Origin of the sequence: Polyangium jinanense, from assembly GCF_028435265.1 — a bacterium.
GTDB classification, from domain to species: Bacteria; Myxococcota_A; Polyangia; order Polyangiales; family Polyangiaceae; genus Polyangium; species Polyangium jinanense.
Window position 1 is genome coordinate 1 of sequence record NZ_JAGTJK010000031.1, and the last position, 115343, is coordinate 115343.

A 115343-nucleotide genomic window follows, 5' to 3' on the forward strand; every position below is an offset into this window, starting at 1 on the left:
CCCGTTGGAAGAACTGCGCATCGCGCAGTTCTTCCACCCCGAGTCCAGGGCTTGCCCTGGTTCGGGTCGAGGGGCGAACAGCCCCCGCGGGGCCCGGGGCAGCGCCCCGGCGCGGCGGTTTGCGATGAGACTATGCTCAGCCCTCGCGGGAGCGGGGAGACGTCAGGAGCAGCAGAAGAAGTCGCGCCGCTCGACGAACGCGAGCGCCGCGAGATCCGTTCGGATCAAGTCCCGCGCGCCGCGTGCGCCCACGGCCACGAGCACGAAGTGCTTTGCTGGATCGAGGGAAACCTTGGGCACGATCGGCGCCCCGCGCGCCGTGCGGCCGATCTTCTTCGGATCGATGTCCACGAACGCGGCGGCCTTCGCGCCCTCGGCCGCGAGTGCCCGCGCGAGCTTGCGCCCCGTCGGACCCGCGCCCCACACCACGAGCGCGCGCGGATCCCGCGCGAGGCGCGGTGCGAGGTAGTGCGCCTTCGCTTCGATGAATCGTACGATCGCGTAACGGCTGTCGCGGAACGTCGCGCGGCCTGGGTGGTGACGCCAGCGGAGGAGCGTTCGATCCACCTTGGCGAGCCCGTAGCCCGCGGCGTGGAGCCGGAGCCAGAGGTCGTAGTCCTCGGGCCAGTGCACGTCGCGGAACGCGCCCACGGCCTCGAACGCCTCGCGTCGCAGCATCACGGAGGGATGGCAGAGCGGAGCCTCGACGAAGATCTCGCGGTCGTGATCCTCGGTCGTCACGATCGCGTTTTGCCACGCCACGTACCGCGCGAGCCCCTCGCCGACGGCCTCGTCCGGGAACGGCTCCACACGTGTCCCGACGACGCCGAGGCGGTCGTCCTTGCGGAGCGCGTCGACCTGCAGCCGGAGCCGATCCGGGAGCGAGACGTCGTCCGCATCCATGCGCGCGAGGAAGGGCGCGCGCGCGGCCGCATGCGCGCAGGCGAGGGCACGCGCGATCCCTACGCCGCCCGTCTGGAGCGCCGCGATGCGCGGATCGTTCGCAGCCAAGCGCGCGATGAGCGCGGGTCCTCCATCGGTCGAGCCATCGTCGACGGCGAGGACCTCGATCGGCACGTCGCGCTCGGCGAGAATGCCCGCGAGCGCCTCCTCCAGCGTGTTCTCCGCGTTGCGATAGGGGATCAGGACGGAGACGAGCGGCGACACGGAAGGGCAGAGCTATGGCAGCCTGCGGCTCTTCCGCAACGACTCGCCGGTCGCGAGCCACTCGCGCGCCTCTTGCTCGTCCGTGAAGCGGCGGATGAACTTGTCCGCGCCCGTCTCGCGGGCGAGGCGGCTCATGTGGAGCGCGAGCACCTCGCTCTCGAGCACGGTCGCCAGGCGCCGCACGCCCATCGTCTTCGCGAGCTCGTGCACCTCGCGGACCTCCTCGACCACGTTCGGCGACGCGGGCCGGAATTTCCGCATGTCGGCGAAGATTTTGAGGTCGGAGCCGGTGAGCGTCACGGCCGAGCGTCGCAGCTCCGCGAGGAACTGCTTCATCTCGTCGACCTGCACGAGCCCTTCGATGGAGAACTCGATCAGCGTGTTCAGCTTGTCGAGCTTGATCTGGAACATGCGCGGAGCTCCGGGAGCGAACGCGACGATACCACGCCCGCGTGTCCGCCGAGAACGTGCCGCGGGCGCCTCGCCGCGCGGCTCACTTCTTGAACTTGCTGAGATGCGTGATGTACCAGCGACCCTGCCAGGAGATGATCACGCGCACCTCGATCGACTGCGTCTGCTCGCCGATCCGGTAGCGGAGCTTTCCGCGGAAGGTGCGGTAGTAGCCGATCTTGTTGCCCTCGTCGCCGGGCGGCACCCACTTCGGCGTGGAGCCGAGCTCGAACTTCTCGAACGTCGCGCCCTCCCACGACTTGCGCTTCTTGTGCAGGGCGTGGATGTCGCGCGCGTAGGTCCGGTGCAGTTGGTCCCAGTACTTGTCCGCGCCCTTCACGTCCTTCAGCGGGATGAAGGGCTCCTTCGGGAACCAGAACGACTCACCGCGCGCCGGATCGTCGGCCACGATCGCGTTGAAGAGCGCGGCGGCGCGCTTCTGCAGCTCTTCGCTGTCGAGCGGCGGCAGGACCTTGTTGTCCGCCACGTACGGCGCCGCGACCTCGGCCGCGTCGCTGCCCGCGTCCGAGATCGCGGCCGTCGCCGCGTCGCCCGCCGAAGCATCCGCGGGAGGCGCCTCCGCGTCCGCCGCGCCGCCGTCTGCGATCGGAGCCGCAGGGGAGGGCGGGGGAGCGACTGCGCTCGCCGTGGATGCCGCGAGTTCTTTCTGGGGGTCCGGGGGCGCCTGCGCGCTCGTGCATGCGGAGAGCACGACGAGCGCGAAGGCTTTTTGGAGCGAGAGGCCGTTGCGCAGGATGGCTACTTGTCCTTTTCGACGATGATGAGCTGGACGCGGCGGTTCTTCGCGCGCTGCGCGGCCGTCACGTTCGGCCCGAGCGGTTTGTCCTGACCGTAGCCCTTCGCCACGAGGCGCGAGGCGTCGACGCCCGCCGCGATGAGCCACGTCCGCACGGCCTGGGCGCGCTGCTCGCTGAGCGTCTGGTTGCGCTCGCGCGTGCCCGTGTTGTCCGTGTGCCCTTGGATCTCGACCTTGCGGATCTTCGGGCTTTGCTGCAGGACGTCCGCGATCTCCTCGAGCAGCGTGTTCGAGTCGCCGAGGATCTTCGCCGAGTCGCTCTCGAAGTGCACCTGCCGCGAGATCTTGATCTCGTTGCCCTGCACCTTGACGTTCGCGGCCCGCGCTGCCGGGCGCTTGTTCATCGCGAGCGCGACCTTCGCCTCGTCGTTCAGGCGCACGTCCGCGTCGCTCACGTGGTTCATGAAGCCCGCGGCCTCGGCGCGGATCTTCGTCGCACCAAGCGGCAGATCGCGGAACGTCACCGCGCCCTTGCCGTCGGCCGTCGCCGTGCGCTCCTTGCCCGTCGCGTCGACGATGCGCACGACCGCCGCGGGGATCGGCTCGCCCGTCTCGGCGTCACGCACGACCGCCGCGATCGCGCCGATCTTCGGAAGCGCTTCGAGCGCGCAGTCGACGTCCACGATCGCCGGACCTTGCTGCGGCGGAGGCGTCGCGGGGGCCGGCGCCGGGGGCTGCGGCAGCCCCGTGCTGGGCTGACCGAACGGCGCCTGCGGCGCGCCGAACTGACCCTGCGCGCCGAACTGACCTTGGGCACCGAACGGCGCTTGCGGCGCGCCGAACTGTCCTTGCGCGCCGAACTGCCCCGCCGGGGGCTGCGCGGGCTGCGCCGGTTGCGCCGGCGGCTCGGCCTTCGGAAGCGTGGGCGGCGGCGGCGCGACCACGGTCGCCTGGCACGTCGCCGGCTTGTAGCCCGGCGCGCGCACCGAGAACGTGTACGTCCCCGGCTCGAGGTGACGCGTGAGGAACGTGCCGCCGGCGCTCGTCGCGAACGGCGGATCCTGGCTCCCCTCGATGGAGACGATCGCGTCGGGGATCACGGCCTCGGGCTTGTTCGTCTCGTGCACCGTGCCGCGGACGAACGACTGCGGCGCCGGCAGGATCACGGGCTCCGGCGGCGGAGGCGGCGGAGGCGGCGGAGGCGGAGGCGGAGGCGGCGGCGGCTCCTTCGTGTCGTACGCGTACGCGAGCCCGAGGTAGACCGTCCACGGCGCTTGCGGCGCGATCTCCTCGATGAACACCGAGGTCGCCGAGAGGCCGATGTCCACGGCTGCGTGCGCCGACAGGCCGCGGAACGCCTTGCTGAACGGCGTCACGCGCGTGCCGATCGTGAGGCGCGAGGGCAGCGCTGCGTAGCCGGGGCCGCCTGCGGTCTGCGGATCATCCGCGCTGAAGTCGGCGAGCCCGAGGCAGACGTCGCCGCGCGAGACCCAGCCCGTGTGACACTCGTAGTCTTGTCGGTTCACGGGGATGTCGACCGTGTACTCGACGTACGGCTGCGCGAAGCGGAAGGGCAGCTCCACGCCGATCCACGGCGTGAAGAAGTCGACGCGGTTGATCCCGAGGCCGAAGCGCTCGATGCGCGAGATCGGCTGCCGCTCGCGGCCGTCGCGGTACTCGAGGGCGCGCCCCTCTTCCACCTCGCGCACGAGCTGACCGGAGTTGTCGACCTTGTAGCCGAGGTTCACGTTGATGCGCAGCGGGAAGCCTTGGCCGCCGGGCTTGCGGAAGTCGGCGCTCGCGAGGGCGCGGAAGAACGCGCTCGTGCCCGCGCCGGAGACGCCCACGCTGCCCGTGCCGTTCAGCAAGAAGAGCTGCGCCTCGGCGCCGAACGAGAAGTACGACCCGACGCGCGACGGCGTGAACAGCTTCAAGCCGAAGTTCGTGTCGCCGAGGACCTGCAGGAGCTGCGGCTTGCCTTGATCGTTCGAGTTCGCGTACGTGCGGATCGCCGCGAACGCCTCGAGGAACGAGAACGGCGTCGCGCTCAGTGCGAAGAACGCGCCGACGTGACTCGCCGAGTCCGCGAGGTTGTCGCGCGTGCAGGTGATCCGCTGCCCGGCGGCCGTCGAGAGATCCGGATCGCAGAGGAAGTTCGAGGTCGAGAAGAAGTCGCTGAGGAACGAGACGCGGAACGTCCCGGCCGCGCCCGAGCCGGCGTACGAGGTGCGCAAAAGGCCGGTCGAGCCAAACGTGTTCGGCTGCTCGATCAGCGTGCGCGCGCGCTCTTCGAGCTCGTCGACCTTCGGCGGCTCGACGGCCTTCTCCCCGGGGGGCTGCGGCTCTTGCGGGAGCGCGCCCTGGCCGGCGGGCGGCTGCTGTCCTGGAGGCGGCGGTAGCTGTCCTGGAGCGGGCTGGAACTGTCCTGGAGGCGGTTGGAACTGTCCTGGAGCCGGCTGGAACTGTCCTGGAGGCGGCTGGAACTGTCCTGGAGCCGGCTGGAACTGTCCGGGCGGGGGCTGGAACTGCCCCGGTTGCGGCTGGAACTGCCCCGGCGGCGGCTGCGGGCCGAACGGCTGCTGCGCCTTGGCGTCCGCAGTGACCAGGAGGCAGAAGGCCATGGGAAGCGCGGTGAGCGCGACGAGCCGCAGCGGCTCGGCAAAGGAGGCGTTCTCAAGCGTACGCATCGACCCTCGAAAGGCAGGGAAGGGGTCTCTCCCCCCACGGGAGTGGACCGTCCTCGCTGCGCGGGCGGTTGTACCATTCCCCCGAGAAAGCAGAAACTATCCGGTTGTGTCCCGGTACGGATCGGGGCCACTTCGCGGAATCACCCGTCGGAACGACGTAATTCGACGCTCGGGGCTTCGGGTCGCCCGAGAGGCGCCCTTCGCCCCGAACCCCATGCTACGAAGGGGCCAACATGGGTTCCCGCGGCCGAATCCTGATCGTTGACGACGAGGCCAACGCGCGGGCTGCGCTCGCCGAGATCCTGCGCGAAGAGGGGTACACGACGGAGACGGCGGCCGACGGCTTCAAGGCCCTCGGAAAGCTGGAAGAGTTCGCGCCCGACGTCGTCCTGACCGACCTCAAGATGCCGGGCCTCGACGGCATCGGCCTCATGGAAAAGGCGCAGGAGTCGCGCACCACGGCGACGTTCGTGGTGATGACCGCGTTCGGCACCATCTCGAACGCGGTCGAGGCCGTCAAAAAAGGCGCCTACAACTACCTCACGAAGCCGCTCGACTTCCAGGTGCTCGAGGTCGTCGTCGAGCGCGCGGTCGAGCAAGCGCGCCTGCTCCAAGAGAACTCGCGCCTCCGGCAGAAGCTACGCGAGCGAAACGCCTTCGGGCACGTGATCGCCTCGCATCCGAGCATGGTCAAGCTCCTCCGGCTCGTGGAGCAGGTCGCGCCGAGCCGCGCCAGCGTGCTCATCGTGGGCGAGACGGGCACGGGCAAGGAGCTCATCGCCGAGATGATCCACCGCGGCAGCCCCCGCGCGAAGGCGCCGCTCGTGCGGCTCAACTGCGCGGCGCTCAGCGAATCGCTCCTCGAGAGCGAGCTCTTCGGCCACGAGAAAGGCGCGTTCACGGGCGCGGTCGGCCGGCGCGAGGGCCGCTTCGAACAGGCCAGCGGCGGCACGCTGTTCCTCGACGAGGTCAGCGAGATCCCGCTGGCCACGCAGGTCAAGCTCCTGCGCTTTCTGCAAGAGCGCACGATCGAACGTGTCGGCGGCAACGAGACCTTGAAGGTCGACGTGCGCATCATCGCCGCGACGAACAAGGACCTGAAGCAGCGCATCGCCGAGGGCCAGTTCCGCGAGGATCTCTACTACCGGCTCAACGTCGTCACGCTGGAGATCCCGCCGCTCCGCCAGCGCGCGAGCGACATCCCCGAGCTCGCGGCCTTCTTCCTCGGCCGGTACGCCGAGGAGAACGGCAAGCGCATCGAAGGTTTTACCGACGACGCCCTCGCGGCGCTCGCGGCGTACGGCTGGCCCGGCAACGTGCGCGAGCTCGAAAATGCGGTCGAGCGCGCCGTGGTCCTCTGCGACGGACCACGCGTCGAGCGGCGCCACTTGCCTGCCTCGCTCGACGCGGGCGGCGGCGAGGGCGCGATGCCGCCGATCCCCGGCAGCACGATCTACGATCTGGAGAAGTACGCGATCCTCCGGACCCTGGAAGCGTGCAAGGGATCCACCTCGAAGGCCGCGACGATCCTCGGCATCAGCCCGCGCAAGATCCAGTACAAGCTGCACGAGTACACGAGCAGCGTGCCCGGCGTGCGTCGCGAGGGCGGTGAGGACGGCGGATGAGCGAGGCCGGGGCGATCGACGTAGGCGGCGGCGAGGACAGCGGCGCAGCGAGCGAGAGCGCGGCCGCGGGCGAGACATTGATCGAGGTGCGTGGCCTCCGGAAGACCTTCCGCATCGGGTTTTGGGGCCGGCGCGTCGAGGCGGTGAAGGGCGTCGACCTCGACGTCCGCCGCGGCGAGATCTTCGGCTTCCTCGGGCCGAACGGCGCGGGCAAGACCACGACGATCAAGATGCTCACGGGCCTCATCAAGCCCACGGGCGGCGAGGCGTTCCTCTTCGGCGCGCGCGTGCCGAGCGCGGAGGCGCGGCGCCGGATCGGCTTCCTCCCGGAAAACCCCTACGTCTACCCGTACCTGACCCCGCGTGAGTTCGTCACGCTCTGCGGCCGCCTCTCGGGCCTCGCGGGCGCCGCGCTCGCGTCGCGGACGCAGGCGATGCTCGCGAAGGTGGGCATCGCGTACGCGGCCGACAGGCCGGTGCGCCGCCTCTCGAAGGGCATGCTCCAGCGGACGGGCCTCGCGGCGGCGCTCGTCTCGGATCCGGAGCTCCTCGTCCTGGACGAGCCGATGAGCGGCCTCGATCCGGTCGGGCGCAAAGAGGTGCGTGATCTCATCCTCGAAGAGCGCGCGGCGGGCCGCACCATCTTCTTCTCGACGCACATCCTGAGCGACGTCGAGGCGATGTGTGATCGTGTGGCCATCCTGCGCGAGGGTCGGGTCGTCGTGCGTGGCGCGCTTCGCAAGCTCCTGCGCGGCGACGTGCTTCGGACGGATGTGACGCTCGCGGGTGCGAGCGAGGCCCTGCGCCGATCGTTCGAGCAGCAAGGACATGGCGTGCGGACGCGGGCGGATGTGGTCGTCGTGGAGATCGAGGGCGAGAAGCAGGTCGGCGACGTCCTCCGGGCGGCGCTCGACGAGGGCGCGCAGGTCCTCGAAGTCGTCCCGCGGCGCGAGACGCTCGAGGACCTTTTCATGCGACGGGCGCTTTCGCAGGGTTTGACGCGCGAGGACTGAATCCCTCCCGGAACCGCTCTGCGAATTCCTTCATCAACGGTTCATACGCCGCGGGATCCGGAAAACCCTCGAAACTGTGCAGGGCGGGTGTGCTCGCCCAGGGGAGCTTTTCCCGGGTACACGTTTCGATGAACGGCCAGAACCAGCTCGGATCGTCGAGCATCGTCGGGCGGACGATGACGATCGTGTCCACGCCGGGGGGCCGGTTGAACATCCAGGTCATGCAATACGGGCAGAAGAAATGGCGCACCGGGCCGTGCAGGCCACCGATCACGGGCTCGCCCTGCGTCACCTGAAAGCCGTCGCTCGGAAGCAAAATGCCGAGCGAGAAGGCGCTGGCGCTCATTCGCTGACAGCCAGTGCAGTGGCAGGCCGCCGTGACCATCGGCGGGGCGGTGATCTTCAGCCGGACCTGACCACAGCGACATCCGCCTTCCCAGGGCAATTTCCAATCGTTCATCTCGCCTCCCGTTCGGGGATGTGTGGCAGGTTTGCCTGACAGTCAAGGCATTGGCGGGCGTGTTCGTGAAGGGGCGGTTCGGGTTGTCGGCGTGGGGTTCGGACACCGTCCGATTCACGGTGCGGCGCGCGCCGGAGGCCGCGCTAGGCTCGCGGCCTTCCTGGAGGAATCATGCGCTTTTGGCTTCGATCATTCGTCCTTCTCTCGCTCGCCTCGGGCCTGCTCGCCTGTGGGGATGATTCGGACACGAACGGCCCGGGCGGCTCCGGCGACTGCACCTGCTCCGTGACGATCCAAGACGACGCGCGGGACCTTGCGTGCGGCGAGTCGGCGTGTGTCGGGCCGATCGACGACGACCGGTGGGTGACCTGTGGCGAGGGGGGCCCGGTCATCGGAAACAGGCTTTGCATTCTCGATCGCTGGGAGGCGACCACGCCCAAGGAGCACGACTGCGACGGCCGGCAGACCTGCGCCCCCGACACGTATTGCGTCGTTCGCGCCGGCGAGCCGCCGCGGCAGACCGAGTGCCGGCCCCTTCCCGCCGGGTGTACGCCGACGACGAACGGCAGCGACTTCTGCGATTGTCTCGAGCCGGACGCGATGATGGCTGGCGTCTGCGCCGGAGCGTCCTACGTCAATAACTGCGACTACACCGATCCGCGCGCGATGGAAGTCTTCTGCAACGATTGAGCCCCACGAAGCAGGCTCAGTTCGGGAACACCAGCCGCAATGCGACCCGGGCGACGTGATCTTCCACGATCCGTCGCCCGGCTTCGCCTCCCGCGCCCGCGATTTGCTCGAGGTCCGCGTCCGCGAGGAGCGCGAGGTGCATGATCAAGCCGGTCATCGTCTGTATCGTCAGCCGCGCCTCGGCAACGTCGAGGCCGCCCATGTTCGCGATGAGCGATGCGAATCCGTCGAGCATGGGCCCGCGCACGTGCCGGGCCCGCTGCGGCTCGAGGCGACCGAGCTCGGCATTGAGCCTCGCGCGCAGCTTGAGGCTCTGCCGCTCCGCGACCGCGAAGCAATAGATCCGCCGCGCCGCCTGCTCGATCAGGGTGCGCGGGTCCGTTTGCGTCGCGAGCGCGGCGAGCTCGACGACCAGCGCGCCGAGTCGCTCGTAATAGGTGTCGAGGCAAGCCTCCAGCAGGCTCTCCTTGGTCGGGAAATAGTAGTGGATCGTTCCGAGGCTCACGCCCGCGCGCGTCGCGACCTGCCGGACCGCCACGTCGACCTCGCCGTCGTCCGTCTCGACGAGCTCGTGTCGCGCCGCGGCGACGATCCGGTTCCAGGTCTCCTCGGAGCAGGCGTCCTTGGGGCGCACCATGGGTGGCGCGATAGCATACCCGCGCCCGATTTCCCGCTCAGAGTAGGCAAATGTGCATCGGCGTGAAACCTTCGACGCCGAGGTGCACGATCGTCCCCTGATCGCCCACGAGAAACCCATCCACGAGCTCGTAGGCGACATCGTGGAAATCCACCTCGAAGGGCAATTTCACCCGTTCGAGCTGGCCTCCCTCCGAGGTCGAGCCGCTCTGAAACCACACTGTGCTCCGCCGCCCCACGGCCAGCAGCTCGCCGATGCCGCTATGGCGGTTGTGATCCACAGCGAGAATCTCTTCTCCGGCCATGACCGCATTCGCCGTCGGCCAGGGCACGTACGAGGGCGGCGGCCTCGGCTCGGTCTGCTTGGGAAGCACCTGCGTGAGCCAAACCCCGTCGCCCATGATGAACCCCCGTTCCGCGAGGACCCGGAGCGTCGCCTGCGCCGGCGGCGGACGCGGAATACACACGATTTCCTCGTCCCGAAACTTGCAGAGCACCATCGCGCCGCCCGTGCCCACGACGCACAGATACTCTCCGCAGCCCCCGAGGGAATGGAGGTCCGCCGTCGTCCGCGTCTTCACGGCCTGCCAGACCCCTTCTTTCGACCGCTTCACCATGGCGCCGCCCGCGCCCACGGCCACGGTCGTCGACCCGAAGTGGCTCACCGCGAAAAGCGCCGCCGAGGTCCCGGTCTGTTCAACCTGCCAAACCCCATTCACGTCCCGGTGAACGGCCGCCCCGTTGGATCCCACCGCGATGTACGGCAGGTTTTTCCGGAGCTCCTCCGTGATGGTTGTCCCGTTCTCGTAATAGGCCGCGGGGACGATCGCGTACAGGTTCTCGGTCGTCCGCGGGTCCTCCTTTTGCCAGCCCGCCTTCGCGTCGCGCACGAGCGCCGTCCCGTGGTCGCCCACGACGATGATCCGCCCCTCGCGTATCCTGTGGATCCCGCGCAGCGACTCCGTCGTGCCGCTGTCCTCCCGCTCGAATCGATACAGGTAGCCCGGACGTTTTCTGCCCTCCGGGAGGTGCCTTATCTCGAAAGGTTTTTCGTCGTGGCCCAGCGACGCGAGCGGTTTCTGCGGGCCGGGCGCCGGACCACACCGATCCTCCCAGCCCACGCCGCCGGACGAGGCGCACGCCGGAAGCCCGAGCAGGCCTGCGAGCAAGATTGCGCGTTCCGCCTTCATTGCGCGACCTCCTCGGCGTCGATCACGTAGAGCCCGGCGAGCCGGCCCTCGTCGCGGTGGCTCCCGCTCGTGTTCCGATCGCCGAGCCGCGTCGAATCCAGCACCACGAAATGGTCCCCCGCCGGCAAGTCGGCCGTGACCTCCACCTCGTATTGCCCCGCGTCCGCGTGGGCGCAGACGACGGGCTTATCGTGACAACCGCTCCGGATCTCCAGCGCGGGCTGGAAATGCGCCGCCGCGCGGAGGCGGATGCGCGCCGGCGCGGCCAGGGACAGCCGGTGCACCGATTCTCCCCCGAGGAGGCCACATGAGGCGCGCGCGCCCCCCGACTTCGATTGGAACTCCCCGTAGGCCCGTTCGCCCGGACGAAGGAGCGGCGCGCTCGAGCAGAGCGGCGCGACGAGCGCGGGCTCCTCGGGGCGGATCACCGCGGTCTTCGAGGTGTCGCGATCGACGCGGAGCGTGTACGTCCCCGCCTCGTCCCAGAGGTTTCCGTCGACGATGACCCAGTAAAAATCGGGTTCGAGCGGGAGCGACAGCGTCGCCTTTTGGCCCGCATGCGCGCCCTTGCAGCCGATGCCGAGGCGACCCGGGCCCTTGATCTTCTGCTGGATCTGGATCACGCCCTCGAACGTCTCGGGGAGGAATTCGAAGCGATAACTCGCCGCCTCGCGCACCTCGAAGCCGTAGAGGTGATCGAGGTCCTGGCCCACACGCCCACCATTTTTGCAGTACGAGCCGCCGCTATGGTCCGGCGAGCGCGTGTCCCCACGCGAAACCTTGCCGAGCTCGAGCGTCCTCTTCGGTTCGGTGAGGACCGGCGTATCCGGAGACGTGTTGATCCGCGGGACTTTCGCGCACGCCGAGAGCGCGCAGAGGAGCGCGGCGAGGAGAGGGGCGGGGGAGAGCTTCATGAAGCCGGCGCCATCTTGCCCGGGACGACGGGGCGCGTCCACGATGAAGGTGAGCCGGGATGCAGGCCTGTCGGGCGTTCAGCCCTCGCCCACCGCTTCCTCCAGCTCGGCCACACGCGCGGCGAGCTCCGCGGCGGCCTTTTTGGCCGCCAAGAGCTCGGCCTTCTTTTGTGCCTTCTCCGCGTCGGCCCTGGCGCGCGCCAGGGCTTCCTCCTGCACGACCATTTCGTCGCGTTGCTTTTTCATGGTGGAGAGCTCCACCTCGGCCGCCGCGATGCGCCGGTCGAGCTCTCGGATGGTGAGCCGCTCCGCGCTCGATCCTTGACGGAAGAAGGAATCGGCCCAGCCGGTCCCGAGCTCGGGCGTCTTGTGCTGGGTTTCGCCGAGCTTGCCGTGGATGGATTTGCGCAGCGCATTGAAGGCGTCGATGCATTGCTTGCGCGAGCCGACGGAACGGAAATCGGCGATGTTCTGGGCCACGGCGTCCTGCGCCTTGGTCTTGTCATCGCCGAGCACGACCAGATTCGCGAGCCTGACCCCGATCTCCTGGAGCTGCGCGCTCGAGGACGCCTGGAGCGAGGGGGGCCAATGGCGCATGGTATCGAGCTGTCCGCCGAGGATGGGGCGTTTGAGCTCGCTCGGCCTCTGGGTCGCGAAGTAATGGGCGTACGGGAGGGCGCCGCGGTCGTTCTTCGCCTCGATGAGGGTCAGGGCGGCAATGCTGTCGGTGAGGCGGTCGAGGTCGGCGTCCAAAAACTCCACGGCGGCGTTCGCCGCGAACCGTTCGCCGATCAGCGCGAGCTCCGCCATCAAGGTGGCGTCGAGCTGCGAGCGGAAGGTGTCGAACTCGGGCAGCAAAGGCACCGCGAGCGGATGCGACACGAGGCGCCCGCGGGTGAAAAAGAACTCTTCATACAGGGTGAGAATGCCCGTCCGCGCGACGAGCGTGACGATTCCAGCCATGACGGCACCCTAACGTGGCACACATGCAGGGGGCAACACAAAACTGGATGGATCACGCGCGTCGAGCCTCGACGGGGAGTTTGCGGCGGCCGGAGGGCCAAGGTGCGCGACGCGGGGTGGATCCGGGCGGCCGACTGGCTGCCGTCGAGGGGTGACGGGGGGCGGGGGGCGCGGGACTGGCTTGCGTCGAGGGGTGACGGGGGGCGCGGCAGGATGGACTTCGTTTCGTCGAGAGGACGCGGCGGGGTTTCGGGCGGGGATCGGGGACCGGCTGCGCGTTGGGGGTCGGCGGGGGCAGAGATCCACGGGACGCGAGGCGTCGCGGGGCGGGGGAGGCAAGCCTCCAAGGGGCGTCGACGTCGCCCCGGCGCAGGGGGCGCCCGCGTGGGCGGGGCGAGGGAGGGCAGGAGGCGGAGGGCCGATCGAAAAGGAGCGTCGAGCGTCGAGGCGGGAAGTCACGCCTCCTCGTAGGCTTGGGGCGTTGCCGGGGCCGAGGGTGCTTTCGTCGAACAGGAAGCCGTTCCCGTCAGGGGAGCGCGAGAAACGCAGCGGACGCTTCCGGTCCGTGATCCCCGACGGCGTGACCGGCGCTGTCGAGGGGTTCCATGGATCGCTCCCTCCGGTCATCAGCACGCACCCCGAGAGCACGTTCGTGGAAGTCAAGGCTGTCAAGGGGGTCGTCAACCTGGAGTACGCCCAGTACCAGATCCTCGGCATGCTCGACGCGCTCTCCAAGTCGCCGGCGGCCTTCTCCACAGGACCCGATCGGGCCTATCCCTCGCTGTACTTCGTCGTGTGTGGTGACACGACGATCGGCACGGACATCGGGGACGTTGCTGCTTCCCGCAACATCCTCGTCTGGGTGTCCCCGGTTCGTGACCACGGGGCTGGCGAGCTCCAGGTATCTCGCCCTTGGTGCATGAACTGCGGAGCCGTCCTTCAAGGCAAGCAGCTCCCTGCCCCCACCCTCGACGGCCCTTCGTTCCATGTTCAGAAGCTGCGCGCTTCGGGCGACCGGGGCCTGGACAAGCCGATCCTCGATGACGGCCTCGTCGGACACCCTGGAACGCCTGGTAACACGCGCCCCCATTGAGAGAAATCCCATGAAGAGCGACCCGCGTAGTCGTCGTCCCACCAACACGAAAGGCTGGGCCAAGTGCTGGTCTGTCAAAAAATCCGAAGTCGAGGCGCTCCTGGCCGAGGAGAAGTGGACGCTGGATCCCGAGCACAGCATTCCTCATCATCCTGCGTATGTCTCCGATCGTGGTGAGCTCCTCTTCGTCTCTGCGAGCGGGAAGGGCCTCCTCTATGCGTCGCGACAGGAGTTGATGGAGAAGAGCGCCGCGCGGGCCAGCGAGCCCCAACCACAGCACGTCCTCGAAGGCAACCTCCCCCAGGGCGCGCATTTCATCGAGGCGGTGCCCTCGCTCATCGACGAGCTCGCAAGCATCCTCAAAATCCCCCGCGAATCTTTCGACAGCTCCTTCGATAGCCTCTACCTCGTGGAAAAAGCCCTGAAGAAGATCCGTCCCAAGAGGCGCATCCTCGAAATCCCCAACCTCTTCCCGGGGCTCGTCGCGTATGCCGGCGAGGTCATGCGCAAGGAGACCGGAGGCGAGTGGTTCCTCACGGAGGTTCACGAGACCACCGGACCGATCTACGAGCCGTATGTCCGTTATGGTCCGGGAGGGCGATACATGAATCCGTGGCTGGAGCTCTACAAGTCGATCACCGAGCCGGGACGCATCTCTCTCCACGTCCTCGCCTCTGTCGAGATCCCGCACCCGGACGATTTGAAGCCCAGGGTGATCGTCGAGAACGAGGCACCCGACGACGACTACGAGTTTTACATGGAGTACGTGGAAACCCCTCAGGGTGGCGCATATCGTCCGGCGATGCGCCGCCGGACCCATTAGCTCGCCCGCGCTTGCGGCGCCGGGCCCGGGGACGGCTGTCACATGGCGTTCGCGATGCGGATCGCCTGGCGGAGCTTTTCGTCATTGGAGTTCCATTCGAACCTGCCCCCGACCGAGCCGGAGGGCTGCCGATCACGGGTTCCGTCGTGCTCGGTGCGGGAGATCGACCACTCGATGATGTACAGGCCGGCGTCGGGCTTGATCCGGATACCGGTGGGGAACGTCTGCCGGAAGGAGGGGGTGGTCGCGAATTGCTTGCACTGGGCGAGCGGCGTGACCTCGGAGAAGGCCTTCTGCTTGGCCTGTTCGGGGGTATGGATCGCGGCGGAGAGGGTGATGGGATGTTCGCCGCGCTGGTCGACGGCTCCCCCCGGTACGTCGATGGCCGACCAGATATCGTAGGCGAACTCGAACTGAGGCTCGAAGGCAAGCGTGCGGAGGTCCGGCACGGAGACGCCCCAGATGACTTGCTCGTAGGCATCCCTATTCCTCATCATCTGGTACCCCCACTTGGGGCGGAACCGGAACTGTCCCTGGATCTTGTGGCAATGGTCCTCGGTCCACACCACCTTGAAATCGCATTCATCGCCGTCGGGATCTTGGATGTAGCCCGATTCTTCCGAAGGCCTCTGTGCCATTGGAGATGGTCCCTTTCCTCGGACCGTGCGGGGTCGCGCGTTCCAACGCTGAGTATGTAGAGGCTGGCACGCGGGGGGCGCTATAGGACCTTGGTCCCATGCCAGGAAGCCTGCCCGTGGTGTACAGGTTCGTGGGCTCTCGTCTTGCCCAGAAAGAGAGATGCTCGCGGAAACCTGGCGCCCTGCGCTGGGTCGGATTTATCCGCTGATGGCTGCGGAATTGGAGATTGCAACGGCGTTGCCGATCGTGGTCTGCGCCCGTGACAGCGACCGGGCAAGCGCAGGACCGCCCCGCGTGATCGCCGAGGAATTGGCAATCGCCACGGCGTCGCCAATGACGGTATAGGCATCACTCATCGAGTCCGCGATGGCCGCTGCGTGGCCCCGGCTGAAGGAGCCCGACCGAGAGACGGCCAGAGCGTTCCCGAGCACGCTCTGCGCCTGTGCCAGCGACTGGCTGATCGCCCCCACACCCGGCCCGGCGACGGCCGCCGAATTGGCTACCGCTCGCGCCTCCCCGAGCGCGGTAATGGCGACCGCAATGGATGTGGAGACGGCGACGCTGACCCCCGGCCGCACGGGTGGATCCGTACGCAGCTCGATGGGCTCCTCGCGCACGGATTCATCCGCGGAGACCACCGATGCCCCACTGAGAGCGAGCAACGAGGAGCCGACGACGATGCCCTTGATGAACTTCATGATTACATCCCCCTGCCCGCCCAGGACAACGCTGGGAGGGCAAGCTCATCGTTGAGCCCAACGGGCGGACGTCCACAGGGGAAAGCGCATGTTCGATCTCGGGAGCCGATCCTCCCGGCATTCGCCTCCGCTGCCGCTGCCGCTGCTTGCGGGACGCGCATTCAAAGCGCTCGTCCGGGTCTGGATGTCGCGGAGACCCTGGGCTACATCGAAACAGTGGACGACGGGCTGCGCAATGCGCTCGACCGATATCATCGGACCGCTGCCATCCACGCCTCTTCCTCCACGGCGAGCCCTATCGCGCGGCGCCGGTCGGATCGGCGAGGCGGGTCGCGATTTGGCGCAGCTCTGCGCAGGTCTGTGACAACTCCTTCGACCGGCGCAAGGGAAGCGTGCTAGGCGTCGGGGCGGAGGAACTCCCGGTTCTGATGGTGCACCCGTATCGCCGCGACAGCACGCCCCCCGAGGCACCGATGCGAGACTCGGCGGAGGACCGGCTCGGCAGGCTTCGCTCGGTCCGCCGCCCCACCAGGCAGAGCGTCGTTTTACCCCTCGTGTTTGCCTCGTGCCTGCTCGTTTTGACCAGCGCCTTGGGCGCCACCGCGGACGGCTTGCGCGGGTTCCTCCTCTCGTTGCCGTTTGGCCTCGCTTGCTTCGCCTTGCTGGCCATCCATGCCATGCGCCAGCGGGACCTCCGCATCGAGGTCCACGACAGCGGTCTCGTCGTCCATCGGGGGCGTGCTCGCGACGTTATCGTCTTCGAGGACGTCGACGAGCTCTGGTTCGAGCTCGAGCGGCGCTACTTGCCGGCCGGGGAGCTGGCGCTCATCCGCGCGGTGCGGCTCGTCGAGCATGGCGGCGCCAAGCACACGGTTCCGCTCTACGTCGAGCTTGGGTACGAGATCACCCGGCATATCGTCCGTCACTGCTCCCTGCCGCTCGCGGCTGACGCGGAGAAGGCGCTGCGCGCGGGAGAGACGCTCACCTTCGGAAAGGTGCGTCTCGACGCCCAGGGAATCATCCTGGGACAGAGCCGCGCGGCGTGGAAAGACCTGAGGCTCGTCCGCATGCAGCCCAGTAGGATTGTGTTTTTCCGAGGACAGACCGTGATTCCGTGGCGCACGGTTTCCGTCGACAAGGTCCCGCATCCCACGGTCTTCATGAACCTCGTGCGCGCCTGCGCGCCACGGATCGAGGTTGACGATCCCCTCGCCTCGCAGATGGAATGAGACCGAGCGGGTGAGCTACATCGAGCGGCCTTTGATTTCGTGAGCCATTTCGACCATGGACGCTCTTGTCGTCTGGATTTGCGCGCTGGAGGCGGGTTACGTGCTCGGAGAACCGTGGCGCGCCTGGGCTGAGCGCCGTATCGAGGAGCTCCCGAGCGCGCCACCATGGCTCGTTCAGCTCATGGACGCATCCGACGCCAGAGAGGCGCTCCACGCATGCTGGGAGGGCGCTGCGGAAACGGCAAACACCTGGTCCGGCGTGGACGGGACGGCGCTGCGGCTCGGCTTCCTCTGGCTCCGGCACGCGGAGGGGCGCATCGCCCTCGCGGATTTGCTCAAAGAGGCGGGCAGAGTGGCGGACGCAGCCAACCACTCGGCGCCGAGCTGCGAGGCGTTCTACCTGCTGCTCGACGAGATGGACGGCGGCGGCCCCGTCGACCTGGCCCCCGGCCCCGGAACGGTCGACCAACGCGCCGCGCTGCTCTTCGCGCAGCATGCGCAGCTCGCTCGTTACGAATGGGAGGAGATTGCGGGTGCGTAGAGGGTTTGACGTTGCTCCCGGGCCGGATACGGCTTACCGGGGTCATCGCCCGGCAGAACACCGGAAGGCATTGGGCGGTGCGGAGGACAGGTCAACGTGCAAAACATGCTCGATCCGAACCCGAGGCTTCGTTCCGAGGCCGAGTGGCGTGCGTTGCTCGGCGGGTTGGTCGAGTCGCTATCGGCGTTCACCGGCCTTCGGTTCGAGTCGACCTCGTGGTTCGTCAGCGACGACCAGCCGGGTCATGCCTGCGCATCCAACTGCGTGAATGTCCGCGGGGTGGTCAACCCGGCCTTGCGGCTCGAGGTCTGCGGAGTCGTGTGCGTCACCGTCAACTTCGGGAAGGCTGCCTGGGCATCCTGTGACCTCCTCTTGTTCGCCAATGGCAAGCGAGTCCTCGGGCCGGGTGATCTAGACTTCGTGTTCCTGCCCTATAGCGAGGCCGGGTGGTCGAGTCGCGGCTGGGTGCAGGATGAGACCGGGGAGTGGGAGTCACATACGACCGACGCGAGGTGGCGCTCGACCTGACAGCGCGTTGCCTATCGCGCGGCGCCGGTCAGATCGGCGAGGCGGGTCGCGATTTGGCGCAGCTCTGCGCAGGTCTGTGACAACTCCTGGGAGCTCTGCTCCGTGTCCTTTGCGGATCGCGTGAGCTCCGTCATCGAGGCATTGACCTGCGCGACGGCCGTCGTCTGGTGCTTCGTGCTGGTTTCGATTTCGCGCGTCGCCATGGTCGTGGCGCTGACCTGCCCGTTGATGCGCTCGAAGGAATCGAGGACATGGCCGAATTCGGCGACGATCGCGGCGACGGCTTTCGTACCCTCGTTCGTCGCTTTCGTCGTCTGGGTGGTCGCATCGCGGACCGCGTCCGTCAACTGTCGAATGCCACGGGCCGAGGTGCCCACGCGGCTTGCCAGGTTGCGGATCTCTTTGGCGACCGTACCGAAGCGCAGCCCCGCCTCGCCCGTATTGGCGGCCTCGATGGCGGCGTTGACCGAGAGGATATGGGTCTGTTCGCTGAGCTCGTTGATGATATCGACGATGCCGACGATTTCCTGAGAGCTTTGGCCGAGCGTGCCCATGCGCTTGACGATCTCGTCGATCCTGGCGCGCATGCTGGCGAAGCTCTCTTGGGCGCGTTTGACGACCTCGTCGCCGTTGCGGGCGCTCGCGCCGGTCTCCGTGGCGATGGCGGCGACGCCCCGCGTCGATTCGGCGATTTGCCTGGACGCCGTGTGCAGCGCTTGGAGCGTGGAGCTGACCTCGGTGGCCGCGGAGGACAGCTCGCGCGCGCCGTTCAGGAGCCTCGCGGCGTTCGCCTCCAGATCGGTCGACGAGCGCTCGAGGCCGCGCAGCACCTCGGCGATTTCGCGCGTGAGCGCGCGGCTGAGAAAGAAGCCCAGGCCGAGCGCGGCGACGACGAGGGCGAGCGTGCCCCCAATGGCCGCGGTCGCGGCGGTCTTGGCGCGCGCTACCCGCTCGTTGGCGAGCGCCTCCTGGGCCTTGATGAGCTTCGAGAGGGTGAGGACGGCTTGCGCCGCGGGCGGGTTGGTCTCGTTCGCGCGGTAGACCTTGGCCTCCTCGAGCTTGCCCGCGTCGATGAGCTCGAAGTAGCCGGGTCGCGCGCGGGTATAAGCGGCGAACGCGCGATGCCACACGTCGACGAGCGCTCGCTCCTCGGCGGAGAGCGGCAGCGCCGCATAAGCATCGATGTGCTCCGTGGTTTGCGCGATTCGCGCGGAGCTCGCAGCGGCGATTTCTTCGCGGCTGGCGATATCCCCGAGCATGTAATTGGGAAGCGCGAAGCGCAGCTCCCACAAATTACGCTCGGCGCCAGAGAGGTGTATCGATGCCTGCAAGTTCTGGGCGGAGAGCGCCGAGAGCTCGCTCGATACCTGGCGGATGTTCCACGACCCAACGCCACCCACGATTGCGGTGAGGAAAAGAAGGACCCCGAGCAGGCGGCCGATCCTGCCTCGAAAAAGAACTTGCAGCATGGTCACTCTAGATACCAAGTACCGCAAGGGCGCGCCGGGATCCAGGGGTGTGGCGCGAGACGGGGCCGCGCCATCGTCATTCCAGAACGGACAGACGAGCGCGAGGTCCGTGTCCGCCGCCGCGTCCGCTCGCGTACCTATTCGTCGACGACGCGAATGGGTATCCCATCGAATTCGGTCTCACGCTCGAGAACGGTACACGAATGGATTTCGCTTGCCGCTTCCGCTCCCGCTCGGACGTCGCCGAGCAGCCTGCGATCACGACCGGGAAAAAACGGCGCATCCCCAGGCAAACGAAGGCCCCTCCCGCCGCGTGGACGAGAGGGGCCCCGGATCGGCTCGTTTGCCGCGCTTTCTCACCTCATGGAGGCGTGATCAGGTGCGACTCGTCGTCCGACGTGCTCGCGGCGGCACGCTTGCCGAGCCGCTCCTCGTACCAGCGACGCGCCACGCGGCCGGCCACGTCACGGCTGCCGAGCCCGAAGGCGAGCGCCGCCGCGAGCGCGATCGCGCCGAGCGTCAGGGAAAACGCGAGCGTCACGATCTCCTCGGCGATCTGCAGCTCGCGCAGCGCCATGAACGCGCCGAGCGCCAGGATGCCCGCCCGGATCGCCCCCGCTACGAGCGGACGCTGCGACGTCGTCGCCGCCGGCGCCTCGCCCGGCACGACCGTCCCGTTCGTCTCGAGCATCCGCGCGCGCACCCAGTTCCCGAAGAGCAGCGCCGCGCCGAAGATCACCGCCGCCGCCAGCACGTGCGGCAAGTACGCGATGATCGCCGCGATCCCCGAGGCCACGGCGCCGAGCCGCCACGCGTCGGCCGCGTACATCGCCACGATGAGCATCGTCACCCAGAAGACGATCGACGCGCCCCAGCGTGATCCCTGCTCCGTCCGGTCCGCTCGCACCGCAATGCCGAGCTTGTCGATCAGCCGGTCGAAGCCCACCCGGTGCAGGAGCGGCCTCGCGATCGACGCGAGCAGTCTCGCGATGAAATAACCGACGATCAGGATGGCGAGACCCCACAGGAGATCCGGCAAAAACGCGAGGAAGTCGTTCCACGCAGCCCTGAGCCAATACGTGCTCCGATCCATGTTCGGTCCTCCGACCCGGACACGAATGCAATGCGCGGACCGGCTCGACCGGGCGTATTCTTCCGTCCGATCGGCGAATCCCGCCGGCTTCGTCCGTTTCTCCGCGCGCTCCGGTTTCCGCGCGAAAAAAACGAAATCGAGGCGACGTCAGGAGTGCGGCGCGGCGGGCGCGGGCGCGGGTGGCGGCTGCTGCGCCGCCATGTTGCGGCGAATGTAGAGCGCCGCGCCGGCGCCGACGAGGGCCGCGAGCACCACCGCGAGCACCCAGATCGCCGTCGCCGGGCTGCCCGCGGGCTCGGGCCGCGAGGACACCTTTGCCGAAGGAGGAACGCTGTGCGGCGCGGAATGCGGTACGACGAACGCGGGCGGCGGCGTCGGGCGCGGGCTCACCGGGCCGAACGGTGAGATCATCGGCTCGGGCGGCGCGGGGCGCTCACCGGGCGCGAGCGGCGGACGCCCGCGTCCCGTCGAGATGCGCACCGTGGGCATGCGCCGCGGATCGACGCTGCTCGCGATGGCGACCTTGCCTGCGGTCTCCGCGGTCTTCGGCGCGTAGGCCGCGGGGAGCGCCGTCGGGCCGACGTAGGCGCGCGCCTCGCGCTCGCCGCCGCCGACGAGGACGTTGTTCTGGTTCGGAGGGACCGAGGGCCGAAGGACGGGGGGCGGCTCCGGCGACGCACCTGCCCCGAACGAGGGATCGACGAGATCGCCGTCGTGCTCCGAATTCGAGGGTCTTCTCGCGCTCATGCGTCTCTTCACGCACCCCCTCGTCGCCGCGCACCGTGTCGACGGAAGGACGGGGGCACTTTTTGCGTATCCCAGGCCCAGGAGATCGCCAAGGGGGTATCGCGCGCCTCCGCCACTTTCCTGCCACTCCTTGGGCGCGGTGGGAGGACAGCCAACGCTCGCGGTATCGCGTGTGCGCTGTCGTCAAGCTTCCGTTGATTTTTGCTCGCGTCCCTTGCACTCTGACGTCTGGCGTCGCGTGGCGCCCACGTCCGCATCGGGCACTTCGCTCCGTGCGTCATGGGGGACCAAAGGGACGCCGCGGTGGGGGAGCCTGCCGTTTTCGGAGCGCCGGAATCCACGGACATGAACCCGCTCGTCCCCGACTTCATCCTGTACCAGGACACGAGGGGGAAGACCGAAGGCAACTTCGCGGCGGCGGCGCTCTTCATCGACATCCCGGGCTTCACGAACCTCACGGAGAAGCTCTTCCCGCACGGTCGCGAGGGCGCCGAGATCCTCGCCGGCACGTTGCGCTTCTACTTCGACCCGCTCATCGGCGCGGTGCACGAGCTCGGCGGGATCATCGTCGGCTTCGCGGGCGACGCGTTCACGGCCATCTTCCCGCACTCGACGGGGCGCAACGTCGCCGAGCACGCGCTCGCCGCGGCGCTCAAGATGCGCCAGTTCTTCTTGAACCGCGCCGTCCGCGCCACGCGCTTCGGCACGTTCCCCTTCTCGTACAAGGTCGGCCTCTCGTGGGGCGCCGTCGAGTGGGGCATCGTCCGCACCTCACCCGAGCGCGCGTACTGCTACTTCCGTGGCCCCGCGATCGACAAGTGCGCCTCGATCGAGCACCACGCCGAGAAGGGCGACATCCTCATGGATCTCGCCATCCAGCAGCGCATCCCGGGCCGCGCCGTCACGCCCGTCGCCGAGGGCGTCCTCAAGCTCGCGGACACCTCCGACATGCCGCTGCCGCCCGTGCCGCGCGTCCGCCCGCATGGCGAAGGCGCGCACTTCGTCCCGCCTGGGATCCGCGACATGCCGCCGCAGGGCGAGTTCCGCCATGTCACGAGCGTCTTCGTCTCGTTTGATCAGATCCCGAGCTTCGAGGAGCTCATCAAGCTCGTCGACGTCGAGGCGAGCCGCTACGGCGGGACGTTCACGGGCGTCGACTCGGGCGACAAGGGCATCAACTGCCTCATCCACTTCGGCGCGCCGATCACGCACGAGAACGACACCGAGCGCGCGCTCGACTTCGCGCTCGGCCTCCGCAAGAACGCGCCGAAGGGGATGCAGATCCGCGCGGGCATCACCCACGGCCTCCGGTACGCGGGCTTCAACGGCGGCACCGACCGGAAGGAGTTCGCTTGCCTCGGCCCCGCGACGAACCTCGCGGCGCGCCTCATGATGAAGGCGCCGTGGAAGGAGCTCTGGTGCGACGGCGAGGTCTCCGTCCGCGCCCAGGGCACGCACCACTTCAAGCCCGCGGGGGATCATCTCTTCAAGGGCTTCGAGCAGCCGATCAGCGCCTACACCCTCGATCGCAAGCGTGTCGCCGTGCAGCGCGAGTTCCTCGCCCGCGGCCTCGTGGGGCGCGAGCAGGAGCTCGAAACGCTCACCACGCACCTCGGTCCGATCTTCGCTGGCGAGAACGCGGGCATCACCTACGTCGACGGCGAGCCCGGCCTCGGCAAGAGCTTCCTCGTCGACACGTACCGCCGCAAGCTCGAGGACAACAAGAAAGACCGCCCGATCCTCTGGATCGACGCGCGCTGTGATCAGACGCTCCGCTCGAGCTTGAACCCCTTCGAGTACGCGCTGAAGGAGTACTTCGCGCAGTCGTCGGCGACGGGCCGCGAGGAGAGGCACGTCAACTTCGATGACGTCCTCGATCGCTTGATCGACCGCCTCCCGGACAGCGAGGCTCAGCTCAAGCGCGAGCTCGAAAAGGCCCGCAGCATCTTCGCCGCGATGATCGGCATCCGCTGGGACGGCTCGGTCTACGAGCGCATGGATCCGAAGCTCCGCTTCGCCGGCGCGCTCTCCGCGCTCTCGCTCTGGCTGCGCGCCGAGAGCCTCCTCCAGCCCGTGATCTTCCACCTCGAAGACGCGCACTGGGCCGACGGCGACTCGCTCGAAGCGATCAGCCACGTCGCGCAGGCCGTGAAGGATTGCCCCGTCGCGATCCTCTGCACCTGCCGCAACAACGACGACGGTAGCCCCTTCCGCATCGAGCTCGACGACAACGTCCCGCAGCACGCCGTGACGCTCGGCCCGCTCTCGCGCGAGAAGCTGCGCGAGCTCGCCGAGGGCCTCATGGGCGGCCCCGTCTCCGAGGTCCTCGCCATGTTCCTGAGCGAAAACGCGAACGGCAATCCGTTCTTCGCGCAGGAGATCATGACGTACTGGCTCGAAGCGAATCAGCTCGCGGGCAAGAAGAAGGAGAAGGAGGACACGGGCGTCTCGACGCCGAGCATTTTCCTCCTCCCGAACGACGTCAACAGCCTGCTCATCGCGCGGCTCGATCGCCTCGAGCCCAAGGTCAAGCGCGTCGTCCAGGCCGCCGCCACGCTCGGCCGCGAGTTCGACCTGCGCATCCTCTCGCGCATGATGGACGACGACCCGCTCCTGCCCGAGCTCGTCCGCGTCGGCGAGGAGCAGTGCATCTGGTCGCCGATGAGCAAAGGTCGCTACCGCTTCAGCAACGTGCTCCTGCGAAACGCGGCGTACGAGATGCAGTCGCGCGCGCGCTTGCAGGAGCTGCATCGCCGCGCGGCCGAGGCCATCGAGAACGCGCACGAGGACGAGCTCACGGGTCAGCTCACGGCGCTCGGGCGGCACTGGCAACGCGCGGGACAACCGAAGTTCGCCCGCCGGTACTTCCTCGCCGGCGCACGCAAGGCCGCCGAGCGTTACGCCCACGGCGAGGCCAAGCGCCTGTACCGCGCCTACTTCAAGCTCACGACCGAGCCCACGCTGGAGAGCGTCGTCGTGCGGTACGAGTTCGGCCGCGACGTCCTCGAGCTCCAGGGGCGGCACGAGGAGGCCATGCAGGAGCACGTGCGTGTCCTCGACGAGGCGCAGAAGCTCGGCGATCGCGCCTCCGAGGCGCTCGGCCTCCTCGGCCTCGGCCGTGTCAACTGGGCGACGGGCCGGATCGAGAGCGCGCGCGCCTTCTACGAGCAGGCCCTCACGACGGCGCGCGAGGCGCAGAGCTTGTGGAACGAGGGGCTCGCGCTGAAGAACCTCGCGGTCCTGCACAAGGAGCAAGGCCGATTCGAGCTCTCGCGGACCTTCTTCGAGCAGGCCCTCGACATCGCACGCAAGGTCGGAAACCGCCGCGACGAGGGCAAGATCCTGGGAGACCTCGCCAGCCTGCACCACCAGCAGGGCCACGTGAACGAGGCCGTCGCGCTCCAGGAGCAGGCCCAGGCCATCGCCCGCGAGCTCGGCTGAGCTCGCGTTTCTTGGGCCGCCGCGCCGGGGCGCTGCCCCGGGCCCCGCGGGGGCTACGCGCCCCTCGACCCGCGCCAGGGCAAGCCCTGGACCTCAGGGGGAAGAACTGCGCGATGCGCAGTTCTTCCCACGGGCCGATGCAAGACCAGGGACAGTGTTGCCAGTCGCGGCGGTCTTGCTTGGCAGCGTCGCTCGCCGGTCTTGCCTCGGCCTGTTCGATGAACTGCGCATCGCGCAGTTCATCGACCCCGGGTCCAGCGCTTGCGCTGGTCCGGGTCCAGGGGCGGATAGCCCCTGGTGGGGCCTGGGGCAACGCCCCAGCTCAGCGCCTCCCCGGGGTTGTGCGCTGGAGGGCGACCATGTGCGCCGCCCTTGCCAGGGGAGCCCTTGTTCGCCGAAGATGACGGCCTCCCGAGCCTCTCTCGACGACGATGGAAGGGCAGCAGAGTCCGCCGATACCTTCGACGCCCGCGCCCTCTGTCGGGCGTGGACTCCGTGGATCGCGCCTCCTCTCCGGCCTCTTCGCGGGCGCCATGTCGGGCACCCTCGTCGCCACGTTCAGCATCACGCTCGCGGCGCTCATCTTCTCGGGCAACCTCACGAAGTACCTGCCGGCGGGCATCGGCATGGCCCTCGCGGGATCGGCCATCATCGGCGCGATCGTCGCCCTCGGCAGCTCCTTCCGCCCCGTCATCGCCGCGCCGCAGGAGAACACCGCTGTCGTCCTCGCCCTCGTCGCCTCGGCGATCGGCAGTCACATCACGGCCAAGGGCGGCGACCCGTTCCCCACGATCGTCGCGGTCTGCTCGCTCTCCGCGCTCGTCACGGGTGGCCTTTTCCTCATCCTTGGCGGCCTTCGCCTCGGCACCCTCGTCCGCTTCATCCCGTACCCGGTCGTTGGCGGCTTCCTCGCGGGCACGGGCTGGCTCCTCCTCACGGGTTCCATCTCCGTCATGGCGGGGACCGAGTTCTCCCTCGCGTCCATGCCGCTGCTCCTCCGCGCCGAGGCGATCGTCAACTGGGTCCCGGGCCTCACGCTCGGCGCCTTCTTGACGATCCTGCTCCGGCGTTACCACCACTTCATGCTCTTGCCGGGCCTGCTCGTGTTCGCGGTCGCCATGTTTTACGGCGTTCTCTACGCGGCGGGCGGCACCGTCTCCGAGGCGCTCGATCGCGGCATGCTCCTCGGACCCTTCCCGAGCGGCGCCCTCTGGCCGCCGATGGCGCCCTCCGACGCGCTCCGCATCGACTGGGCCGAGATCGGCGCGAATTCGGGCAACCTCCTCGCGATCACCATGCTCGCGACGATCTCGATCCTCCTCAACGCCTCGGGCCTGGAGATCGCGACCGAGCGCGAGATCGACCTCGATCGTGAGCTTCGCGCGACGGGCATCGCGAACCTCGCGGCGGGCCTCGGCTTCGGCATGGTCGGGTACCTCTCGCTCAGCGAGTCGACCTTGAACCACAAGGCCGGCGCCGAGAGCCGCGTCGCGGGCATCCTCTCCGCGTGCATCTGCGCGGCGGCCCTCTTCTTCGGCGCCTCGGTCTTCTCGTACTTCCCGAAGCCCGTCCTCGGCGGCCTGCTCGTCTTCCTCGGCTCGGGTTTCCTCCTCGAAACCATCTACGACTCCTGGTTCCGCCTCCCGCGCGTCGAGTACGGCCTCGTCGTCATCATCCTCGTCGTCATCGCGTGGATCGGCTTCCTCCCGGGCATCGGCGTCGGCATCGTCGTCTCGTCCGTCCTCTTCGCGGTCAACTACAGCCGCATCGACGTCATCAAGCGTGCGGCTGTCGGCTCCGACGTCCGCAGCAACGTCGAGCGCGGCGCCGGGGACGAGCTCACGCTGGAGGAGCGCGGCAAGGAGCTCTACATCCTCCAGCTCCAGGGCTACATCTTCTTCGGCACCTCCTACTCGCTGCTCAAGCGCGTGCACCACCGCATCCTCAGCGACGATCCTGGCCCCACGCGGTACGTCTTGCTCGACTTCCGCCACGTCGACGGCATCGACTCCTCGGCGGTCCTCTCCTTCGTCCGCCTGCGCAAGCTCGCCGAGTCGAACGGCATCACGCTCGGCCTCACCGACCTCCCGAGCGCCGTCCGCAAGCAGCTCGAGCGTGGCGGATTTGCCGACGGATCGAAGCGTGTCCGCTTCTTCCCCGACCTCGATCACGGCCTCGAGTGGTGCGAGAACTTGATCCTGCGCGCCGCGCCGCCGAGCATGCTCCCGCCGACGAAGCTCGTCGACGAACTCGAAAGTGTCTTCCGCACCCGCGAGTTCGTCTCCGGCTTCCTCCAGTACCTCGAACGTGTCGAGGCACCTGCGGGCTACCAGATCTACCGCCAGGGCGACGTCTCCAAGGATCTCTACCTCATCGAGTCCGGCGAGCTCACGGCTTGGCTCGAGCTCGACGGCGGCAGGACCAAACGCTTGCGCACGATGGGCCCGGGCACCGTCGTCGGCGAGTCGGGCCTCTACCTTGGCACACGCCGCTCGGCCACGGTCGTCACGCTTTGCCCCACGGTCCTCTACCGCCTCTCGCTCGACTCCCTCGAGCGCATGACGCGCGAAGCGCCGCACCTCGCGGCCTCGTTCCACCAGTTCGTCGTTTGCCTGCTCGCCGAGCGGATGGTCCTCGCGACGGGCGCTTCGAAGACGCTCTTCAACTGACGCGGCAGGCGCCATGAAGACCCTCCCGAGGCTCCTCTCTTCCGCGCTGATCGCTGCGGCGATCTTCGCGCCGCGCCTCGCTGCGGCCGACGGTGCGCTCCGCACGGTCCTCGTCATCGACGCCTCCTCGTCGATGCGTGGCACCGACCCGAAGGAGCTCCGCAAGGTCGCGGCCGAGCTCTTCGTCGACCTCACGCGCAACGGCGATGAGCTCGCGGTCGTTGGCTTCGACGGCGCCGCGCGCGACGCCATGCCCACCCTCGTCGTCGTGCGAACGCCCGACGATCGCGCTCGGATCAAGCAGGCCGTCCGCGCCGTCGGCAACGATGGAAACTGGACCGATTTCACGGCCGGCCTCGAAGGCGCGCGCCGCCTTCTCGAGGGCAAACCTCGCGCTCCCGGCGATCAGGACCTCATCGTCTTCCTCACGGACGGCCGCTGCGATCCGGACCCGCGTGGCCCGCTCGCCGACGCCGCGCGCGCGGCCGGCGGCAAGACCAGGGTCGAGCAGGTTTGCCAGACCAAGGTCTTGGACGACCTCGTCCCTTCCCTCGGCAAAACGCGCATCTACGCCGTCGGTTTGTCCAAGAGCGCCCCTCGCGCCTTCCTCGAAGACCTCGGCCGCCGCACGGGTGGCATCGGCGTCGCCACCGATCGCCCTGACGAGCTCCCGCGCCTCTTCGCCGACATCTACGCCCGCCTCTTCGGCAGCCGCCTCTCCGAGGGCGCGTCCGCCCCTTCGATCTCCGTCCCGGTCGACGAAGGCGCGAGCTCGCTCGACCTCGTCCTCGTCGGCCCCCCCAAGCTCGGCATGCGCCTCTTCGATCCGAAGGGCGCGGAGGTCTCCACGGCGGGTGATCGTCCCGGCGTGTATTTCTCGGACAACCCTGCCTACCGCCTCCTGCGCCTCGACGCCCCCGAGCCCGGCGCGTATCGCCTCGACGTCTCCGGCGGCGGCACCGGTGGCCGGTATGCGGTCCTGCAAAACCTCGATTTGCACCTCACGTTCCCGGGTTTGCCCGAAGTCCTCGAAATTGGGAAGAGCGCCACGATAAAACTCCGCCTCGCGACCCCGGGCGGCAAAGCTCCCTCGAAAACCTTCCTCGATCGTCACGCGTTTTCCCTCGTGTCCGTGGAAGGCGCGAACACCTGCGACGACGCGACCCTCGCCTCGGCGGCTCCCGTGCCCCTCCGCTCGCTCCCGGACGGCTCGTTCGAGGCCCCGATCACGCCCTCGAAAAAGGGCGCCTTGTGCCTCCTCGGCCGAATGAGCCCGGGCGAGTCGGGCGTCCTCACGCGCGAGGCCCGCGGCGCCCCGGTCCGCGTCATTCCGCCGATTCACCTGAAAGCTGCCGTCGCCGCGCCGTTTGGCGCGGTCAAACAGGACGGACGCGCCGTCGCCACCATCTCCCTCGAAGGCAGCGAGGTCGGCGAGCTCATCTTCGCCGACCTCGAACACGAGCACCTCGAGAACGAGGGCAACCGCTCGGGCATGAGGCTCTCCGATCGCGACGTCGAGATTGGCCCTGCCACGAAGAAACAATTCGACGTCACCCTCGATGTCGGCCGCGACATGCCCCCGGGCCCGCGCGAGATCACGCTCCGCATCGTCCCCAAGAAGCCGCAGGGCTTCGAGGATCGCGCTGTCTCCGTCCGCGTCCCGGTCACGATCGTCCCGCTCACCTTCTGGGAGCGCCACGGCCGCAACATCCAGATCTTCCTCGTCGCCTTCTTCACCTTCTTCCTCGTCATTGGCCTCATGCTCCCGGCGCGGTTCCGGCGCACCGCGATCCTCCATTACGAAGATCGCCGCGACCCCGACCTCCCGCGCCAGGCCAAGTTCCCGCTCGGGGCCAAGGCGCGGGCGGGTCTTTATCGATCGGCGCGCGTCACCATCGGCCCGATGGGCCCCGTCCCGCGCGGCGGCGTCGTCGAGCTCCGCGCCGGCCCCGGCGGCGCCGTCCTCGCGCGCCCTGCTGCCGGCAAACGCGCGACCGAGCTCCCCCGCGACGACGATTTCAGCGCGGGCGAGCCCCGCGAACCGCGGCTCGTGAACGGCTGGTTCCGCGTTTCGCCGGGCGTGAAATATGCGATCGAGGGGACGGGGCTCGTCTTCTGGTGGAGCCCGCGTTGAACATACAGAGAAAGGTAGCTTAAAATGAATCGATTGGCCTTGGCAGGTTTGCTCCTCATTTCGATGGTCGTCTCGGCCTGCAGCTCGGGCGGCGGCGGCGGAAACGGCGGCGCCGGCGGAAGCGGCGGCGCAGGCGGAAGCGGCGGCGCAGGCGGAAGCGGCGGCGCAGGCGGAAGCGGCGGAAGCGGCGGCGCGGACCCGTTCGCCGATTGCGAGGGACGCCCCTACACCGCGACGATCGTCGCTCCCACGGACGGTGCGACGGGCGTCGCCGTCGACGTCAAGATGCGAATGGAGTTCTCGGACGGGATCCCCGATCGGTTCGAGCAGGTGACGGGGCCGGGGGGCTCGTCCCTCGTGGTCAAGGACATCGGCTCCGATGCCCAGGGTGATTATTCCACCTACGAGCTCATGCCGGCGACCGAGTATACGCTCACGGCGGGGTGGTGGTGTGTCAAGCAGGTTGGCGGCATGACGGACCAGAAAGAGTACGTGCTCGCCACGTCGACGTTCACCACCGCGCCTTGAGCGCCGCGGCCTGGAAAGATCCGCTTTCCACGGCCCTTCCGACTCTGGTACGTTCCTCTCCTCCCGCTCTCGGGCTGAGCATTGGTCTCATCGCAACCCGCCGCGCCGGGGCGCCGCCCCGGGCCCCGCGGGGGCTATTCGCCCCTCGACCCGAACCAGGGCAAGCCCTGGACGTCTCGGGAAGAACTGCGCGCTGCGCAGTTCTTCCCACAGGCCGGTGGCAAGACCAGGGACAGCGTTGCCGGTTGAAATGTCAGCGCGGTTGGTGGCAGGGTCGTTGCCGGTCTTGACTCGGCCTGTTCGATGAACTGCGCGCTGCGCAGTTCATCGACAATCGGTCCAGCGCTTGCGCTGGTCCGGGTCCAGGGGCGGATAGCCCCGGTGGGGTCTGGGGCAACGCCCCAGCGAAGCGGCTTCGAGATGAGACCAATGCTCAGGCTCTCGGAGAGGGGGAAAGCCGCGAAGCTTTTGCGGAGACGAAGGAGGGAGCGAAGGCGGACGGCGTTATTTCTTCAACTTCGCCTTCAGCGCGGCGGCCTGCGCGAGCAGCGCTTGCGCCTGCGCTTCCAGATCCTCGGCCGTCTGGGCTTGCGCCGCTTGCTCCGCGGCGGCCTTGGCCTCGTTCTCGGCCTCTTCCTCCAGCTTCTTCAGGAAGGCCTGACGTTCTTCAAGCTGGGCCAGAAGCTCGGCGATCGACGTCTTGACCTCGTCGATCGTCTCCTCCTCTTCTCGCGGCGGCTCGCTATAGAAGAAGCCATCGGCGAAGCTCGACGTTAGCGTGGCGTGCTGGAACGGCAGCTTGGCGAGGCCGCCGTGCGACTCCTTGCGGGCTCCATTGACCTTGTCGATGAACTGCTTGCGCGCGCCGATGTCGCGGAAATCGCGGTTCTTGCCCTGCGCCTTCTTGCGCAGCTCCTCGGCGCTCTGGCCCGCGGCGACGAGCGCGTCGGCCTCGGGCGCCATGGCGACGAGCGCCGGCACGCCGCATTTCGTGAGCGTCTCGCTCCAATCGGTCATGGATTGCAGCTGCCCGCCGAGCACGGGCCGCCGGAACTTCCCGAGCGGCTTGTTCTTCAAGAGCGCAGTCCGGAGCTGCTTGCGCGTATTGCCGCTCGTGTGGTCGTCGACGGCGCGCGAGACGCGCCCGGCGAAGCCGTCGAGCCCCCCGTCGGCCTTGTCGACCGCGGCCTGCGCGTGCGCCAATGCGTCGAGGATCTCGATCTCCTCGAGGAGGATGAGCTTCCACTGCTCGCGGAGCTCCTGGAAGACGGGCACGTAGGTTGCGGCCAGGGGCTCCTGGACCGCTCGGGAGAAAGTATATTGAAGCTCCCGAAGGAGGGTGAAAAGACCGATGCGATAGCCGAGGACCCGTACTCCCATGGCGGCGACGGTACCAAGCCCCAATGAAGAAGACAAGGGGATCGTACGGGGCGGAAGGGTCGGCGCCCACGGCGGGACGAACCTCGGGCGTCCCGTCGTCCGCGTCGCGCATCGCGGATCGGGGCTCGCGTTTGGCGGCTTTTCATCCATGCGATTGGGAACGAGGTCGGGCTGGGCCGGACGGGGTCCGTTCGGCGGCGCAAGGACGACGGTAGGAAGCAGACGGGGGTGGTCCGGGGGCGAAACAGGGGCGGCGTTCGGGGAAGAGCTGTTTCGCGGAGGAACGAGGGTGGGCGGCGGGCGCCGCCGGGGATGGTTCCCCAAAACCGGTGGCGGCCGGCGGGCGCAGCCGGGGGCGGTTTCGCGCGTACCGCCGGCCGGCGTGTCGCTCCCGGAGCGCTCCCGGAGCCGAACGGGGGGCGACTGCATCGCCATTCGACGGGCGCGGCGCAGATCGGAGGACGCGCGCGCGGCAGGGGCGCGGGTGGGGCGAAATCGGGGCGGGCGTCGGAGGAGAACGAGGGATGTTTTTGCGGCAGAACAGGAGGGCGGCCGTCGGCGAGCATCTCGTTCGGCTCTGCGTGAGAGGAAGATGCGAGGGGGCCGTGGCGAGCGAAGCAGTCTTCGCGCGCCATCTTGGCCGTGCGCCGACGGTTGCCTGAATCTCCGCCCCCTGTTCCGTTCGGACATTGGGTGTCCTAGCAAGCGCTCCTCCCTCTTGCGTGCGTTCCGCGTGTTGAGGCACAAGGATCGCCAGGAACAACGCAGGCCCGCGCACAGCGCCGCGGGGGTGGCTCGCCGTGGCCTGCGGTAACGGAAGGGACCTTCCATGGTCTGGCTGCCCTCGATCCGCCTTCCGGGCGGGACGCTCTCGCTCGTCCTGGATTCGCAGACCGCGCTCGATGTCCGGCGCTTCTCGATCGCGGAGGGAATTTCAAGCCTTTTCTCCGTCACGCTGGAAGCGTTCTCCAGCGATGCGGCCTTGTCCTTCGACGACGTGGTCGGCCAGCGGGCCCGCTTCACCATCCGGCGCGGCGCGGAGGAGCGCACGTGGAGCGGCATCTGCTGCGGCGCGCGCCTGATCCGCGTCGAGGAAGACGGGCTCTCCACCTACGAGATCACGCTCGTCCCGATGCTGTGGCTCCTGACGCAGCGTGTAAACCGGCGCATCTTTCAGCACCTCTCCGAGCCCGAGATCGCGACGCGTCTCCTTGACGACTGGCAGATCCCCCGTGAGCTTCGGTTGTCGGAGACGTACAAACCGCGCGAGTTGCGCACCCAATACGACGAATCGGATCACGCATTCCTGTGCCGGCAGCTGGAGGACGCTGGCATCTCGTATTTCTTCGAGGAGAAGGATGGCGAGACGGTCGTCGTCCTCTCGGACGCGCCGCATCGCGCGGAGCCGCGACCCACGCGGCTCCCGTTCAAGGCCGACGTGACGATGGTGACGGGCGAATACGCGACGCGCGCGCAGGCTGGCCGCGAGCTGCGGCCCGGCCGTTTTGTCATGCGGGATCGTGACCACCGGCTCTCCGCGGCCTATCCCCTGGAGGCGCGAGCCGATGCGCGAGCGCTCGACGTGGAAACGCGCCTCGAACGTTTCCGCGCCGATCCTGGCGCCTTCCTCTACCAAGCCAACCCGGGCGGGGGCACGCCGGTAGCAGACGATCGGGGTGCGTATCGGAGCGACGAACGGGTCGCGAGAAGCCTCGCACAGAAGCGCCTCGAAGCGGAGCGCGAGGGGGCCGTGACGTTCGGTTTCGATACGAACGCGCTCGATCTCGCGCCGGGCGTCGTGGTCCACGTGGACGGCCATCCGCGCCCGGAGTTCGCGCGGGGCCTGCTCGTCGTGGGGACTCGCCTCGACGGCACGCAGGACGGCGACTGGACGCACGTGTGCGAAGCGCGCAGCGTGGAGCTGCCATACCGCCCCCCGCGCGTGACGCCTACGCCTCGCGCGCAGAGCATCGAGACGGCAACCGTGGTCGGCCCCCATGGCGAGGAGATCCATTGCGACGAATTCGGCCGCGTTCGCGTGCATTTTCATTGGGATCGGGAGAGCACGATGGACGAGCAGAGTTCGTGCTGGATCCCGGTGAGCCAGGCATGGAGCGGCGCGGGCTATGGCGCGCTCAACCTCCCCCGCGTCGACCAGGAGGTGCTCGTGGCCTTCCTGGACGGGGTCCCGGACAGGCCGATGATTGTGGGTCGTGTGCATACAGCGCTGCAAAAGGTGCCATATTCGCTACCAGCGAGTAAGACGCAGAGCGGATGGAGGACGGCATCCTCGCCGGGCGGAAACGGATATAACGAGATTCTCTTCGAGGATAAGAAGGGCGGCGAGTTCATTCGTGTGCATGCCGAACGCGATATGCACGCGACAGTGCAGCGGGACATGGTGTCGACCGTGCAGCGCGACCAGACCGAAACCGTGCGACGGGACCGCAAGGCGATCGTGACGCGTGACGCCGAGACCATCGTAGGGCGCAACGCCGCGCAGCTCGTCCAGGACAACGCGCGACAAGTGGTCGGCTTATCGAGCACGCGCGTCGTGGGGGTCAACGACGTGCTCGACGTGGGGGGCGATCAGAACGTGAGCATCTGCGGGGATCACAATCTATCTGTGGGCGGATCGAGCGAGACGAAGATCGCCGGCGCCCATTCCGTGCAGGTGGGAGCTACGCAGATCATTCAGGCCGGGGATACGATAACGATCAAGACCGGCGCGGCAAGCATCACCCTGGAACCGTCCGGGAAGGTGACGATCTCCGGGACCGAGATCGTGCTGCAATCGACGGGCCCCGTCACGGCGAGCGGAACGAAGATCGGGGTGAGCGGCGCCGAGATAGGCGTGCTCGCATCGGGGGCCGCTGAGGTAGGCGGCGCGTCGCTGCACCTCGTGGGGGATCCCATCAAATCGAATTGATGCGAGGCCAATCACCATGAAGCTCGACAACCGTACGCCGCTCGCGGCGATGGCGTTTCCGATGGTGGACCTCGCGGGCGACCCGTTCGTTGCGATCATCGCAAAGGGCATATTCGACGTGGACAAGGGCAAGCCATTGCGCTTGTCCACGTCCCCCTCACGCATTCGCATCGCCTCGGTTCCCTGGGCGGCGGAGAAGCCTTCCAGCCTGCGCTACGAGGACGACCTCGCGCCATTCAAGGTATGCACCGACATCATCGTCAATGGTACGGCATACGCGCCGGGCGGCCAGCGCGCTCCCGCATGGCGCGCCGGTGTGCGCGTGGGAGCCGTGCGGAGATACGTGACCGTCACCGGGCCGCGCGCATGGGTGCATGCGCCGCTACTCGGTTGGTCCCTCACCCCGATCGTCCCGGTGCACCGCGTACCCTTGCGGTATGAACTCGCGTTCGGGGGCGATGGGTTCGAGGCGAACCCCGTGGGGGTCGGCTACTGCAATCCACGGACGGCAGACACGTCGCAGCTCGTCGCGGCGCCGCAGCTCCTCCGCGAGGACGGGCGCGCGCCGGTGTTCGGGGAGCCGTATCCGGTGGAAGGACTCGGAGCCATCGCCAGGACATGGCAGCCTCGCCGCGCGCGGGCGGGAACGTTCGGGGAGGCATGGGCGACGCAGGAAGGACGCCGTCTGCCCGAAGATTTCGATGGCACGTATTGGAACGCAGCCCATCCCGACCTGTGCGCTGACGCATTCCTTCGAGGTGACGAGGAAGTGACACTCACGGCTCTGCATCCGGAGCACGCAGAGCTGGCTTTTCGGCTGCCTTCGTTGCTCGTGGCCGCGGGCGCTGTGCATGCCTCGGGGTTTCGTCATGCTTCCCCAGCGCGGCTGGACACCGTTGTCATCGATGCGGACGAGCTGCGGGTAGAGCTTTCGTGGCGCGTCGCGTTACCGTTGTTCAAGGGTGGAGTGGACAGCGTGCATATCGGAATGCGCGCCGCGGCGGTTGGAGGTAGCGCATGAGTGGGGAGTGGGCACGCGAATGTGGCGAGGCGATGGTCGTGTCCATCGCTCCGGACGTATGCCTCACGCCGGTTGGCAACACAATGATGCCGGTGCCGTACATGATCATCGCGCGGCTCGAAAATGCCGAAGGCACAGACCCGAAGCACCTCGTCTGCGGAAAACCTGCTTTCACCACGGGGAGCCGCATTCCGCACGTGGAGGGCAATGAGGCCGGGACGGGCGGTGGGCTCATCTCGGGCGTCAATCGAGGTTACTGCCGGGCCGTTGAGCATAGCTCGACGTTCATGTCGGGCGACCATTGGCTCGTCCGCGAGGGGGACCTTTTTGCCATGAATTGCGCGGGGCCCGATGGACCCGCGAACACGTACGGTCGGCTTGTGATAACAAACGAGGTGGCCTCCGCGCCGGGCGTGAGTTTGTCGAAGAGCACGAATACGGTCGTGGATCCGGCGACGGGCGTGGTCACGAGCGAGACGAGCGAGACACGCGAGGACCCGGAGACGGGCGCGATCACGGAAGTGCGCGAGCGGACGGTGCTCGATCCGGCGACGCAGCGCGTGGAAGTGCAGCGGGTCGAGATCACGACGAACCCCGACGGGTCGAAGACGTACAAAGCGAGCGCGGGGGCGTTCGATCCGGCGAGCCAGCAATACGAATGGAAGACGTCCACGGGGAGTTTGCCCGAGGCGGAGGTGGACCCGGACGAGGTGTCGATCGACGAGAACGGGCGGCTCTACCTCGGCGACGACGGGGAGGGGTTCGTCCCGTCCGATGAGCTGGACCGGGCCGACGAGATCGCCGATGATGACCCGGAGGTTTTGGCGGACCCCGACGTCAAGGCCGCGCTGGAGGAGGAGGCGGCGTGCAAGGCGGAGCTGGACAAGACGAACGAGGCGATTGCGTGGGAGGGGTTCAAGGCCGGCGTGGACGTCGCCGGGATCGTGGACCCTACGCCGGTCGCGGACCTCACCGGCGCGGCGCTGGCCCTGGCAGACGGGGACTGGCTCGGAGCGGGGATCTCGGTTGTCTCGGCGGCGGCGCCGTACGTCGGGGATCTCGCGGGGAAGGGAATCAAGGCGGCGCGGGCGGCGAAGGCGCTGGCGAAGCTGGATCGGTTGCTGCTGAAGTGGCAAGCGCACCTCGCGAATGCGGCGGCGGCGGTGCGGAAAGCGAAGCAGGCAGCGAAGAAGCGGATCGCGAGGAAGAAGGGAGGTGGGGTCGGAGGGATCCGGACGGCGCCTAAGAATCCCGGGGATGGGGGGTTCGCTCCCGGTGGTGGTGGGGGCCGGAAGGGGGGCGAGACCGGCGGAAACGGGGGCGGCCCGAAGAAGCCGCGGAGGCCGCATCAGCCGGACCGGGCGAAGTGGGAGCAGAACGGCGGAACGGTGCGGGACAATCCCGACGGGACGACGTTCAGGCGGAAAGATGGGGTGGAGGTTACGTATGATAAAGATGGGTTCCCGGATTTTACCCGGTACAAGCATCCGGAGGTGAAGGATGTGGAGATTGAGTTTACGGGGAGCTACGACAAGGACTTTGCCCGCGCCGACGAAGCCGCAGGAATCACAAAGAAGAAGAGGAAGACTGAAGAGTACACGTGGCATCACCATCAAGACGGGAAAACGATGCAGTTGATCAAGAAGGATGTTCATCGAGAATTCTTTCACACCGGCGGCATGGCGGGAGCACAATAGGAGACAGAGGCCATGCGAATGGAGACCGAAAACCCCCATGGTGCCACTTCCCCCGAGGAAATCGCTGGCTTTCAAGCGCGCTGGAGCGTGGTGCTCCCTGCCGAATACAGGGAGTTTCTTCTCAAGTCGAATGGCGGATGGCCGGAACCGGATACGTTCGTGGTTCCAGGATGGCACGGCCAGGCGTCTATGCTAGACGCGTTTTTTGGTATCCATCACGGCAGAGAGACCGAGCGACTAGATCGCGCAATGGAGGTGTACGATGCGCGCATCCCAGGCGATCTGATCCCCATCGCCGACGACGCAGGCGGGAATGTCGTCTGCATTGGCTGGAAAGGCAAACGTCGGGGAAAGATCTACTTCTGGGATCACGAAGACGAGCTTGACGAGCAAGGTTTGAGCCGGCAGGACTACCGAAACGTGTACCTGCTCGCGAACAGCCTGACGGAGTTCTTGAACAATCTCCGGGAAGAGGACGACGACCAATGCGAATAGGTGCCCACTCGAATATCGGAACAGCCCAATGCCCGACACATTGATACCGCCCACCGCCGCTGACACCCCGACCCTCTACCCCTCGGAACCTGAGCCCGACGCGTCGCCGTGGCTCACGTGGGTCCCAGCGCCCGATTATTGGAACGCCGCCCCCACGATGTTCCTCCCGCCTCCAAAGCCGGCGCCTCCCGTGCCGATCCCGGAGGGCGTCATCCTGATCCCGACGGAGCTGCTACCGCCGCCCGTCCTCGAACATGCTCCCCGTGCGCCGTCCGCGATCCCGCCGCCGCAGCTCGTCAGCCCTGTCGCGGACGTTCCCGCTTCGGAGCCGCTCCCCGCATCCATCCCTGGCCCTGCGCCCGCGGTTTCTGCCGCCATGGTGCCCACGCCGCTCCCGCTCGACGCCTTCCCCCTCGAACGCTATGCCCGGCTCGACGCCGCCCTTGCACTCGATCCCGCGCCGGAGCCGAGCATCCTCGAACAGCATCACCTCGACCCCGCGACATGGCGCGCGCTGCGCCAGCACTGGCAAGGGACGCTCCGGGCCGCGCTCCGCGACGGCGATCCTGCCCCGCTCCGAGCGTACGACAACGCCTTTGTCGAGGAGCTGGAGCGCGTGCGCGGAGCCATCACGCCGGAGCAATACGCGAGCTTGACGCGTGCCAGTGAGCGGGGCGCGCGGGCGGAAGCGCTCGCCGCGCTTGGCCTGCCTACCGCCGCCGTCCTGCCTGTCGAGCGCGTGATGCTTCGACGAGCTACGCGCGTGTGATCCCGGGAGTTCGTCGCGGGAGCCATGTTTGTGGTCTTGACATTCGGGTTTGTCCGCAGTACGAGGCGCCTCGAAAGCTGACGCGGCGTCGGCAGCGTTGGTCTCCCACAAAAGACAGCACGGCGCCGCGTCGGCGTTCATTCTATCGACCGCGCTTTCGGTGGAGGCCGCGCGCAATGCGGACGTCGACGAGACGACGCGAACCAGTGGGAGGGCGTCTGGACGTGGCCGGGGTGGTGCGTCCACGCCGGGGCGTCGAATCGAGGTGTGTTGCCCCGGCGCAGCCGATCCGTGTACGATGCGCGGCAAATGGCGCGCTGGTTGGTCCTGGTTGCTGCCCTCTCGGGCTCTCTCCTCGCGGCAGCGGCGTCCCACGCCGACGAGGCCACGCCCGCGCCGCGCTCGGCGGTCGGGCGTCCGACGGGCCCCGACGCGACGCCTCCCCCTGATCCCGCGGCTGTCAATGCGGCGGTGTCCGCTCTGGTCAAACTCGCGGACACGGCCCGCAAGCAGGGCCGGTGGGAGGATGCAGAGCTTGGATATCGCGAGGCATTGAAGCTCCGGAACGACGCGACGGTCGTGGGGCGGTTGGGCCTCACCCTCGTAGCCGCAGGGCAACCGGCCCGCGGAGCGCGCAACCTCATGGAAGCTATCGAGCGCGGCGGGGGTGTCGGCGCGGAACAGGAGGAGTTTTTCAAGGTATTCAAGCGGATCCGGCCTACCGTTTGTCTGCTGTACGTGAAGGGAAACCTCAGCGACGCGGTTGTGTCCATCGACGGCGGGCCATTCCACAAAGAGGGCGGAGTCCAGTTCAAGCTGTTCGTGGCCCCCGGCAAGCATGTGCTCGAAGGGAAGTCCGAGGAGCGAGGCGTTGCCCGTGCCGAGCGCACCTGTCCCGAGGGCGGCGAGGCGACGACGGTGCTCTCGTGGCATTGGCCGGATGGTCTGCCCACGAAGCCGGAGCGGCTTTTCAGGCATCGAAGGAAGGGCGAGGTGATACCGGGCCTGGACGATGCGAGGCCCGCGGACATTCCGCGCGAGGAGGACGAGCCCCCGCCGCGGAAGCCGATCTTCGGGGGAGTCGCGGGGGACGAGAGACCCAAGCCGAAGCGCGGATCGGTGGGTGGGGGCGTCGCAGTCGTGTCGGGGGTCGCGACGTGGGCGCCGGCGGTGGGCGTTGCGCTGCATGGGAGCGTGCGGCCGATCGAGGTGCTTTCGATTGATCTCGATGCACGTGCTGCGTGGCTCACGTCGGGCATCGCTGGCGAGCCGATCAGCGGGATGACAGCCGGCGGACTTCTCAGCGTTTGCGGCCACTGGCGGTGGCTTTTCGGATGCGCCACGGGTTATCTCGGGTTGATCGCCGTCGACTTCGATGAGGCCAGATACGAGGGACGGTCTTATGTCTTCTTCACACCGGGGTTAGGCGGCCGTGTAGGGGCTCGGATCCCTATTGGTGACGCATTCGCCATTCGTGTGGCGGCAGATGTTGTCGGACTTAATGGTGGAATTCGTGTGGCTGTCGATCAAGAGACGGTAGCGGATCATCCGCCGGTCATGATTGGTGGTAGTGTAATGGGAACATGGGAGTTTTGAAATGGACCATCGGCGCTCATTTTTTGTCAAGCTGGGCTTCACCACTCTGGTCACGTTAGGCGGTAGTCTCGTCGCCATCGAGGGATGCACCGGGGAACCGCATTACGCCGCAGACCGTTGCGCCGAAGATCCGCTATACCCGGGTGGTCGCTGCCCCGACGATGACTCCGATGCGGGGTCGGACGCCGACGCCGAGCCTCCAGAATGCCCCGGTCGCTGCGTGCCGTTCCCCGAGGGACCCGATGCGCTGCTCTGGAGTCGATGGCCCGATCTCCTGCTGCCTGCGTCGGCCAAGGACCCGGAGCAGAGTTGCCCCGCGGATCTGACGCTGCAATTCGTGGGTTTTTCAGAGCTGATCGCGCCCCCCGCGTCGTGTGACATCTGCGAGTGCGAGCAGTCCGAAGGAACCTGCACGGACCTCCCCACGGACATCCAGCTCCGCGCCGGCTCGTGCAATGATCCGAACGCCGCCGCCTTGCCGTTCGGGGGGCCGTCGGGCTGGGACGGGAGCTGCACGAGCGTGAACGGGATCGCCGTCGGTGCGACGTGCCCGGAGGGAAGCGCGACGCTCTGCGCGCAGTCCGTGGCGGTGGGCCCATTGCCAGGGCCGACCAGCGAAGCCTGCGCGGTCACCACGCAAACGGTCCCCGCGTTCTGGAAGGATACGGGATGGAAACAGCGTTGGATCGCGTGCCGCGGAAACGTCGACGAGCTGCGCTGCGGGGACGGCAAGGCATGCGCGCCGGATCGTCCGCTGCCCTTTCTCCAGTGCGTGTGGCGTACCGGGAAGCACATGCAATGCCCGACGAATTACCAGGACGGTCCGCACGTGCTGTATCCCGAGCTGGCCGTCAATGATGGCCGGGAATGCACCAAGTGCGAATGCGGTCCGCCGGTCGGGAGCGCGTGCCTCGCTACCATCCGATTTTACGACGATGCGTCATGCATGTCCGAGTTCCCTGGGGACACACTCGCCTCCTACGGCGACCAGTGCAGCAATATCTATCCTGCCGGCCGAGCCATCGGGGCCAAGGCCATCACGGACCTCCACTACGTCGGCGGTGCATGCCTCGCGAGCGGCGGCGAGCCGATCGGTGAGGCCACGCTTGACGACGCCCAGGCGGTCACCTTCTGCTGTTATCCCCCCTTCGACTCCTGATACATGATGCCGCCTGCCGAAGCCTCCCCGAACCGACCGGCGAAAAAAGTGGGGATCCGTTTGCCCCCGGGGTCACTACTAGGAGGCATGACAGGATCCAGGACGACGTCGATGCTCGACGCGCTCCCGACGTTTCGCGGGAAGATCATGAAATGGCTCGCCAAGTTCGGCGTTCCTCCCGAGGACGTCGAGGACCTCACCCAGGAGGTCCTCAGCGCAGCCGTTCGGTACAGCGAAAGCTTCGATCCGACCAAGCCGCTGAGCCCATGGCTTCGGAGGATCGCGCGAAACATCGCGATCCAGTACTTCAAGGCAAAGGGGGACTGGGCTTCCACAGAGGCTGTGGAGGAGCCCGCGGCGCAGAGCGAGACGCCGGAGCGAGACGCGTTCGACAGGGAGATGGTGCGCACGCTGGCCGAGGTCTTCGAGGAGCTGACCCCCGCGGAGCGGGAGCTGCTGACACTGCGCTTCCGCGACGAGCGGTCGACCAAGGATATCGCCGCGCTGCTTTCCATCCCGGAGCCCACCGTCAAATCTCGCATCCAGCGAACGCTGGATCGCTGCTTCGAAGGCTTCCGGGCTCGGGGCGTCGAGGATCGCCCGGGCTCCCTTCTCGTGCCGCTCCTCTTCGCGAGCCGTCAGGAGGAGAGGACCGGAGGCGGCTCCTCGAACGGCGTGGGCTTCATGGGCGCGCCGCCGGCGCCTTCGGCCCCGCCGCTCTCGTGGTGGCGCCGTGTGCTGACGTCGCGCGTGACGGCATTCGTTGCGGGCGGCGTCGCCGTGTACCTCCTTCTACAGGCTCGGCAGCCCCCCGAACTCGCCGCTTGCATGATGTGGCTCCGCGCGTTCCCGGTGCCCACCGAGGGGGCCTGCGCCGCGCCGGCCGGCGGCGCCGAGCTGCGCGACGAGCTGCCGGTGCGCGGCGCCGCGCGCGACGGCAAGAGGCCGCGCAAGGCAAGCGCCGCGGGCACACAAGTGGCAGCGCAGGTAGCGGCATCGGAGCCGCTCACGGACTTTGCCGACGTTGAAGGGGTCGACACGGGGGACATCGTGCCGGACGACCGCTACGACCTCGAACCCATGATCGACTTCGGAGCCGAGAGGTAGGACAAGGTCTTACCAATTTCGCGGGATCCGTCATCCGGTCGGTCCCGGTCCCACTATCAGGAAGCGAGACTCAGACGAACACGGCGCCGCGACGCAGCGGCGCCGCGCTCGGATTTGTCCGATCGTCGCTCGTAGACGGGGCGCCTTTCGCTGCGCACCCCGACTGCGTCATGTACCGGATGGCCAGGTTCCGAAAAGGGAGCGGTGCGCGTGAAAGGCGCCCCGTCTTCGGGCGACGACCATTTCAAACAACGACCTCCAGGAGGGGACGATGGGGAGTGGTTCTCTGGGCGAGCAATTACCTCCCTTATCGCCCCCTCCTGGGGGTCGTGTCCTACGGCTTGGAGGCCCATGGATACCTTGCGGGACATCGACGACGACGCAGCAACGACGGTCATGGACCGTCCAGCGCTTCCGCCGCAGAGCGGACCCCGCGTGAGCGCGGCCCATCCCGAGCCGCCGCGGGATACCATCGCGGACCCGCCCTCCGTGTGGAGCCGCGCCCGTGCTATCGCGGGCGCCGTGCTGTGCGATTGGAGCGAGCGCGTTCGCAGGGCGCGTCTTTCGGATCGCCTCCCACCGCTTCCTCCGCCACGCTCCGCGAGGGCAACGCGGGTCTCGGCGGGCGTCGTTGGTCACGACGAACGTGGGGAGCTCCTCTTGCTCGAAATCATGCGCGCGGCCCCGGCCTACCAGCGCGCCGCCGTCTATGTCGCGAACTACGCGACCGCGCTCCGCAAGCACGGGAGCGAGGCATACGCCGAAGGGGTCGTCCATTACGCGCTGTCTCGCATGCGGGCGGATGCCGATGGGTTCGTCTCGTTTACGCGGCTGCGTGACATCCTGTGCGACATGTCGGGCTCCGGAACGCTCGTGCCGGCACTGCTTCGCCTGGAGGAGGCCGGCGTTATCGCCATCACGAGGACTCAGGAAGCGCCACCCCTGCCCGATCGCGTTCAGCTCCGAATCCCCCTGTGAGGGAATGCGAAAATCATGACGACCGAGCCGCCGACCATGGAAACCGAGCTTGTACTTGCGAGCGATGGTGCGATTTATGCCCGATTCGAGGAGGAACCGCCCCCGGGCCGTCGCGTGTTCATCGGCTACGCGCTGACCGCCGACGAGCGCGCGCAGCACGGCACGAAGGGCTTGCTCCGGTGGGCCTGCCTCCAGCACCTCGCGCTCGGGAGCGATGGGTGCGTGTACGTCGAAGAGGAGGCGATCGATCCCGAAGGGCGCAAGGAGTTCAGGGGGTATGCTCTGACGGACAAGGAAGCTACGCGCGTCTGTCAGGAGTTCCACCGTCTGGCGTTCAACCTGACGCTCGCCGTGCGAGCGAAGTAACCTTGTGTCGGAGTCCCGACTGGCATCTCACCATGGCGAGGCTCACGACCGCGCCTTGAGCGCTCCGGCCTGAAACGTTCCGCTTTCCACGGCCCTTCTGTCTCTGGTACGTTTCTCGGCCCCCGCTCTCGGGGAGGGGAAACGCATGCCGCTCAGCGAAAAGAAGATCGCCCCCGCATTTTTCATTGGTCTCGGGGGCGCGGGAGGCGCCATCGTCGACGAGCTCGCCCGCAAGGTGAAGCAGGAAGACTCGTTCGAGCGATACAAGGACCTCGTTCACTTCTTCGCGTTCGACACCGACGCCGACGACCTCGCGCGGCTCGTCTGGATCGACGCGGCCCACAAGTTCGTCCTCTCGGACTTCGACAAGCCCGAGTACGTCGAGCTCAAGCGTGGAAAGCTCCACGCCAAGGCCGATCCTCTCTTCGAGCAGTGGTGGCCCGCGTGGTACCAGCCTCGCGCGCACCGCGGCAAGGGCGCGGGCCAGATCCGCATCGAGAGCCGCCTTTCGCTCTACCACCACCTCGAAAACGATCGCGCCAAGATCCTCGAGACGTTGGAGAAGGCGATCCGGCGCGCGTACGACGTCCACAACCCCTTCCGCGCCAACAAGGCCGCCAAGATCCACGTCTATGCCTCCCTCGCCGGCGGCACCGGCTCCGGCGGCTTCGCCACCATGGCCCTCACGGTCCGGCGCCTCCTCGGCGGCCAGCGTGGACATCGCATCATCGGCACGTTCGTCCTGCCGAACGTTTTCCGCGGCAAGGGCCTCCCGCCCAACCAGTTCGACAAGATCATGTCGAACGGCTACGCGGCCCTTCAGGAGCTCGAGCTCCTCCAGAGCGCCGGCCCCGCCGCGCCCGTCGAGTTCCACTACGACCCGGACAACCCCGAGCGTGTCCTCGTCGACCGGCCCCCGTTCGATCAGATCTATCTCGTCGAGGAGAAGACCGAGAGCGGCGTCGTCCTCGCCGACTCGCAGGAGGTCTACCCCGCGATCGCCGACGCCGCGCACGCGCAGATCTTCACCTCCATCCTCGATCGCGAGGGTTCGACGCTCGACAACGACACGCGCGAGCTCATGCAGCTCGACGAGCAAGGCTTCACGAAGTCGTTCGGCTCCTTCGGCATCGGCGCGCTCGTCCTGCCCGTGGAGGACGTCCTCGAACACGCGGCCTTGAAGCTCGGCGCGGAGCTCTTGCTCGCGGCCGTCCCCGGAGGCAGCGCGGCGCTCGGCGACGGCGCCGATCTCGACGCGGCCGATCAAGCCTTCGTCCGCGGCCTCGAAAGCAAGGCCGAAGGCAACGGCGAGGACGCCGAGCCGTATCGCCGCGCCGTCGAGTGGGCGCGTGGTGGCGGCAGCGGCGGCGAGGGCACGATCGGCGCGTTCCTCCGCCGCACGCGTGAGGACGTGGCCAAGCGCATCGACGAGGCGATCAAGCTTCGCGGCTGGGACGAAGCCGAGCTTTCGGCGTTCGAGCGCGACCCCGAGCGTGTCCGCTCCGAGACCGCGCAGGCCTTCGCCGCGCTCAAGGTCCAGGTCGGCAAGAGCGAGGACGCCGCGCGCGAGCGGGCGCGCGAGGCGGCATTACGTGTCGCGGCCGAATCCGGCGAGATCTCGCTCACCGAGCTCGCGAAGGACAAGGGCCCGACCGAGGCGCGTTACTTCCACGCCTTGCTCCGGCAGGCCGTCGCGGCTGAGCAGGAGACCGCGCGCAAGGCCTACGAGCGAGGCCTCGTCCTTTCGGACGGCCGCCTCGGCGAGGACTTCAAGCGCCGCGTCGACGAGCTCGCCGCGGCCGCGCCGGAGACGCTCCTCGAAAAACTCCCGGGCCGGGAAAACGATTACTTCGAGGTCGCCGCCTCTTTCGCCGGCTGGTATCGCGACGTGCTCGACGGCCTCCGCGCGCGCATCCGCGCGAATGCCTTGATCGAGTATTTCGCGGCCGTCCTGCGCGAGCTCGATCGTCGGAGGCTGTCGAGTTTCCATTTCTTCGCGCGTGTCGATCGTATTCAGCGCCGGCTCGAAGAGCGCGCCGCGCGTATCGTCGCCGCGGGCGGCCGGCGGCACGAGGGCGGCGATGCGAATCGCTACGTCCTCGACGTCGAGGTCCTCCAGGACCACCGCACTGGCCATCGGCTCTGGGATCACCTTTATGCGCGCCTCGTGCGCCCGAGTGATCTCCAGCTCTCCGGCGCGCTCTCGCGCCTCGCGGCGGTCGCGAGCCAGGGCGGCGCCGAGCAGGACATCGAGCGCCGCATCATCGACGACCTCGTCCAGCTCGCCTCCGCCGCGCTGCGCGGCCGCATTGCGGGCGGCCTCGAAGAGCGTGGCCTGCGCATCGACGAAGAACTTCGTTTCGAGGCCCAGCTCGTCTCGGCCACGCGCAGGCTCGAACGCCGCGGCGGCCCGCTCCCGCCTGCGTCCGATCCGCAGTGGATCGAGGAGGCGCGCCGCACGCCCGAGGACGAGATCCAGAAGTACATCAAGGACAAGCTCGAATTCGCCGCCGCGAAATGCGCGCCCTTCGTGACGCTCGGCGCGGGCGCGCCGCTCCTGCCGGACAAGGCGTACGTCGTCATGCACGGCGATTACGAGCGCACGCTCGGGCCGATCCTCGCGCATCTCGCCACGCACCGTGTCGATCGTGGCCAGATCGTCGCCTTGGATCACCCGTACGAGATCATCTTCTACCTCGCGCGGCTCGGCTGCCCGCTGCACGCGGTGAAGAGTTTGTCCGATTACGAGCGCCGTTACCGCGCGGTGAAGGACAAGGAGCTCGCGGAGGGCGCGAAGGTCCCGGGGTTGCCCAAGGGTGTCCCGCAGATCCCGCTGCACATCGACCGCAATTGGGAAGGCGCGCCGGAGCCGGACACGCGCCTCTTCCGCATCTCGATCGACGGCGTGCGCGAGAACGACTCCAAGCTCGCCTGGATCGAGCGGCTCTCGCACGTCCGCAAGAAGGTCGGCGAGGAGCAGGTCCGCACGGACGACATGCGTGATTTCACGCTCGCGGTTTGCTTCGGCGTCATCCGCCGCGCGGACGGCGTCTACTGGATCGAGGACCCGGATCTCCCGGAGGATCGCCGCAAGCTCGGCAAATTCCGCGACCAGGCATTCACGAGTTATCGTGGCCGCATCGACGCGCAGAAGACCTGGGTGCGTCGCGCTTATGCGGCGCACCTCCTCCGGATCGAGGAAGACCGCAATCACGCCGAGCTCGCCTCGCGCCTCGAAGCGCACGTCACCGACATCGAGCGCCTGGTCAAGCTCGCCGACGGCGCGGGCGGCAAACCCGAGCTCGAACACCTCGCCCGCGAGCTCGAATGCATCGTGGTGTTCCGCCGGGAAAAAGGGCTCTGAGGCCCTGGGGGGCGCGTGCGCGTGATCGATGATCGAACGAGGCGTCCCACGCTGCTCGTTGGCGTGGGCGCCTTCGGCCGTGACGTCGCGCGCGCGGCTCGTGGCGCCTCGCTCGTCGCGCTCGACGTGGCTGTCGGTGCAGAAAGCAAACCCGACGCCGCGACCCTCGATCCGAATGCCAAGGACCCGTATTCCCCGATCGTGAAACGCGCCGAGGACGCCCTCGCCGCGCTCCTCGACGTCGGCCATTACCTCGGCTCCTCGTCCCCGACCGACCCGCGTGGTCCCCTTTGCGACGTCCTCGTCGTCGCCGACCTCGGCGAGCCTTCCGTCGCGCCCCTCGTCGCGCCCCTCGCCGCCGCGCTCGCTTCGGGCCTGCGTCGCGCCTTCTCGGCCATCCTGCGCTCGGGCGACGGCGCCCTCGTCGTTTGCCCCTTGCTCTTTTGCCCCCGCACCGGCGACCGGGCCGTCATGGCGCGTGCCGCCTCCTCCCTCGCCGACCTGTCCCGACAAACCTCTTCCTCGGCCCGCGCGCGCTTCGGCGGCCGCGTCTATCTCGTCGAGGATCAGAGCGGCAAATACCTCCTCTCCCGTGCCGAGATGGTCCGCTCCTTTGCGGCATTCCTCTCGACGCTCTGCTTGCCGCAGGTACGCGACGACGATCGCGGCGTGCGCCGCCTCGTCGAGGACGACGGCCCGCCTGGCACCTTCGCCACGTTCGCCTGCGCGAGCCTCGCCTTTGATCACGCGGCGCTCTCGCGTATCGCCGCCGCGCGCCTCGGCCGCGAGATCCTCGCGCTCCTCCGCGCCCCTGTCGATCCGGCCGCGCTCGACATCGCCTCCCTCGCCACGCCACTCGTCCCCACGCAAAGCCGCCTCGACACCGAGCTCGCCGAGGCCGAGCCGCTCGCCGACTTGCTCGCGCCCCCGACGATCGACGTCCCCCCGATCGAATGGGACGACGATCCCGAGACGCTCCTCGAACGCAAATTCGGCTCGCTCTTCCGGGCGCGCGCCGAGGCCACGATCGGCGCGTTCCGGGACGAGGTCGAACGGTTCCGCATGGACAAACTCGCGGCCGCCCTCGAACAGCGCGGCAAGGTCCGCCTCGAAGGCGGCGAGCGTGCCATCGAGACACACGTCGCCGAGCTCGTCGCCGAGCGCCCCACGGGCCACGCGCGGGCCCTCCTGGTTTTACGGGACGCACGCACCCGCGCGAAGGGGTATCTCGACGAGGTCGTCCGTGCGATCGAGGCGCCCGAGCTCTCACCGCTCCCGCCCTCGCCGCTCGCGGAAAAACTCGCCGCGCTGGAGGAAGCCGTCTCCTATCGCCCGCGCCCGCGCCGCATGGTCGTCCTCGGCGCCGCCCTCGGCCTCGTCTCCGCGCTCCTGCTCTCGGGCGTGCTCGTCTCCTCCTATCGCGCCCTGCTCGCTCCATTCCCTCCTTTCTTCGACGCCGTCTCCCCTTTGCCCCACGGCCGCCTCCGCCCCTTTTTCACCCCGCCCGTCCCGCTCCTCGCCGGCGCCGCCGTCTCGGCGTATTCGACGGGTTATCGACTCTGGAAGCACCGCAAACGCCACCACAACTGGGCCTGCGAGGCCCGAGACGACCTCGCGCAATCGATCGCGCGCCACATCCGCGAGGATCTCGTCGGCCATTACGAGCGCCGCTTGCATTACGCGCGCCTTCTCTGGGTGCAGCGCGTCCTCGCGCAGCTCCTCGGCCGCATCGAGCAGACCATCACCGCCCTCGAAGCCACGCGTGCGGCCCTCGCCGCCGCGGACCGCGCCCTGCACCGCGAAGAACACGAGGGCGAGCGAAACCTCTTTTTATTCAACGTTCGGGGGCTTCGCTCCGAGGACGGAGCTGCGCCCCCGAACCCCCCCGGCCTCCTTTCCTCGTCGGTCCTCCACGCGACCATCGTCGGCCCCGACGACGTCGACGCCATTTACGCCGAAATCCGCCCGCCCGAGCCGAGCGCCGCGGCCGAGCGCTGGCTCCGCGAGAGCCTCGCCGAGCATCCGTGGACCGAGGCCCCGTTCGCCGCGCACGACGATCTCCTCGCCTTTTGCCACGCCGAGCTTGAATCCTTCGAGAAAACCTCGCCCTTCGAGGAAGGTAAATCCGCGCTGCACAAGGCCGCCGAATCGTCGGCCAAGGGCTTCCTCCGCCGCCTCTTCCTCAAGCTCTCACCCGGCCTCGAGCTTGCCCCGAAATACGCGGCCGAGGCGCCTGCGCCGCTCCGCCTCCTCTTTGCGCCGCCCGAGGCGCGCAAGCTCGTCGACGCCGCGCTCGCCGAGGGCGGCTTCGAGGGCGCCTGGGACGTGCGGGCCCTCTCGCCGGATCCAGATTCGATCTTGCTCGTCGTTGCGCGCACCGGCCTGCCGCACGAATCGCTCGCGCTCGCGCGCTCGGAGGACCCGTGATCGACGCGATCCTCGCGATCCTCGGCGAATTGTCCCGCCTCGCCCAGGCCAAACCCATTCGCACGAGCCTCGGCGGCATGGCCATCGCGCTCGCCATTCTCCTCTACCTCGGTGCCCTTGCAAAAGCCCGCTTCGAGCTGCGCGCCGTCCGCGTCTCCACCGGCCCCCTGTTTGCCCTCGCCGGCCTCGTCATCTTCGCGCTTTCGCTCGTCGTGGCGATCGTCGACGCGTTGCTCGCCCATTACGACATGCTCCTGATCGAGGAGCGCGTCCTCTTGCTCCTCGCGCCGGGGGAAGGGCGAGAAGCATACGACGCCTTGCGGAAGATCCTTGCCCTCGCCGCGGGCGGGCGATTCGTCCTCCCCGGCCCCGTGCATTTGCCGCTCGCCTTGCTCCTCGGCGTCGTCGTGTACCTCGGCCTCGTCTTCTGGGCCGCGCGCACGATCGAAGAGCTCGGCTCGCTCGAACAGAAGCCGGACGACGTCCTCGCGCGCGAGCGCCTCGAACAGCAAAAAGCCATCGCCAAGGCCCTCGCCGAGGGCCGCCCGCTCCCGGTCAAACCCGTCGAGAGCGCGCCCCTCGCCGACGACCGATTCGGCCGCGTCTTCAAGCTCCTCGGCCACTGGACGAGCGTCGAATACGTCGAGTCCCGCTTCGTGCGCTGGCAAGGCCCGCTCGTGTTTGCCCTCGCCGGCCTCGCCGCGCTCGCCCTGCCGGCCGCGCTCGCCGGGCATTTTTCGGCGCCGCTCTGGGTCGGCTCCGCGATCGCGCTCGATGGCCTCCGTCGGAACCTCGCGACCCGCACGAAGAGCCCCGACAAACCCGAGCCCGAAAAAAAGGAAGAACCCCCCGCGCCGAGGCCCGAGCTTCGTCCGCTGGTCGAGGCCATTCACGCGGCCCAGGGCCCTTTGCTCTTGCCCCCGGAGACGCCCGGCGTCGAGCCCGCCCGCATCTCGCCCGGCACCGATTTACGCGCCAAACGTTTGCTCGACGATCTCTCGCGCGAGCTCGGCGCCGGAAAGGGCCTCTACGTCCACCAGGGCCTCGCCTGCGATGCCTTCGAGGATCGGAAAAACATCCTCCTCTGCACGCCGCCGCTCTCGGGAAAAACCACGACGCTCGACCTGCTGCTTTTTTACGCGCTCCTCGTCGAGGCCGAGAACGTCCTTTGGCTCGCGCCCTCCGCCGCGGCCGCGTGCGTGGCCGAACGGCGCGTCCTCGCGCGCGCCGAGGCTTTGCGCTGGAAATGGAACGTCCATGCCGCGAACATCGCGTCCGGCGCGGGCGCGGCCGATCCGACGCACGCGTCCCCCTCGCTCGTCTTCGCCGATCCCGAAGGCGTGCATCGCGAGCTTTGCGGCCGGCAAAAAGAATGGTCCGGATTCCTCGGGGCCTTGGGCCTCGTCGTCCTCCCGGACCTCGAAGAATGGCACGGCGCTCCCGGCGCACACCTCGCCTTGCTGCTCCGCCGCCTCCGCCGCGCCTCCGCCCGCGCCTCCGCGCGCTCTTTCGAACGCGGCGAGCGCATTCGTTTCCTCTGCACGGCCGATCCTTCCTTCCGTGACCTCGGCCAGCTCGGCGAGCGCCTCGTCGGTCGCCCCATGCTCGTGCTCGGCCCCGAGGTCGACGGCGCCCCACGCCCCCCGATCGTCTCGTATTTCCTCCCCCCGCGCCCGCGCGCGCAGGCCGACGTGCACCCCGCCGTACGCGCGCTCGGCGAATCGCTCGCGCAGGGTTTTTCCGCGGAGCTCTTCGGGTATGACGACGTCCTCTCGCGGGCCGACGTCGCGCGGGCCAACGAATGGACCCTCGGCCGCGACGTCGCCACGCGCGGCCGCGCCTTCGCCGAGGAGCGCCACGAGCTCTCGCGCGCCCTCTCCGAGGCAGAAGTCGTCATTGCCCGCGTCCGCGCTGCGACGTACGGAAAGAGCCCGATCCTCGCCGCCCACGTCGGCTTCCGCGCCGCCACCGTCCCCGAAGCGCGCGTCGCCGCCCTCGGCGCCGGCGAGCGCGTCGGCAAGGCCATCGCGCCCCCGAAGCCCGAGCCCAAAGAGGTTTCTCCAGACCAACCTGAAACCCCGCAATCCCCCGGCGAGCTGCAAGCCGAAGCCATTGCGCAGACGGATCTCGAGCGGAAAGTCCTCGTCCTCTGGCAGCCCGATTCCGACCCATTCTCCTCGCTCCTCGCGGCCGAGCGCCCGCATTTCCGCCACCCCGACCTCGACCTCGGCTGTGCGCTCGTCGTCGATCCGCTCGCCGAGTCCATTCAACGCGCGCACCTCCGGGCGGCGCTCGTCGAGGCCTCGTGGAGCGAGGACGAGCTCGCCGCGGACTTCTCGCGCCCCATCGTGCAAAGCGAGCTTTCCCCAGCGGAAAACGCCTCCACCGAGCCGACGCGCCTCACGCGCACCGTGCACACCGTCCTCGATCCCGAGACCGGCGAGCGCCGCGAAGTCCCGCGAATCTCCGCGGCCGGCGAGGCACATCCAACGCTTTGCTTCGACGTCGCGGCCGAGCCTGCGCGGCTCGTCGATCGCCACACGGGCGAGGTCCTCTACGGCGTCGAGCGCGCGCGTATGCTCTCGGCCGCGTATCCCGGCCGTATCTTCGTCTTTCGCGGCGGCCGATACGTGGTCAAACCCGCCTCCGAGCAGGACGGCCTCGCGGCGGGCCGCGTCGCGTGCGAGCGCGAGGAGCGCCTGCTCATCACGAGCCCCATTCGCGAAGTCTCCGTCACCCCGATCGAGCGCCGCAAAGAAGCCCCGCAAAAGGACAGCAGGGAAGGGGAGCGCGCCGAGCGCCGCGCCGAGCCACTCCGATCGCTCGGCGGCGCGCAGTTCGTCTTCGAGCGCAGGCTCGTCGAGGTCGAGGAACGCAGCCTTGGCTTGCGCCGCCACGGCCCCGATGGAAAGCCGCGCGACGTGACCCTCTATGCCGAGCCGCTCCTTCACCGTTATGCGACAAAGGCGGCGGTCCTCGCGCTGCCCGAGGCCTCGTTCGGCGCGATCACCGAGGGCACGCTGCACGCGCTCGTGCACCTCTTCCGCGTCACCTTGCCTGCGTTCGTGTGGTGCCGCGAGGAGGACCTGCTCATCGTGCGCGCCGCGCGCTTCGGCGCTGCGGAGACGGCCGCGATCGCGTTCGTCGACGCGCACCCTGGAGGCGTGGGTTTCTCCGAGGCGGTGACGCTCGACGTCCTGCGCGTGGCCTGTGGGTTTGCCCTGGCCATCGTCGAGCGTTGCCCGGCGCGTTGCGCCGCGGCCGAGGGGTGCCCCTCGTGCTTGCAAATTCTGCAATGCCACGCGGCGCCCGGGGAGGAGACGAAGCTCGACAAGCGGGGGGGGAGGGAGCTCCTTGGAAAGATCCTCGGCCGAGGCTGACGCGTTTCGGTTATCCTTGCGCCCCTCGATGCGCCTCTCCTCCCCGTTCGTCCTCGCGCTCGCCGCCATCGCCGCCTCCTGCGCCGCCGCGCCCACCGGCCCCACGGGCGCGCCTGCCACCGATCCCCCCGAGGAGCCGCCTGCGCCCGTCGTCCCGCGCGAAGTCCCCGTCGATCCTCCGAGCGGCGCCCTCGGCACCGCCGCGCCCGTCGAGGCGCGCGAAAAAGTCCCGCTCAAGGGGTTGCGCGTCGACGCTCGCCCGGGGGATTTCGTCCTTTCGCACGCGGGCCGCGTCGCCGTCGTCTCCGCGCGTGGCCACCTCGTCGATTATGGCCCCGAGGGCGGCGCCGATGGGATGGTCTCCCTGCAATCCGTCCTCCAGATGGGCCTCGGCGTCGCGACCACCGACGTCGCCCGCGTGGAGCTCGTTGGCGAAAAGAAAAACGTCGTCCGTGTCGATCGGGCCGTGCGTGGCCAGCCCCTCACGCACGTGAGCTTTTATTTCTTCGGCCCCGGCGATGCGCTCTGGATCGAGAGCCTCGCCGTCACCTCACCCGAGATCGAGCCCGTCGATCCCGGCCCCCTCGGCGCCGCCAAGCGCCTCCCCGCGCTTGCCGTCACCCTCGGCGAGAACATCCATTGGGGCAACGTACCCACGTGGCTCGAGGGCGCGGGGCCCATCACCCGGGCTTTTCAGCTCCGCACCGAATTCGTCGCCCGCCACAGCCTCGGCACCGCGTACGCGCTCTGCTCCGAGGAAGGCCCGCTCTTCGCTCGTTTCGGCTCGCCCGAATATGGGTTTTTCGAGGCCGCCCTCACCGGTGAGCGCGTCGTCCCCGTCGTCCACGCCGGCGCCTCCGAGCGACGCCGCGTCGCCGTCACCCTGAGCGACCGCTCCTCCGGCGACGCCGCGCTCGCCTTGCCCTGCCGCGCCCCCACCGCCCGACGCCGCGTCACCCTCCCCACGCTCCCCGTCCGCGGCAGCCGCATCGAGCTTGCCCGCTGCGACGGCGCCGGACGCCGCCGCATCTACGTCGAGCTCGCCGCCGAGGAGCGCATGTTTGGCAAGACAGACCGCGCCGTCGACCTGCCCGAGGGCTGCTTCGACGCACGTTTCGTCGCGCCCGGCCACGCTCCGGGCCCCTGGATCCGCGTCGAATCCCTCGCCGCAGAGATAACTCGTGCCAAACCCTCCGCCGGACGCCTGCGTATCGCCGTCACCGACGGCGGAAAACCCATCCCTGCGCGGCTCCTCGTGCGTGGCAAGGACGGCACGTCCGATCCCGACTGGGGCGACGAACCGCTCCTCGGCGCGGCCCTCAACGTCGTGTACCTCGACCGCGGCGAGCGCGACCTCTTCCTCCCGCCCGGCAAATACCACGTCGCCCTCACGCGCGGCTTTTCGTACTCGGCGCACGAGGAGGACATCGAGGTCGCCGCGGGCCGCGAGGTCACTGTTCGCGCGAAGCTCGAACGTGTCGTCGACACGAAAGGGTTCGTCTCGGCCGACCTGCACCTCCACGCCGAACCTTCCCCCGACGCCCCCGCGCCGCTCGCCGAACGCGTGCGCAGCCTCGTCTCCGTGGGCGTCGACGTCGCGGTCGCCACCGACCACAACGCCGTCACCGATTACGGCCCCACGATCCGCGAAATGGGCCTCGCCTCGGATCTCGTGAGCATCGTCGGCGACGAGGTCACCTCGCCTGCCTGGGGCCATTTCAACGTCTTCCCGCTCCTGCCCGCGTCCGTGCCGCTCCCCTGGATCGGCGTCCTGCCGGCCGAGATTTTCGCCGCCGCGCGCGCGCAGAAACCTTATGGCACGAGCACGATCCTCCAGGTGAACCACCCGCGCTGGGGCGGCATCGGCTACTTCGAGCTCCTCCGCCTCGACACCGACGACCTCAAAGGTTGGCTCGACCGCTCCCCGCTCGCCGACATGGGCTTCGATCTGCTCGAGGTCTACAACGGCGACCATTCCCGTTACATCGCCGGGGTCGAGCCGGTCCTGCGCGACTGGTATGCGCTGCTCGACGCGGGCTTCCGCGTCGTCGGCACCGGCAACTCCGACTCGCACAAGCTCGTCTACCACGAGGCGGGTTTGCCCCGGAACATGGTGTTCGTCGGGGACGACGTGAAGGGCGTGGTTTCCGAGGCGGCCTTCGTGGACGCGCTGCGCAAGGGAAATGTGAGCGTCTCCGGAGGGCCGTTCGTCCGGATCGAGGTCGCTGGCAAAGCCATGGGCGAGACGATCCCGCCGGGCGAGGCCGAGGTCGTCGTCCGCGTCGACGCACCGCCCTGGATCGACGTCGATCGGATCGAGCTCGTCAAGCGCGGAAAAACCGTGCGGACCTTCCCGATTGCCGGCCGCAAGGGCCCCGTCGAGCAGCGCAGCCGCGAGACGTTCGAGAAGGGTGATTGGATCCTCGCCATCGCCCGCGGCACGAAGACCATGGACGCCTACGTGCCCGGCGTTCCGCCGCTCTCCTTCACGAACCCGGTCTTCGTGCGTTGAGAAAAAACGCCCGTCAGCGAGCGCTCGTGCAAGCGAGGGCGGCCTTGGCTTGCCGCGCGTAACGCTCTTCCACGGCGCGCTTCAGGATGGGTTCGTCGACGAACGGCAGCTCGCCGTCCTTGCGCCACCCTTCGAGCGCGCGCGTCGTCGCCGCCTGGCAGGGCGTCTCCTGCCGGATCGCCCGGCAGATCAGCGCCTCCAGGCTCCGCGCGTCGCGCACCGTGCAGGCCTTCGCGTCCTCGCAGTCCTTCGCCGCCTCCTCGCCGCAAGGCCGGCAGTTGAAGGCGTCGAGGTGTTCCTTGGAGGTCAAAGGACACGCCGAGAGGTCCTCGCAGGCCTCCGTGGTGCACGCGGGCAGCTCGGCCACGGCCGGCGTCTTCGGCGCCTCGCTCGTGGTGCTCGCTCCGCCGCCCCCGCACGAGGCGGCGAGCCCCGCGAGTGCCACAAAAATGACGCCCCATGCACCCATCTGTCCGAACGTTCGTTCACCGCCGCGCCGCATCGCCGCGAGGCTATCGCAGGGCCGGGCTCGAAGGGAAGGGGAAGGCTCGGCTCGTGCTGTCGTCCTTGTGGTCCGGCCGGGATCGTTTTATGCGGAGTTCCGTGGATCTGGAACGACAGGGCTCGACCTCGACGGACGTGGCGCGAGCGGTTTGGTATCTGGCGTCTCCGGCGATGTCAACGCGCCTCTCGGGCGAGGTGCGCCTCGTCGTCGGCGAAATGGAGGGGCGCGTGCTCTGGTGAGCCCGGCGCGTGCCGATGCAGCTGTTCGTCCAGACCTTCCACGACCGGTTCGGCATCCTCCCGCCGGAGGGCATGCTCCCCACGGATCCGCTGCGTCCTTTCGATGCGTCGGCCATGCTCGTCGGCTCCGAGGTCGCGCACGCGCACGGCGTCGCCCTCGCCCAGGCCGAGATCGGCCCGTTTCTCCGGACCGCCCCCGAGGGATACCTGCTCGTCGGCTTCTGGGGCCACGGCGTGCAGAGCCACGCATTTTATTACGTCCGTGTCGACGCCCAGAGCCGCGTTTATTTCCGCCTCCCGCACGGCGGCGTGTACATGGACAACGAGCGCGCGGCGCAGCGCATTCGGCTCTTTTTGACCCGGTATTTTGCGATCGAGCCGGTCCTTCGCACCCGGACGACCTCGTTCGTCGCGGTCGACGCCATGGGCGAGGCGCGATACCGGCTCGTCGGCAAGGACGGAACGACCGTCGAGCTCGATCGCAGCTTGCTCGTGGACGCTTCGTTCGAGGAGCGATTCGCGCCCGTCCTGCCGTCCCTTTGACGTCGAGACGTCACGCGGCAGGTTGCTCGGCGCTTGCGGAGCGCGTCGCGTCGCGGTACCGCGTTACCGCATGGGAACGCGCCGCATCGTCCGCACGTACATGACCCGGAGCCCGCTCACCGTCCCGCGCACGACCACGATGGCGCGCGCGATGAAGCTGCTCGACGAGCACGGCTTCCGGCACCTGCCCATCGTCGACGAGGCCGGCAAGCTCATCGGCCTGCTCTCGGAGCGCGAGCTCAAGATCGTGGAGAACATGCGCGTCGTCGACGCGGGCATGGCCTGCGTCGAGGACTTCATCCTGGGCCCGCCCTACAGCGTCTCGCCCGAGTGTCCGCTCGCCGAGGTCACGCGCATGATGGCCGAAAAGAAATACGGCTCGGCCGTGGTCGTCGAGGGCGACACTGTCGTGGGTCTCTTCACGACCGTGGACGCGCTCCGGGCCCTGACCACGATGCTCGACGAAGTCGAGGGCGGCTGAGTCCCGCTCATTGCACTACGCCGGGCAAGGTGCCCGGGCCATACCGCGCGATGACACCCTTGCGCCGCACCCCGGGGGCCTTCGGCGCATAAAAATCGCCCCCCACGGCCCAGAACGAGCCTTCGCCGTCCGACCATGCCGCGTGCAGATCGTCGTAGGGTTCGAGGACGAACTCGTCGATCCAAGCCCCGTCCACGAGTCTCTGCTTTTGCCCGCCGTCGCCGACGAGCAGCGCCGATCCCGAGGGGCCGCATGCGACGCCGTTGACGAGGTTCGTCAGGGAAACGTTCACTTCAGAAAAACCGTCTCCGTCCGAGCGGAGCACCGCGGAGCCGCCGACGGCATACACTTCCTTCACCCCGCAGCCGGACACGGTGAACAGCTTGGCCGGCGTGGGCGCGGGCTCGACGAGCGACCATGCCGCGCCTTTTTTGCGCCAGATTGTTCCTTTTTCGCCCACGGCATACAGGTCGTCGGGCGCGCTGCCCCAGATCTTGTAAAGCGTGCGGCCGAGGGGCGCGCCGGGCAGCGGCTCGGGCTTCCAGGTCGTGCCGTCCCAATGGAGGACGATGTCGTTTGGCGCGAAAACCCCACCGCCGGGCGTGCCGCCCACGGCGAAGGCCTCGGTCTTCGAGAAGGCCATCACGCCCCAGAGCGTCGCCTCCACCCCGGACGCGTGCTCCGTGAACGACGCGCCGTTCCAGTGCGTGATGCGCCCCTTTTCCCCGACGAACCACACATCGTCGGGGCCCGTGCCGTGCACCCACCAGTACGTCTCGGCGCCGCCCGGCGTGAGCCGCTTCCATGTGGCGCCGTCGAACTGCACCACGAGCGTCTCGAATCCCTCGTTCCCAAGCGGCCCGCCGACGGCGAACACATGCGAGGGACTCGCGCCCCAGATCGAAAGCACCGCGCCGTCGAGGTCCTGCGCATCGAGCACGGTCTGCCAGGCCGAGGGACCCGCATCTCCGCCGCTGCCGCCCATTCCGCCGCTGCCGCCCGCGCCCCCGCTTCCCGCCTCGCCGCCATGGCCGCCTGCGCCGCTGCTTTGCTGCGATCCGCTCGATGCCGCGCCGCCGCTGCCAGCGGATTCGGACGGGCCGCAGGCGGGCAGGACGAACAGCGTCGCGAGGGTCACGGGCAAGGCGAAGGCGCGCGGCATGGAGAGCCATCGTGCCTCATGGACGTCGCGAGCGTAAAGAGCCGCGCCCGCGCGTGGGTACGCTCAGGACTCTGCGAAGACCTCGTCGATCGTCTTCGCGTCGAGCAGGCGCAGGATCCATGCGTCGAGCATGGCGCGCGTGGCTCCGGCGATCCGGGCCTCGGCGTTCGCCGAAATCTCGCCGAAGCGCGCCTGGAGCAGGGTGCGGAGCGCCTCGCGGCGGCCTTCTTCGCGGCCTTCTTCGCGACCCTCTTCGCGGCCTTCGTCGCGCGCGCCCGCCTTCAGCTTTTCGAGCTCCGCGTTCCCTTTTCGTTCGAGCGCGCGCACAACCTCGCGCTCCGCGTTCTGCACGTCGAGCAGCGCGCGCACCGCAATGGGACGCACGAAGCACGAATCCTCGAGCATGCCGTCCAGGAGGAGCGGCACGAACGCGTGTTTCTCCGTCGACCACTCGCAGACCTCGCGGCGCTTGACGAAGATCGCGAACACCCGACGAACGCCGCGCTCCGCGAGCTCCTCGGCCTTCTCGACCACGTCGCGCACGCTCTGCTCGTTCACGATCTCGAACGAGATCTCCTCCAGGAAACGCCGCCCCGTGGCCGGGTCCTGCCCCTCTCGCCGGATCGAGAGGTCGGTCGCGAAGTTCGAGCCCTCGGAGACGCGGGTGAGCAGCTCCGTCGAGGGCCGGTAGCCCGGACGGACGTGCGGGAGGATCAAAAAATCCAGGCTCGTCTGCAGGTCCGCGTGAGGCTCGAGCGCTGGCTGCGCGACGACCTTGCGGCCGCGGATCATCTCATCCCGCGTCGTCTCGGGCACGACGATGTGCTCGTCGACCGGCGGAAAACGTCCCGGGCGAGAGCCCGACGGCGGAAACGACAGCGCCGCGCCACCGCCGCCGCGAGGGGGCGCGAGGAGGACCGTCGACCGATCAGGCTTGGGATCCATGCTCCACAACCTAGCAGACGCGAACCCCTTCCGGGAGCCCAAAAATGCCCTTTTCCCGCTCCGCGGGCAAACCCCACGCGTCCCGCGAGGATCGGCTATAGTCCCCCGCCGTGGACGCGCGCCGAACGCCCCCGAACGAGGTGCCGCGAGCGCGCTTCGTCGCGCTCGTGCTGACGCTCGTCGTGTTCGTCGCGTGTGGCGCGCCCGACGAGCCGCCGGGCCGCACCGTCGAGGGGCCGGATCCGGCCGTGCCCGCGGCATCCGTCGCCTCGGGCGGCGCGCTCCCGCTCCCGCCCGAGCCCTCGGCCGTGAGCGAGCCCGAGCCCGAAGGCCCCGCGCCGGCGGACCTCGAGCCAGGCCAGGGCCACGAGCTCGCCAGCATCGCGATGCGCAACTTCGTGTACATCGCGCCCGATTACCAGTCCACGCGGCTCGGCTACCTGCGCGCGGGCGCCATCGTCCCGCGCGCCGCCGAGCCCGCAGGCTTCAAGCGGTGCAAGGGCGGCTTTTATCGGATCCACCCGCGCGGCTACGTCTGCGTGGGCACGGGCGCGACGCTCGACACGAAGCATCCCGTCGCCCTCGCGGCCGTCCGCGGCCCGCGCCGGGGCGAACCGTTCCCTTACCATTACGTCGTTTCGCGCAGCCCCCCGCCGCACCTCTACGTCCACCTCCCCACGCCCGAGGAGCAACGCACCGTCGAGGGCCGTCCCCTCGGCGCGCGCGGCATGAACGACTGGATCGTGCAGGAGATTGGCAGGACGATCGGCGATGCGGATCCGATCTCCCCCTTCCTCGAGTCCGGCCGCGATTTGCCGAAGCCCGCGGGCGCCGAGGAGAAGGTCCGCTTCCACGCGCACCGCGGCCGCGCCAAGGCGCGCTCGGCGTTCGGCCTGATGGCCAGCTTCGACTGGACGGACCGCCGCTTCGGCCTCACGACCGAGCTCGACCTCGTCCCGATCGATCGCACGCGTCCCGCGCACCTCTCCGAGCTGCGCGGCGTCGTCTTCAAGGCGCCGGGCGTGCCGGCGTTCGTCATGCACCAGGGCCTGCGCGCGCTGCGGCCCGACGAAGAGGGCAAGCTCCGGCCCGCGGAGTACGTCCCTTTCCGGAGTGGCTGGGTGCTCACGGGGCGCGCGTCGAGCGGCGGCGGGCACCGCGTCGAGGGAAAACCGGGCGAGGCGCCGGCGGCCTACGTCGAGACCACCGAGGGCGTATGGCTCGCGGCGAGCAGCCTGCGGATCGGCCGGCTCGGGCAGGATCTCTGGGGACATGCCAAACGCGGCAAGCGCTGGATCGACATCTCGATCGAGCTCCAGATGCTCGTCGCCTACGAGGGCACGAACCCCGTGTTCGCCACGCTCGTCTCCACGGGCCGTGGCGGGCTCTCGGACCCGGAGACCACGGGCGCCACGGTCCAGGGCACGTTTTTCGTCCAATCGAAGCACGTCACGGCGACGATGGACGGAGATCCGGCGAGCGAGGCCGCGTTCGAGCTCCACGACGTGCCGTACGTCCAGTACTTCCACCAGAATTACGCCATTCACGGCGCGTACTGGCACGACGAATTCGGCAAGGCGCGCAGCAATGGCTGTGTGAACGTCTCGCCCGCGGACGCGGCCTGGCTCTTCGAATTCACCGATCCGCCCGTCCCGGCCGCGTGGCACGGCGCGATGACCCCCGCCGGCGGCACGCTCGTGTACGTCCACCCCTGAACGGGCTCTCTCCCCGAGAGCACGATTTGTACCCGAGCTTTCCTCTTGCTCCCTCCTTCCCGCATGGGTTAGATCTTCGAGATTTCGTGTCTCCTTTGATGTTCACGGAAAGGACGAAGGTCATGCGGGCTCTCCGGACCGGATTCTCCATGTCGCGTGCCGGGCTTTGTGGTTCCCTCCTCGTGGCGCTCCTGGCCGGCTGCACGGCCACGCCGACCGGCGGACCGCTCGGAGGAGGCAGCGGGATCGACCTCAATCCGGTGCCCCCGAAGGTCGACGAGCTGCCCAACGTCGGTCAGCTCCCGCCCCTGCCGACGGGCCCCGAGGCGCGCCCCACGCCGCCGCCGCTGCCCCAGCAGGGCGCCACCTCGTTCCTCTCCGCCGACGAACCCTGGTTGCAGTGGGGCTACGACGGGGAAGAAGAGGAAGAGGAAGAAGAAGAGGAGGAAGAGGAAGAGCGCGAGCTCGAGGAGGGCGATATCTATCGTGTCCTCAGCGACGGCGTGCTCCTCAACCTGAACCTCTATCGCGGGCTCCAGGTCATCGACATCGGCGACCTCTCGGATACGCAGATCGTCGGCCGTTTGCCCATTCAGGGTACGCCCGTCGAGATGTACGTCGACGGCGATCGCGCCGTCATCCTGCTGAACGATTGGTCCGGCTACGAAGGGCACCCCGAGAAGTTCATCGTGAAAGACCGCACGGGCGGGACGATCCTGCTCGTCGACATCGCCGATCGGCAGCACCCGAAGCTCCTCTCGCAGCGGTACATCCCGGGCTACATCCAGACGAGCCGGTACGCGAACGGCCTGAACAAGGATTCGCTCTACGTCGCCGCCAGCGAATGGGAGTACAAGCAGGTCGACGGCTCCTGGGATTACGTGCTCAAGAGCACCGTGAAGAGCTTCGACGTGGCGCCCACGAAGCTCATCTCGAAATCGGAGATCCAGCTCGGCGGCGACGTGACGGACGTGCACGCCGAGGGCGACGTCCTGCTCGTGGCCCGCGGCAACTCCGTCTGGTCGAACGAGAGCAGCAACGTCGCGGTCGTGGACATCTCGAGCATCGACGGCGCGATGACCCTGCGCGACGAGATCACCGTCCCGGGCTACGTGCGCTCGCAGTTCCACATGGATATGCGCGGCGACGTCCTGCGCGTCTTCTCCGGCCCGCGGTGGGGCGTCGGCAAGCAGAGCCACCTCACCACGTTCGACGCGTCGAACCTCGACTCGCTCGTCCCCATCGACCACGCCGCCTTCGGCACGGACCAGGCCATGTTCGGCGCGATCTTCCTCGACGATCGGGCGTTTGCCGTGACGTACCTGCAGACGGATCCGTTCCACGCCTTCTCGGTCGGCGCGGACGGCAGCGTCGAGGAGAAGAGCGAGTTCATCGTCTCCGGGTGGAACGATTTCTTCCGGCCCGCCTTCTCCGCGACGCGCCTCATCGGCATCGGCGTGAACGACGAGGGGGGCTCACGCAAGCTCGCGGTGAGCCTCTACGACATCACGAACCTCGAAAACCCGAACCCGCTCGTGACGCGGGCGGAAGTCGATGGGCAGAACGGCGGATGGAACTGGTCCGAGGCGAACTGGGATCACCGCGCGTTCACCGTGTCGGACAATGCGGTGAACGTGCAGGCTCCGACCGGCGAGACGGAGACGGGCCTCGTGCTCCTGCCGTTCTACGGATATCAATACGGGGTCGACGGGTCGTGGCAGGCGAAATCGGCGGTCCAGATCTTCACGTTCTCGGACCACACGGTGACGCGGCGCGGGGTCATGTTGCATTCGGATCCGGTGCGCCGCGCCTTCCGCCTGCCGAATCAGAACGGCGCGAACCTCTCGGAGCGGGAGCTGCGCGTCTACGACCAGACGAACCCGGACAACCCCGTCCTGCGCGACCAGATCGACCTCGCGCCGGAGTACAGCGGGGTGTATCCGATCGGCAATTCCCACCTCGCCCGGGTGAAGGAGCCGAACTGGTATTACTGGTGGACGGAGCCGAACAGCCCGAAGGTCGTGGAGATCGTCCCCAAGGTCCAGGGCCAGGACGTCGAGCTCACCGAGCCTGTCGCGAGCTTCGAGGTGCCCCAGCAGGCGTCGCTCTTCCAGGTCGGCGACAAATTCGTCTCGGTGACGTCCAACGCCAATAACTGGCCGACCTACACGACCACGGTGCAGGTCTTCGACCTCTCCGACCCCACGAATCCCACGGAGGTCGGCTCACTCGTCACGAACGAGCTGCCCTGGGCGTCGGTCCGCGTGGTCGGTGATTCGCTCGTCTTCTCCGGTGCGGAGAGCGTGTCGCAAGAGCAGATCTACGTGAACCAGTGCTGGGAGTACGTCTACGCGAACGTCGATTGCTTCGGCGAGGAGGGCTGCAACTACCTCGCGGGCCAGCGTGATTGTTACGAGGTCGATGGCAAGCCCGAATATTGTGTCGGTGGTTTTGCCTCCTGCACGGACCATGAGGACGCCGAGCCGTCGTGCGTGCCGCTCTCGGACGACGAGACGCCGGAGCAGCTTTCCGGCTACTGCTATGGCGGCGAGCGGTCCCTCGTGACCTCGCGATACTGGTTCCGGGGGCTCGACCTCTCGGATCCCACGGCGCCGACGCTCGGCGACGTCCTCCAGACGCCCGTCGGGGAGGACGCGGTTCGCGTGTTCGAGGACGGTGATTCGCTCTATGTCACCGTCAAGAAGCCCGTCGAGGTGCCGCTGGATCCGCGGCCGTATGCGCAATACTTCGTTCGCCGCGTCGATTTCGCGAACCCCGCGGCGCCCGTGGTTGGCCCGGCGATCAACGTCCCGGGTGAGCTCGTCGCCAAGAAGGGCTCGGTTCTCTTCACGCAGGACGAGGTGTGGGGCCAGCAGTTCGTGGATTCGGCGTTCGCGAAGCTCGATCTCTCGGGCAACCTCGCGTCCCTGCAGAACTACGAGCACCTGCCGTTCCGCCGGGTGCAGTCCTTCGGCGTGGACGAGGGGGGCCTGCCCGTCGCCGTGCACAGTCTGCAATGGCAGACGTACGGGGGCTATTACGGGAACGACCATCCCTCGTTCTCGGTCTTCGCGCCTCGCCCGGACGGCGAGGATTTCCTCACGCTCTCGACCACGAGCGTCCCGGCCTACCTCTGGCTCCAGCATGTCGACCGCAAGCGCGCGTTCCTCTCGACGTACGGCGGCATGCTGATGGTGAACCTCGACGCGCCGGAGACGCCGTTCGTCCAGGCCTTCTTCAAGACCTGGTACTACTATGGCGCGGGCGGCCCGCGGATCATCGACGACGAGGTCTACCTCCCCGCGGGGCCGACCGGCATTCAGCAGCTCGGGATCGACGAGTCGAACCTGCTGCAATCTCCCTGATTCAGAGCAACTCGAGGGCGCCGATGTCCACCGGCGCCCTCATGCACGTCCCCGCACCATCACGCCGCGATTCGTCAGGGCCCCGCCATTTCCAGCGTCGGCTTGGGCTTCTGGCCTGGCTTCGCCTTCCGCACGATCTCCAGGAGGTCGTGCTTCTGCTTGCCGTATTCGAGCGTGATGACCTTCTCGGTCGCCTTCTGCGCGCTCATGCCGAAGTCCTCGAACACGATCACCTGCACCTTCGTGCGCGTCGAGGCGCGGTTCCGGTCCGACGCGAAGTAATGGGCCTGCATCTTGTACTTGCCGTCCGTCGCGTTTTTCAGGACGTACATCTCCGGGCCATAACCCTGCGTGACGTCCATCGTGAGCTGGCCGCCGAGCTGCGTCTGGCGATTGCCGAAGTAGCAGACGTCGCCGTTCGGCTCGGTCACGTGCAGGTCGATGTCGGTCGCGTCCGTGTTCCAGGTGATCATCACGACGAGATCGGCGCTCTGGAGCTGGGTCTCGCGGGCCACCTGGGGCAGGCGGTTCTTGACGTACTCGGGCACGTGGGTTTTGAGGTCGCCGCGCGCCGCGCGCTGGAGCAAATCGAAGTATTCGAGCGCGAGGATCTTGCGGAACTCGCCGAACCGCGCTTCCCATCGCCCCGCGAGGCCCACCTCGAAATACGCCATCGCGAGGTCCGTGCGGCCGAGCCGCGCGAGGGTCTGCGCCATGGCGCGGTAAGTCTGCGGCTCGTAGGGGCGCGCGACGGCGACGCGGCGGAAGAGGTGGAATGCGTCCGCGGGCAGGCCGAAGCTCATCGCCGTGACGCCGACGTCGCGCGCGAGCACGGCATCGCCTGGGTTTTCCTCGACGAGCGAGCTCAGCGCTTTGAGGGCGTCCGCGGGCCCGAGCGAGGCGCGCCGGCGCTCGGCCTCGGTCGTCATGCGATCGTAATCGAGCTTGTGCGCGGTGAGGTCGGCGAGCACGGGGGCGGGGATCGACTTCTTGTCGCGCGATTTCACGGCGAGCGGGGCCGCGTCGACGCGGAAGCTCTCCTCGGGCATCTGATTGAGCGCCTGGCGGAACGAAGGTGGTACGGTGAGGGCCACGCCGGGCGTCGTGGGCAAACCGTCGATCCAGCGCAGGAACGTGGCCTTGGGGTTGCCGAGTGCGGAGGCGGAGAGGGCCAGCGTGTCCTCGACGACGCGCGAGGCCGACGCCGATTTGATGGTCCGGGCGAAGTCCTCGGGCACGATGCCGAAGCGCTGATAATCGGCCTCGGACTCCAGCATGAGCAGCGACGAGGTCTTGCCGGGGACGCGGAAGTGGATCGAATACGCCTTCGCCATGGTCTCGGTGGCCGGGGCGAGCTCTTCGATCTGCGCGACCGCGATCTGGCCATACCCACGAATCGCGAGCGGGGAGGGGATCGCCTGGCCGAGCGGGGCTTTTACGATTTGCGTGCCGCTGCCGGATTCGAGCGTGAGCTCGACGGCGGCGTCCTTGTCGGGCGTGCCGCGGCCGGCGACGCGGAGGGTTTGGCCGGGAAAGACGAAGCGAGGGCGGCCGGCGAAGAGGATATCGCTGCCGCCGGAGACACGCGCCGAGACCAGGCGGAATGGGCGGCTCTTGTGCGCGGTCGAGGCCTTCTGGACCTCGGCGTCGCCCGTGACGGAGAAGAGCGCGCCGCCGGTCTCGCGCGTAAGGAGCGTGAGCGCATCCACGTCCGTGCCCGCGAGGCCCGTCTGGTATGCGTAAACCGAGCGGACCGGGGTTTTCTGCAGGCGCTTCGTGATCATCTGCGCGTCGGGCTCGCCCCAGGTCGCGGCGCCGTCGCTGAGGAGGAAGACGTCGAACTGCGGGGCGCCGGGCGCGGTCGTGGCCCGGGCGAGCGCGGCGCCGAGATCGGTCGCGCCTTCGAGCGCGAGGCCCTCGGCGAAGGTCTTGAGCTCGCGGCGCGAGGCGGCGTCGTTCGTGACGAAGCGCGGCTTCCAGAACGTCTGCTCGATGTTGAAGAAGAGGACGTTGTAATGCTTGATCGTGTCCTCGTTGTTCGCGAGGATCGCGTCGAGGAGCTTGAGCCAGACGTTGAAGCGATCGGGGTTCGACGAGAGCGAGGTGTCGACGAGGAAGAGCACGTTCTCCTCGCCCTTCGCCGCCGACGACGCGGGAAACTGCGGCGCGATGTCGGCCGCGAAATAAGGCCCTGTCGCGGCGTCCGTCGCGACGACGTGCGCGGCGCCCGGCTTCTTGATGCGGACCGTGACGGTTTTTCCGGACGGATCGTCGAACCGATAGAAACGTTTGTCCGGGCCGGAGAAGGCCGGCACGGCCGGCGTGACGTCCACGGACGCGCCTTGCGGCGCCGCGACGGCGAAATCGATCGCCTTGCTGCCGACGTTCTCCGGCAGATCGAAGCTGTATTCGAGGTCCTCGCCGATCCGCGTGAGCGGCACGTCGTAGCCGAGCACGATGCGGTGGGATTTGCCCCCGACGAGCGGGAAGACGCGGGTATTGAAAACATTCGGCCCGGCCCATTCGAGCAGCGCCGGATCCACGTTGCGGCGCACGGTCTGCGTGTAGGCGAGCGCGGCCTTTTCTTTCGGCACCATGCGCGCCTCCTTCACGCCCTGCCACGCGGATTGGCGCGCGCTCCGGATCTCGGCCGGCTCGCCGCCCATGCCGCGGGCTCGTTCCGCCGGGAAAAACGCCGGCACGGCGTCGCCCGCGATGGCCATCGCGTCCTGCCCGAACGCAAAATAATACGGCGACGCGCCCACGGGCAGGCGCATCTTGAGCGTGCCTTCGTACGTCTCCGGGCGGTTGTTCTTCACGACGATGTCGAGCACGACGCGGGCCATGAAGCCGTCGATCGCGACCTTGGCCTGCACGCTGCGCACGGGCAGCGCCTCGCGATCGCCGATCTCCACGCGCACCGCGTGGGCCCCGCTCTGCGCGCGCTTCCACGTCGTCGCCTCGTCCGATCCCGCGACGGACTTGGGCTTCGCCGCGGCCGCCCCTTTCTCTTCGGCCTTGGCCTCGACCGCGGAGCGCGGCGCTCCCCCTCCCACAGAGGCCGGCGCTCGCGGCGGCGCGGAGGTGGGCGCGGGCATCGACGCCGCGGCGCCAGGCGCCATCGGGGCGGGCGCGGCCGGCGGCGGAGGCGGCTCCGCGGGTTTTGCATCGTCGGCGTCGTATCGAGAGTCCGGCGCCGACTCCGTCTCCATTGATTCGACGGCCGCGGGAGCGGCCTCCCCGGCGGGCGCTTGCGCTTCCGCCATCGAAGGAGGAGCCGAGCTGCCGCCGCAGCCGCCCACGCTCGAGGAGAGCGTCACGAACAGCACGAGGAGGACCAAGAACGCGCGCGCACGTGAGGTCATGGCCCGAGCATAACGGAGTTCGTTGTCGGGACTTACAGGAAGATCGACCGATCGCGGCGCACGTGGCATATCCTCGCGGCATGACTTGGTTTTGCGTTTCGGAGGGAACATGAAGCTCGCGAGCATCGCGAAGGAGACCCTCGACATCGTGTCCCGCGGCGAATACGAGAGCGCCGGGGGCCAGCGCGTCCACATCGGCCGTCTCGTCGAGGCGGCCGCGGCGGGGACCGTGCTCTACAAACCGGGCGATCTCGTGCACGCCGAGCCTCGCGAGCGGCGCCCCGGATCGATCCGCATCGAGGTGACGGACGAGACGACCGCGGCCGCGGGGCGAAGGCTCTGCCGCGAGGGCGAGGCGCGCGTCGCCGCGCTGAATTTCGCCTCCGCGAAGAACCCGGGCGGCGGTTTTTTGGGCGGCGCAAAGGCCCAGGAGGAAGACCTCGCGCGGTGTTCGGCGCTTTATACCTGCCTCGTCCGGCAGCCGAAGTATTACGAGGCAAACCGGGCGACGGCGTCGATGATCTACACCGATCACCTGATCTACTCGCCCGACGTGCCGTTTTTCCGGGACGACCGGCTCGCGCTCCTCGACGAGCCGTTCACGTTGTCGATCGTGACGGCGCCGGCTCCGAACGCGGGCGAGGCGCTTCGCCGCGACAAGAAGGCGGGCCCCGCGATCCACGAGGCCCTCGAGCGGCGCGCGGCGTACGTGCTCGCGGCCATGGCGCTTCACGGTCATCGCACGCTCGTGCTCGGGGCGTGGGGCTGCGGCGTGTTCCGCAACGACCCGCGCGAGGTCGCGGACGTGCTCGCGCGCTGGCTTGCGCATCCGCGCTTCACAGGCGCCTTCGATCGTGTGGTCTTCGGGATCTACGATCGCAGCGCGGCGCGCGCGACGCTGCGCGCGTTCGAGGAGCGGATGGCGAACCTGTGATCGGCCTCTTGTGCCGCGGCGCGCTTCCCGGCACGATCGCTCGGACGCCCATGGCTTCGATCTTTCGCCCTCGTCGCTCTGCTCGGTTCGCGCTCCTCGCCGTGGCGCTCGGGCTCGCCTCGTTTGCCCTGCCTGCGCCGGCGGATGCCCAGACGTTCCCCGCGGATGCTGCGTGGAAACCGCTCGTCCGGGGGGGCGCGCGGGTTGCGGATCCACCGGGGGATGCGGCATCTGGGCAGGACGTCGTCAGCGATCCCGCGCAGGGCGGCGCCGCGGCCTACTTCGCGGCCGACGCCAATTTCCTCTACCTCCGGCTGCGGATCAACGACGCGGTGCTCCAGGCGTCGCCCGCGGATTTCAAGGCGTTCGGCTGGGTTTGTCTCATCGATACCGACGGCGACCTCGCGAGCCACGAGCTCTCCATCGGGGTCCTCGGGAGCTCGGACGTCGTCGAGCTCCGGCGAAACACGAGTCCGCAGAACGACGGATCGCCTGCGGACATCTCGGAGCTACTCTTGAAGAGTTACCCGGCGTCGACGCACGCGCGCGCTGTCGCGGCTCCCTCGATGATGAGCGGAGACGCTGACTTCTTCATCGACTGGGCCGTCGCGCGCGTGGATCTCGGCATCACCAACCAGACGCCGTTCCGGCTCGCGTGCGGCTCGTCGAGCGACGCGCAGAGCCTCACGGGTGATCTGATCTCGGACAAGGGCGCCACCACGCTTGCCGGGCTCGTGGCCGATCCGATCGCCCTTTATGGCGCGACCTGCCTTTACGACTGCATCGACACTGGAGCGCCCTGCACCATGGGTGTCGGGGCCTGCCTCGAGACGGGCTCGATCCTGTGCGACGGGCTCACGAGGTCCTGCGACGCGTTCCCCGGCGAGCCCGGCACGGAGACCTGCAACGGGATCGACGACGATTGCAACGGCGTGATGGACGATGGTTTTGATCTCGGCGCGGATTGCGACGTGGGCATCGGCGCGTGCGCGGCGTCGGGCGTCATCGTGTGCACCAGCGACGAGCTATCGAGCGTGTGCAGCGCCACGCCCGGCGCTCCCGAGGTGGAGACGTGCAACGAGATCGACGATGATTGCGACGGCGCTGTGGACGAAGATTTCGGGCTCGGCGTGCCTTGCGACGTGGGACTCGGCGCGTGCGCGGCGTCGGGCGTCATCGTGTGCACCGCCGACGAGCTCTCGAGCGAGTGCAGCGCCACGCCCGGCGACCCCGCGGCGGAGATGTGCAATGGCATCGACGACGATTGTGACGGCGTCGTGGACGACGGGCTCGACCTCGGGGAGATGTGCACGGTGGGCGTGGGCGCGTGCCTCGCGATGGGTGAGATCGTCTGCGACGCGCTTTTCGCTACGACGTGCAACGCGATGCCGGGTTTGCCCTCGAACGAGACATGCAACGGCGTGGACGACGACTGCAATGGCGTGACCGACGAGGGCTGCGCGGACACGGACGGCGATGGCTTGAGCGACGCGGAGGAGGGCATGCTCGGCACGGATCCGGCCGACGCCGACACGGACGACGACGGCGTGCCCGACGGCGCCGAGCCGTCGAAGGACGCGGATTCGGATGGCGACGGGCTCATCAACGCGCTCGATCCGGACAGCGACGATGATGGTTTGCCGGACGGCACCGAGATGGGCTATGGCTGCGACGATCCCGCGACGGACCCCGCGCCATTGAGCTGCGAGCCCGACGGCGATCTCGGCGCCACAAAGACGGATCCGACGAAGGCCGACACCGACGGCGGCGGCAAACCGGACGGGCTCGAAGATGCGGATCACGACGGCGTCGTCGATGCGGGCGAGACGAATCCGAACGATCCGGCGGACGACGCGTTCACCTGCTTCACGGACGTCGATTGCGGCAATCCCGTGAGCGGCTCCGTTTGCGAGGCGGGCATGTGCGTGCCCGGTTGCCGCGGCGTGGGGGGCAATGGTTGTCCTTACGGCGAAGTGTGCTCGTCCGTGGACGCCTCGCGTGGCGTTTGCGAGCCCGGGCCGAACGAGTGCGCGAAGGACGCCGATTGCGGCGCCGCCGACAGCGGGCGCGTTTGCGACATCCCGGCGCGCGTCTGCCAGGCGGGCTGCCGCGGCGCGGCGGGCAACGGTTGTCCCGCGGGATCGTTCTGCACCTCCGAGACCTCGCAACTCGGCGTCTGCGAGCCCGTGCCCACCGTGGGTTTCGAGGGCAACGGCGTGTTCTGCGACGCCGCGGGTGCCGGGCGGGGACGCAGGATGAGCGGCGGCGTGCCGTTCGTGCTGGTGCTCGGGCTCTCTGCGTTCGTCGCGAGGCGCTGCTCCCGGGAAAAACGGAGCACGCGCGGCAAGATCCGGGGGTGACCCCAGCGCCGGGCTTTGATAGCCTCGGTCGAACGGTCTTCGCATGCTCTTCACCCTCCGCGCCACGGGTCCGCACGCGTCGGGGCTCGGGTTCCTGCTGCACAAGCACCCCGACAAACTCCAGACGTTCCCCCTCGCGTTCGGCCGCGCGCACGTCTTCTATCCCGAAGCCTCGACCGAGGCCGTGACGGCCGCGTTGCTCGTCGACCTCGATCCGGTCGCCCTCGTGCGGGGTCGGCCCGGATCCTCCGAGGGCGGGCCCGTGGATCAGTACGTGAACGACAGGCCGTACGCCGCGTCGTCGTTCCTCAGCGTCGCCATCGCGCAGGTGCTCGGCTCGGCGCTCGCGGGTCGCTGCAAGGATCGGCCGGAGCTCGCGCAGACGTCGATCCCGCTCGAAGCGACGCTCTCCGCGGTGCCGTGCCGCGGCGGCGCGACGCTGCTCCGCGCGCTGTTCGAGCCGCTCGGATACGAGGTCACCGCGACCCGTTTGCCGCTCGATGAACGTTTCCCCGCGTGGGGCGAGGGCGCGCACCACGACGTCCGCCTGCGCAAGGCGTGCCCGCTCTCGGAGCTGCTCTCGCACGTGTACGTGCTCGTGCCCGTACTCGACGACGACAAGCATTACTGGGTCGGCGACGACGAGGTGGAGAAGCTCGTCTACCACGGCGAGGGGTGGCTCGCGACGCACCCCGAAAAAGAGCTCATCGCGCGGCGGTACCTGAAGCACAGGGGTCGCCTCGCGCGCGCGGCGCTCGATCGGCTCGTCTCGGGCGAGGCCAAGGATCCCGACGCGGAGGCCGAGGCGCACGCCGAGGAGGAGGCGGCGATCGAGGCGCCCGTGCGCCTCGACGAGGCCCGGATCGAGGCCGTGGCGCGGGCGCTCTCGGACGAAGGCGCGACGTCGGTGGTCGATCTCGGCTGCGGGGAAGGCAAGCTCCTCGCGAAGCTCTTGCGAAACCGAGCGATCACGCGGCTCGTGGGGGTCGACGTCTCGCAACGCGCGCTCGACGTGGCCTCGGAGCGGCTGAAGCTCGATCGGCACGGCGGCCGAAAATCCGAGCGGATCGAGCTCCTGCACGGATCGCTCCTCTACCGCGACGCGCGCCTCTCGGACTTCGACGCGGCCGCGCTCGTGGAGGTCATCGAGCACCTCGAGCTCTCACGCCTCGGCGCGCTCGAGCGCTCGGTCTTCGAGCACGCCCGCCCCCGCGTCGTCGTCGTGACCACGCCGAACGCCGAATACAACGTCGTCTTCTCCTCGCTCCCCGCGGGCCACATGCGCCACAAGGATCACCGATTCGAATGGACGCGCGCCGAATTCGAGGCGTGGGCGCGCGGCGTCGCGGAGCGAAATGGCTATGCCGTCCGGTTCGCGCCGATCGGACCTGTCGATGAAACCCTGGGATCTCCCACGCAAATGGCGGTGTTCTCCCGATGAGCACGGAAGTCCCGGCGGAGGCGGCCCCCGCGAACGGCCGCACGATTTCCCTGCCGACACCGAGCCTCGTCCTGCTCCTCGGCGCGTCGGGATCGGGGAAGAGCACCTTTGCGCGCAAGCATTTCGCGCCGACCGAGGTCGTCTCATCCGACATGTTCCGCGCGATGGTCTCGGACGACGAGAACGATCAAAGCGCGTCGGCGTCGGCGTTCGAGGTGCTGCACCTCGTCGTGGACAAACGCCTGGAGGCAGGCAAGCTCGTGGTCGTCGACGCGACGAACGTGCGGCCCGAGTACCGCAAGCCGCTCGTGGCGATCGCGCGCAAGCACCACGTCTTCGCGACGGGAATCGTGCTCGACGTGGGCGAGCGCGTCTGCAACGAGCGGAACGAGGCGCGCACGGACCGCAACGTGGCGGTCCACGTGGTGCGGCGGCAATCGCAGGATCTACGAGCGTCGCTGCGCGGGATCGAGCGCGAGGGCATCCGCGTGGTGCACGTGCTGCGGAAGGCCGAGGAGATCGAGAACGTCACCATCGAGCGTACGCGCCTCTGGACCGATCGCCGCGACGAGCACGGTCCGTTCGACATCATCGGCGACGTGCACGGCTGCTGCGACGAGCTCGAAGCGTTGCTGGAAGATCTCGGGTACACGGTCGAATGGGATCCCGCCGCGGGCCCGCACGGCGTGCGCGTGACGCCGCCGCCGGGCAGGCGCCTCGTTTTCCTCGGGGATCTCGTCGATCGGGGACCGCGGATCGTGGACGTCCTGCGCCTCGTGATGACGGCCGTGCAGAGCGGGGCCGCGCTGTGCGTGCCGGGCAACCACGAGGTGAAGCTGCTCAAGGTGCTCCGCGGACGGCAGGTCACGATCATGCACGGGCTCGCCGAGACGCTCGCCGAGCTCGCGCATACGACGGAGGCGTTCCAGGCGGACCTCGCGCGTTTCATCGACGACCTCGTCAGCCATTACGTGCTCGATGATGGGCGGCTCTGCGTCGCGCACGCCGGGATGAAGGCGTCGATGCAAGGGCGCTCGTCGGGCGGCGTGCGCGAATTCGGGCTGTATGGCGACACGACGGGCGAGACGGACGAGTATGGTTTGCCCGTGCGGCTCAACTGGGCGACCGAATATCGGGGCCGCGCGACGGTCGTGTATGGCCACACGCCGGTGCCGACGGCGGATTGGCTGAACAATACGATCTGCATCGATACGGGTTGCGTCTTCGGCGGCGCGCTCACGGCGCTGCGTTATCCCGAGCGCGAGCTCGTCAGCGTGCCGGCGGCGCGTCAATATTGCGAGCCGAAGAAGCCGCTGGTCCCGGTGGCGGCCGAGGATGGGCGCTCGGCGCAGCAGACGCACGACGACACGCTCGATCTCGACGACGTGATCGGCAAGCGGCCCGTGAGCACGCGCCTCGCGCGGTGGGTCACGGTGCGCGAGGAGAACGCGGCCGCGGCGCTGGAGGCGATGAGCCGGTTCGCGGTCGATCCGCGCTGGCTCGTTTATCTGCCGCCGACGATGTCCCCGACCGAGACGAGCGAGTTTCCGGGCACGCTGGAGCACCCGGCCGAGGCCTTCGCGTATTTCCGGCGGAACGAGGTCCCGCGCGTCATCTGCGAAGAAAAACACATGGGCTCGCGGGCCGTGATCGTCGTTTGTCGGGACGAGGCGACCGCGAAGAAGCGGTTTGGCACGACGGACGGTCGGGCGGGCATCGTGTACACGCGCACGGGCCGGCCGTTTTTCGACGATCGCGAGCTCGAAGAGGCGCTTCTCGCGCGGGTGCGGCGCGCGGCCGAGGCGAGCGGGCTCTTCGAGGAGATCGGGCCCTGGTTCGTGCTCGACGCGGAGATCATGCCGTGGTCGGCGAAGGCGCAGGCGCTCGTCCGGGTGCAATACGCGCCCGTGGGCAGCGCGGCCCGGTCTTCGCTCGGAGCCGCGATCGAGGCGCTCACGAAGGCGAAGGCGCGCGGGATCGAGGCGGACGCGCTCCTCGGGAACATGCAGGCGCGGGCGCGGGCCGCTTCGCTTTACGTGGACGCGTACGGACGGTACTGCTGGCCGGTCGCGTGTATCGAGGATTATCGCGTCGCGCCCTTCCATCTGCTCGCGGCCGAGGGGCGCGTGTTCGTCGATCGAGATCATCCTTTCCACCTGGGAATCGCGGCGCGGCTCGCCGAGGCGGATGGCCAGGTGCTCGTTTCGACGCGGCACGTGGAGGTCACGCTCGGGGACGAGGCGAGCGAGCGGGAGGGCGCGATGTGGTGGGAGGAGCTCACCTCGGAGGGAGGCGAGGGCATGGTCGTCAAGCCCATCTCTTTCCTCGCGCGGGGCAAACGCGGCCTCGTGCAGCCGGCCGTGAAATGCCGCGGCCGCGAGTATCTCCGGATCATTTACGGGCCCGAATACGATCTGCCGGAGAATCTCGCGCGGCTCCGCAATCGTGGGCTCGGCGCGAAACGGTCGCTCGCGCTGCGGGAGCTCGCGCTCGGCGTCGAGGCGCTCGAGCGTTTCGTCCGGGGCGAGCCCTTGCGGCGGGTGCACGAATGCGTGTTCGCGATCCTCGCGCTGGAAAGCGAGCCGGTCGATCCGCGACTTTGATGCCATAGCCGGGCGTTATGCTCCACGTTTGCTATTCTCTTCGCGCGGCAACCGTCGCGCGGGATGGAGGATTGGAATGAACGAGAACGAGTCGAACGCAGGGGACGGGACTCTCGTATCACCCGAGCTCGCGGAGGACGCGATGCTCGTGGCCGTGGCCGCGGGGCAAGCGACGCTCGAGCGCGGGGTGAAGAGCGGGACCGTGGTCCTCTTGCAGAAGGCGCTCGTCGAGCTCGGCGCGTCCCTCACCCCGGATGGCTCGTTCGGACCGAAGACCCACACGGCCATCGTGGCCGAGCAAGCCGCGGCGGGGCTGCCCCAGACGGGTGTGCTCGACGCGGCGACGCTCGTGGTCATCGATCGGCGCCTCGCCACGCAGCGGAAGGGCCGGCTGCACGACGCCATGGCGGCGGCGGTCGGGGGCGCGCCTGCGAGGCCCGCGGCCGCGGCGCAGGTGGCGGGCGGGCCTTCGCGGCAAGATCAGGGGTATTTCGACGACGCGGCCGAGCTCCGGGGCCCGGGGGCGGGGCCCGTGGCGGATCCGGATTCGCCGCCGCCGGTCCAGGCGCAGGCCGGCACGAAGAAGGGGCCGCTGCCTTCGGACCGCGCCGGTTCGCTCGACGCCGTTCGGCGCGCGATCGGCGACGACGGGCCCGCGAACGCGGCCCTCGAGCGGCTCCTCGCGGCGGGGCGCCTGCACGAGGGATCACTCCTTCCGAACCTGGCCACGTTCGCGCAGACGCCACGCAACCCCGCGCTCTTGCTGGAGGCGGGGATCGAGCCGGAGCTTTTGCTCGGGCAGGTGATCCGGCACGTCGACAACCCCCTCCGGGTGCAGCAGGGGCAGGGGCACGGGACGTGTGGGGCCGGCGTGATGGAGTATGTGCTCTTGCGGCGAGATCCGGCCGAGCTCGTGCGGATCGTCGACGGCATCACCCGCGAGGCGCGCGCCATCACGCTCCGGTCCGGCAAGAAGCTCGAGATGCCTCGCAGCGCGATCGCGCGGGACAACTCGGGGCGGGTGGACCTCGACCGGCTCTTCCAGTCGGCGATCATGAACCACGCCTCGGCGATGAGCTGGCTCTTCGATTACGACAACCCCGAGGACAACGACACGTTCTGGGCGGCGGTACGGGGCAACAGTCAGATGGCCGTGTATGGCTTCACCAGCCTGTATCAAGCCATCCTCGGCGGGAGCTATTCGAGCGTGAGCACGCTTTCTCGGCCCAAGGACGAAGTCGCGACCCTCGTGGCGACGTCGGCGGCGCGTGGCGTGCCGGTGCCCGTGATCCTGGAGTTCCGGACGTACCACTGGCTTTCGGTCGAGTGGCTCGAAGCGGGCAAGGATGGCAAGCCCGCCTCCATCGTCCTCCGAAACCCGTGGGGCAAGGACGAGGGCGGCGACAAACCTCCCCGCGTGGCCATGCCCGAAGGCGGAGGTCGCGTCCGGATGAAGTATGCCGACTTCATCGAAAACGTGTTCGGCGCCACGGTCCGCGGCTGAGCGGGGTTCGTCCCGTCGCCTCTCGTCGCCCCCTCCTGGCGACTTCGCCCTCTCATTCAGGGTTACGGCTCATCAGCGTCGTGGCTTCGTACCACTTTGGTGGTAGTCGTCTGGTGAGCCGTATCGCCGCTGCCCCTGGCCCGGTCGGAGCATCGCTCCTCGCCCCCGCCAAAAGGGATTACGGCTCGTGCATCCTTCGCCTTCGTACCACTTTCGTCGTAGTGGTTCGGTAATTTAAATTGCCGTGCAACCAAGACGGACGCCGGATCGCCCTATATTTGGACACTTTGGCGGCCTGGATACAAAATGGCCCCATGAAGGACTGGAATACCTGGACCATGGAAGCCGATCGGGGGCTCGAGCTCCGGACGCACAAGATTCGCGTCGAGGTGAGCCGAGGGCCCATGGCAGGGGTCGTCACCGAGGTGCTCGGGCCGGAGGTGCGGGTCGGGAGCGGGAAGGATTGTGACCTCGTTCTCGAGGATCCGACCGTCAGTCGGCATCACCTGCTTCTCCGTATCGAAGGCGATCTCCTGCGCGTACTCGACACGACGAGCCGCAATGGCACGACGGTCGACGGCGTGCGGATCCGCGACGCCTACGCCCGGCCCGACTCGACGATCGGGCTCGGCGCCTCGGCGCTGCGGCTGAAGATGATGCGCGACGTGGTGGCGCTGCCGCTCTCGTCCCGCACGCGCTTCGGCGGTCTCGTCGGCGCGAGCGTGCCGATGCGGCGGCTCTTCGCGCTGCTCGAAAAGATCGCGCGGACCCACGCGACCGTGCTCGTCGAGGGGGAGACCGGGACGGGCAAGGAGCTCGTGGCCGCAGCGATTCACGCCGAGAGCGCGCGGGCGAGTGGCCCGTTCATGGTGTTCGATTGCTCGTCGGTGAGCGCGGGCGTGCTGGAGAGCGAGCTCTTCGGGCACAAGCGCGGCGGCTTCACGGGCGCGACCGAGAGCCGCATGGGGAGGTTCGAGGCGGCGCACGGCGGGACGCTTTTCCTCGACGAGATCGGCGAGCTGCCGCTCGAGCTCCAGCCGAAGCTGCTCCGGGCTTTGGAGACACGCACGATCACCCGGATCGGGGAGAACGAGCCGCGGCGGGCCGACGTGCGGATCGTGGCCGCGACGAACCGATCGCTGGCGGCGGAGGTCGAGCGGGGCAGGTTCCGCGAGGATCTCTATTACCGGCTGGCCGTCGTGCCGGTGCGGCTGCCGCCGCTGCGGGAGCGGCTCGACGACATCCCGCTGCTCGTGCGGCATTTCGAGAAGGAATGGCAGGGGCGGAAGGACGCGCCGCCGCTCCTGCCGAACGAGGTGCTCGAGCGGATGAAGGCGCACCCGCGGCCGTGGCCGGGGAACGTGCGAGAGCTTCGGAACAAGGTGGAGATGATGCTCTCGCTCGGGCTCGACGAGCCGCCGTGGGCCGCCGAGGAGACGGAGGAGCCGCCGTCGGCGGTGCTTCCGGTCGTGAACCTCGAGCTTCCCTTGCACGTGGGGCTCGCGCACCTGGAGAATGCTTACAAGCGGGCCTATGTGGAGCGCGCGCTGCGGGAGACGGGGTACAACGTGTCCCAGGCCGCGAAGATCGCCGGTGTGGGGCGGGCGTTCGTCCAGCGGGTGATGCGAAGACACGGGCTCCGATCGAGCGACGAGGGCGGCGGATCCGAGGGCGGGGCCGCGCCTGCTGCTGCGCCTCCGCCGGTGCTGGGTCCCTCGCCGGCGCAAGGGGAGTCGCCCGCGCCGGGGCAGAACCTGTATGAATGGTATCGAAAACATCCGCTCGCGTCGTCGGAAGCGCGCCAGTGGCCCGAAGGGTTGGTCCCCCGGAACGGTACGGGATCGAAACGTCGGGACGAAGGCGGGCGTTGAATCGTGGTCAGTTCGGGTTCATCATGAACGCATATGAGGGGGCCTTCGGATCTCACGGAGCATGAGCACGGCCTCATGCTGGACCTCGTCGCCGAGCTCGGCGGATCGCTCGATCTGCACGAGGTGCTCGGCCGCGGCTACGGCCTGCTCTCGCAGCTCGTGTCCGCGGATCACGGGGCGCTCTGCGTGAGCCGGCCCGAGGGGCACGCCGTCTACGACTGGGCCGTCGTCGAGATGCCCGAGCGGTTTTTCCAGGGATACGCGGAGATGGTGCCGCACGACTTCGTCCGGATCGCCGTGGCCGAACGTCCGAACGAGGTGTTACGCGACACCGAGATGCTCGCGCGCGCGGCGATGGAGCGGAGTTACCTCTACAACCACTGCCGCGACATCGGCATGCGGCTCGAGCACGTGATGGCCGTCATGCTCCGCGACGATCCTGCCTGGCACGGGGGGCTCATCCTCTACCGGGACAAGCGGGTTCCATTCTCGGATCACGAGCGCATGATCCTGCAGAAGCTCTCGCGGCATTTCACGAACGCGGTGAAGAACTGCCGGCTCTTCGGGGCGATGGCGAAGCGCGCGTCGCTGCTCGACGCGGTGCTCGCCGGGATCGGGCACGAGGCGATCGTGTTCAGCGCGTCGGGCGCGGAGATTGCGCGGACGGCGAGCGCGGAGAAGATGCTCCAGGCCTGGTTCAGGCCGATCGAATTCGGCCCGGACGGGCTCCCCGAGCCGCTCGCCGCGCGTCTCGCCTCCATCGTGAAGAACCCTCACACGCTCACCGACGCTTTCTGGCGGAGCGGCGCGCTGGCCGAGCTGAAGGTCTCGATCCAGAAGCTTCCGGGTATGGACGCCGCGTCCTTCGTGATGCTGTTCGAAGAGGTCCCGCAGCTCGTGCCCATCCCCCTGGCCTGGCTGAAGGTCCTTTCGTCCGCGGAGCTCAAGGTGGCGGAGCGCGTATGCTGGGACAACGCGCTCATCGCCTCCGAGCTCGGCATCACGGAGCTCACGGTCAAGAAGCATTTCTCGCACATCTTCGACAAGCTCGGCATCCCGAACCGCGCCGCGCTCATTCACATGGCGTGGCGGCAGCGTTGAAGGTCGTCTCTTCCCCCGCGAACATCCCCGGATAAAGCGCCGCGGTGACCGCGGCCGAGAGCGCGATGGCGCGGCGGTCCTCGGCGGACTCGATGCGCCCGAAGAGGCCCCGCAGCACCTCGGTGTGCCCCTCGTCGGCATCGGCGTGGCCGGAGAGGAAGCGGACGCCGCGTTCGATGCCGGGGATCCGTCGCCGCGCGATGAGATGCGCCGCGGTGGTGCCGGCGCGGGTCTGGGAGAGGGCTTCGAGGACGTAGGCCGTGCCGAGGAAGGCGAGGGGCGAGCCGGCCTCGACCTGGAATCGGTTCCAGGCGATGTAGGCGGTGACGGCCGAGCAAGGCGAGGGCGGCGCGGCCGGGTTCTCGGGGCGGCCGATTGCGGCGAGGTCCTCGAGGACCCAGAGGTCGTGCCCTTGCTCCTCGTCGGCTTTTTGCAGGAAGAGCCGCGCGAGGTCGGGGGCCTTGCCCGCGCGCGAAAGCCGCTCGCCGGCGCGGCGGAGCAAGGGGCGGGTTTGCTGGACATAAAGATACGTTTGTCGGAGGAAGGACGCGTATTCGTCCGTGTCGAGATCGCCTGCGAGCAGGCGGCGGGCCGCGGGGTGCGCGTCGAGGGCCGAGAGCAGGTCCGAGACGGTGGTATCGAGGGTTTCCACGAGGCAGTTCATGATCACGGGCTCCTTTCGTTCAGGCGGCAATCGAGCCCGGATTCGGGAAGACGGGGGGCTTTGCGCGCTGCACGGTGCGCTGTTCGGCGACCGACGCGAGGAGCGGGAGGGCGCACATGCGGAAGCGGGTGTCGTAGACCGGAGGGCCCACGAAGCGGGCGCGCATGCGGCGGGCGTACATGTCGAGGGTGCGCGGGAGCCGGAATCGCGCGGGGGAGCGCGTGGCCTCGGAGCGCGCGTGGTCGTCGAAGAACGGGCGTTTCGGCGAGGCGGGGGCGGACGGAGGGAAGCGCGGGGCGAGGGATAGGTCGTTCCGGACGAACCCGCGCTCGCGTGCGACGTGCTGGATGAGGCGGGCGTCCTCGATGCCGTCGGTCTCGGTGTTTGCGGTGGCAATCCAGTAGCCGACGCCGAGGACGCGGCTCAGGTGGACGGCGGCGGCGTGGAGCTCGGCGACGGCCATGGAGTGTCTATGGGTGGCGAGGACGCAATATCGCGAGGTTTCGGCGAGGCGGAGGCCGACGGCGGCGAGGGGCGTGAGGTCGAATTGCGACTCGACGGAGAGGCCAAAGGAGGTACCGTTCGTGGCGGCAACCTCGGGGTTCGGCAGGAGGAGGCGGAGGGTGCCAACGGCGAGATCGCCGTCGTAGGCGATGAGGTGGAGGGTCGTGGGGAGGGTATCGAAGGAATCGAGCTCGCGGGGGACCGTGTGGTCTTTCGTGTCGAGGTAGCCGAGCTCGCGGGCGAATACGTCGAAACGAACGCGGACGGCGTCGTCGAGGTGTCTCTGGGTTTCGGCGATGATGCAGCGGATGTCCGACATGATGTCCTCCGGCGGCGCAAGCAGGAAATCGGCTCGGTCGCCGGAGAGGCATTGATTGCAGGCGACGTGCCTGCGGAGGGTGGTCGATTTTCGGGCTGAACGCGGGGGGAAAGCAGGGCGAGGTGGATCCGGATGGATGCAGTGTCGTCGACAAAGGTGGACGAGGTGGATCCTGGCGCATGCAGCACCTGGAGGCGCCAGCCATCGGGTTCGTTTGCCCAAGCCGTGCATACCGTGCTGCGCGGATCGCGCAACGAATCGTCATGCCGCCCTGGGCGGTCATCACGAAAGGACGCGCCCGCGCGCGATTCTACAAGAGGCGAATCAGCGTGGCTCCGCGATCGTCGCCAGTGCGGCGAGGATACGCTCTGCCGGTCCCACGCGCCGCGGTCGCATCAAGATCCGCGGATCGATGGGCGCGAAGAGCGTCGCGGCGGGGCGCGCCTCGAAATGCAGGTGCGGGACCCCTTTCGCGTTCCCGCTGTCACCTACATAGCCGAGGAGCGTTCCCTTCGAGACGATTTGTCCAACGTGAAGGCCTGGGGCATGGTCGTTGAGGTGCGCATAAAAGAAGAGCAGCGCCCCGTCACCCGCCACGAATACCACCTTGCCGCCGCGCGGCTGCTTCTCGAGCGCCAGCACCACGCCCCACGCGACGCTGCGCACCGGCGTGCCACGTGCCGCGAGGATGTCGACGCCCTGATGCCGGGAGCGACCGCCGTCGCGCGGCGCGCCGAAGGTGGGCGGAATGCGCGCGAGCGGCACGCCGTCGACTGGCGGGTGAAGCGCGCCGCTCCCGAACGCATAGGCCCCCCACAAGAAGAGCTGGCCGAACACGAAGACCACGAGCGCGAGCCGTCGTGGCCGGAAGCGCCTCCTCGGCGCGGCCGTCGCGCTCTGGGGCGAGGGATGCTGGGCGCGCATCGGCTTTCCTCTCACCGAAGGCCTGGCGTGCTTTCGACCTTCTTCTTTTCGGCGCGCCGCACGCCGATTTGCGACAGCCGCAAGGGTGCCTCCCTCGGATCCGGGTGCGCGATGTGCCCCTCTCCCTCGATCGGCGGCGACGCAGGCTCGTTGCCCGTGAGCTGCTTGAGCCCGTAAAACCCGTTCATCGCTGCCGAGAGCATCATCCCGCCGCGGCTCAATTGCCGCATTCCGCGCGCGAGCCGATCCCGCACCAGCGCCGGCGAGAAGGCGCGGTTCCAGAGCCGCCGGTGCGCCGCGAGCAGCTCGTCGGGGGTCATCTTGGCGGGCCGGAACGCCACCCCGTAGCCGCTGTAATGGGGCCAGTCGCGCTCCGTGAGGATCCGGCCGTCACGCAGGTGTTCGTCATAGAGCGGTGTGCCGCGGAATGGCGTCAGCACGCTCAGGAAGGGCACGTCCACGCCCACGGCATTGAGGCGATCCGCGGTGGCGGCGATGGCCTCCGGCGTTTGATCGTCGAACCCCGAGATGAAGCCGGCCATCACGCAGATCCCCCGATCGTGCAGGCGATCGATCGCGTCGCGGTACTCGCGCACGCGGTTCTGCCGCTTGTCGACGCTGCGCAGATCCGCCTCGTCGAGGCTCTCGATACCCAAAAAGATGCCGATGCATCCGGACCGCTCCATGAGGTCGAGTAGCTCCCGATCCTTGACGATGTCGATCGACGCCTGCGTCAGCCACCACCGATCGAGGCCGATCATCGCGCGGAGCAGGTCCTTGGCCCAGCGGCGCTGGACGAGGAGGTTGTCGTCCCAGAACCAGGCGACCTTGTCCTGCCAAAAACGAGGGAAACGCGTGGTCGCGATATCGCGCACGACCTCGTCGACCGGACGCACGCGGAAACCCGGGTTCAGGTCGGGCACGGTGCAGAAGCTGCACGTGAACGGACAACCCCGCGTCGCCTGGAGAACGCGCGGGACGAGGAAGCGGTCTTCGAGCAGATCGTACCGGGGCGTCGGCAATCCGGCGAGGTTCGCCGGCTCCCCGCGATACACGCGGCGCGCCGTTCCCCGCTCGAGATCACGGAGCACCTCGGGCCATACCGACTCGGCCTCCCCGGTGACGACCACGTCCACGTGTGAAAGGGCCTCCTCGGTCCAGTACGAGACGTGCGGCCCGCCCGCGACCACGCGCACGCCGAGCGCACGGTAGCGATCGGCGAGCTGATACGCGCGGCGGGCGAATCCCGAGAAGAAAGAAAGGGCGACGACGTCCGGCGTGGTATCGACGGGGACGGGACGCACCTGCTCGTGAATGACCTCCACCTCGTGCTCGGAGGGGGTGATCGCCGCGAGGTGGATCCCCGTCACCGGCGGGACGAAGTGCCATTGATGACCGCGACGGTAACGAGGCACGTAATCGACGACGATTCTCACCTTCATCGTAGGACTCCTCGAAGCTCACGATGAACGCGTGCAGCCTGGTTCGCCGCGCGAGAGTGCGTGAGCGGTCGGTCCTGGGACGCGAGCGGGCGCTTCGATACCTCGAGCGGTCTCGCGTTCCGCCCTGCCCTGGGATCGGCTATCACCTTCTCCGATGACGGCGCGTGCAGCCGGGAGACCAGAGCCCTTGGAGGAGCCCCTCGCGATCGCCACGCTCCGCGCCCTCGCAGCGCCGCGTCGCCTCGTCCCGATCCTCGTGATGACCGTCACGCTCCTCGTCGCCCAGGCGCGCTCGGGCGGCTCGGCCTCCCTCGCGGTCGGCGTTGCGCTTTGCGCCTCGTTCACGCTGCTCGCGCCGGTCTCTTGGCGCGCGATCGCCGCCGATCGCCCCACGCTGCTGCGCGTCCTCGCCTATGCGGCGCTCGGCGCGATCGTGGTCTTTGGCATCGGGGGCGTGATCCCCCGCTGGTTGCGACTCGGGCCTAGCTTCCTCACCGTCCCTGCGAACCTCGTCAGCTCGCTCGCGCTCTACTGGGTTGGCGGCTGGGGGCTCGGTCGGGACATCGATCTCGAGGTGCGGCTCGTTGCCCAGCGGGAGCGCGCCGAGAGGCTCGAGCGCGAGGCGGAGCGCGCGCAGCTCCTCGCGCTCCGCGCGCACCTCGATCCCCATTTCCTCTTCAACACGCTCAATGCGATCGCCGAGTGGTGCCGCGTCGACGGCGCGGTCGCCGAGGAGGCCGTGCTGCGCCTCGCGTCGATGCTGCGCGCGATCCTCGCCGGCGTGCGTGCCGAGTGGTGGCCCCTCGAGCAGGAGCTCGCGCTCGTACGTACGCTCTTCGAGCTTTTTCGACTGCGCGATCCCACGCGGTTCACGGTGGTCATGGAGCTCGATCCGGACGCCGCGCCTCTGCCGGTACCGCCCCTCGTGCTCCTGCTGCTCGCGGAGAATGCGATGAAACACGGTCCCGGCGCCGGGCACGAGGGCGAGGTGCGTCTCGTGATCCGACGGGTGCCGGGCGCGCTTCGAATCACGCTCTCGAATCCAGGCGCGTACGCCGGCCCGAGGGCGGGCAGCGATGGCTTGCCCACCGTGCAGCGCCGGCTCGCGCTGGCCTACGACGAGCGCGCGCGCCTCTCCATTCGCGGCGAAGACGACCGCACGCGGGTCGATCTCGAGCTGCCGGAGGTGACCTCGTGAGTGCGCTGCGGGTGCTCGTGGTCGACGACGAAAAGCTCGCGCGGGCGCGTCTTTTTCGGCTGCTCGGCGCGATCGAGGACGTGGTGATCGTGGGCGAGTGCGATCGCGGCGACGCTGTGCGCGCGGCCCTCGGGCAGGGCAGCATCGACGTGATCCTGCTCGATATCGAAATGCCCGGCCTCACTGGGCTCGAGGCGATTCGCTTGTTGCCCGAGCCGCGGCCCTACGTGATTTTCTGCACCGCGCACGCCGAATACGCCGTGTCCGCGTTCGAGGTGGCCGCGGTCGATTACCTGCTCAAACCCGTGGAGGCCGGGCGCCTGCAGATCGCCATCGAGCGCGCACGACGTGTCATCAGCGCTGCGCCCCCGAACCCCCCTCACGCCGCCGCGCGGCGTCTCGCGATCGAGACCCGCGAGGGCGTGCTGCTCCTCGATCCCGCCGAGATCTCGTTCGCCGAGCTCGACGGCGCGCTCGTCACGATCGTGGCGAATGGGCGGCGCGTGATCACCGATCTCTCGCTGGCCGCGCTGGAAGAGCGCCTGCCGGCGGGCACCTTCGTCCGCGTCCACCGCCGCGCGCTCTTGAACCTCGAGCACGTGAGCCTGCTCGAGCCCACGCCCTCGGGCGGCTACCTCGCGCGCACGAAAAATGGCCACACCGTCGAGGTCTCCCGCCAGGCGGCGAGGGAGCTCCGCCGCGCGCTCGGGATCGCCCGCGGCGCGGGCGGCGACGAAGCATGATGGCTCGGCGTCACCGGAGCGGCCGCGCGACGAGGTCCTCGGCCAGCTTTCGGAGCGCCGCCTCCCGCGGGTGCCCGTCGCGCCAGACGAGCCGGAACCAATCGATCGGCAGCTTCACCCTCGGCAAGATCGGAACGAGCCGGCCCCGTCGAAGATCCCCCTCCACGAAGTATTGCGGCAGCACGGCGACCCCCGTTCCTGCGAGGGCGCGCATGCGCACGGCGCCTATCGTGCCGAGGTAGTCCACGCGCCGAAAAGCCCAGTCCTCGCCTCCCGGGCGGGTGTCCAGGAAGTAGCGAAAGAGCGGCAGGTCGCGGTGCGTATCGAGCAGCGTGTGCGTGGCGCAATCTTCTCGACGCGCGAGGGGGCGACGCGCGAGGAGCTGCCGTTGCCCCACGAAGACGTACCGCTCCTCGTGCAGGCGCGCGTATGAAAAACCCGCGTCCGAAAGCCGCGCGCTCGAGACGAAGGCGTCGATCATGTCGCGCTGCGCCTGCCGGACGAGCTCCGCCGTATCTCCGAAATAAAGGTGAAGCCTGCGCTCGGGGCACGCCGCGTCGAGCGCGTCGAGCGCCGGGACGAGCCAGCTCATGCCGAGCTCGAAGCGCGTGCCGATCGTGAGCTCGTAAGGCATCGGCGCGCCGTCGTCGCGGAGCACGACCTCGCCGCACCGTCGCGCCTGATCGAGGCAACGTTGCGCCTCCGGCACGAGGCGTTCGCCCGCAGCGGTGAGCGCGACGCGGCGGGTCGTGCGGTCGAACAGGGGCGCGCCGAGCGTGTCCTCGAGGCGTTGGATGCGATCGCTGAACGCCGCGGGCGATAACGCGACGGCGCGCGCCGCCACGCGGAAGCTCAGGTGGCGCGCCGCGGCCAGGAAACAACGGAGCGATTCGAGGTCGGGGAGGGAGGCGCCGGGGCGGAAGGAGGTAGGGTCGTTCATCGTTCGGTCTTCCCGAACGATACAATATCGAACATTCCGATTCACAGGACGTTCGAGGGGACGCATCCTGGGAAGAACCAACGGTGGACCCGTGCGGCGCACGGGATCCCGCCCGGAATCCTGTCTTCCTAACGCAAGAGGATGTCATGAACATCGAAAAACTCTTCAATGTCCTGGTCCTGGGGGGCGCGGCGCTTGGTCTCCCTGCGTGCAGCCACACGAGCGACGGGGGGAACGGCGGGGACGGTGGCGCGGCAGGCACGAGCAGCGGGAACGGCGGGAACGGCGGGAACGGAGCGGGCGGAAGCGGGGGCGCGACGTCGGGGAGCGGCGGCGCAGGCGGCGAGGGCGTGACGTCAGGGAGCGGCGGCGCAGGTGGCGAGGGCGGCGCGAGCGCGACGTCGGGGAGCGGCAGCGCGGGCGGCGCGAGCAACCTCGAATGCTCGCCGTCCCCCGCCAACCCGAGTGATCCTTGCGGCTGCCCGTGCTGCTGGGCCGAGAATTGTCTCAATACGGAGCCGTGCTGCGCCGGATTCTGCGAGGCGGGCAATGCCGGGGCAGGCTGCTGCAATGGCTGACGTCGAGGCCACGACCGCGCGTTGCGCCGCGGCGCAGATCTGGCGGCACCGCGCGCGCGCCGAGCTCGAAGCGTCCGCGCGATTCACGCGGCTCGCAGGCGAGCTCGCAGCATGCGGCGCCGTGGCGCCCGTCATCACGATGGCCCGCGAGGCGGCCGAGGACGAGCGGCGCCACGCAGAGCAATGCGCAGCACTCGTGCGCGAGCTCGGAGGCAAGCCCTTCGAGCTCGGAGCCGTGCCCGCCGCGCGCGTGGTGACGCCCAGCGGACTCGGGCCACGCGAGCGGCTGCATTACGAGGTCATCGCGATGTCGTGCGTGACGGAGACGCTGAGCGCCGCACTGCTCGGCGAGCTCGTCGCACGTGCGACCGATCCGCTGGTGCGCGACACGATGCAGCACATCCTTCGCGACGAGGTCGACCACGCAAGGCTCGGATGGGCGCACCTCGCAGCCGAGCACGAGCGCGGCGCCCAGGATGTCGTGGGCCCCTCTCTCCCGGCCATGCTCGCCGGCACAGTCTCCGAGGAGCTCTTCTCATCCTGGGCAGAGCACCCGGCACAGGAGGCGCTCTCCGGCCTCGGCGCGCTGGATCGCGCCGAGCGGAAGCGAATCTTCCGCGACACGATGTCCCTCGTGGTGTTCCCAGGGCTGCGGCGCTTCGGCGTCGACACGGCGCGGGGGGAAAGCTGGCTCTCGGAGAGGCTGCCGTGAATCTTCTGCTCCCTGCCGCTCGGTCAGCTGAACGCGGCGAAGTCGACGACGAGCGCGAGCGGCTCGCCGCGCCGATCGAGGGCCCAGTGGCACGAGTAGAACGTGCCCGTCTCGGGGCTCGCGCGGCATAGGGCGATGTTCCATTTGCGGATACGCGGGAGCGCCACGAGGATGCCCGCCTCGCCGTCTTCGAGCTCGATCAAGCTCATCAGCTCGGGACGGCGAGGCGGATCGAGCTCGGAGACTTCGCGATAGTCGAAGATCGCGGCGAGCCCGGACGCGAGACCAAAGACCGTCGCCTCCCTGAAGGGGAATGTCCACGCGGCTCTTTCGACGCTTGCAATCTCGCCTTCCGCGAAGCGAAGGACGACGGCCCCGACGTGCGCGTCACTTTCGCCGAAGAGGAAGCTTATCTCGTGAGCCCCTCTTGGCGCCTCACGTTCGAGCGGCTGCTTGTGGAAGTGATGAATGGGATCCGCGATCGCCACCTCCCCTGACGCGATCCTGAGATGACCCATCCCCATCGTCTTCCTGACATCCGGATGGGCCCCCGTGACGAGCGCGCGTATCGTCCGGTCGAAGTCGCGACCGTCCGATATTTCACCCGTATCTGGATCGACCAGGAAAAAGCTCTTCTGTTCGTCAGGTACCAGCGTGCCCTCGCGTCGCTTGCGGCTCCTCTCCTCTGCGTGCTCCCTCTCCGCCTTCTTTTGTGCCTCGTCTCGCACCCTCAGCCGCTCTCCCCACGCGTGGTCGTCTTCCGCCTCTTTGCGCAGGCGCGCGAGGGTCGCTTCGATACGCTCGGGCGTGGTCTCCTCCAGCAGCACGGGGCTCGAGATGATGCTTCCCCAAGGATAAACGATGGTGATCGTGGCGCGGTCTACGTCCGGCTCGATGACGTAACCGTCCCGCGTCAGTGCGAGATACCAGTCTGCCTCTTCGCGTGCCTTGCCTTCCATGCCAAGAGCGACGTTCGTCATGTCTCGGACGAGCTCTTTGGCCGCGAGATCGTTGCAACGAAGGAAAGCGCGCATCTTCACCTTGGAGCTCTTGTCGAGGAGACCTGCTCTCAAGACGTCGAGCACGGTGGCTCGAGGCAGTCGGTTGTCCATCGCCGCTATCGCGGCGAAGCGCTGACCCGCCTTGCGCGACGTTGCCAGGGCCAGGAACGCTTCGAGCGCGGAGCTGTCGCGAGAGGCCAACTGCACGAGCATCTCCATCCCAGAAGACCAGAGGAGCGTCGACGCAGCACCTGCGACTCCCACGACGACATCGAGACGCGCCTGATCGCAGGTGCCGTCCTTCCAGATGCCCTCGAACGCGGCGAGCGCGAGGCCGAGAGCCTCCTTGGGCTTCGGGTCCTTCAATGTTTCGATATGAGCGCGAAACGCTTCAAAGCCGTCCATGCTTCCGTCAGCATAGCATTGAGGGGCGCTGGACCCCAAGGAGCTTTGCAGCAAGAACGCGCGTGACTGCGCTCGTGGCACCGGCTTTGCTCTGCGGGCCGCGCCGTGTTTCTTCTGCGCGCAGGGGCCATTGACGATCGAGTGAAGGGGTTCGTCGTGGGCAGGCCCCCCGCCATTTTCCAAGTTGAAGCAAAGGAGTGATCGCGCGGAGAACGTGACGAGCTGACGGAGACCGATCCTCGAATTCAAGGAGAAAATGCATCGTGATTGTCCTTAACGTGGTGACGAAACGCGTGATGCTTCTCGCGTCCGCAGCGGTGCTGTTGTCCAGCGGGACGGCGCTTGCCCAGAACGCCGCCGCCCTCGAGGAGCTTGGCAAGCGTGTCTTCTTCGACAATATCTCCGATCCGAAGCGCCAGGGGTGCCATACCTGTCATGACGCCGCGAATGGCTGGACGGGCGCCGTCGCGGGCATCAACAAGAACGGCGTCGTCGTCCCCGGCGCCAATCCCAAAGCGGCCGGGCGGCGCAAGCCTCCGAGCAACGCGTATGCGAGCTTCAGCCCGGCGTTTGGCGAAACGCCCAAGACCGTCACCGTCACTTTGATTCCACCTGCTGCCGCGTGCGCTCTCGGCATCATGCGGGTTTGCACGGGAGGCACATTCTGGGACGGACGCGCCGAGGGCACGGCAACGCCTTTCACGGCGCTTCCGACCTTCACGGGCACGGGGGCGATCACGCACGTCGGCACGGAAATCTTCAAGGGGAATGCGGCCCTTGCCGCGGCGTATGGCCTCTTCCTCGGACCGCTCGCGGATCAGGCGCTCGGGCCTTTTCCGAACGATGCCGAACAGAACGTTCCCGACGGCAACGATCACGGTTTGCCCGGCGCTGAGGCCGTCTGCTTGCACGTCAAGTCGGCGAAATACGCGGAGCTCTATACGAAGGCGTGGGGTGAGACGATCAACTGCGCCGATCCGGCCATCAGCTTCAAGCGCATCGGCCTTGCGCTCTCCGCTTGGCAGCATTCCTCCGAGGTCAACTCGTTCAGCTCGCGGCGCGACGAGGCCGTCACGACCCTGGATGCCCAGGGCAACTTGGTCCTCGCGCTCCCGTTCTCCAGCCTCACGCCCGAGGAGAACCTCGGACACGACCTGTTTTATGGCCGCAACGACTCAGGGCAGAACCCTGACCTGAAGAACGCGAGGTGCGCGCTGTGCCACAACAGCCACAATTCGGTCGTCCTCGGGCCCACCCTGGGCTCGAAGGGCGATGAGCTGAACCAGATTTACAGCGACTTCGCGTATCATAACATCGGGGTGCCGCCGAACTTCGAGATCGAGAATTTCGATCCGGAGAACGGCGACGCCGGGCTCCTCGAGCATGCGGATCCCAGCGCCTCGTTCGACACCGAGGACCCGAATGCGACGCCGCTCGCCGGCCATTTCAAGACCCCGACGCTGCGCAACGTCGACAAGCGCCGCGGCAACGGGTTCACGAAGGCCTACATGCACAATGGCTATTTCAAGAGCCTCGAGCAGGTGGTCCACTTCTACAACACGTCGATCCTCCTCCGGGACGACGTGAACTGCCCGCCCGGGACGACGGCGGACGAGGCGATGGAGAGGGGTTGCTGGCCGGCCGCGGAGTTCGATACCGAAAGTCAGGCCGGCGTGGTGGGCACGGTCGGGAACCTGGGCCTCACCGCGGAGGAAGAGGCGGCGCTCGTGGCGTTCATGAAGACGCTCACCGATACGGTGACGCCGAAGCAGCCGAAGCCCTACAAGAAGAAGTGAGATTCACGGCTTCGGATGCGCCCCGCGCATCGTTTTAGCGCGAATCCAACCATCCTCATTCGGAGAGCTCGGAGAGCAACGCTGCCTCTTGCGCCGCGAGGTCGGCCTTGAGCTTCTGGAGCGCTTCGAGCTTCGCCTTCTTCTCTTGCTGGGCGGCCTGCGCCCGCTGGGCTGCGATTCTCGCTTCCTGTGCGGCGAGCGCCTCGCGCTGCTTCTTCAGCGCGTCGAGCTCCGCTGAGGCGGCCCCGATCTTCTTGTCGAGCTGGCTCAGGGTCAGCTCCTCGGCCGATTCCTGCAGGAAGAACGACTCTGCCCAGCCGGCGCCGAGCTTGTGCGCGTGCTGGATCTCGCCGAGCTTTCCGTAGAGGGACTTCCGCAATTTGTTGTGATCCTGGTTCAGCTTCACGCGCGTGCCGATGGTCCGGAAGTTGACCAGGTTTTGCGTCGCGGTCTTCTTTTCCTTCGCCGCTTCCTCGCCAACCTGCGCGCGCGTGGCCACCACGGGCGCCTGGTCTCTCAGCACGGCTTTATCGCTTTCCGCCAGCGCTTCGGGCCAGGTTTGCATGATGTCGAGCTGCCCGCCGAGGATGGGTCGCTTCAACTCGCTGGGGCGGAGGTCCCCGAAGAGGCGGTGCCCGAGGAGCGAACGCCTGTCCACGTTCGCCGAGACGAAATCGACCGAATCATCGAGGTCGTGATCCGCGAACTGGACGGCCGCGCCGGCGGAGGCCTCGGCTTCGAGGAGATTGCGCTCCTCGGCGATTGTGGCCTCGATGCGCGGCTCGAATGCATCCACGTCGGGAACGAGCGCCTGCGTGAGGGGATTGCGCCGGATATGGGCCGCGAGGAAGCGGAAATGGATCGCGGCCGTCGCGGTGGTCGTCGTTTCAGGGAGGGTCTTGATTCCAACCATGGCGGCGGATGCTAGAGGGCTCACGCGCCGGCCGTCAAGGACATGATGCGTCCGGGGACACTGCCGTCCCTCACGGGAAGGGGCTCGAACGCGCCGGAGACGGCTTGCGGGGGCGTTCGAGGTGGCTGAAGTGGCGTTGCAACGCGTCGCGGGGGCGGTTCGGGCGCCCGAAGTGGGGTTGCAACGTCGACGGGGGGGACGGGGCGCGCGGAACGGGGGCGTGAGCGGTTGCGTCGTCGCTCGTGGCGCCGGAGGTGCCTGGTGCGCGCGTTTCGACGTGCGGCGATCGGCGCTCGAACCTGCGTGCCAACGCGAGACGGAGCGGTTCAGGCGAAAGGAGCGAGGGGGCGACGCGTCGACGTTCGGGTTTGGGCTCGCGACGGGGCCTGCGGAACTCTCCCGGTGCTGACTCGCGGGCGGAGGCGGGGGCGGAGCTTCGTGGCGAGCGCGGTTCGAACGTTCGAGATGGGTCGTCGAGGCGTTGCGGGATGACTTGAGGCGTGTGGACGCGGTGAATGCCCGGAAAACACCGGGGAAGAGGTTGACGGTGTGGTGATGCCGACCGTAGCCTACTGACGGGGGAGGGGGGAGCGCGTGGCTCGGAGGGATGGCCGTATCGAGAGCGGCATGCTGTGCGCCGCGCTTATCCTCCTCGTCACGCCGGCAGAGGCGTACGAGGTCAGCGGCGGCGTGGGCCTGGGAGGGATCCTCGTCGGGACCCTGCCGCGCTTCGCGGTGAGCCCTCACGCGGCGGTCGCGTGGCGCGGGGAGGGCGGTTTTTCGTTTGGCGTGGACGACCTGTGCAGCGTCCTGCCCGGGACGGGTAGGCTCGGGGTCGGGGTGTACAACCAGACGTCGGTCGCCTTCGGGTACGCGTGGAAGGGCGGCGACTTCAGGGTAGGGCCTTCGTTCTCCGTCTCATCTACCCGATCGGCAAATGGCTTTGCCGCTACGATTTCGACAAGTAATGAGGGGACGGAGCCATGACAGATGATCGAGACACGGCGAACGCGATCGCCGAAGGCATCAATTGCATCGCTGCCTTCGTGATGGCGCTGCGGGAGGATCCTTCCACGACTCCTGATCCCGAATGGGTGACGATCCTACACGAGACCGAGCGCGCCCTCGACGGTATCCTCGCAAAAGAGGTTTGGACGGACATGGTCGTCGGCGAGGAAGAGCGGGACCGCGTGCGGAAGCTGCGAGCGCTCGTCTCGGACTGGGTGGCGACACGGAAGGCGCCCGATGATCTCCAATCGACAGCGGAATCCGTGTTGACGTCCTTCGGCATCACCGTGTGACTGACATAGGAGTTGATTCGATGTCGGACACGAATGAGACCACGGGTGGGTACTATCCTTCGCCGGAATGCCAGCAATGCAGGTTCTGAGCGTGCCATGACCATCCACATCGCCACCTCTAGCGATGTCGCACTCGCCGTTCGCCGCGGGATGCGCGTAGCTGTGCGCTCCATGAACGATGGTTTGCTCGTCGGCCCTTGCGCCCCGGATCTTGAGGATCACATGCGCCTGCGCCGCGACTTCTGGGCCGATGTGTGGCCCTACCCTCCGGCGTATGTCCCCCCCTTTCGTCGGGTCCTCGCAGACCTCGCCGCCGCCGAACCCGTCGTCGTCTGGACGTCTCTCAAGTGGATGGATCGCGTTGCTCTCTGGGCGTACTGCGCCTATCGGCTCCAGCACCATCCTACGCAGCCCGACCTCTCACTCATCTTCATCGGTGAATACGGGGAGAGGCATGCGCGCCTCAGCTTCGGTATCGTATACGTCACCCTGGAGCCCGCGATGGCCCGGCGAGCATGGGGCACGGCACGTTCTCTTTCACGGAGGGAGGTCCGCGAAAAGGCGCTCTTTTGGAGGAAGCTCACGGCTCCTTCCCCGATCCTCTCCGGAAAACGCCTCCGCGAGACGCCCTCACGCAAGGAGTTCTTCGAGCTGGGCGCGTACCAGGCGGGCCTTTTCCCCCGGCTGAGCGAGCGTAGCCTCTCCCTCTCGACCCTGGATGCGCTATTGCTCGGTTGTGTGAACAAGACGCCTTCGAATCCCGCGAGGATCCTCATGCGCCGGGGGAGCAAAGGCGAGGAGCTGCGTCGGTGGTTGAGTCTCACCGGAGATATCGTCCTCTTCGAACGCCTCGCCCAATGGGCGGAGCGCGGCGCCCTGCACGCCAAATCTTGGACAGCGCCGAACGGCTGGCAGACGGCCAAATACACGCTCTCCGCCACCGGCCGCTCCCTCCTGCGCGACGGCCTCTCCTCGATCGACCAAGCTCCGCCGTTCCCCATCTGGGGCGTCACGGCCTACGACCCGAAAAATCCCTGGGTCGTCGTGGAAGAAGCCGGAGGGCGACCGCACCTCCGGCGGCTCGGTGAACGGACCCGCTGAAACGGCATCCCCTCTCAAGGCTTCCGGAGGCGAGGGCGGAGCTTCGTGGCGAGCGCGGTTCGAACGTTCGAGATGGGTCGTCGAGGCGTTGCGGGGCCACTTGCGGCATGTGGGCACGGTGAATACGCCGTTCCTTGCCGGGCGCCCATCACGGCGCGTCGGTCGTATCCGAGACGGGGGCCTCCGGGCCCCGCACATACCGGGCGGGCTCGAGCGGCAGGTCGACGGTGAAAAGGGCTCCGGCTCCCGGCTGGCTCTCGACGTGGATGTTTCCCCCGAGCGCGTGGACAATGGAGCGCGCGATGTAGAGGCCCAGCCCCAGCCCGCCGTACTGCCGGGAGGGGACCGCCCGCTCGAAGCGCCCGAAGATGCGCTCCTGGTCCTGGGCGGCGATCCCGATCCCGTGGTCCCGGATGCTCCAGCGCGCCTGCCCTCCGGAGGAGGTGACGTGCAGCTCCACCGGTTTTCCCATGCCGTACTTCAGCGCGTTGGTGATGAGGTTGGTGAAGACCTGCTCGAGGCGTGTCCGGTCCCAATGGCCGACGGTGGGCCCATCGGTGGTGACGATGAGCTGGCAGCCGACGACGCTGGCCTGGTCGGCGAAGCGCTCGGCCAGCTCCCGGGTCAGCGCCACCATGTCCACCTCCTCCAGGTGCAGGCGGAGCCTGCCGGCACTGAGGCTGGAAACGTCGAGAAGACCATCGACGAGCTGGGACAGGCGCTTCACCTGTCCGAGCGCCTTTTCAACCTTCGAGAGCAGGTGGGCGGGGACCTCCGCATGGCCGGTGGCGCCGAGCGCGCGCTGGATCGTCTGCAGTTGCAGGCGCAGCGGCGTGAGCGGCGTGTTCAGCTCGTGCGAGGCCACGGAGAGGAAGTCCTCGCGAAGGCGCACCGCCTCCTGGGACTGCTGGTAGAGCCGGGCATTGTCCATTGCGACCGAGGCTCGCCGGGTGAGCTCCTCGGCGAGCGAGAGCTCGAGCGGGCCATACTGGAAGCCCGGCGTGTCCGAGACCAGAAGCATGGCCGCCAGCGTCTGCCCCCGCACGGTGATGGGGAGGGCGATCGCGGTCCTCGTTCCGAGCCGCCGCAAAAGCTCCAGGTACTCCGTGCTGGTCGGGTCGGTGTCGAGCAGCGCCTGCGTGGCTTCGTCCCCGAGGAGTGGCCTGCCGGTGCGCAGCACGCGAGCGGTCGGCAGGAGCGCTCTCCCGCCCAGCGCGAAGTGCTGCGAGAGCGCGCGGAGCAGCTCTTGCCGGGCCGGGTCCTGGTGCACCTCGGCCGCGCGTCGAAGCACGCCCTCGTCGTCCACCCTGTCAATGACGCACCATTGGCCGAGCTGGGGAATGGCCAGCCGCGCCACGCGCTCCACGGCGCGTTTCTCGTCGAGCAGCTCTGCAAGCTGCGTGCTGACGTCGATGAGGAAACGCTGGGCCTCCTCGGCGCGCTGGCGCGCGGTGGTGTCCACGAACGTCGCGACGGCGCCGATATGCCGACCCCTCTGGTGGATCGGGTAGGACCAGAGCTCCACGGCCAGGCGCGTGCCGTCCTTGCGCCAGAGGAAGTCCCGCTCGACGTGGGTCGCGGTGCCAACGCTCAGCGATTGAAGGATGGGGCACTCGCTCGGGGGATAGGCCGTGCCATCCGCGCGGGCGTAGTGCCACGTCGCGTGCGCATCCACCCCCAAAAGCTCCCGCGCGTCCGAATAGCCGAGCATCCGGGCGGCGGAGCGGTTGACCAAGGTGCTGCGCCCGTCGAGGTCCAGCCCGTAGATGCCCTCCGCGACCGAGTCGAGCAGCAGCCGGATCTGGGCCTCGCTCTCCTCGAGCTGTGTCTGGGTCGCGCGGAGGCGCTCACCCATCTGGTCGAAGGCGCGCCCCACCACGGCAAGCTCATCGCTCCCGGAGAGCCCGCTGCGCGCTTCCCAGTCGCGCGCGGCGAAGCGGTGGGCGGTGGTGACCAGCCTGTCCACGCGGCGTGTGAGGGCGAAGTGGAAGAAGAGCCAGAGCAGCCCCGCGAGGGTCGCGAGCAAGCCGCTGCGTTGCACCACGAGCGCCCACATCTGCGCCCGTGCCTGCGCCTTTTGGGGGGAGATGTTCCGCTCGACAACGAGCAGCCAGGCCGCTGGAGGGGCGAGCTGCGCCGGGCTCGCGGGGCCCATCACCGGGTACGAGGCCACGATGGCCGCACGGTCTTTGGTGACCTCGACGCTCGCGACGAGGTTATCGCGGGTCCGACGGAGCCGCGGCTCCGCCCCGCCGAGGAACAGCGCGGGGTAGAGTGCCGGGGCCTGTTTCCCTATCTCCACGCGCCGGATCGACGCGAACACCTGGCCGGTGTCGTCGATGAGCAGCGCCTTCTTCACGTGCGGATCCGCGCCGAGGCCGGCGATCTCCTCCCGGATCCGCTCGGGCTCACGCAGCCGCAGGAGCAGCTCCAGGTGGTCCTGCTTCTCGCCCAGGAGTCGGGCGAGCTGCTCGATGGAGTCCTCCTCCACACGGCGGGAGGCGAGGCGCGAGCTCTGCAGCAGGTCGAGGAGGCCCGCCGTGACCGCGAAGGCCAGCAAAACCACCACGAGGGTGATGCGCAGCGAGGGGAGTGGGGGCAGCCTGTGCGGGTTCCGTGTTCGGTCCCCGGTACCTCGTCGCCGGGGGCGCTGCATTACCGGCCCTCCTGGAGCGCCTCGATGATTCGCGCGTCCAGCATCTGTTCGGGTTGCATCGGCTTCTGGAGCAGCCCTTCCTTCAGCATGAAACGCTGGAGCTGCTGCGCCGACGCGAGGAGGGGTGAGGAGGGCCCACGTAGGAGGACGAGGTTCTCCTCCAGGGTGAGCAGCCGCAGCTTCTTCAGCATGGAGGTGAGCTCGGAGGGGCTCGTGCCCAGGCGGGGGCTCATATGGGCCACCGCCTCGGCCGGGTGCTCCTCCAGATAGCGCCGACCCTGGAGCCATCCCTGGACGAGGTGCTCCACCTGCGCGGGGTTCTTCTCGAGGACGGCCTCGTGCACCACGAGCACGTCCACGATCTCTCCGGGGATCTGACTGCTGTCGAAGATCTCTTGAGCTCCCGCGTCGCGCAGCCTTTGCAGGAAAGGCTCGTAGGTGACCACGGCATCCACGTCTCCTGACGTATAGGCGCGCACTTGCTGGTCGACGGGGGTCCGGACGAGCTGGATGTCCGAGGGCTTTAGCCCCGCCTGCTCCAGGGCCCGGCCGAGCACGTACATGCTCACCACCAGGTCTTCCACCGCCACCCGCTTGCCCCGGAGGTCCTCGACCCCCCGCACCACCCCCGGACGCGCGACGATGGCATCCGCGCCTAGCGAATGGTCGATGACGAGCACCACCCGCGGCTCGAGGCCCTGATGCTGGAGCTGGAGGGCGATATCGAGCGTGGCGAACACCGCATCGAGCATCCCATTGCGGAACTCGCGGGTGGCCCTACCCAGCGTGGTGTACTCCACCAGGCGGATCGAGCTGTCGTCGACATAGCCGAGGTCCCGCGCGAGGAAGATGGGCTCGCTTCCTGGCCAGAGGAGCGTGCCAACGCGCAGCGGCTCCTTCTCCCTGTGAATGCAGGCAGATACGACGAGGAGCAGGAGCAGGCTGAACATTCGGGCGAGGATCACGGATCCCGATTCCTTTGACGTTTCGGCAAACCTTGGGCAGCGGCGGGATGACAGCAAGCGAGCCGGAGCGGGCTCTCGAGCGCGGCAACGCGCCTCGCTGCGCTGGGGCTTTGCCCCAGACCCCAGCAGGGGCTGTCCGCCCCTGCACCCGGGCCTGCGCAAGCGCTGGACTCGGGGTCGATGAACTGCGCGATGCGCAGTTCATCGAACAGGCCAGGTCAAGACCAACGACGACCCTGCCCATCAAGACCGCGGCGCTGACGATTCAACAGGCAACGTGCCCGCCGCCAGCGCGAAACGCACCTTCATGGTCTTGCCACCGGCCTGTTGGAAAAACTGCGCGAAGCGCAGTTTTTCCACCTGAGGTCCAGGGCTTGCCCTGGTTCGGGTCGAGGGGCGAATAGCCCCCGCGGGGCCCGGGGCAGCGCCCCGGCGCGACGCCTCGCGATGAGGTCAAGGCTTCGGATGCGCGAGCAGCCACTCCACGACCTTCGGGGCGAAATTTGGCCCGAGTCCAGGCACGTGTGTCCCGCCGTCGATCGTCCAGAGCTCGGCCGCGCCGCCCGCCTTGCAATCCGTCGTGTATTTCGAGACGCTCGTCTCCGCGCCTTCGATCGTCGCGTCGAGGTCGAGCGCTTCGCCCGCGGTCGGCGTGAGCGCGCAGCCGTTCTTTTGGGCCCATGATTCGGTCGTCGCCACGGCGCCCGGATACGTCACGCCCATGATGGCCTCGCCGTCGTAGAGCACGGTGTCGTCCGCCGTTCCGTGGATCTGCAGCACCGCCACGGGTTTCTCCGCCGGACATTTCGCCGGATCGCTCCACGTCGCGCCCGCGAGGCTCGCGATGCCGGCGATGAGATCCGAGCGGTCGCAGGCCATCCGGTGCGACATGTAGCCGCCATTCGAGTGGCCCAGGAAATACACGCGCTTCGGGTCGACCTTGTAATGCTCTCCGATCTCGGTGACGAGCCCCGAGAGGTAGGCGACGTCGTCGACGCCCACGCCCCCGAAATCGCAGCAGGCGTCCGTCGCGTTCCAGAAGCGCTTCGAGCTCGCGTCGACCGTGCCATCCGGATGCGCATACAAAAAACCGTGCTTGTCGGCCTCGGGCTTCAATTGGAACAAAAGCTCCTGGACGAAGCCGGAGGCGCCGTAGCCGTGGAGCAGGATCACGAGCGGGGAGGGTTTGGCAGGGTCGAGGCCGGGGGGGACGTGGACGGTGACGGGACGATCGCCGCCGACGACGAGCTCGCCCGGCTCTTCGCCGCCGGTGCCCCCCGCGCCGCCGGTGCCTCCGGCGCCGGCCGCGCCGCTCGACCCCGAAGGATTCGAGGCGCAGGCCAGGGCAAAGATGAACGGTATGGATGCGAGGACAAGGGAGGGGTAGAAGCGCGTCATGGCGCGAGCTTACCGCACGTTCCATCGGATCTCCTCGGTGTTCCTCCTCGCGGGGGTGACGCTCGCCGCGGCTCCGGCCCTGGGCGCGCCGCCGAACGTTGCCCCGAAAGCCGCGCTGACGAGCGCGGAGCTGGCCGCGATGAAGGAGTCGCAGGAGTTCGCCATCGAGGCGCAGCGGCTGCTCGAAAAGAAGCAATACGACGCGGCGCTCGCGCCCGCGCTGAAGGCTCTCGCGATCCGGGAGAAGATCGATCCCGAGAGCACCTGGACGAAGATGAGCCTGCGCCAGGTGGCGGAGATTCACGAGGGGAAGAAGCAGTACACCCGCGCCGTGCCCTACCGCGAGAAGCTCGTCGCGCTCGTCGAGAAGAAGGCGGACAACGAGGCGGATCTCCGCTATCGCATCCACGAGCTCGCAGAGGCGTTGCAAGACGGGGGCGAGCACGCGCGCGCCATCAAGCTGTTCGAGCGCGAGATCGCCATCAGCGTGAAGTCGAGCCGCGGCGTGGAGGGGGAAGACGTGATCCGGCCGATCGCGGCGATCGCGGACTCGTTGAAGGCGCTCGGGCGGTACGACGAGGCCGAGGCCATGTTGCTCCGCGCGATCAAGATCTGCGAGAACGTCACGCGGAATCGAAAGCCGTACCCGTATCTGCTCGTGAACCTCGGCCGGCTGTACCACGACACCGGCCGGTACACGCGGGCCGAGCCGATCCGCGCGCAGGCGGTCGAGCGCGTCGCGGACGTGAGCGGGTTTCGGTTCAACGCCACGGCGGAGATGGGCGATCTCGCGGCGACACGTGTCGCCCTGCAGGACTATGCAGGCGCCGAGGTGGTGCTCGACGAGCTCGTCGCCATCGCCCTGGAACGAGGGGGTGAAGACAGCCTTTCCTACGCGGGCCAGCTCGCGCTGCGCGCGGCGCTCGACGTGGAGACGGGGGCGTATGACCGGGCCGAGTCGAGGCTCCTCCGCGCGCAGGCGATCGTCGAGACGAATGCCCAAAAGGGAAACGACGCGCCGGAGCTGCGCGTCGCCTTGCAGTGGATCCTCGGGCAGATCGCGACGCAAAAAGGAGATTTTTCCCGCGCCGAGGCGCTGCTTTCGCGCACGCTCGCCCATTACGAGAAGACGAACGGGCCGAAGGACACGTCCGTGGCCGAGGTGGCGGAGAACCTCGCCGATCTCTACCGGCGCGCGCAGAAGCTCGACAAAGCCGAGGCCCACGCGGCGCGCGCGCTCGCGATCCGCGACGAGCTGCTTCCGGCGATGCACCCGGATCGCGCCGAGTCACGGGCGATCTTCGGGCGCATCCGCGAGATGCGCGGAGACGCGGCCGGCGCGAAGAAGCTGCACGAAGAGGCGCTCGCGGCGCGCGAAAAGACGTTCGGGAAGGAGCATCCGTTCGTCGCGTCGTCGCTGCTCGATCTCGCGGATCTCGCGCGGCGGCAGAAAAACGCGGGCGAGGCGGAGGGGCTCTACAAGCGGGCGATCGGGATCTTCGAAACGACGTTCGGGGGCGGGCACGAGAAGGTGGCGGCCGCGCTCGAAGGGCTCGCCGCGCTGTACGTCGAGACGGGCAAGCTGGATCTTGCGCTGCGCGCAGCGACACGGGCGGCGGAGATCCGCGAGCGGCAAGCGGCGCTCGTGATCGCGGGTGGATCCGAGGCGCAGAAGCGCGCGTTCGTGGCGACGATGCGCACGGGGACCGATTTCCTGACGAGCCTGCACGCGCGCGTGATGCCCGCGGACGCGGAGGCGAGGAAGCTCGCGCTGACCACGATCTTGCAGCGCAAAGGGCGCGTGCTCGACGTGATGGCGGGCTCGCTCGCGGCCCTGCGGCGCAAGCTCGGGCCCGAGGAGGCGAAGCTCGCGGACGAGCTCGCGGCGGCGCGGGGCGAGGTCGCGCGGCTCGCGATGCGCGGGCCCGCCGGCCAGCCGCTCGAGGAGTTCAAGGCAGAGCTCGCGCGGCGCGAGGAGAAGGCGCGGGCGATCGAGGAGAAGGTGGGCGGGCGGAGCGACGTGTTCCGCGCGGAGGAGACGCCCGTCACGATCGAGCGCGTGCAAGCGCAGGTGCCCGCGGCGACGGCGCTCGTGGAGATCTCGCTGTACGTGCCGCGGCGCTCGGCCGATGCGGATCTGCCGAGCCGCGAGGGGCCGCCGCGGTTCGCGGCGTACGTGCTCGATGCGTCGGGGAAGGTGAGCTTCGTCGATCTCGGCGAGAGCGCGCCGATCGAGGCGGCGACGAAGGCGCTGCGCGAGACGCTCACGGCGTCACTCGACCAGGATCCGAAGCCGCCGGCGCGTGCGCTCGACGCGCTCGTCATGCAGAAGATCCGGCCGCTGCTCGGGGGAAAAACGAAGCTCATGATCGCGGCCGACGGCGCGCTCTCGCTCGTGCCGTTCGCAGCGCTCGTCGACGAGGACGGGCAGTACCTGGTCAAGCGGTACGAGATCTCATACCTCACGAGCGGGCGGGATCTCTTGCGGCTCGCGCGGACGGCGCCGCCGGGGCAAGGCGCGCTCGTCGTGGCAAACCCCGCGTTCGGGCAGCGCGAGCAGGCGGGGAGCGCGCTCGCGATGCTGGAGGAGAAACCCGACGCGAAGACGCGGGGCCTCGACAAGGCGTATTTCGAGCCGCTGCCGGCGACGGCGGTCGAGGCGCGCGCGCTCGCCCCGATCCTGCCGGGCGCCGCGGTGCACGTGGACCTCGAGGCGACGGAGTCGACGCTGAAGAAGGTGCACGCGCCGCGGATCGTGCACGTGGCGACGCACGGGTTTTTCCTGCCCGCGAAGGGCGCGGCGGCGCGCGCGGCGGCGGCGGCTCAAGGCGAACGTGGGCTCGAGCTCGAACCGTCGCCGGACTGGCTGCCGGATGATCCGTTGCTCCGCTCGGGGCTCGCGCTCGCGGGGGCGAATGCGAAAAAGGGCGGCGGCGGCGAGGACGGGATCCTCACGGCACTCGAAGCGAGTTCGCTCGATCTTTGGGGCACCAAGCTCGTCGTGCTCTCGGCGTGCGAGACGGGCCTCGGCGACGTGCAGCGCGGCGAGGGCGTGTACGGCCTCAGGCGCGCGCTTTTCGTGGCCGGTGCCGAGGCGCTCGTCGCGAGCTTGTGGAAGGTCGCGGACGAGGAGACGCAGCGGCTCATGGTGGGCTATTACCAGCGCGTCACGAAGGGCAGCGGCCGGGGCCCCGCGCTCCGGGACGTGCAGCTCGCCATGCTCGCCGACGAGCCCACATCGCACCCGTATTTCTGGGCGAGCTTCGGCGTGTTCGGGGATCCGTCGGCGATGGGCGCGGAGATCAAGGTCGAGGGCGATCGTCGAACGCCCCACGAAGAGCCGCGGATCCTGCCCGTGAAGCCCGGTCCGCGTGGGTGCACGTGCACGTTCCCCGGATCGACGGGGGAGGGGCCGCTCGGGCTCGTGGGCTTGTTCGGGGTCCTCGCGCTCGTCGCGCGGCGCCGGCATCGGTGATAGGGTCTCGGCCATGCTGGCCATCGAGGCCCGGGGGCTGCGCAAAACCTATGGCGGGGGTTTTTCACGAGGCGCGGGGAAAGAAGCACTCGCGGGGCTGGATCTCGCGATCTCCGAGGGCGCGGCGTTTGGCCTGATCGGGCTCAATGGCGCAGGAAAAACCACGTTCATCAAGGCGCTGCTCGGCGTCGTGCGGCCGAGCGCGGGCGTCGTGCGGGTGCTCGGCAAGGACCCGGAGGATCCGTCTGCGCGCGCCCAGATCGGCTATCTGCCCGAGCGTCTCTTTTTGCCGCACGCGTTCACGCCGGTGCAATTCCTGGCGAGCGTGGCGCGATTGAAAGGGATCCCCGCGGCCGACGACGAGGTGCGGCGGCAGATCGGGCGGGTGGGGCTCTCCGGCGAGGAGGGGCGGCGGATCGGGGGGTTTTCCAAGGGAATGCGGCAGCGGCTCGGGCTCGCGGCGGCGCTGCTCGGCGGGCCGATGCTGCTCGTGCTCGATGAGCCGACGGACGGCGTCGATCCGCTCGGCCGGGCAGAGATCCGGCGGATCCTCGCGGAGGAGCGGGCGCGGGGCGCGACGTTGTTTCTGAATTCGCACCTGCTCTCGGAGACGGAGCGCGTCTGCGATCGGATCGGCATTCTCTCGGGCGGGCGGCTGCTCCGGGAAGGTCCGATCGAGGCGCTCTGCGGGAGCGAGACGCGGTATCGCGTGCGGTTTGCCCCGCCCGTCGAAGTCGCGGCGCTTCAGGGGCTCGGCTTTCGGCCGGGGGAGGGCGAGGGCGTGTTCGTGGTGGATGCGCCGGATCCTACGGCGTTGAACGATCTCCTGGATCAAGCGCGGCGCACCGGGGCGCGGCTCGTGGAGCTCGCGCACGACGTGCGGGATCTCGAGGACGTACTGGCGGAGGCGCTCGGCCAGGGCGGGGAGCGGGGACACGCGTGAAATCGTTTGTCGTGGCCAGAGACCTCCTGCGTGAGGCGGCGTCGCGGCGCTGGTTCCTCGCGCTCGGCCTGGGGATCACCCTGGGGCTCGTGGTGATTGGGCTATCGCTCCGGATGGATGTCGTCGACGGGGCGCTCGCGGCGACGCGGTTCTTCGGCAAGTCGGTGAACACGCAGATCCGCGCGGCCGACGTGGCCCTGCGACCGGTGTTCGTGGCGTCGTCGTATCTGATCTTTTACGGGGGCCTGCTTTTCGGCGTGGTCGCGTGCGCCGATTTCGGCCCGAGCCTGCTCGCGCCGGGGCGGATCGAGCACCTCCTTTCGTTACCGGTGCGGCGATTCGAGCTCATCGTGGGCACGTTCCTCGGCGTGCTCGCGCTCGCGCTGCTCGGGGCGCTGTATGGCGCGGGCGGGCTCGTCTTGATCTTCGGCGTGAAGACGGGCGTGTATTCGGGGAGGCTCATCGTCTCGGCGCTGCTCGCCAGCGTGACGTTTTCGGCGATCTATGGCGCGATGTTGACGGTCGCGATCGCGGCCCGCAGCGCGGCGCTCTCGGCGGCGTCCGGGGGCGCATTGGTCCTGCTCGGGATCGTGGCCGGGGAGCGGGAGCGGATCTCGGAGTTTTTTGATCCGGGGATCTCGCGCTCGATCTTCCGGGGACTCACCCTGTTTTTGCCGCGGGTTTCGTCGCTCGCGCGTTCGGCCGGGGAGATCGCGGGCGCCGAGCCCGTTGATTCCGCCGCGCTGACGAGCTTGCTTTTCGGGCTCGTGATCTTTGGCCTCGCGGCGCTCTCGCTCGGCATTCACCTCTTCGAACGGAAGGATTTCTGATGAGACGGGTGGCCTGGCTCGTCGCGTTCGCCGCGCTCCTCGCGCTCTCGGCGTTCTTGATGTCGCGGGGGGACAAACCCAAGAAGCCCGAGCGCGTGCTCAAAGCCGAATTCCCGCGGTTCCCGAAGCCCTGGGAGGAGGAGCGCAACCGAAAACGGAGGACCTTGCCGCCCGCGGCGCCGCGGCCCGGGGAGGAGGAGGGCGTCCTGCGAAAGCGGGATCCGCTGCTCGTGGCGCTGCCGATGGAGAAGGGCAAGAGCGCGGTGGTGTTCGAGGTCGCGGCGCTGAAGGAGTCGCCGATCGGGCAGATCTGGCTCGATTGCATGCTGGCGGAGCAGGCCGGGAACGAGCGCGCCGGACGCGGCCGGAACGTTTTCGAGGAGAAGTTCGGGCTCGATCTTTTGAAGGACGTCGATCGGATCGCGATGTCGTCGAGCAAGGTGGCGGTCCTATCGGTCGCGGAAGGCACGGCGAAGTTCGACAAAAGCGGCTGGCCGAAGCGCTCGTTCGGCGAGAAGGGCTCGATCTGGCAGGAACCGGAGGGCAGCGCGGTGTTCGCGACGTGGGGGAACGAGATCGTCCTCGCCGGGGCGGACCTGAAGGAGATCGAGGCGGCCATCGAGAGGCTCGAATCGAAGAACCCGCCGCGGGAGTCGACGATCCCGGAATGGTCGGTGTACGGCGACATTTTCGGGGTGATCTCGCCCGAGGAGCTCGCGGACATGTTGCCCGAGGGGCAGGGCGAGATCGCGGCGAGGATCCGGGCTTCGATCGACCGCGTGGATCTGCACGTGGACACGTCGGAGGACGTGGCCATCGTGGCGGACGTGAATGGTTCGAACACGGAGGACGTGAGGGATCTGGCGAAATCGATGGGCGCGGCCTTGAGCCTGGCCCGCGCCGGCGCCGAGGACGACGGCGACGAGCGGCTGCGGGAGCTGCTCGATTACGCGACGATCAAGCCGCGGGACGGGCGATTCACGCTGGACGTGGCGCTACCGCTCGACGTGCTCAAAGAAATGGGGCCGTGCCGCAAGCGGGATGCGGCCCCGCCGTCACCACCACCATCCCGGTGAGCGAAACGGCGACCAGGAGGTGCACCGTCCGCCGTCGCGGATGGTGATTTCCTGGCGGCGCGCCGAGGCCGTGAGGGGCGCGCCTTCCATTTCGGCGAGGAGCACCAAGAGCGCGGCTTCGACGGCGTCGAGCGTGGCGTCGCTCGGGGCGAGCAGGTGGCCGCGGAGAAGGGCGGTGACGGCTTTGGGGCCGACGCAGCCGAGGGCGATCGCGGCTTGCTCGGCGGCGGGCGTGGGGCCGTCGGGTTCTTCGGCGGCGTGATCTTCGAGGAGCGCGCGCTCGAAAAGGTCGAGATGGTCCGGGGCCTCGTCCAGCCTTCCGAGGAGCCGGATGGCCAGGGCGCGGAGGATTGCGTCGGCGGAGGAGCGAGCGGCCTCGACGAGGGGTTGCACATGCGAGGCGTGGCCACGATATGCGAGGGCGCCGGTCATGCGGAGACGAACGAACGGGTCGGGATCCTCGGCGAGAGATTCGAGCGCGGCGCGGAAGGTGGGGCCGTCCTCGGCGACGGCGTCGAGCACGTCGAGGGCGAGGAAGCGGGCCTCGGGGTCGGGGAAACGGAGCGCGGCGAGGAGCGCAGGCCTGTCGCGCGTGTCGGGGTTTTTGGCAATTTCGCGGAGGAGTGCGCGGGCGAGTTCGAGGTTTTCCGGAGCGGCGCCGCGCTGTTCGAGATATTGGAGGGCGATGCGCCGCTTGCGTCGATAAAGAACGAGGCCGAGATCGGCGCGTGCAGCCTCGTGGAGGCGCGCGTGGGCGAGCAGGTCGGCTGCCATCGCGGGGCCGTTTTCGTCCTCTTCCAGGAGAGCGAGGGCGCCACGATATCCGTAGGTGGTCCACGGTTTGTCGATGGGGCAGAAGAGCGCGAAGTTATGGTCGAGGACGGCCTTTCGCGCGGCCTTTCGGATTTTCGCGAGGCTCGAAAATCGCAAAAGGTCCCGGCGGGGCAGGACGAGGGCGGCGGCCGCGGCAGCGCGCGTTTCGTCGTCGAGGTGATTGGCGAGATCCGGGAAGTGGCGAATGTCCTCGAAAAGCTCGGCGTCCCGGGGGCGCGCGCGCCGGTACGCCGCGAGCACGGCGAGCGTCTCCGGGTACATGTCGGCGAGGGAGAAGGCGAGCGAGGCATCGTCCTCGTCGGGAGAGCGCTGCGCGACGTCTTCGAGCCAGCGCGAAACGAGCCAGGCTTCGAGCTCCTCGCAAGGTTTGTCCACGCGCGAGAACGTCGACCTGAGCCACGCGCGGCGCGCTAGAGGGGTCTCCCGATCGAACCGCGCGAGCAGAGCCGCAAGGCGCGCGCCACTTCGAGCGAACGGAACGAGCTCGAGGAACGGCGCCCTGGGGCCGTCCATGAGAGCTTCATCGAGCAGGCGCGCGAACGTTTCGTCGGACAACCCGACCGAGGCCCGCGCGAGGGCGCGGAGCGCGTAGCCGCGATGCCAGAAGGAACGCGCGGGATCCGTCGCGATGCGCGTCAGCGCAGGCGCGAGCGACGGGGGCGCGAGGAGCGCGAGGAGGCGCGCGGCACGAAGGCCCACGCGACCCGGGAGGTCGAGCCAGGAGAGGAGTCGTTCGCCGACCTCGTCACGGGAGGTCCAGCACAGGGAGGAGACGTCGAACACGAGGGGGCGCGTGTGGTCACCGGAGCGCCATGCCGGGAGCACCTGGGCCTCGGGCCGGGCTCGATGTTCAGGCGTATCACGGTGCCGGGCGACACGCGAACCCTTCAAGCGCGAGCCATGCCCGCCTTGGGGTTCGCTTGACGCCCCATCCCCACCCTGGGATCCTCCGATGATGTCCCGCCGCTTCAACACGGCTGGCCCGAACGATCCAGCGCGCCACCACACGGTCCCCGCGCTGTCCCGTGTCCCCGGCGTCCGGGAAATCATCGAGCAGGGCAGTTACTTCATCCTCCACGCCCCTAGGCAGACCGGCAAGACGACCGCGCTGCTCGACCTCGCCTCCGTGCTGAACCGTGAAGGCAAGTACGTTGCCGCGGTGCTCTCGCTCGAGCCCGGCGCCGCGCTGACGAGCATCGACGCCGCCGAGCTCGCGATGCTCGACTCGTGGCGCTACGACCTCGCCGCCTACCTGCCCGCCGACGTCTCGGTCCCGCGCTGGCCCGACGCGCCCCAGGGAAACCGCATCGGCGCCGCGCTCTCGGCGTTCTCGCAGGAAGCGCCGCGGCCGCTCGTCATCCTCCTCGACGGCCTCGACAGCCTGGCCCGGGAGGTGCGCGCCTCGCTCGTCCGGCAGATCCGCGCCGGCAAGCCGCGCCGCCCGCGCGCCTTCCCCTGGTCGATCGGCTTCGCCTCGGTCCGCGAGCCCCGCGAGCTCGACGCCGGCCAGGCGCCGTCGAGCACCCGCGGGCCCGCGAGCTCGACCGGCCTCGATGCCGAAGTCCTTCCGCTCCAAGGTTTTACGCGGAGCGAGGTGGAGACGTTGCTGCAAGGGCTCGAGGAGCGGACAGGGCTCGAGCTGTTGCCAGGCGCCGTCGATCGCGTCCACGAGCTCACGCAGGGACATCCGTTCCTCGTGAACGCGCTCGTGCAGCGGATCATCGAGGGCTCCGACGGCCGCAAGGGCCCGCTGACGGCGGTGGACATCGAGCGGGCAAAGGATCTCCTGCTGGATCGACGCGGCGGCATGCTCGACGAGATCGGCGATCGCATGCGTGATGGGAAACTTCGGGCGGCGCTCGAGCAGATCCTCACCGAGGTGCCACGCGAGCCGCCAGCCGAGGACATGCGGGCTGGGATCGATCTCGGGCTCGTGAAGCGGTCGCCCGATGGAACGGTCGCGCTGGCGAACCCGATCTTCCATGCGCTCGTCGCGCGCCTCCTGCCGGGCGCGGTGCGATCGGTGTTCCCGGTCGGACAGCCGGCGTGGGTCGGGCCCGACGGGCGGCTCGACGCGGAGCGGCTGCTCGAAGCGTTCCTCGATTTCTGGCGGCGTCACGGCGATGCGCTCTTCTCGAGCGCGCCCTACGGCGAGCTCTCGCCGCTCGTGCTCACGGCATTCTTGAACCGCGTCGTGAAGAGCGGCGGCCTCATCGAGCGCGTCTACGCGATCGGCCGCGGCCGCATGGACGTGTGCATCCGTCAGGGCGGGGCCGCGGTCGCGCTCGTGGTGAAGGTGCGTCGCGACCGCGACCCGGATCCGATCCCCGAGGGGCTCGCGCAGGTCGACGAGGCGCTCGCACGGCTCGGGATCGAGGACGGATGGCTCGTCGTGTTCGACCGGCGCAAGGGCGTCTCGCCCGTCTCGCAACGGCTCGGCGCCGCGAAGGAGAAGACGCCGGCCGGGCGCGAGATCGTGCTCGTGCGGGCGTGATCCGTCGCTCGCGGTTTTCTCGTCAGGATTTGAAACGCAGGAAGTCGCCGAGGATCGCGGCGAACTCGTGCGGGCGTTCGAAGAAGGGCGACGGGCCTGCTTCGGGCATCTCCGCGACGACGACGCGCGCCTCGGCGAGGCGCTCGAGCGATCGCTGGGAAACGCCGCCGCGGCTGCCCGTGACGAAGAGCGCGGGCACGGACAAACGGGCGAGCCGCCACGCGAGCGATCCGTCCTCGGCGAGCGCCACGAGCTCGCGTCCCCACGCGTGAAGCAGGCGCGCGTCGCAGGGGACGCGGCCCGGATCGTCGGCCGTCGTCGTGGTCCGCGAGGCGCGCCTCACCGCGTCGCGCAGCGCGCTGATGCCCGGTCCGCCGAGATCGGTGAGGGTCAGCTCCGCGGCGGGGCGCAGGCTCGCGCAGTCGTCGACGGTCTTCGGGCCGTCGATGTCCACGACGGCGCGGACGAGGCCCGGATGTCGCTCGGCGACGAGCGTGGCGAGCGTCCCGCCGAGGCCGTGTCCGACGAGCACGGCGCGCTCGCCGAAGCGACCGCCGAGCCACCGGGCGAAGTGATCGGCGAACGCCATGAGCGGCGCCGGCCGCGGGGCCGGGACGCTCCGGCCGTGTCCGGGCAGATCGGGCACGACGTGCCGGTGCGCGGAGAGCCGCGCGTGCAGCGCGACCGCCTCGAACACGAGCCCGTGTCCTGCGAGCCCGTGCAAGTACACGAGCGGCGTGCCCCGCGCGGACGGGTGATAGTCCCGCACGAACATCCCTGCATCCACCCCGTGCGCCACATCGACCGACAGCATCCGTCCCCCTCCTCGACGCCGCGAACCGGCCCCGAGCCCTCCCCAGGAAGAGCCCGAACCGGTCCGCCCGAACCACCGACTTCGCCTGGTGCCCGATCCCTGCCTGGCCGGAAGGCTCACGACGCCTCCGGCTCGTTCGCGCTTTCCCAATGGATGCGCGAGGTGGCTCTCCGGGCGCGCGCCGGCCGCCGAAAGCCGCGGGAAAGCGGGGGCGGATGGTGACGTGCGGGGCGGGTTTCGGGGTCTCTGTCGAAGTTTGTCTAGGAAAACCAGTCCATGCGCGACTTTGGGTACCGTGCCCAAATGCCGCGACGACGCGAGCCCGATCCGTTTGCTCTCCAAGTTGGTATCCGCATCAGGCAGCTTCGTGAGGAGCAGGGCCTCACGATGGAGAAGCTCGCCTTCGAGAGCGAGCTCGGCTCGAAGGGACACCTGTCGAACCTGGAGCGAGGGCTCGCGAGGCCCACGATCCACACGCTGAGGGTCCTCGCGGAGCGGCTGGAGGTCGACGTGCTCGATCTCCTGACGTTCCCCGATCAGGGCGATCGCCAGAAGCTCGTGGACCTCACGCGTCACCTCGGGCGCGGGACGATCCGCAAGCTCTTGAAGGACATCCTCAAGGACATGGGGCCGCTCGAGTCCACGAAGGAGCCCGCGGCCCCGGCGCCTCCGCCGAAGAAGGCCGCCAAGCGGAAGAGCACGCCTGCGAAGGCGCGGAAGAAGAAGCGCTCGTCGTGAGTCCGTAGTTCGTTTCTTCTCAAACGGATTGGTTCTCCCGCGGACGATCCTGCGTCCGCGCTGTCCGTCAAGCGATCGGCGCTCGTGTCGCCTGGGTGCGAAGCGTCGTATCCACTTCCATCCTCGAGCGACCGCGCGGTGCGTAACGCGCTTCCGAGGATCGGACGATCTGCGTCCGATCTTTGGGCTTTGCTTGCGTTATCGCGCGCTGCGTCGTTACGCTCCTCGTCCTCATGCGCTGGAGGAGAGGGACGATGGGGAAGGGCATCCGGCTGCGGAAATTCGAGCTCAAGAAGACGCTCTTCTTGCTGCCGAACATGATCACGCTGACGAGCATCTTCTGCGGCTTCGACAGCATCCGGACCTCGGCGACGGCGCAAGGCGAGGCGGACATCTACCGCGCCGCGTTGCTCATCGTCTTCGCGATGTTCTTCGACACGCTCGACGGCCGCGTCGCGCGCGCGACGAAGACGCAGAGCGCGTTCGGTCTCCAGATCGACTCGCTCGCCGACGTGGTGTCGTTCGGCGTGGCGCCGTCGCTCCTGCTCTACCAGTGGACGCTGCACCGGCTCGGCACGCTCGGGCTCGTGGCGTCGTTCCTGTTCACGGCGTGCGGGGCGATCCGGCTCGCGCGGTTCAACGTGCTCTCGACCGGCGACGACGGCAAACCCTCGAAGCCCTCGAAGTACATCGTGGGCCTGCCCATCCCAGGCGCCGCGGGCATCCTCGTCTCGCTCGTCGTGGCGAGCCACGCGGCCGGCGGGATGCTCGGGCGCGCCGAGTACACCGTGCCGATGCTCGTGGCGACGATCGGTTTGTCGATGCTGATGGTGTCGACGATCCGGTTCCGCTCGTTCAAGGACGTGAAGCTCAACGCGCGGACGGCCCTGCTCGTCGTGTTCATGGTGGGCTCGTCCGTGGTCGTGTCCCTGAAGATGCAGCCGGCGTTCGTGCTGGTGTGGCTGCTCGGTTGCTACGTGACGATCGGGATCCTGGAGTCTTTGTGGCACCTTCCCCGGCGCCTTCGCGCGAGCCTGCTCGCCAGCGATTCGAACCAGCCCCCGCCCGCGGCCTCGACCTGACCCCGGAGCGTTCGGAACGGCTTTGACTTTGCGGCAGGGCCGAACCATGTAGACTGCGCGCCGTCCATGAAGAATCGCGTATTTTTCCCGCAGGTCGCGCTCGACGAGTGGCTGGGTGAGGAGAGGGTCGACCTCAAGAACGACGAGCTGACGATCAAGAGCGAGGGGCGAAAATACCGCATCATCGAGGCGATCCGCATCATGAGCGAGGTCAGCGGCTCGCCCGACAGCCACGAGCTGCTCGGCAAGGTGAAGTCGAAGGCCTTCCTCGCCGAGCTTGGCGCGGAGATCCTGGAGACCTCGATGATCCTCGGAGACAACGCGTACGACGTCGTGCCGGGATTCGTGGGCGCACCCGTCGGGACTTTCGCGGACCACCAGCGCGGCGGGCCCCCGTCGCAGACCCGGAACCTGACGACCGACGAGGATCTGCTCGCGGCCTTCCTCGCCACGAAGCTCTGATCATTCGATAGGCAAGGGCGCGCATCCGCCTGCCGTCGCACCCAAGACGCGCTACCTTCTCCCGCCATGACGCGCGCTCTCTCCACGGGGACGTTCTTCGTGGCCGTCCTGCTCTACGGAGCAGCGAGCGCCCTCTTCTTCCTCGACATCGCTCGCAAGGAGACGCGAATCGTCGCGTCGATCGGCTCCGTGCCGCCACCCCGGCGCTCGTCGTGGGCCGCGATGAGCCTCGGCGTGGCCGCGGCGTTTCACCTCGCGTACGTGACGTTCGCGAGCCTCGTCGCGCGCGTGTGCCCCGTCAACTCGGTGCATTTCTCGCTCTCCATGGCCTCCATCCTGGCGATCGCCGTGTACCTGCCGGCGCGGCGTCGCGTCCGGATCGACGCGATCGGGGTCTTGCTCGCGCCGCTCGGGCTCGTCTTCGTGCTCGGCACGTATTTCCTCGGCCAACCGGCGCCCGCGCACGCGATAAGCCCGGCGTTCCTCGCGCTGCACGTGCTGGCGAACCTCGCGGGGACGGCGCTGTTCCTGCTCGCGGGCGGCGCGGCGATGCTCTACCTCATCCAGGAGAAGCGCCTGAAAAAGAAGCGCACCGATCGCCTGCGGATCGGCAATCTGCCTCCGCTCGAGGTCCTCGATCAGGCCGTGCACCGCTTCCTCGTCGCGGGCTTCCCGCTGCTCACCCTGGGCGTGCTCACGGGGACGATCTGGGCGAAGAGCCTGGAGAGCGGCACCGTGGAGGAGATCCTCCGGGCCGTGCTGGGGTACGCGACGTGGCTCGTGATCGCGGCCGTGCTGCTGCTGCGCGCCGCGGCAGGGTGGCGCGGGCGGCGGGCAGCGTACGGGACGATCGCGGGGTTCTGCTGCGTGGCCGCGGTGCTCGTGGTCTACCTCGTGCGGCCCGTGGTCGAGCTCGGCTCGCCGAGGATCGGAGGCTAGGGCGAGCGTGATCGTCGTCGTTGGTCTCTCCCACAAGACAGCGCCGATCGCGGTGCGCGAGCGGCTGGCGGTGCAACGCGACGCGCTTGCCGCGCTCTACGAGCGGCTCCTCGCGGATCCGGCGATCGGCGAGGCCGTGGTGCTCTCCACGTGCAACCGCGTCGAGGTGTACGCCGCGCCGCCGCGCGGAGGTCTCCTCGAAGCGGCGAGCCGCGCGACGATCTCCGCGCTCGTGGCGATCGGCGGCGACGCGGTCGCGATACACCTCGGGCGCAAGGAGGGCGGGGACGCGGTGCGGCACCTCTTCCGCGTGGCCTCGTCGCTCGACTCGCTCGTCGTGGGCGAGCCGCAGATCCTGGGGCAACTGAAGGACGCGATCGAGCTCGCGCGGGAGAACAAGGCGCTCGGACGAACGCTCGGCAAGGCGATGCTCAGGGCGGTTCGCGTGGGCAAGCGCGCGCGGAGCGAGACGGCGATCGGCGAAGGTCAGGTGTCGGTGTCGAGCGTGGCCGTGGATCTCGCGCAGGAGATCTTCGGGGATCTCGCGGGGCGCAAGGCCGCGCTCGTGGGCGCGGGCGAGATGGCCGAGGCCGCGGCGAAGCTGCTCGCGAAGGCGGGCGCGAAGATCATCGTGCTGAACCGGAGCCCGGCGCGGGCGAAGGCGCTCGCGGCCGATGTGTGCGGCGAGCCGCGCGGGATGGCGGATCTCGAGCGGACGCTCGGCGAGGTCGACATCGCGATCGGCTCGACGTCGAGCCCGACGCCCGTGATCACGGTGGATCTCGTCAAGCGCGTGCGGAAGGTGCGGCGCGGCAAGAGCCTGTTCTTGATCGACATCGCCGTCCCTCGCGACGTGGAGCCCGCCGTGAACGACCTCGACGGCGTCTACCTCTACGACGTCGACGACCTCTCGCAGATCGTCGCGCAGTCGCTCGAAGGTCGGGCCGCGGAGGCGGCGCGCGCCGAGGCGATCGTCGAGGAGGAGGCGCGCGCGTTCGAGCACTGGACGCTCGAACGAGAGCTCACGCCGACGATCGTGGGGCTCTTCAACCGGACGCGTGCGGTGTTGCTCGCCGAGCTCGAGCGAAGTTTTTCCGGGCGCCTGAAGCACCTCGGCGCCGCGGAGAAAGAGGCGCTGCTCGTCATGGTCGACGCCGCGACGAACAAGCTGCTCCACGCGCCGGTGACGCGCCTCAAGGAGCTCGCGGGCGACGCGCGCGCCGAGGGGTACGTCGAGGCCTTGCACGATCTCTTCGACCTGGACCTCTCGGCGATCTCGGCGATCTCCCTGGAAGGCGGCAACGGCAGCGCGATCGACGGAGCGATCTCGCTGTCACCCGCGGGCACGAACGGCAAGGCGCACGCGCCTGTGCAGGCTTCGTCCGCGGGCTCGTCGTCCGCGGTGGCGCTCGCATCACCCTCCCCGCGCGAGGTCGCGGGCGCAAAGGATCTCGGATGACTCGCCTGACACTCGCCACCCGACGCTCCGCCCTCGCCCTCGCCCAGTCCCGCGCCTTCGCGCGCGCCCTCGTCGAGGCATCGCCCGGCCTGACGGTCGGCGAGCTCGAGGTCGTCACGTCGGGCGACAAGATCACCGATCGACCGCTTCAGGAGGTCGGCGGCAAGGGGCTCTTCGTGAAGGAGCTCGAAGAGGCGCTGCTCGATGGGCGCGCGCACTTCGCGGTGCACTCGTACAAGGACGTGCCCGCCGTGATCCCCGACGGGCTCGTGATCACGTGTGTCCCTCGGCGCGAGGATCCGCGCGACGTCTTCATCACGCGGACGGGCGCGACGCTCGCGGAGCTGCCTGCGGGGTCGCGTGTGGGGACGTCGAGCCTCAGGCGTGCTGCGGCGATTGGTCTCGCGCGACCGGACCTCGTGATCGTGCCGCTGCGCGGGAACGTGGACACGCGGCTGCGCAAGCTCGACGAGGGGCACGTGGATGCGATCGTGCTCGCGCTCGCGGGGCTTCGGCGTCTCGGCCTCGAACGACGCGCGACCGAGATTCTCGATCCGGCCGTGATGCTTCCTGCGATCGGGCAAGGCGCGCTCGGGATCGAGTGCCGCGAGGTCGACGCGGAGACGCAGAGCGCGCTCGCGCCGCTCGACGATCCCGAAACGAGCGTGCGTGTCGCAGCCGAGCGTGGCGTGATGGTCGCGCTCGGGGCCGACTGCCGCACGCCCGTGGCGGCGCACGCGGTGCGCACGGACGAGGGGCTCTGGATCCGGGCCATGATCGCCGAGGCGGACGGGACGCGTCCGCGGATGGGCGAGCGTCGCGTCGCGTGGCCGAGCGTGGCGGCGGAAGCGACGCGTGTCGGGCTGGATCTCGGGCAGGAGCTCCTTCGCGCCTGAGGGCGCTCGCTTAACTTGCAGCCGATGCTGGGATACGTCGCGATCGTCCTGCACGCGCACCTGCCCTGGGTGCGGCACCCGGAGCATGCGCGTCCGCTCGAAGAGCGATGGCTGCACGAGGCGCTCTGGGAGTCGTACCTGCCGCTGCTCGACATGCTCGCGCGGCTCGAAGCGGATGGGATCGCGGCGCGAATGACGGTGTCGGTGTCGCCGACGCTCGCGGCGATGCTCGCCGATCCGCTG

The 115343-nt window shown here is 68.6% G+C and carries 89 protein-coding genes (1 of these 89 running past the window's edge); 58 read left to right on the plus strand and 31 right to left on the minus strand.

Going from position 1 to position 115343, the window contains the following annotated elements; all coding sequences use genetic code 11:
• Nucleotides 1-162: 162 nt before the first annotated feature.
• The 4 genes from KEG38_RS36885 to KEG38_RS36900 all read right to left on the minus strand — a co-directional run bounded on the left by KEG38_RS36885 (nucleotide 163) and on the right by KEG38_RS36900 (nucleotide 5061).
• The gene (locus KEG38_RS36885; protein WP_272425099.1) at nucleotides 163-1167 is read right to left on the minus strand and encodes a glycosyltransferase; all 1005 of its coding nucleotides are present in this window, start codon (nucleotides 1165-1167) and stop codon (nucleotides 163-165) included.
• Nucleotides 1168-1179: 12 nt separating this feature from the next.
• A complete protein-coding gene (locus KEG38_RS36890; protein ID WP_272425100.1) occupies nucleotides 1180-1578 on the minus strand; it encodes an STAS/SEC14 domain-containing protein in 399 nt (132 codons plus the stop codon).
• A gap of 82 nt (nucleotides 1579-1660) precedes the next feature.
• Nucleotides 1661-2329, minus strand: coding sequence for a hypothetical protein (locus KEG38_RS36895; RefSeq protein ID WP_272425101.1), 669 nt, complete (start codon nucleotides 2327-2329; stop codon nucleotides 1661-1663).
• A gap of 47 nt (nucleotides 2330-2376) precedes the next feature.
• The gene (locus tag KEG38_RS36900) at nucleotides 2377-5061 is read right to left on the minus strand and encodes an OmpA family protein (protein WP_272425102.1); all 2685 of its coding nucleotides are present in this window, start codon (nucleotides 5059-5061) and stop codon (nucleotides 2377-2379) included.
• Between the two features lie 233 nt (nucleotides 5062-5294).
• Between KEG38_RS36900 and KEG38_RS36905 the strand changes: the two genes are divergently transcribed.
• Entirely contained in the window at nucleotides 5295-6686 is a 1392-nt protein-coding gene (locus tag KEG38_RS36905) for a sigma-54-dependent transcriptional regulator (RefSeq protein ID WP_272425103.1), read from the plus strand.
• Complete coding sequence (locus KEG38_RS36910; protein WP_272425104.1) at nucleotides 6683-7699, plus strand: ABC transporter ATP-binding protein; 1017 nt, start codon at nucleotides 6683-6685, stop codon at nucleotides 7697-7699. Before KEG38_RS36905 ends, KEG38_RS36910 begins: the two co-directional genes overlap by 4 nt.
• On the opposite strand, the gene KEG38_RS36915 is transcribed toward KEG38_RS36910, so the two are convergent.
• Nucleotides 7656-8159: a GFA family protein gene (locus tag KEG38_RS36915; protein WP_272425105.1), complete on the minus strand. Its 504-nt coding sequence runs from the start codon at nucleotides 8157-8159 to the stop codon at nucleotides 7656-7658. The genes KEG38_RS36910 and KEG38_RS36915 overlap by 44 nt on opposite strands.
• Nucleotides 8160-8330: 171 nt before the next feature.
• On the opposite strand from KEG38_RS36915, the gene KEG38_RS36920 reads away from it, so the two are divergent.
• Nucleotides 8331-8849 carry a hypothetical protein gene (locus tag KEG38_RS36920; protein WP_272425106.1) on the plus strand — a complete coding sequence of 173 codons (519 nt, stop codon included), beginning with the start codon at nucleotides 8331-8333 and terminating at the stop codon, nucleotides 8847-8849.
• A 16-nt stretch (nucleotides 8850-8865) separates the two neighbouring features.
• Here KEG38_RS36920 and KEG38_RS36925 read toward each other — a convergent pair whose 3' ends face one another.
• The 4 genes from KEG38_RS36925 to KEG38_RS36940 form a co-directional block, all read right to left on the minus strand.
• Nucleotides 8866-9486 (minus strand): TetR/AcrR family transcriptional regulator, encoded by a 621-nt coding sequence (locus KEG38_RS36925; RefSeq protein WP_272425107.1) that lies wholly within the window; start codon nucleotides 9484-9486, stop codon nucleotides 8866-8868.
• Nucleotides 9487-9523: 37 nt separating this feature from the next.
• Nucleotides 9524-10675 carry a hypothetical protein gene (locus KEG38_RS36930; protein WP_272425108.1) on the minus strand — a complete coding sequence of 384 codons (1152 nt, stop codon included), beginning with the start codon at nucleotides 10673-10675 and terminating at the stop codon, nucleotides 9524-9526.
• Nucleotides 10672-11589: a hypothetical protein gene (locus tag KEG38_RS36935; protein WP_272425109.1), complete on the minus strand. Its 918-nt coding sequence runs from the start codon at nucleotides 11587-11589 to the stop codon at nucleotides 10672-10674. Before KEG38_RS36935 ends, KEG38_RS36930 begins: the two co-directional genes overlap by 4 nt.
• 78 nt (nucleotides 11590-11667) lie before the next feature.
• Nucleotides 11668-12552, minus strand: a complete 885-nt coding sequence (locus KEG38_RS36940; RefSeq protein ID WP_272425110.1) for a hypothetical protein — start codon at nucleotides 12550-12552, stop codon at nucleotides 11668-11670.
• A gap of 565 nt (nucleotides 12553-13117) precedes the next feature.
• Here KEG38_RS36940 and KEG38_RS36945 point away from each other — a divergent pair.
• Both KEG38_RS36945 and KEG38_RS36950 read left to right on the plus strand, forming a co-directional pair.
• Complete coding sequence (locus KEG38_RS36945; protein ID WP_272425111.1) at nucleotides 13118-13645, plus strand: hypothetical protein; 528 nt, start codon at nucleotides 13118-13120, stop codon at nucleotides 13643-13645.
• A gap of 10 nt (nucleotides 13646-13655) precedes the next feature.
• Nucleotides 13656-14468: a hypothetical protein gene (locus KEG38_RS36950; protein ID WP_272425112.1), complete on the plus strand. Its 813-nt coding sequence runs from the start codon at nucleotides 13656-13658 to the stop codon at nucleotides 14466-14468.
• Between the two features lie 38 nt (nucleotides 14469-14506).
• Here KEG38_RS36950 and KEG38_RS36955 read toward each other — a convergent pair whose 3' ends face one another.
• A complete protein-coding gene (locus KEG38_RS36955; RefSeq protein ID WP_272425113.1) occupies nucleotides 14507-15106 on the minus strand; it encodes a hypothetical protein in 600 nt (199 codons plus the stop codon).
• A gap of 198 nt (nucleotides 15107-15304) precedes the next feature.
• Complete coding sequence (locus tag KEG38_RS36960) at nucleotides 15305-15805, minus strand: hypothetical protein (protein ID WP_272425114.1); 501 nt, start codon at nucleotides 15803-15805, stop codon at nucleotides 15305-15307.
• Between the two features lie 473 nt (nucleotides 15806-16278).
• On the opposite strand from KEG38_RS36960, the gene KEG38_RS36965 reads away from it, so the two are divergent.
• The 3 genes from KEG38_RS36965 (at nucleotide 16279) to KEG38_RS36975 (ending at nucleotide 18103) form a co-directional block, all read left to right on the plus strand.
• Entirely contained in the window at nucleotides 16279-17034 is a 756-nt protein-coding gene (locus tag KEG38_RS36965; protein ID WP_272425115.1) for a DUF6585 family protein, read from the plus strand.
• A 55-nt stretch (nucleotides 17035-17089) separates the two neighbouring features.
• Complete coding sequence (locus KEG38_RS36970; RefSeq protein WP_272425116.1) at nucleotides 17090-17575, plus strand: hypothetical protein; 486 nt, start codon at nucleotides 17090-17092, stop codon at nucleotides 17573-17575.
• 105 nt (nucleotides 17576-17680) lie between these two features.
• Nucleotides 17681-18103, plus strand: coding sequence for a hypothetical protein (locus KEG38_RS36975; RefSeq protein WP_272425117.1), 423 nt, complete (start codon nucleotides 17681-17683; stop codon nucleotides 18101-18103).
• A gap of 11 nt (nucleotides 18104-18114) precedes the next feature.
• On the opposite strand, the gene KEG38_RS36980 is transcribed toward KEG38_RS36975, so the two are convergent.
• From KEG38_RS36980 to KEG38_RS36990, 3 genes are all read right to left on the minus strand, one after another.
• A complete protein-coding gene (locus KEG38_RS36980; protein WP_272425118.1) occupies nucleotides 18115-19572 on the minus strand; it encodes a HAMP domain-containing methyl-accepting chemotaxis protein in 1458 nt (485 codons plus the stop codon).
• Nucleotides 19573-19933: 361 nt separating this feature from the next.
• A complete protein-coding gene (locus KEG38_RS36985) occupies nucleotides 19934-20665 on the minus strand; it encodes a mechanosensitive ion channel family protein (RefSeq protein ID WP_272425119.1) in 732 nt (243 codons plus the stop codon).
• A 147-nt stretch (nucleotides 20666-20812) separates the two neighbouring features.
• Entirely contained in the window at nucleotides 20813-21412 is a 600-nt protein-coding gene (locus KEG38_RS36990) for a hypothetical protein (protein WP_272425120.1), read from the minus strand.
• Nucleotides 21413-21757: 345 nt separating this feature from the next.
• Between KEG38_RS36990 and KEG38_RS36995 the strand changes: the two genes are divergently transcribed.
• From KEG38_RS36995 to KEG38_RS37010, 4 genes are all read left to right on the plus strand, one after another.
• Complete coding sequence (locus tag KEG38_RS36995) at nucleotides 21758-24853, plus strand: tetratricopeptide repeat protein (protein WP_272425121.1); 3096 nt, start codon at nucleotides 21758-21760, stop codon at nucleotides 24851-24853.
• Nucleotides 24854-25386: 533 nt separating this feature from the next.
• The gene (locus KEG38_RS37000; protein WP_272425122.1) at nucleotides 25387-27522 is read left to right on the plus strand and encodes an SLC26A/SulP transporter family protein; all 2136 of its coding nucleotides are present in this window, start codon (nucleotides 25387-25389) and stop codon (nucleotides 27520-27522) included.
• 13 nt (nucleotides 27523-27535) lie between these two features.
• Nucleotides 27536-29656, plus strand: coding sequence for a vWA domain-containing protein (locus KEG38_RS37005; RefSeq protein WP_272425123.1), 2121 nt, complete (start codon nucleotides 27536-27538; stop codon nucleotides 29654-29656).
• 24 nt (nucleotides 29657-29680) lie between these two features.
• Complete coding sequence (locus KEG38_RS37010) at nucleotides 29681-30184, plus strand: hypothetical protein (RefSeq protein WP_272425124.1); 504 nt, start codon at nucleotides 29681-29683, stop codon at nucleotides 30182-30184.
• Between the two features lie 504 nt (nucleotides 30185-30688).
• Here the strand turns inward: KEG38_RS37010 and KEG38_RS37015 are convergent.
• Nucleotides 30689-31564, minus strand: coding sequence for a hypothetical protein (locus tag KEG38_RS37015; RefSeq protein WP_272425126.1), 876 nt, complete (start codon nucleotides 31562-31564; stop codon nucleotides 30689-30691).
• A gap of 829 nt (nucleotides 31565-32393) precedes the next feature.
• Between KEG38_RS37015 and KEG38_RS37020 the strand changes: the two genes are divergently transcribed.
• The 14 genes from KEG38_RS37020 (at nucleotide 32394) to KEG38_RS37085 (ending at nucleotide 55364) form a co-directional block, all read left to right on the plus strand.
• Complete coding sequence (locus KEG38_RS37020) at nucleotides 32394-34493, plus strand: type VI secretion system Vgr family protein (protein ID WP_272425128.1); 2100 nt, start codon at nucleotides 32394-32396, stop codon at nucleotides 34491-34493.
• 61 nt (nucleotides 34494-34554) lie between these two features.
• A complete protein-coding gene (locus tag KEG38_RS37025; protein WP_272425129.1) occupies nucleotides 34555-35514 on the plus strand; it encodes a DUF2169 family type VI secretion system accessory protein in 960 nt (319 codons plus the stop codon).
• Nucleotides 35511-37211 carry a PAAR-like domain-containing protein gene (locus KEG38_RS37030; protein WP_272425130.1) on the plus strand — a complete coding sequence of 567 codons (1701 nt, stop codon included), beginning with the start codon at nucleotides 35511-35513 and terminating at the stop codon, nucleotides 37209-37211. Before KEG38_RS37025 ends, KEG38_RS37030 begins: the two co-directional genes overlap by 4 nt.
• 12 nt (nucleotides 37212-37223) lie before the next feature.
• Nucleotides 37224-37706 carry an SMI1/KNR4 family protein gene (locus KEG38_RS37035; protein ID WP_272425131.1) on the plus strand — a complete coding sequence of 161 codons (483 nt, stop codon included), beginning with the start codon at nucleotides 37224-37226 and terminating at the stop codon, nucleotides 37704-37706.
• Between the two features lie 157 nt (nucleotides 37707-37863).
• A complete protein-coding gene (locus tag KEG38_RS37040; RefSeq protein WP_272425132.1) occupies nucleotides 37864-38475 on the plus strand; it encodes a hypothetical protein in 612 nt (203 codons plus the stop codon).
• Nucleotides 38476-38946: 471 nt separating this feature from the next.
• Nucleotides 38947-40071, plus strand: coding sequence for a tetratricopeptide repeat protein (locus KEG38_RS37045; RefSeq protein WP_272425133.1), 1125 nt, complete (start codon nucleotides 38947-38949; stop codon nucleotides 40069-40071).
• Between the two features lie 220 nt (nucleotides 40072-40291).
• The gene (locus KEG38_RS37050; protein WP_272425134.1) at nucleotides 40292-41230 is read left to right on the plus strand and encodes a hypothetical protein; all 939 of its coding nucleotides are present in this window, start codon (nucleotides 40292-40294) and stop codon (nucleotides 41228-41230) included.
• Nucleotides 41231-41233: 3 nt separating this feature from the next.
• The gene (locus KEG38_RS37055; protein ID WP_272425135.1) at nucleotides 41234-42337 is read left to right on the plus strand and encodes a sigma-70 family RNA polymerase sigma factor; all 1104 of its coding nucleotides are present in this window, start codon (nucleotides 41234-41236) and stop codon (nucleotides 42335-42337) included.
• Between the two features lie 672 nt (nucleotides 42338-43009).
• Complete coding sequence (locus KEG38_RS37060; RefSeq protein ID WP_272425136.1) at nucleotides 43010-43315, plus strand: hypothetical protein; 306 nt, start codon at nucleotides 43010-43012, stop codon at nucleotides 43313-43315.
• Between the two features lie 36 nt (nucleotides 43316-43351).
• Entirely contained in the window at nucleotides 43352-43681 is a 330-nt protein-coding gene (locus tag KEG38_RS37065; protein WP_272425137.1) for a hypothetical protein, read from the plus strand.
• Between the two features lie 145 nt (nucleotides 43682-43826).
• Nucleotides 43827-47045: a tubulin-like doman-containing protein gene (locus tag KEG38_RS37070; RefSeq protein ID WP_272425138.1), complete on the plus strand. Its 3219-nt coding sequence runs from the start codon at nucleotides 43827-43829 to the stop codon at nucleotides 47043-47045.
• A 15-nt stretch (nucleotides 47046-47060) separates the two neighbouring features.
• Nucleotides 47061-49472, plus strand: coding sequence for a hypothetical protein (locus KEG38_RS37075; protein ID WP_272425139.1), 2412 nt, complete (start codon nucleotides 47061-47063; stop codon nucleotides 49470-49472).
• The gene (locus KEG38_RS55765; protein ID WP_272425140.1) at nucleotides 49469-52852 is read left to right on the plus strand and encodes a Zn-binding domain-containing protein; all 3384 of its coding nucleotides are present in this window, start codon (nucleotides 49469-49471) and stop codon (nucleotides 52850-52852) included. Before KEG38_RS37075 ends, KEG38_RS55765 begins: the two co-directional genes overlap by 4 nt.
• Nucleotides 52853-52880: 28 nt before the next feature.
• Nucleotides 52881-55364: a CehA/McbA family metallohydrolase gene (locus KEG38_RS37085; RefSeq protein ID WP_272425141.1), complete on the plus strand. Its 2484-nt coding sequence runs from the start codon at nucleotides 52881-52883 to the stop codon at nucleotides 55362-55364.
• A 13-nt stretch (nucleotides 55365-55377) separates the two neighbouring features.
• On the opposite strand, the gene KEG38_RS37090 is transcribed toward KEG38_RS37085, so the two are convergent.
• Complete coding sequence (locus KEG38_RS37090; RefSeq protein WP_272425142.1) at nucleotides 55378-55833, minus strand: hypothetical protein; 456 nt, start codon at nucleotides 55831-55833, stop codon at nucleotides 55378-55380.
• 134 nt (nucleotides 55834-55967) lie between these two features.
• Here KEG38_RS37090 and KEG38_RS37095 point away from each other — a divergent pair, with 134 nt between their 5' ends.
• The 3 genes from KEG38_RS37095 (at nucleotide 55968) to KEG38_RS37105 (ending at nucleotide 57132) form a co-directional block, all read left to right on the plus strand.
• Complete coding sequence (locus tag KEG38_RS37095; protein WP_272425143.1) at nucleotides 55968-56108, plus strand: hypothetical protein; 141 nt, start codon at nucleotides 55968-55970, stop codon at nucleotides 56106-56108.
• Between the two features lie 9 nt (nucleotides 56109-56117).
• A complete protein-coding gene (locus tag KEG38_RS37100; RefSeq protein ID WP_272425144.1) occupies nucleotides 56118-56651 on the plus strand; it encodes a hypothetical protein in 534 nt (177 codons plus the stop codon).
• A 70-nt stretch (nucleotides 56652-56721) separates the two neighbouring features.
• Nucleotides 56722-57132 carry a CBS domain-containing protein gene (locus KEG38_RS37105; RefSeq protein ID WP_272425145.1) on the plus strand — a complete coding sequence of 137 codons (411 nt, stop codon included), beginning with the start codon at nucleotides 56722-56724 and terminating at the stop codon, nucleotides 57130-57132.
• Between the two features lie 7 nt (nucleotides 57133-57139).
• On the opposite strand, the gene KEG38_RS37110 is transcribed toward KEG38_RS37105, so the two are convergent.
• Both KEG38_RS37110 and KEG38_RS37115 read right to left on the minus strand, forming a co-directional pair.
• A complete protein-coding gene (locus KEG38_RS37110; protein ID WP_272425146.1) occupies nucleotides 57140-58294 on the minus strand; it encodes a WD40/YVTN/BNR-like repeat-containing protein in 1155 nt (384 codons plus the stop codon).
• A gap of 63 nt (nucleotides 58295-58357) precedes the next feature.
• The gene (locus KEG38_RS37115) at nucleotides 58358-59239 is read right to left on the minus strand and encodes a PDDEXK family nuclease (RefSeq protein WP_272425147.1); all 882 of its coding nucleotides are present in this window, start codon (nucleotides 59237-59239) and stop codon (nucleotides 58358-58360) included.
• 110 nt (nucleotides 59240-59349) lie between these two features.
• On the opposite strand from KEG38_RS37115, the gene KEG38_RS37120 reads away from it, so the two are divergent.
• Together KEG38_RS37120 and KEG38_RS37125 are read left to right on the plus strand one after the other, a co-directional pair.
• The gene (locus tag KEG38_RS37120; RefSeq protein WP_272425148.1) at nucleotides 59350-60954 is read left to right on the plus strand and encodes a L,D-transpeptidase; all 1605 of its coding nucleotides are present in this window, start codon (nucleotides 59350-59352) and stop codon (nucleotides 60952-60954) included.
• A gap of 149 nt (nucleotides 60955-61103) precedes the next feature.
• Nucleotides 61104-64319 (plus strand): beta-propeller domain-containing protein, encoded by a 3216-nt coding sequence (locus tag KEG38_RS37125; protein ID WP_272425149.1) that lies wholly within the window; start codon nucleotides 61104-61106, stop codon nucleotides 64317-64319.
• 74 nt (nucleotides 64320-64393) lie between these two features.
• On the opposite strand, the gene KEG38_RS37130 is transcribed toward KEG38_RS37125, so the two are convergent.
• A complete protein-coding gene (locus KEG38_RS37130) occupies nucleotides 64394-67684 on the minus strand; it encodes a DUF2135 domain-containing protein (RefSeq protein WP_272425150.1) in 3291 nt (1096 codons plus the stop codon).
• 109 nt (nucleotides 67685-67793) lie between these two features.
• Here KEG38_RS37130 and KEG38_RS37135 point away from each other — a divergent pair, with 109 nt between their 5' ends.
• The 7 genes from KEG38_RS37135 to KEG38_RS37165 all read left to right on the plus strand — a co-directional run bounded on the left by KEG38_RS37135 (nucleotide 67794) and on the right by KEG38_RS37165 (nucleotide 79498).
• Nucleotides 67794-68618, plus strand: a complete 825-nt coding sequence (locus KEG38_RS37135; protein ID WP_272425151.1) for a TIGR02452 family protein — start codon at nucleotides 67794-67796, stop codon at nucleotides 68616-68618.
• A gap of 50 nt (nucleotides 68619-68668) precedes the next feature.
• Complete coding sequence (locus tag KEG38_RS37140; protein WP_272425152.1) at nucleotides 68669-70978, plus strand: MopE-related protein; 2310 nt, start codon at nucleotides 68669-68671, stop codon at nucleotides 70976-70978.
• A 43-nt stretch (nucleotides 70979-71021) separates the two neighbouring features.
• Nucleotides 71022-72419, plus strand: coding sequence for a 3' terminal RNA ribose 2'-O-methyltransferase Hen1 (locus tag KEG38_RS37145; protein ID WP_272425153.1), 1398 nt, complete (start codon nucleotides 71022-71024; stop codon nucleotides 72417-72419).
• Nucleotides 72416-75022 carry a polynucleotide kinase-phosphatase gene (locus tag KEG38_RS37150; RefSeq protein ID WP_272425154.1) on the plus strand — a complete coding sequence of 869 codons (2607 nt, stop codon included), beginning with the start codon at nucleotides 72416-72418 and terminating at the stop codon, nucleotides 75020-75022. Before KEG38_RS37145 ends, KEG38_RS37150 begins: the two co-directional genes overlap by 4 nt.
• Before the next feature lie 76 nt (nucleotides 75023-75098).
• Nucleotides 75099-76526: a peptidoglycan-binding domain-containing protein gene (locus KEG38_RS37155; protein ID WP_272425155.1), complete on the plus strand. Its 1428-nt coding sequence runs from the start codon at nucleotides 75099-75101 to the stop codon at nucleotides 76524-76526.
• Nucleotides 76527-76840: 314 nt separating this feature from the next.
• Complete coding sequence (locus tag KEG38_RS37160) at nucleotides 76841-78397, plus strand: sigma 54-interacting transcriptional regulator (RefSeq protein ID WP_272425156.1); 1557 nt, start codon at nucleotides 76841-76843, stop codon at nucleotides 78395-78397.
• Between the two features lie 75 nt (nucleotides 78398-78472).
• Entirely contained in the window at nucleotides 78473-79498 is a 1026-nt protein-coding gene (locus KEG38_RS37165) for a helix-turn-helix domain-containing protein (RefSeq protein ID WP_272425157.1), read from the plus strand.
• On the opposite strand, the gene KEG38_RS37170 is transcribed toward KEG38_RS37165, so the two are convergent.
• From KEG38_RS37170 to KEG38_RS37185, 4 genes are all read right to left on the minus strand, one after another.
• On the minus strand, nucleotides 79470-80162 hold the full coding sequence (locus KEG38_RS37170; RefSeq protein ID WP_272425158.1) for an iron-containing redox enzyme family protein: 693 nt from the start codon (nucleotides 80160-80162) through the stop codon (nucleotides 79470-79472). The genes KEG38_RS37165 and KEG38_RS37170 overlap by 29 nt on opposite strands.
• Before the next feature lie 19 nt (nucleotides 80163-80181).
• The gene (locus KEG38_RS37175) at nucleotides 80182-80985 is read right to left on the minus strand and encodes a GNAT family N-acetyltransferase (protein WP_272425160.1); all 804 of its coding nucleotides are present in this window, start codon (nucleotides 80983-80985) and stop codon (nucleotides 80182-80184) included.
• Between the two features lie 324 nt (nucleotides 80986-81309).
• The gene (locus tag KEG38_RS37180) at nucleotides 81310-81909 is read right to left on the minus strand and encodes a murein hydrolase activator EnvC family protein (RefSeq protein WP_272425161.1); all 600 of its coding nucleotides are present in this window, start codon (nucleotides 81907-81909) and stop codon (nucleotides 81310-81312) included.
• An 11-nt stretch (nucleotides 81910-81920) separates the two neighbouring features.
• Complete coding sequence (locus KEG38_RS37185; RefSeq protein ID WP_272425162.1) at nucleotides 81921-83351, minus strand: B12-binding domain-containing radical SAM protein; 1431 nt, start codon at nucleotides 83349-83351, stop codon at nucleotides 81921-81923.
• Nucleotides 83352-83505: 154 nt separating this feature from the next.
• Here KEG38_RS37185 and KEG38_RS37190 point away from each other — a divergent pair, with 154 nt between their 5' ends.
• Both KEG38_RS37190 and KEG38_RS37195 read left to right on the plus strand, forming a co-directional pair.
• A complete protein-coding gene (locus tag KEG38_RS37190) occupies nucleotides 83506-84549 on the plus strand; it encodes a sensor histidine kinase (protein WP_272425163.1) in 1044 nt (347 codons plus the stop codon).
• Nucleotides 84546-85292, plus strand: coding sequence for a LytR/AlgR family response regulator transcription factor (locus KEG38_RS37195; RefSeq protein ID WP_272425164.1), 747 nt, complete (start codon nucleotides 84546-84548; stop codon nucleotides 85290-85292). Before KEG38_RS37190 ends, KEG38_RS37195 begins: the two co-directional genes overlap by 4 nt.
• A 10-nt stretch (nucleotides 85293-85302) precedes the next feature.
• Here KEG38_RS37195 and KEG38_RS37200 read toward each other — a convergent pair whose 3' ends face one another.
• Entirely contained in the window at nucleotides 85303-86232 is a 930-nt protein-coding gene (locus KEG38_RS37200; RefSeq protein WP_272425165.1) for a LysR family transcriptional regulator, read from the minus strand.
• Nucleotides 86233-86378: 146 nt separating this feature from the next.
• On the opposite strand from KEG38_RS37200, the gene KEG38_RS37205 reads away from it, so the two are divergent.
• Both KEG38_RS37205 and KEG38_RS37210 read left to right on the plus strand, forming a co-directional pair.
• Nucleotides 86379-86810 (plus strand): hypothetical protein, encoded by a 432-nt coding sequence (locus KEG38_RS37205; protein WP_272425166.1) that lies wholly within the window; start codon nucleotides 86379-86381, stop codon nucleotides 86808-86810.
• Nucleotides 86803-87522 (plus strand): ferritin-like domain-containing protein, encoded by a 720-nt coding sequence (locus tag KEG38_RS37210; protein ID WP_272425167.1) that lies wholly within the window; start codon nucleotides 86803-86805, stop codon nucleotides 87520-87522. The genes KEG38_RS37205 and KEG38_RS37210 overlap by 8 nt, the downstream gene beginning before the upstream one ends.
• A gap of 23 nt (nucleotides 87523-87545) precedes the next feature.
• On the opposite strand, the gene KEG38_RS37215 is transcribed toward KEG38_RS37210, so the two are convergent.
• A complete protein-coding gene (locus KEG38_RS37215) occupies nucleotides 87546-88889 on the minus strand; it encodes a hypothetical protein (protein ID WP_272425168.1) in 1344 nt (447 codons plus the stop codon).
• A gap of 302 nt (nucleotides 88890-89191) precedes the next feature.
• Between KEG38_RS37215 and KEG38_RS37220 the strand changes: the two genes are divergently transcribed.
• Entirely contained in the window at nucleotides 89192-90724 is a 1533-nt protein-coding gene (locus tag KEG38_RS37220) for a cytochrome-c peroxidase (RefSeq protein ID WP_272425169.1), read from the plus strand.
• 55 nt (nucleotides 90725-90779) lie between these two features.
• Here the strand turns inward: KEG38_RS37220 and KEG38_RS37225 are convergent, their stop codons facing one another.
• Nucleotides 90780-91637 carry a hypothetical protein gene (locus KEG38_RS37225; protein WP_272425170.1) on the minus strand — a complete coding sequence of 286 codons (858 nt, stop codon included), beginning with the start codon at nucleotides 91635-91637 and terminating at the stop codon, nucleotides 90780-90782.
• A gap of 594 nt (nucleotides 91638-92231) precedes the next feature.
• On the opposite strand from KEG38_RS37225, the gene KEG38_RS37230 reads away from it, so the two are divergent.
• The 3 genes from KEG38_RS37230 to KEG38_RS37240 are packed head-to-tail and all read left to right on the plus strand — an operon-like array spanning nucleotide 92232 to nucleotide 94039.
• Nucleotides 92232-92624: a hypothetical protein gene (locus KEG38_RS37230; protein WP_272425171.1), complete on the plus strand. Its 393-nt coding sequence runs from the start codon at nucleotides 92232-92234 to the stop codon at nucleotides 92622-92624.
• Nucleotides 92621-92938: a hypothetical protein gene (locus KEG38_RS37235; RefSeq protein WP_272425172.1), complete on the plus strand. Its 318-nt coding sequence runs from the start codon at nucleotides 92621-92623 to the stop codon at nucleotides 92936-92938. Before KEG38_RS37230 ends, KEG38_RS37235 begins: the two co-directional genes overlap by 4 nt.
• 33 nt (nucleotides 92939-92971) lie before the next feature.
• Complete coding sequence (locus tag KEG38_RS37240; protein WP_272425173.1) at nucleotides 92972-94039, plus strand: hypothetical protein; 1068 nt, start codon at nucleotides 92972-92974, stop codon at nucleotides 94037-94039.
• A 148-nt stretch (nucleotides 94040-94187) separates the two neighbouring features.
• On the opposite strand, the gene KEG38_RS37245 is transcribed toward KEG38_RS37240, so the two are convergent.
• The 3 genes from KEG38_RS37245 to KEG38_RS37255 form a co-directional block, all read right to left on the minus strand.
• Nucleotides 94188-96398 carry an ATP-binding protein gene (locus tag KEG38_RS37245; RefSeq protein ID WP_272425174.1) on the minus strand — a complete coding sequence of 737 codons (2211 nt, stop codon included), beginning with the start codon at nucleotides 96396-96398 and terminating at the stop codon, nucleotides 94188-94190.
• A 296-nt stretch (nucleotides 96399-96694) separates the two neighbouring features.
• On the minus strand, nucleotides 96695-97660 hold the full coding sequence (locus KEG38_RS37250; RefSeq protein ID WP_272425175.1) for an ABC transporter substrate-binding protein: 966 nt from the start codon (nucleotides 97658-97660) through the stop codon (nucleotides 96695-96697).
• A gap of 453 nt (nucleotides 97661-98113) precedes the next feature.
• Nucleotides 98114-99058, minus strand: a complete 945-nt coding sequence (locus tag KEG38_RS37255) for a CE1 family esterase (RefSeq protein WP_272425176.1) — start codon at nucleotides 99056-99058, stop codon at nucleotides 98114-98116.
• Here KEG38_RS37255 and KEG38_RS37260 point away from each other — a divergent pair.
• From KEG38_RS37260 to KEG38_RS37275, 4 genes are read left to right on the plus strand one after another with little or no spacing between them, the layout of a single operon-like run.
• Nucleotides 99057-102533 carry a CHAT domain-containing tetratricopeptide repeat protein gene (locus KEG38_RS37260; protein ID WP_272425177.1) on the plus strand — a complete coding sequence of 1159 codons (3477 nt, stop codon included), beginning with the start codon at nucleotides 99057-99059 and terminating at the stop codon, nucleotides 102531-102533. The genes KEG38_RS37255 and KEG38_RS37260 overlap by 2 nt on opposite strands.
• Nucleotides 102534-102546: 13 nt before the next feature.
• The gene (locus tag KEG38_RS37265; protein ID WP_272425178.1) at nucleotides 102547-103476 is read left to right on the plus strand and encodes an ABC transporter ATP-binding protein; all 930 of its coding nucleotides are present in this window, start codon (nucleotides 102547-102549) and stop codon (nucleotides 103474-103476) included.
• On the plus strand, nucleotides 103473-104306 hold the full coding sequence (locus KEG38_RS37270) for a hypothetical protein (protein WP_272425179.1): 834 nt from the start codon (nucleotides 103473-103475) through the stop codon (nucleotides 104304-104306). Before KEG38_RS37265 ends, KEG38_RS37270 begins: the two co-directional genes overlap by 4 nt.
• Nucleotides 104306-105382 (plus strand): hypothetical protein, encoded by a 1077-nt coding sequence (locus KEG38_RS37275; RefSeq protein WP_272425180.1) that lies wholly within the window; start codon nucleotides 104306-104308, stop codon nucleotides 105380-105382. Before KEG38_RS37270 ends, KEG38_RS37275 begins: the two co-directional genes overlap by 1 nt.
• On the opposite strand, the gene KEG38_RS55770 is transcribed toward KEG38_RS37275, so the two are convergent.
• Complete coding sequence (locus KEG38_RS55770) at nucleotides 105362-106999, minus strand: HEAT repeat domain-containing protein (RefSeq protein WP_272425181.1); 1638 nt, start codon at nucleotides 106997-106999, stop codon at nucleotides 105362-105364. The two genes, KEG38_RS37275 and KEG38_RS55770, sit on opposite strands and share 21 nt — an antisense overlap.
• Nucleotides 107000-107168: 169 nt before the next feature.
• Between KEG38_RS55770 and KEG38_RS37285 the strand changes: the two genes are divergently transcribed.
• Entirely contained in the window at nucleotides 107169-108710 is a 1542-nt protein-coding gene (locus KEG38_RS37285) for an ATP-binding protein (protein WP_272425182.1), read from the plus strand.
• 22 nt (nucleotides 108711-108732) lie between these two features.
• Here KEG38_RS37285 and KEG38_RS37290 read toward each other — a convergent pair whose 3' ends face one another.
• Nucleotides 108733-109524: an alpha/beta fold hydrolase gene (locus KEG38_RS37290; RefSeq protein ID WP_272425183.1), complete on the minus strand. Its 792-nt coding sequence runs from the start codon at nucleotides 109522-109524 to the stop codon at nucleotides 108733-108735.
• Between the two features lie 303 nt (nucleotides 109525-109827).
• Here KEG38_RS37290 and KEG38_RS37295 point away from each other — a divergent pair, with 303 nt between their 5' ends.
• The 7 genes from KEG38_RS37295 to KEG38_RS37325 form a co-directional block, all read left to right on the plus strand.
• Nucleotides 109828-110262 (plus strand): helix-turn-helix domain-containing protein, encoded by a 435-nt coding sequence (locus KEG38_RS37295; RefSeq protein ID WP_272425184.1) that lies wholly within the window; start codon nucleotides 109828-109830, stop codon nucleotides 110260-110262.
• A 254-nt stretch (nucleotides 110263-110516) separates the two neighbouring features.
• Nucleotides 110517-111344, plus strand: a complete 828-nt coding sequence (pssA, locus tag KEG38_RS37300) for a CDP-diacylglycerol--serine O-phosphatidyltransferase (RefSeq protein WP_272425185.1) — start codon at nucleotides 110517-110519, stop codon at nucleotides 111342-111344.
• A gap of 66 nt (nucleotides 111345-111410) precedes the next feature.
• Entirely contained in the window at nucleotides 111411-111806 is a 396-nt protein-coding gene (locus KEG38_RS37305) for a hypothetical protein (protein ID WP_272425186.1), read from the plus strand.
• Between the two features lie 66 nt (nucleotides 111807-111872).
• The gene (locus KEG38_RS37310) at nucleotides 111873-112745 is read left to right on the plus strand and encodes a cytochrome C assembly family protein (protein WP_272425187.1); all 873 of its coding nucleotides are present in this window, start codon (nucleotides 111873-111875) and stop codon (nucleotides 112743-112745) included.
• A gap of 7 nt (nucleotides 112746-112752) precedes the next feature.
• Complete coding sequence (gene hemA, locus KEG38_RS37315) at nucleotides 112753-114204, plus strand: glutamyl-tRNA reductase (RefSeq protein WP_272425188.1); 1452 nt, start codon at nucleotides 112753-112755, stop codon at nucleotides 114202-114204.
• Complete coding sequence (gene hemC, locus KEG38_RS37320; protein WP_272425189.1) at nucleotides 114201-115100, plus strand: hydroxymethylbilane synthase; 900 nt, start codon at nucleotides 114201-114203, stop codon at nucleotides 115098-115100. The genes hemA and hemC overlap by 4 nt, the downstream gene beginning before the upstream one ends.
• 24 nt (nucleotides 115101-115124) lie before the next feature.
• Nucleotides 115125-115343: the start of a glycoside hydrolase family 57 protein gene (locus tag KEG38_RS37325; protein WP_272425190.1), read on the plus strand. It continues 1407 nt past the right edge of the window; only the first 219 of its 1626 coding nucleotides appear in the window; its start codon is at nucleotides 115125-115127; the stop codon falls past the right edge of the window.

What these genes read in the sequence shown, in the direction of transcription:
- KEG38_RS37255 (WP_272425176.1), bottom strand. Translation starts at nt 99,058, where the DNA reads ATGACGCGCTTCTACCCCTCCCTTGTCCTCGCATCCATACCGTTCATC.
- KEG38_RS36920 (WP_272425106.1), top strand. Translation starts at nt 8,331, where the DNA reads ATGCGCTTTTGGCTTCGATCATTCGTCCTTCTCTCGCTCGCCTCGGGC.
- KEG38_RS37030 (WP_272425130.1), top strand. Translation starts at nt 35,511, where the DNA reads ATGAGTGGGGAGTGGGCACGCGAATGTGGCGAGGCGATGGTCGTGTCC.
- KEG38_RS37305 (WP_272425186.1), top strand. Translation starts at nt 111,411, where the DNA reads ATGAAGAATCGCGTATTTTTCCCGCAGGTCGCGCTCGACGAGTGGCTG.
- KEG38_RS36995 (WP_272425121.1), top strand. Translation starts at nt 21,758, where the DNA reads ATGAACCCGCTCGTCCCCGACTTCATCCTGTACCAGGACACGAGGGGG.
- KEG38_RS37065 (WP_272425137.1), top strand. Translation starts at nt 43,352, where the DNA reads ATGGAAACCGAGCTTGTACTTGCGAGCGATGGTGCGATTTATGCCCGA.
- KEG38_RS36890 (WP_272425100.1), bottom strand. Translation starts at nt 1,578, where the DNA reads ATGTTCCAGATCAAGCTCGACAAGCTGAACACGCTGATCGAGTTCTCC.
- KEG38_RS37020 (WP_272425128.1), top strand. Translation starts at nt 32,394, where the DNA reads ATGGTCTGGCTGCCCTCGATCCGCCTTCCGGGCGGGACGCTCTCGCTC.
- KEG38_RS36985 (WP_272425119.1), bottom strand. Translation starts at nt 20,665, where the DNA reads ATGGATCGGAGCACGTATTGGCTCAGGGCTGCGTGGAACGACTTCCTC.
- KEG38_RS37140 (WP_272425152.1), top strand. Translation starts at nt 68,669, where the DNA reads ATGGCTTCGATCTTTCGCCCTCGTCGCTCTGCTCGGTTCGCGCTCCTC.
- KEG38_RS37295 (WP_272425184.1), top strand. Translation starts at nt 109,828, where the DNA reads ATGCCGCGACGACGCGAGCCCGATCCGTTTGCTCTCCAAGTTGGTATC.
- KEG38_RS37235 (WP_272425172.1), top strand. Translation starts at nt 92,621, where the DNA reads ATGACAGATGATCGAGACACGGCGAACGCGATCGCCGAAGGCATCAAT.
- KEG38_RS37240 (WP_272425173.1), top strand. Translation starts at nt 92,972, where the DNA reads ATGAGACCACGGGTGGGTACTATCCTTCGCCGGAATGCCAGCAATGCA.
- KEG38_RS36960 (WP_272425114.1), bottom strand. Translation starts at nt 15,805, where the DNA reads ATGAAGTTCATCAAGGGCATCGTCGTCGGCTCCTCGTTGCTCGCTCTC.
- KEG38_RS37160 (WP_272425156.1), top strand. Translation starts at nt 76,841, where the DNA reads ATGAAGGACTGGAATACCTGGACCATGGAAGCCGATCGGGGGCTCGAG.
- KEG38_RS37090 (WP_272425142.1), bottom strand. Translation starts at nt 55,833, where the DNA reads ATGGGTGCATGGGGCGTCATTTTTGTGGCACTCGCGGGGCTCGCCGCC.
- KEG38_RS36980 (WP_272425118.1), bottom strand. Translation starts at nt 19,572, where the DNA reads ATGCTGCAAGTTCTTTTTCGAGGCAGGATCGGCCGCCTGCTCGGGGTC.
- KEG38_RS37310 (WP_272425187.1), top strand. Translation starts at nt 111,873, where the DNA reads ATGACGCGCGCTCTCTCCACGGGGACGTTCTTCGTGGCCGTCCTGCTC.
- KEG38_RS37000 (WP_272425122.1), top strand. Translation starts at nt 25,387, where the DNA reads ATGTCGGGCACCCTCGTCGCCACGTTCAGCATCACGCTCGCGGCGCTC.
- KEG38_RS36975 (WP_272425117.1), top strand. Translation starts at nt 17,681, where the DNA reads ATGCTCGATCCGAACCCGAGGCTTCGTTCCGAGGCCGAGTGGCGTGCG.
- hemC (WP_272425189.1), top strand. Translation starts at nt 114,201, where the DNA reads ATGACTCGCCTGACACTCGCCACCCGACGCTCCGCCCTCGCCCTCGCC.
- KEG38_RS36930 (WP_272425108.1), bottom strand. Translation starts at nt 10,675, where the DNA reads ATGAAGGCGGAACGCGCAATCTTGCTCGCAGGCCTGCTCGGGCTTCCG.
- KEG38_RS37070 (WP_272425138.1), top strand. Translation starts at nt 43,827, where the DNA reads ATGCCGCTCAGCGAAAAGAAGATCGCCCCCGCATTTTTCATTGGTCTC.
- KEG38_RS37055 (WP_272425135.1), top strand. Translation starts at nt 41,234, where the DNA reads ATGATGCCGCCTGCCGAAGCCTCCCCGAACCGACCGGCGAAAAAAGTG.
- KEG38_RS37180 (WP_272425161.1), bottom strand. Translation starts at nt 81,909, where the DNA reads ATGCGCGCCCAGCATCCCTCGCCCCAGAGCGCGACGGCCGCGCCGAGG.
- KEG38_RS37200 (WP_272425165.1), bottom strand. Translation starts at nt 86,232, where the DNA reads ATGAACGACCCTACCTCCTTCCGCCCCGGCGCCTCCCTCCCCGACCTC.
- KEG38_RS37150 (WP_272425154.1), top strand. Translation starts at nt 72,416, where the DNA reads ATGAGCACGGAAGTCCCGGCGGAGGCGGCCCCCGCGAACGGCCGCACG.
- pssA (WP_272425185.1), top strand. Translation starts at nt 110,517, where the DNA reads ATGGGGAAGGGCATCCGGCTGCGGAAATTCGAGCTCAAGAAGACGCTC.
- KEG38_RS36950 (WP_272425112.1), top strand. Translation starts at nt 13,656, where the DNA reads ATGAAGAGCGACCCGCGTAGTCGTCGTCCCACCAACACGAAAGGCTGG.
- KEG38_RS37205 (WP_272425166.1), top strand. Translation starts at nt 86,379, where the DNA reads ATGAACATCGAAAAACTCTTCAATGTCCTGGTCCTGGGGGGCGCGGCG.
- KEG38_RS37110 (WP_272425146.1), bottom strand. Translation starts at nt 58,294, where the DNA reads ATGCCGCGCGCCTTCGCCTTGCCCGTGACCCTCGCGACGCTGTTCGTC.
- KEG38_RS37040 (WP_272425132.1), top strand. Translation starts at nt 37,864, where the DNA reads ATGTTCCTCCCGCCTCCAAAGCCGGCGCCTCCCGTGCCGATCCCGGAG.
- KEG38_RS36970 (WP_272425116.1), top strand. Translation starts at nt 17,090, where the DNA reads ATGGACGCTCTTGTCGTCTGGATTTGCGCGCTGGAGGCGGGTTACGTG.
- KEG38_RS37015 (WP_272425126.1), bottom strand. Translation starts at nt 31,564, where the DNA reads ATGGGAGTACGGGTCCTCGGCTATCGCATCGGTCTTTTCACCCTCCTT.
- KEG38_RS37225 (WP_272425170.1), bottom strand. Translation starts at nt 91,637, where the DNA reads ATGGTTGGAATCAAGACCCTCCCTGAAACGACGACCACCGCGACGGCC.
- KEG38_RS36925 (WP_272425107.1), bottom strand. Translation starts at nt 9,486, where the DNA reads ATGGTGCGCCCCAAGGACGCCTGCTCCGAGGAGACCTGGAACCGGATC.
- KEG38_RS37260 (WP_272425177.1), top strand. Translation starts at nt 99,057, where the DNA reads ATGGCGCGAGCTTACCGCACGTTCCATCGGATCTCCTCGGTGTTCCTC.
- KEG38_RS37085 (WP_272425141.1), top strand. Translation starts at nt 52,881, where the DNA reads ATGCGCCTCTCCTCCCCGTTCGTCCTCGCGCTCGCCGCCATCGCCGCC.
- KEG38_RS37265 (WP_272425178.1), top strand. Translation starts at nt 102,547, where the DNA reads ATGCTGGCCATCGAGGCCCGGGGGCTGCGCAAAACCTATGGCGGGGGT.
- KEG38_RS36965 (WP_272425115.1), top strand. Translation starts at nt 16,279, where the DNA reads ATGCGAGACTCGGCGGAGGACCGGCTCGGCAGGCTTCGCTCGGTCCGC.
- KEG38_RS37290 (WP_272425183.1), bottom strand. Translation starts at nt 109,524, where the DNA reads ATGCTGTCGGTCGATGTGGCGCACGGGGTGGATGCAGGGATGTTCGTG.
- KEG38_RS37105 (WP_272425145.1), top strand. Translation starts at nt 56,722, where the DNA reads ATGGGAACGCGCCGCATCGTCCGCACGTACATGACCCGGAGCCCGCTC.
- KEG38_RS36900 (WP_272425102.1), bottom strand. Translation starts at nt 5,061, where the DNA reads ATGCGTACGCTTGAGAACGCCTCCTTTGCCGAGCCGCTGCGGCTCGTC.
- KEG38_RS37175 (WP_272425160.1), bottom strand. Translation starts at nt 80,985, where the DNA reads ATGTCGGACATCCGCTGCATCATCGCCGAAACCCAGAGACACCTCGAC.
- KEG38_RS37025 (WP_272425129.1), top strand. Translation starts at nt 34,555, where the DNA reads ATGGTGGACCTCGCGGGCGACCCGTTCGTTGCGATCATCGCAAAGGGC.
- KEG38_RS37060 (WP_272425136.1), top strand. Translation starts at nt 43,010, where the DNA reads ATGCGCGCGGCCCCGGCCTACCAGCGCGCCGCCGTCTATGTCGCGAAC.
- KEG38_RS37285 (WP_272425182.1), top strand. Translation starts at nt 107,169, where the DNA reads ATGATGTCCCGCCGCTTCAACACGGCTGGCCCGAACGATCCAGCGCGC.
- KEG38_RS37035 (WP_272425131.1), top strand. Translation starts at nt 37,224, where the DNA reads ATGCGAATGGAGACCGAAAACCCCCATGGTGCCACTTCCCCCGAGGAA.
- KEG38_RS36905 (WP_272425103.1), top strand. Translation starts at nt 5,295, where the DNA reads ATGGGTTCCCGCGGCCGAATCCTGATCGTTGACGACGAGGCCAACGCG.
- KEG38_RS37010 (WP_272425124.1), top strand. Translation starts at nt 29,681, where the DNA reads ATGAATCGATTGGCCTTGGCAGGTTTGCTCCTCATTTCGATGGTCGTC.
- KEG38_RS36955 (WP_272425113.1), bottom strand. Translation starts at nt 15,106, where the DNA reads ATGGCACAGAGGCCTTCGGAAGAATCGGGCTACATCCAAGATCCCGAC.
- KEG38_RS37145 (WP_272425153.1), top strand. Translation starts at nt 71,022, where the DNA reads ATGCTCTTCACCCTCCGCGCCACGGGTCCGCACGCGTCGGGGCTCGGG.
- KEG38_RS37190 (WP_272425163.1), top strand. Translation starts at nt 83,506, where the DNA reads ATGACGGCGCGTGCAGCCGGGAGACCAGAGCCCTTGGAGGAGCCCCTC.
- KEG38_RS37170 (WP_272425158.1), bottom strand. Translation starts at nt 80,162, where the DNA reads ATGAACTGCCTCGTGGAAACCCTCGATACCACCGTCTCGGACCTGCTC.
- KEG38_RS36940 (WP_272425110.1), bottom strand. Translation starts at nt 12,552, where the DNA reads ATGGCTGGAATCGTCACGCTCGTCGCGCGGACGGGCATTCTCACCCTG.
- KEG38_RS37155 (WP_272425155.1), top strand. Translation starts at nt 75,099, where the DNA reads ATGAACGAGAACGAGTCGAACGCAGGGGACGGGACTCTCGTATCACCC.
- KEG38_RS37165 (WP_272425157.1), top strand. Translation starts at nt 78,473, where the DNA reads ATGCTGGACCTCGTCGCCGAGCTCGGCGGATCGCTCGATCTGCACGAG.
- KEG38_RS36935 (WP_272425109.1), bottom strand. Translation starts at nt 11,589, where the DNA reads ATGAAGCTCTCCCCCGCCCCTCTCCTCGCCGCGCTCCTCTGCGCGCTC.
- KEG38_RS37130 (WP_272425150.1), bottom strand. Translation starts at nt 67,684, where the DNA reads ATGACCTCACGTGCGCGCGCGTTCTTGGTCCTCCTCGTGCTGTTCGTG.
- KEG38_RS36990 (WP_272425120.1), bottom strand. Translation starts at nt 21,412, where the DNA reads ATGAGCGCGAGAAGACCCTCGAATTCGGAGCACGACGGCGATCTCGTC.
- KEG38_RS37115 (WP_272425147.1), bottom strand. Translation starts at nt 59,239, where the DNA reads ATGGATCCCAAGCCTGATCGGTCGACGGTCCTCCTCGCGCCCCCTCGC.
- KEG38_RS37185 (WP_272425162.1), bottom strand. Translation starts at nt 83,351, where the DNA reads ATGAAGGTGAGAATCGTCGTCGATTACGTGCCTCGTTACCGTCGCGGT.
- KEG38_RS36910 (WP_272425104.1), top strand. Translation starts at nt 6,683, where the DNA reads ATGAGCGAGGCCGGGGCGATCGACGTAGGCGGCGGCGAGGACAGCGGC.
- KEG38_RS37135 (WP_272425151.1), top strand. Translation starts at nt 67,794, where the DNA reads ATGAAGCTCGCGAGCATCGCGAAGGAGACCCTCGACATCGTGTCCCGC.
- KEG38_RS37125 (WP_272425149.1), top strand. Translation starts at nt 61,104, where the DNA reads ATGTCGCGTGCCGGGCTTTGTGGTTCCCTCCTCGTGGCGCTCCTGGCC.
- KEG38_RS36915 (WP_272425105.1), bottom strand. Translation starts at nt 8,159, where the DNA reads ATGAACGATTGGAAATTGCCCTGGGAAGGCGGATGTCGCTGTGGTCAG.
- KEG38_RS37210 (WP_272425167.1), top strand. Translation starts at nt 86,803, where the DNA reads ATGGCTGACGTCGAGGCCACGACCGCGCGTTGCGCCGCGGCGCAGATC.
- KEG38_RS37005 (WP_272425123.1), top strand. Translation starts at nt 27,536, where the DNA reads ATGAAGACCCTCCCGAGGCTCCTCTCTTCCGCGCTGATCGCTGCGGCG.
- KEG38_RS37275 (WP_272425180.1), top strand. Translation starts at nt 104,306, where the DNA reads ATGAGACGGGTGGCCTGGCTCGTCGCGTTCGCCGCGCTCCTCGCGCTC.